This window comes from Glutamicibacter sp. NPDC087661, from assembly GCF_044743275.1.
Lineage (GTDB): Bacteria > Actinomycetota > Actinomycetes > Actinomycetales > Micrococcaceae > Glutamicibacter.
This window is the reverse complement of sequence record NZ_JBIUWE010000003.1, coordinates 112669-228011: the sequence shown is the minus strand read 5'-3', so window position 1 is coordinate 228011 and position 115343 is coordinate 112669. Positions and strand designations below refer to the sequence as shown.

Annotated in this window: 101 protein-coding genes, 1 tRNA gene, 1 other RNA gene, 1 pseudogene and 2 riboswitches (1 of these 106 running past the window's edge); of the genes and pseudogenes, 58 read left to right on the top strand and 46 right to left on the bottom strand. The window is 60.9% G+C overall.

Annotated elements, in window-relative coordinates:
* Positions 1–123: 123 nt before the first annotated feature.
* Positions 124–1572, bottom strand: coding sequence for an MDR family MFS transporter (locus ACIOTN_RS10330; protein WP_133834369.1), 1449 nt, complete (start codon positions 1570–1572; stop codon positions 124–126).
* Positions 1573–1782: 210 nt separating this feature from the next.
* Here ACIOTN_RS10330 and ACIOTN_RS10325 point away from each other — a divergent pair, with 210 nt between their 5' ends.
* Positions 1783–2322 carry an NUDIX hydrolase family protein gene (locus tag ACIOTN_RS10325; protein ID WP_105658590.1) on the top strand — a complete coding sequence of 180 codons (540 nt, stop codon included), beginning with the start codon at positions 1783–1785 and terminating at the stop codon, positions 2320–2322.
* Here the strand turns inward: ACIOTN_RS10325 and ACIOTN_RS10320 are convergent.
* Complete coding sequence (locus ACIOTN_RS10320; RefSeq protein WP_286134340.1) at positions 2319–3416, bottom strand: FUSC family protein; 1098 nt, start codon at positions 3414–3416, stop codon at positions 2319–2321. The genes ACIOTN_RS10325 and ACIOTN_RS10320 overlap by 4 nt on opposite strands.
* Before the next feature lie 133 nt (positions 3417–3549).
* Between ACIOTN_RS10320 and tgt the strand changes: the two genes are divergently transcribed.
* Complete coding sequence (tgt, locus tag ACIOTN_RS10315; RefSeq protein ID WP_105658591.1) at positions 3550–4848, top strand: tRNA guanosine(34) transglycosylase Tgt; 1299 nt, start codon at positions 3550–3552, stop codon at positions 4846–4848.
* A gap of 78 nt (positions 4849–4926) precedes the next feature.
* On the opposite strand, the gene ACIOTN_RS10310 is transcribed toward tgt, so the two are convergent.
* The 4 genes from ACIOTN_RS10310 to ACIOTN_RS10295 form a co-directional block, all read right to left on the bottom strand.
* Positions 4927–5382: a GNAT family N-acetyltransferase gene (locus ACIOTN_RS10310; RefSeq protein WP_105658592.1), complete on the bottom strand. Its 456-nt coding sequence runs from the start codon at positions 5380–5382 to the stop codon at positions 4927–4929.
* Positions 5383–5395: 13 nt separating this feature from the next.
* The gene (locus tag ACIOTN_RS10305) at positions 5396–6994 is read right to left on the bottom strand and encodes a hypothetical protein (RefSeq protein ID WP_402735302.1); all 1599 of its coding nucleotides are present in this window, start codon (positions 6992–6994) and stop codon (positions 5396–5398) included.
* A complete protein-coding gene (locus ACIOTN_RS10300; protein ID WP_402735301.1) occupies positions 6984–7679 on the bottom strand; it encodes an ATP-binding cassette domain-containing protein in 696 nt (231 codons plus the stop codon). The genes ACIOTN_RS10305 and ACIOTN_RS10300 overlap by 11 nt, the downstream gene beginning before the upstream one ends.
* 66 nt (positions 7680–7745) lie before the next feature.
* On the bottom strand, positions 7746–8456 hold the full coding sequence (locus ACIOTN_RS10295; RefSeq protein ID WP_105662429.1) for a queuosine precursor transporter: 711 nt from the start codon (positions 8454–8456) through the stop codon (positions 7746–7748).
* A 355-nt stretch (positions 8457–8811) separates the two neighbouring features.
* Here ACIOTN_RS10295 and ACIOTN_RS10290 point away from each other — a divergent pair, with 355 nt between their 5' ends.
* The 5 genes from ACIOTN_RS10290 to ACIOTN_RS10270 all read left to right on the top strand — a co-directional run bounded on the left by ACIOTN_RS10290 (position 8812) and on the right by ACIOTN_RS10270 (position 15602).
* Complete coding sequence (locus ACIOTN_RS10290) at positions 8812–9519, top strand: TetR/AcrR family transcriptional regulator (RefSeq protein WP_105662428.1); 708 nt, start codon at positions 8812–8814, stop codon at positions 9517–9519.
* A 124-nt stretch (positions 9520–9643) separates the two neighbouring features.
* A complete protein-coding gene (locus ACIOTN_RS10285; RefSeq protein ID WP_105658597.1) occupies positions 9644–10258 on the top strand; it encodes a hypothetical protein in 615 nt (204 codons plus the stop codon).
* A gap of 36 nt (positions 10259–10294) precedes the next feature.
* Positions 10295–11116, top strand: a complete 822-nt coding sequence (locus ACIOTN_RS10280) for a hydroxymethylpyrimidine/phosphomethylpyrimidine kinase (RefSeq protein ID WP_105662427.1) — start codon at positions 10295–10297, stop codon at positions 11114–11116.
* A 362-nt stretch (positions 11117–11478) separates the two neighbouring features.
* Positions 11479–11967 carry an FBP domain-containing protein gene (locus ACIOTN_RS10275; RefSeq protein WP_105658599.1) on the top strand — a complete coding sequence of 163 codons (489 nt, stop codon included), beginning with the start codon at positions 11479–11481 and terminating at the stop codon, positions 11965–11967.
* Positions 11968–12320: 353 nt separating this feature from the next.
* Positions 12321–15602 (top strand): S8 family serine peptidase, encoded by a 3282-nt coding sequence (locus tag ACIOTN_RS10270; RefSeq protein WP_402735300.1) that lies wholly within the window; start codon positions 12321–12323, stop codon positions 15600–15602.
* Positions 15603–15692: 90 nt separating this feature from the next.
* On the opposite strand, the gene ACIOTN_RS10265 is transcribed toward ACIOTN_RS10270, so the two are convergent.
* The 4 genes from ACIOTN_RS10265 to ACIOTN_RS10250 form a co-directional block, all read right to left on the bottom strand.
* Positions 15693–16958 (bottom strand): glycoside hydrolase family 3 N-terminal domain-containing protein, encoded by a 1266-nt coding sequence (locus ACIOTN_RS10265; protein WP_105662425.1) that lies wholly within the window; start codon positions 16956–16958, stop codon positions 15693–15695.
* Between the two features lie 69 nt (positions 16959–17027).
* Positions 17028–18320 (bottom strand): Y-family DNA polymerase, encoded by a 1293-nt coding sequence (locus tag ACIOTN_RS10260; protein ID WP_402735299.1) that lies wholly within the window; start codon positions 18318–18320, stop codon positions 17028–17030.
* The gene (locus ACIOTN_RS10255) at positions 18310–18726 is read right to left on the bottom strand and encodes a LexA family transcriptional regulator (protein ID WP_105658603.1); all 417 of its coding nucleotides are present in this window, start codon (positions 18724–18726) and stop codon (positions 18310–18312) included. Before ACIOTN_RS10255 ends, ACIOTN_RS10260 begins: the two co-directional genes overlap by 11 nt.
* A gap of 83 nt (positions 18727–18809) precedes the next feature.
* Positions 18810–20054, bottom strand: a complete 1245-nt coding sequence (locus ACIOTN_RS10250) for a hypothetical protein (protein ID WP_181148924.1) — start codon at positions 20052–20054, stop codon at positions 18810–18812.
* A gap of 76 nt (positions 20055–20130) precedes the next feature.
* Between ACIOTN_RS10250 and ACIOTN_RS10245 the strand changes: the two genes are divergently transcribed.
* The gene (locus ACIOTN_RS10245) at positions 20131–20985 is read left to right on the top strand and encodes an NAD-dependent epimerase/dehydratase family protein (protein ID WP_402735298.1); all 855 of its coding nucleotides are present in this window, start codon (positions 20131–20133) and stop codon (positions 20983–20985) included.
* 103 nt (positions 20986–21088) lie between these two features.
* Here the strand turns inward: ACIOTN_RS10245 and ACIOTN_RS10240 are convergent, their stop codons facing one another.
* Positions 21089–22366: an FAD-binding oxidoreductase gene (locus ACIOTN_RS10240; protein ID WP_105658606.1), complete on the bottom strand. Its 1278-nt coding sequence runs from the start codon at positions 22364–22366 to the stop codon at positions 21089–21091.
* A gap of 323 nt (positions 22367–22689) precedes the next feature.
* Between ACIOTN_RS10240 and ACIOTN_RS10235 the strand changes: the two genes are divergently transcribed.
* Positions 22690–23895: a hypothetical protein gene (locus tag ACIOTN_RS10235; protein WP_105662421.1), complete on the top strand. Its 1206-nt coding sequence runs from the start codon at positions 22690–22692 to the stop codon at positions 23893–23895.
* 628 nt (positions 23896–24523) lie between these two features.
* On the opposite strand, the gene ACIOTN_RS10230 is transcribed toward ACIOTN_RS10235, so the two are convergent.
* Positions 24524–25708, bottom strand: coding sequence for a sensor histidine kinase (locus tag ACIOTN_RS10230; RefSeq protein WP_105662420.1), 1185 nt, complete (start codon positions 25706–25708; stop codon positions 24524–24526).
* Between the two features lie 313 nt (positions 25709–26021).
* Here ACIOTN_RS10230 and ACIOTN_RS10225 point away from each other — a divergent pair, with 313 nt between their 5' ends.
* The 7 genes from ACIOTN_RS10225 (at position 26022) to ACIOTN_RS10195 (ending at position 32597) form a co-directional block, all read left to right on the top strand.
* Positions 26022–26696, top strand: coding sequence for a response regulator transcription factor (locus tag ACIOTN_RS10225; RefSeq protein WP_105658609.1), 675 nt, complete (start codon positions 26022–26024; stop codon positions 26694–26696).
* Positions 26697–26825: 129 nt separating this feature from the next.
* Positions 26826–29384, top strand: a complete 2559-nt coding sequence (locus ACIOTN_RS10220) for an ATP-dependent Clp protease ATP-binding subunit (RefSeq protein ID WP_402735297.1) — start codon at positions 26826–26828, stop codon at positions 29382–29384.
* Between the two features lie 165 nt (positions 29385–29549).
* Positions 29550–29891, top strand: a complete 342-nt coding sequence (locus ACIOTN_RS10215; RefSeq protein ID WP_402735296.1) for a VOC family protein — start codon at positions 29550–29552, stop codon at positions 29889–29891.
* 4 nt (positions 29892–29895) lie between these two features.
* Positions 29896–30483, top strand: a complete 588-nt coding sequence (locus ACIOTN_RS10210; protein ID WP_402735295.1) for a hypothetical protein — start codon at positions 29896–29898, stop codon at positions 30481–30483.
* 9 nt (positions 30484–30492) lie between these two features.
* Positions 30493–30909 (top strand): GNAT family N-acetyltransferase, encoded by a 417-nt coding sequence (locus ACIOTN_RS10205; RefSeq protein WP_105658613.1) that lies wholly within the window; start codon positions 30493–30495, stop codon positions 30907–30909.
* Between the two features lie 420 nt (positions 30910–31329).
* Positions 31330–31881 (top strand): hypothetical protein, encoded by a 552-nt coding sequence (locus tag ACIOTN_RS10200; RefSeq protein ID WP_402735294.1) that lies wholly within the window; start codon positions 31330–31332, stop codon positions 31879–31881.
* A 53-nt stretch (positions 31882–31934) separates the two neighbouring features.
* Positions 31935–32597, top strand: coding sequence for an alpha/beta family hydrolase (locus ACIOTN_RS10195; RefSeq protein ID WP_402735293.1), 663 nt, complete (start codon positions 31935–31937; stop codon positions 32595–32597).
* 10 nt (positions 32598–32607) lie between these two features.
* Here the strand turns inward: ACIOTN_RS10195 and ACIOTN_RS10190 are convergent, their stop codons facing one another.
* Positions 32608–34071: a helix-turn-helix transcriptional regulator gene (locus ACIOTN_RS10190; protein ID WP_181148926.1), complete on the bottom strand. Its 1464-nt coding sequence runs from the start codon at positions 34069–34071 to the stop codon at positions 32608–32610.
* A gap of 237 nt (positions 34072–34308) precedes the next feature.
* Here ACIOTN_RS10190 and ACIOTN_RS10185 point away from each other — a divergent pair, with 237 nt between their 5' ends.
* The 5 genes from ACIOTN_RS10185 to ACIOTN_RS10165 all read left to right on the top strand — a co-directional run bounded on the left by ACIOTN_RS10185 (position 34309) and on the right by ACIOTN_RS10165 (position 40297).
* A complete protein-coding gene (locus tag ACIOTN_RS10185) occupies positions 34309–34929 on the top strand; it encodes an AAA family ATPase (protein ID WP_133834353.1) in 621 nt (206 codons plus the stop codon).
* A 9-nt stretch (positions 34930–34938) separates the two neighbouring features.
* Positions 34939–35541: a HutD family protein gene (locus ACIOTN_RS10180; RefSeq protein WP_105659179.1), complete on the top strand. Its 603-nt coding sequence runs from the start codon at positions 34939–34941 to the stop codon at positions 35539–35541.
* A 527-nt stretch (positions 35542–36068) separates the two neighbouring features.
* Positions 36069–37382 carry an isocitrate lyase gene (gene aceA / locus ACIOTN_RS10175; RefSeq protein WP_402735292.1) on the top strand — a complete coding sequence of 438 codons (1314 nt, stop codon included), beginning with the start codon at positions 36069–36071 and terminating at the stop codon, positions 37380–37382.
* A gap of 81 nt (positions 37383–37463) precedes the next feature.
* On the top strand, positions 37464–39101 hold the full coding sequence (aceB, locus tag ACIOTN_RS10170; RefSeq protein WP_105659181.1) for a malate synthase A: 1638 nt from the start codon (positions 37464–37466) through the stop codon (positions 39099–39101).
* A 131-nt stretch (positions 39102–39232) separates the two neighbouring features.
* Positions 39233–40297 carry an alpha/beta hydrolase gene (locus tag ACIOTN_RS10165; RefSeq protein ID WP_402735291.1) on the top strand — a complete coding sequence of 355 codons (1065 nt, stop codon included), beginning with the start codon at positions 39233–39235 and terminating at the stop codon, positions 40295–40297.
* A gap of 6 nt (positions 40298–40303) precedes the next feature.
* Here ACIOTN_RS10165 and ACIOTN_RS10160 read toward each other — a convergent pair whose 3' ends face one another.
* Positions 40304–40870, bottom strand: coding sequence for a histidine phosphatase family protein (locus ACIOTN_RS10160; RefSeq protein WP_105659183.1), 567 nt, complete (start codon positions 40868–40870; stop codon positions 40304–40306).
* Between the two features lie 186 nt (positions 40871–41056).
* On the opposite strand from ACIOTN_RS10160, the gene ACIOTN_RS10155 reads away from it, so the two are divergent.
* A complete protein-coding gene (locus tag ACIOTN_RS10155) occupies positions 41057–42463 on the top strand; it encodes an amino acid permease (protein WP_402735290.1) in 1407 nt (468 codons plus the stop codon).
* A 65-nt stretch (positions 42464–42528) separates the two neighbouring features.
* Here ACIOTN_RS10155 and ACIOTN_RS10150 read toward each other — a convergent pair whose 3' ends face one another.
* A complete protein-coding gene (locus ACIOTN_RS10150) occupies positions 42529–43251 on the bottom strand; it encodes a YoaK family protein (protein WP_402735289.1) in 723 nt (240 codons plus the stop codon).
* Between the two features lie 122 nt (positions 43252–43373).
* Here ACIOTN_RS10150 and ACIOTN_RS10145 point away from each other — a divergent pair, with 122 nt between their 5' ends.
* Positions 43374–44063 (top strand): DsbA family protein, encoded by a 690-nt coding sequence (locus ACIOTN_RS10145; RefSeq protein WP_402735288.1) that lies wholly within the window; start codon positions 43374–43376, stop codon positions 44061–44063.
* Positions 44064–44067: 4 nt separating this feature from the next.
* On the opposite strand, the gene ACIOTN_RS10140 is transcribed toward ACIOTN_RS10145, so the two are convergent.
* Together ACIOTN_RS10140 and ACIOTN_RS10135 are read right to left on the bottom strand one after the other, a co-directional pair.
* Positions 44068–44691, bottom strand: a complete 624-nt coding sequence (locus tag ACIOTN_RS10140) for a LytR C-terminal domain-containing protein (RefSeq protein WP_105662411.1) — start codon at positions 44689–44691, stop codon at positions 44068–44070.
* A 78-nt stretch (positions 44692–44769) separates the two neighbouring features.
* Positions 44770–45072, bottom strand: a complete 303-nt coding sequence (locus ACIOTN_RS10135) for a type II toxin-antitoxin system VapB family antitoxin (RefSeq protein WP_105659188.1) — start codon at positions 45070–45072, stop codon at positions 44770–44772.
* A 273-nt stretch (positions 45073–45345) separates the two neighbouring features.
* Here ACIOTN_RS10135 and ACIOTN_RS10130 point away from each other — a divergent pair, with 273 nt between their 5' ends.
* The gene (locus ACIOTN_RS10130; protein WP_105659189.1) at positions 45346–46386 is read left to right on the top strand and encodes an isopenicillin N synthase family oxygenase; all 1041 of its coding nucleotides are present in this window, start codon (positions 45346–45348) and stop codon (positions 46384–46386) included.
* A gap of 106 nt (positions 46387–46492) precedes the next feature.
* Here the strand turns inward: ACIOTN_RS10130 and ACIOTN_RS10125 are convergent, their stop codons facing one another.
* Positions 46493–46858 (bottom strand): VOC family protein, encoded by a 366-nt coding sequence (locus ACIOTN_RS10125; protein ID WP_105659190.1) that lies wholly within the window; start codon positions 46856–46858, stop codon positions 46493–46495.
* 133 nt (positions 46859–46991) lie between these two features.
* Positions 46992–47076, bottom strand: a tRNA-Ser gene (locus ACIOTN_RS10120).
* 188 nt (positions 47077–47264) lie between these two features.
* On the opposite strand from ACIOTN_RS10120, the gene ACIOTN_RS10115 reads away from it, so the two are divergent.
* The 9 genes and pseudogenes from ACIOTN_RS10115 to ACIOTN_RS10075 all read left to right on the top strand — a co-directional run bounded on the left by ACIOTN_RS10115 (position 47265) and on the right by ACIOTN_RS10075 (position 59198).
* Complete coding sequence (locus ACIOTN_RS10115) at positions 47265–48806, top strand: DUF222 domain-containing protein (RefSeq protein ID WP_402735287.1); 1542 nt, start codon at positions 47265–47267, stop codon at positions 48804–48806.
* Between the two features lie 107 nt (positions 48807–48913).
* Positions 48914–49010: signal recognition particle sRNA small type (gene ffs, locus ACIOTN_RS10110), an RNA gene on the top strand.
* Between the two features lie 28 nt (positions 49011–49038).
* Complete coding sequence (gene gluQRS / locus ACIOTN_RS10105; RefSeq protein ID WP_402735286.1) at positions 49039–49956, top strand: tRNA glutamyl-Q(34) synthetase GluQRS; 918 nt, start codon at positions 49039–49041, stop codon at positions 49954–49956.
* Positions 49957–49968: 12 nt separating this feature from the next.
* The gene (locus ACIOTN_RS10100) at positions 49969–53565 is read left to right on the top strand and encodes a DNA polymerase III subunit gamma and tau (RefSeq protein WP_402735285.1); all 3597 of its coding nucleotides are present in this window, start codon (positions 49969–49971) and stop codon (positions 53563–53565) included.
* A gap of 90 nt (positions 53566–53655) precedes the next feature.
* Positions 53656–54246: pseudogene (gene recR, locus ACIOTN_RS10095) on the top strand (recombination mediator RecR); the annotation flags it as partial.
* Between the two features lie 409 nt (positions 54247–54655).
* Complete coding sequence (locus ACIOTN_RS10090; protein ID WP_105657996.1) at positions 54656–56278, top strand: MFS transporter; 1623 nt, start codon at positions 54656–54658, stop codon at positions 56276–56278.
* Positions 56279–56286: 8 nt separating this feature from the next.
* Positions 56287–56763: a MarR family winged helix-turn-helix transcriptional regulator gene (locus ACIOTN_RS10085; RefSeq protein ID WP_105657995.1), complete on the top strand. Its 477-nt coding sequence runs from the start codon at positions 56287–56289 to the stop codon at positions 56761–56763.
* 415 nt (positions 56764–57178) lie between these two features.
* A complete protein-coding gene (locus tag ACIOTN_RS10080) occupies positions 57179–57730 on the top strand; it encodes a hypothetical protein (RefSeq protein WP_105662407.1) in 552 nt (183 codons plus the stop codon).
* A gap of 181 nt (positions 57731–57911) precedes the next feature.
* Complete coding sequence (locus tag ACIOTN_RS10075; RefSeq protein WP_105657993.1) at positions 57912–59198, top strand: aspartate kinase; 1287 nt, start codon at positions 57912–57914, stop codon at positions 59196–59198.
* A 71-nt stretch (positions 59199–59269) separates the two neighbouring features.
* Here the strand turns inward: ACIOTN_RS10075 and ACIOTN_RS10070 are convergent, their stop codons facing one another.
* Positions 59270–60877, bottom strand: a complete 1608-nt coding sequence (locus ACIOTN_RS10070) for an alkaline phosphatase D family protein (protein ID WP_402735284.1) — start codon at positions 60875–60877, stop codon at positions 59270–59272.
* A 139-nt stretch (positions 60878–61016) separates the two neighbouring features.
* On the opposite strand from ACIOTN_RS10070, the gene ACIOTN_RS10065 reads away from it, so the two are divergent.
* Entirely contained in the window at positions 61017–61772 is a 756-nt protein-coding gene (locus tag ACIOTN_RS10065; protein WP_105662405.1) for an aminoglycoside 3'-phosphotransferase, read from the top strand.
* A 12-nt stretch (positions 61773–61784) separates the two neighbouring features.
* On the opposite strand, the gene ACIOTN_RS10060 is transcribed toward ACIOTN_RS10065, so the two are convergent.
* Positions 61785–62456: a response regulator gene (locus tag ACIOTN_RS10060; protein ID WP_105662404.1), complete on the bottom strand. Its 672-nt coding sequence runs from the start codon at positions 62454–62456 to the stop codon at positions 61785–61787.
* Positions 62453–64147 (bottom strand): ATP-binding protein, encoded by a 1695-nt coding sequence (locus tag ACIOTN_RS10055; protein WP_105662512.1) that lies wholly within the window; start codon positions 64145–64147, stop codon positions 62453–62455. Before ACIOTN_RS10055 ends, ACIOTN_RS10060 begins: the two co-directional genes overlap by 4 nt.
* Before the next feature lie 186 nt (positions 64148–64333).
* On the opposite strand from ACIOTN_RS10055, the gene ACIOTN_RS10050 reads away from it, so the two are divergent.
* From ACIOTN_RS10050 to ACIOTN_RS10035, 4 genes are all read left to right on the top strand, one after another.
* Complete coding sequence (locus ACIOTN_RS10050; protein WP_105662403.1) at positions 64334–65758, top strand: CitMHS family transporter; 1425 nt, start codon at positions 64334–64336, stop codon at positions 65756–65758.
* Positions 65759–66093: 335 nt separating this feature from the next.
* Positions 66094–66987 (top strand): LysR family transcriptional regulator, encoded by an 894-nt coding sequence (locus tag ACIOTN_RS10045; protein ID WP_105657988.1) that lies wholly within the window; start codon positions 66094–66096, stop codon positions 66985–66987.
* Between the two features lie 167 nt (positions 66988–67154).
* Positions 67155–68555 carry an LCP family protein gene (locus ACIOTN_RS10040; protein WP_402735283.1) on the top strand — a complete coding sequence of 467 codons (1401 nt, stop codon included), beginning with the start codon at positions 67155–67157 and terminating at the stop codon, positions 68553–68555.
* A 160-nt stretch (positions 68556–68715) separates the two neighbouring features.
* Entirely contained in the window at positions 68716–69096 is a 381-nt protein-coding gene (locus tag ACIOTN_RS10035; RefSeq protein WP_402735282.1) for a twin-arginine translocase TatA/TatE family subunit, read from the top strand.
* Between the two features lie 231 nt (positions 69097–69327).
* Here ACIOTN_RS10035 and ACIOTN_RS10030 read toward each other — a convergent pair whose 3' ends face one another.
* From ACIOTN_RS10030 to ACIOTN_RS10020, 3 genes are all read right to left on the bottom strand, one after another.
* On the bottom strand, positions 69328–70458 hold the full coding sequence (locus ACIOTN_RS10030) for a ferrochelatase (RefSeq protein WP_400291172.1): 1131 nt from the start codon (positions 70456–70458) through the stop codon (positions 69328–69330).
* A 153-nt stretch (positions 70459–70611) separates the two neighbouring features.
* Positions 70612–71961: a TIGR01777 family oxidoreductase gene (locus ACIOTN_RS10025; protein WP_402735281.1), complete on the bottom strand. Its 1350-nt coding sequence runs from the start codon at positions 71959–71961 to the stop codon at positions 70612–70614.
* Between the two features lie 221 nt (positions 71962–72182).
* Positions 72183–72737 (bottom strand): DinB family protein, encoded by a 555-nt coding sequence (locus ACIOTN_RS10020; RefSeq protein WP_105662399.1) that lies wholly within the window; start codon positions 72735–72737, stop codon positions 72183–72185.
* A gap of 77 nt (positions 72738–72814) precedes the next feature.
* Here ACIOTN_RS10020 and ACIOTN_RS10015 point away from each other — a divergent pair, with 77 nt between their 5' ends.
* Genes ACIOTN_RS10015 through ACIOTN_RS10005 form a run of 3 tightly spaced genes read left to right on the top strand, consistent with a single transcriptional unit; the run spans position 72815 to position 75804 of the window.
* On the top strand, positions 72815–73714 hold the full coding sequence (locus ACIOTN_RS10015) for a 3-methyladenine DNA glycosylase (protein WP_402735280.1): 900 nt from the start codon (positions 72815–72817) through the stop codon (positions 73712–73714).
* A gap of 32 nt (positions 73715–73746) precedes the next feature.
* The gene (locus ACIOTN_RS10010; RefSeq protein WP_388024563.1) at positions 73747–74178 is read left to right on the top strand and encodes a hypothetical protein; all 432 of its coding nucleotides are present in this window, start codon (positions 73747–73749) and stop codon (positions 74176–74178) included.
* Between the two features lie 48 nt (positions 74179–74226).
* Positions 74227–75804, top strand: a complete 1578-nt coding sequence (locus tag ACIOTN_RS10005; RefSeq protein ID WP_105657981.1) for a sodium:proton antiporter — start codon at positions 74227–74229, stop codon at positions 75802–75804.
* Here ACIOTN_RS10005 and ACIOTN_RS10000 read toward each other — a convergent pair.
* Positions 75801–76931, bottom strand: a complete 1131-nt coding sequence (locus ACIOTN_RS10000; protein WP_105657980.1) for a methyltransferase domain-containing protein — start codon at positions 76929–76931, stop codon at positions 75801–75803. The genes ACIOTN_RS10005 and ACIOTN_RS10000 overlap by 4 nt on opposite strands.
* Positions 76932–77110: 179 nt before the next feature.
* Here ACIOTN_RS10000 and ACIOTN_RS09995 point away from each other — a divergent pair, with 179 nt between their 5' ends.
* Positions 77111–78103, top strand: coding sequence for an ankyrin repeat domain-containing protein (locus ACIOTN_RS09995; RefSeq protein ID WP_388024565.1), 993 nt, complete (start codon positions 77111–77113; stop codon positions 78101–78103).
* A gap of 3 nt (positions 78104–78106) precedes the next feature.
* Here the strand turns inward: ACIOTN_RS09995 and ACIOTN_RS09990 are convergent, their stop codons facing one another.
* Positions 78107–78517: a YchJ family protein gene (locus ACIOTN_RS09990; RefSeq protein ID WP_133834337.1), complete on the bottom strand. Its 411-nt coding sequence runs from the start codon at positions 78515–78517 to the stop codon at positions 78107–78109.
* 220 nt (positions 78518–78737) lie between these two features.
* Between ACIOTN_RS09990 and purS the strand changes: the two genes are divergently transcribed.
* From purS to ACIOTN_RS09945, 9 genes are all read left to right on the top strand, one after another.
* Complete coding sequence (gene purS / locus ACIOTN_RS09985) at positions 78738–78989, top strand: phosphoribosylformylglycinamidine synthase subunit PurS (RefSeq protein ID WP_102598679.1); 252 nt, start codon at positions 78738–78740, stop codon at positions 78987–78989.
* The gene (gene purQ / locus ACIOTN_RS09980) at positions 78989–79741 is read left to right on the top strand and encodes a phosphoribosylformylglycinamidine synthase subunit PurQ (protein ID WP_402735279.1); all 753 of its coding nucleotides are present in this window, start codon (positions 78989–78991) and stop codon (positions 79739–79741) included. Before purS ends, purQ begins: the two co-directional genes overlap by 1 nt.
* Complete coding sequence (purL, locus tag ACIOTN_RS09975) at positions 79738–82053, top strand: phosphoribosylformylglycinamidine synthase subunit PurL (RefSeq protein ID WP_400291159.1); 2316 nt, start codon at positions 79738–79740, stop codon at positions 82051–82053. Before purQ ends, purL begins: the two co-directional genes overlap by 4 nt.
* A 151-nt stretch (positions 82054–82204) precedes the next feature.
* A complete protein-coding gene (locus ACIOTN_RS09970; protein ID WP_402735278.1) occupies positions 82205–83584 on the top strand; it encodes a helix-turn-helix domain-containing protein in 1380 nt (459 codons plus the stop codon).
* A 196-nt stretch (positions 83585–83780) separates the two neighbouring features.
* Complete coding sequence (fepB, locus tag ACIOTN_RS09965) at positions 83781–84803, top strand: Fe2+-enterobactin ABC transporter substrate-binding protein (protein WP_402735277.1); 1023 nt, start codon at positions 83781–83783, stop codon at positions 84801–84803.
* 10 nt (positions 84804–84813) lie between these two features.
* Entirely contained in the window at positions 84814–85833 is a 1020-nt protein-coding gene (locus ACIOTN_RS09960; RefSeq protein ID WP_402735276.1) for a FecCD family ABC transporter permease, read from the top strand.
* Positions 85830–86849, top strand: coding sequence for a FecCD family ABC transporter permease (locus ACIOTN_RS09955; RefSeq protein ID WP_402735275.1), 1020 nt, complete (start codon positions 85830–85832; stop codon positions 86847–86849). The genes ACIOTN_RS09960 and ACIOTN_RS09955 overlap by 4 nt, the downstream gene beginning before the upstream one ends.
* Positions 86850–86863: 14 nt before the next feature.
* Positions 86864–87712: a siderophore-interacting protein gene (locus ACIOTN_RS09950; protein ID WP_402735274.1), complete on the top strand. Its 849-nt coding sequence runs from the start codon at positions 86864–86866 to the stop codon at positions 87710–87712.
* Positions 87702–89048, top strand: a complete 1347-nt coding sequence (locus tag ACIOTN_RS09945; protein WP_402735273.1) for an enterochelin esterase domain-containing protein — start codon at positions 87702–87704, stop codon at positions 89046–89048. The genes ACIOTN_RS09950 and ACIOTN_RS09945 overlap by 11 nt, the downstream gene beginning before the upstream one ends.
* A 150-nt stretch (positions 89049–89198) precedes the next feature.
* Here the strand turns inward: ACIOTN_RS09945 and ACIOTN_RS09940 are convergent, their stop codons facing one another.
* Complete coding sequence (locus ACIOTN_RS09940) at positions 89199–89726, bottom strand: hypothetical protein (protein WP_402735272.1); 528 nt, start codon at positions 89724–89726, stop codon at positions 89199–89201.
* A gap of 209 nt (positions 89727–89935) precedes the next feature.
* On the opposite strand from ACIOTN_RS09940, the gene ACIOTN_RS09935 reads away from it, so the two are divergent.
* Together ACIOTN_RS09935 and ACIOTN_RS09930 are read left to right on the top strand one after the other, a co-directional pair.
* Complete coding sequence (locus ACIOTN_RS09935; protein WP_402735271.1) at positions 89936–90979, top strand: LLM class flavin-dependent oxidoreductase; 1044 nt, start codon at positions 89936–89938, stop codon at positions 90977–90979.
* A 16-nt stretch (positions 90980–90995) separates the two neighbouring features.
* Positions 90996–91676 (top strand): NADPH-dependent F420 reductase, encoded by a 681-nt coding sequence (locus ACIOTN_RS09930; RefSeq protein ID WP_402473753.1) that lies wholly within the window; start codon positions 90996–90998, stop codon positions 91674–91676.
* Here the strand turns inward: ACIOTN_RS09930 and ACIOTN_RS09925 are convergent.
* The 3 genes from ACIOTN_RS09925 to ACIOTN_RS09915 all read right to left on the bottom strand — a co-directional run bounded on the left by ACIOTN_RS09925 (position 91659) and on the right by ACIOTN_RS09915 (position 93618).
* On the bottom strand, positions 91659–91967 hold the full coding sequence (locus ACIOTN_RS09925) for a hypothetical protein (protein ID WP_402735270.1): 309 nt from the start codon (positions 91965–91967) through the stop codon (positions 91659–91661). The genes ACIOTN_RS09930 and ACIOTN_RS09925 overlap by 18 nt on opposite strands.
* Entirely contained in the window at positions 91964–93070 is a 1107-nt protein-coding gene (locus ACIOTN_RS09920; protein ID WP_402735269.1) for an FAD-dependent oxidoreductase, read from the bottom strand. The genes ACIOTN_RS09925 and ACIOTN_RS09920 overlap by 4 nt, the downstream gene beginning before the upstream one ends.
* 200 nt (positions 93071–93270) lie before the next feature.
* Complete coding sequence (locus ACIOTN_RS09915; RefSeq protein WP_121866008.1) at positions 93271–93618, bottom strand: zinc ribbon domain-containing protein YjdM; 348 nt, start codon at positions 93616–93618, stop codon at positions 93271–93273.
* A 207-nt stretch (positions 93619–93825) separates the two neighbouring features.
* On the opposite strand from ACIOTN_RS09915, the gene ACIOTN_RS09910 reads away from it, so the two are divergent.
* The 5 genes from ACIOTN_RS09910 to ACIOTN_RS09890 all read left to right on the top strand — a co-directional run bounded on the left by ACIOTN_RS09910 (position 93826) and on the right by ACIOTN_RS09890 (position 99706).
* Positions 93826–95019: a siderophore-interacting protein gene (locus ACIOTN_RS09910; protein ID WP_402735268.1), complete on the top strand. Its 1194-nt coding sequence runs from the start codon at positions 93826–93828 to the stop codon at positions 95017–95019.
* A gap of 221 nt (positions 95020–95240) precedes the next feature.
* Positions 95241–96266 carry a Fe2+-enterobactin ABC transporter substrate-binding protein gene (fepB, locus tag ACIOTN_RS09905; protein ID WP_402735382.1) on the top strand — a complete coding sequence of 342 codons (1026 nt, stop codon included), beginning with the start codon at positions 95241–95243 and terminating at the stop codon, positions 96264–96266.
* Between the two features lie 143 nt (positions 96267–96409).
* On the top strand, positions 96410–97117 hold the full coding sequence (locus tag ACIOTN_RS09900) for a DUF1524 domain-containing protein (RefSeq protein WP_402735267.1): 708 nt from the start codon (positions 96410–96412) through the stop codon (positions 97115–97117).
* 170 nt (positions 97118–97287) lie between these two features.
* Positions 97288–97500, top strand: a complete 213-nt coding sequence (locus tag ACIOTN_RS09895) for a hypothetical protein (protein WP_038991944.1) — start codon at positions 97288–97290, stop codon at positions 97498–97500.
* A gap of 175 nt (positions 97501–97675) precedes the next feature.
* Positions 97676–99706, top strand: a complete 2031-nt coding sequence (locus ACIOTN_RS09890; RefSeq protein ID WP_402735266.1) for a 5'-nucleotidase C-terminal domain-containing protein — start codon at positions 97676–97678, stop codon at positions 99704–99706.
* A gap of 65 nt (positions 99707–99771) precedes the next feature.
* Here ACIOTN_RS09890 and ACIOTN_RS09885 read toward each other — a convergent pair whose 3' ends face one another.
* The 15 genes from ACIOTN_RS09885 to ACIOTN_RS09815 form a co-directional block, all read right to left on the bottom strand.
* Positions 99772–100095: a putative quinol monooxygenase gene (locus tag ACIOTN_RS09885; RefSeq protein WP_402735265.1), complete on the bottom strand. Its 324-nt coding sequence runs from the start codon at positions 100093–100095 to the stop codon at positions 99772–99774.
* A gap of 4 nt (positions 100096–100099) precedes the next feature.
* Positions 100100–100519: an MmcQ/YjbR family DNA-binding protein gene (locus ACIOTN_RS09880; RefSeq protein WP_402735264.1), complete on the bottom strand. Its 420-nt coding sequence runs from the start codon at positions 100517–100519 to the stop codon at positions 100100–100102.
* Between the two features lie 10 nt (positions 100520–100529).
* Positions 100530–100946 carry a CoA-binding protein gene (locus ACIOTN_RS09875; RefSeq protein ID WP_402735263.1) on the bottom strand — a complete coding sequence of 139 codons (417 nt, stop codon included), beginning with the start codon at positions 100944–100946 and terminating at the stop codon, positions 100530–100532.
* A 103-nt stretch (positions 100947–101049) separates the two neighbouring features.
* Positions 101050–102468 carry an NtaA/DmoA family FMN-dependent monooxygenase gene (locus ACIOTN_RS09870; RefSeq protein ID WP_402735262.1) on the bottom strand — a complete coding sequence of 473 codons (1419 nt, stop codon included), beginning with the start codon at positions 102466–102468 and terminating at the stop codon, positions 101050–101052.
* A 2-nt stretch (positions 102469–102470) separates the two neighbouring features.
* Complete coding sequence (locus ACIOTN_RS09865; protein WP_402735261.1) at positions 102471–103712, bottom strand: acyl-CoA dehydrogenase family protein; 1242 nt, start codon at positions 103710–103712, stop codon at positions 102471–102473.
* A gap of 38 nt (positions 103713–103750) precedes the next feature.
* The gene (locus ACIOTN_RS09860) at positions 103751–105373 is read right to left on the bottom strand and encodes an ABC transporter ATP-binding protein (RefSeq protein ID WP_402735260.1); all 1623 of its coding nucleotides are present in this window, start codon (positions 105371–105373) and stop codon (positions 103751–103753) included.
* Between the two features lie 28 nt (positions 105374–105401).
* Positions 105402–106289, bottom strand: coding sequence for an ABC transporter permease (locus ACIOTN_RS09855; protein WP_402735259.1), 888 nt, complete (start codon positions 106287–106289; stop codon positions 105402–105404).
* A 14-nt stretch (positions 106290–106303) separates the two neighbouring features.
* On the bottom strand, positions 106304–107260 hold the full coding sequence (locus tag ACIOTN_RS09850) for an ABC transporter permease (RefSeq protein WP_402735258.1): 957 nt from the start codon (positions 107258–107260) through the stop codon (positions 106304–106306).
* Between the two features lie 11 nt (positions 107261–107271).
* Positions 107272–108903, bottom strand: coding sequence for an ABC transporter substrate-binding protein (locus ACIOTN_RS09845; protein WP_402735257.1), 1632 nt, complete (start codon positions 108901–108903; stop codon positions 107272–107274).
* A 124-nt stretch (positions 108904–109027) separates the two neighbouring features.
* Positions 109028–109119: riboswitch (SAM riboswitch) on the bottom strand.
* A 293-nt stretch (positions 109120–109412) separates the two neighbouring features.
* A complete protein-coding gene (locus ACIOTN_RS09840) occupies positions 109413–110324 on the bottom strand; it encodes a MetQ/NlpA family ABC transporter substrate-binding protein (RefSeq protein WP_134781180.1) in 912 nt (303 codons plus the stop codon).
* A gap of 29 nt (positions 110325–110353) precedes the next feature.
* Entirely contained in the window at positions 110354–111049 is a 696-nt protein-coding gene (locus ACIOTN_RS09835) for a methionine ABC transporter permease (protein ID WP_134781181.1), read from the bottom strand.
* Positions 111046–112065: a methionine ABC transporter ATP-binding protein gene (locus tag ACIOTN_RS09830; RefSeq protein WP_402735256.1), complete on the bottom strand. Its 1020-nt coding sequence runs from the start codon at positions 112063–112065 to the stop codon at positions 111046–111048. The genes ACIOTN_RS09835 and ACIOTN_RS09830 overlap by 4 nt, the downstream gene beginning before the upstream one ends.
* A gap of 118 nt (positions 112066–112183) precedes the next feature.
* A riboswitch (SAM riboswitch) is annotated at positions 112184–112274 on the bottom strand.
* 297 nt (positions 112275–112571) lie between these two features.
* Complete coding sequence (locus ACIOTN_RS09825; protein ID WP_402735255.1) at positions 112572–113615, bottom strand: WxL protein peptidoglycan domain-containing protein; 1044 nt, start codon at positions 113613–113615, stop codon at positions 112572–112574.
* A gap of 37 nt (positions 113616–113652) precedes the next feature.
* Positions 113653–115056, bottom strand: coding sequence for a hypothetical protein (locus tag ACIOTN_RS09820; protein WP_402735254.1), 1404 nt, complete (start codon positions 115054–115056; stop codon positions 113653–113655).
* Between the two features lie 111 nt (positions 115057–115167).
* A protein-coding gene (locus tag ACIOTN_RS09815) for a hypothetical protein (RefSeq protein ID WP_402735253.1) crosses the window boundary here: on the bottom strand, positions 115168–115343 show its 3' portion. It continues 1141 nt past the right edge of the window; 176 of the gene's 1317 nt are visible here — the last part of the coding sequence; its start codon lies beyond the right edge, outside the window; the stop codon is at positions 115168–115170.

Sequence of the window (115343 nt, the reverse complement as noted above, 5' to 3'; positions counted from 1 at the left end):
GACAGTGGTCTTGTGATCTACATTACTGGCCAGTTGCGTGGAGGCGAAGACTCTTGCCCGCGGGCATGGAAAAACCGCTGGACCCCGCGATGGGATCCAGCGGCTCTTGCACTGTCCTGCAGCCTAGTGGCTCGGAACCGTCGCAGGCTCGGCTTCGACTCCAGCCGATTTCTTCTTGCCGCCAAGCAGGAAACCGATCACCACGATGCCGACGCTGCAGCCGGCACCGATCAGGAAGCCAGGTTGGAAGCCTTCGACCGAAGCGGTCAGCGGATCGCCGCCAGCTGCGATCTTCGCGGCGGTGGATGAGGCGACAACGCCAACCAGCAGGGCGGTGCCCATGGCGCCCGCCAACTGCTGCAAGGTCGAGAGCAGGGCCGAACCGTGCGAGTGCAGGCTGTGCGGCAGCGGGTTCAGCGCAGTGGTGAAGGCCGGGGTGAAGATGAAGGCCAGGCCCAAGCTCATCACCAGGTGCATGACCACCAGCAGCCAGATCGGAGTGTCCACATCCAGGACCACCGCGTAGCCCAGCAGCGAAACCAGCAGCACCAGGGCGCCGGGAACGATCAGCGGACGGGCGCCGACCTTGTCGTAGAGCTTTCCGACCAATGGCGCCAGGACACCCATCAGCAGACCGCCCGGGAGCATGATCAAACCGGTGGTCAGGGTTTCAATGCCCAACACGTTGGTGAAGAACATCGGCAGCAGGATGATCACGCCGAACAGCGAAATCATCGAGAACATCATCAGCACCAGCGAAAGGGTGAAAGCCCTGTAGTTCAGCGGACGCAGATCCAGCAGCGCCTTGTCTTCCTTCTGCAGGTTCAGCTGCAGGAAAACGAAAGCGAGCAGGCACAGAATCGCGCCAACAAGGATGCCCAGGTTCAGCGGGGTGACGCCAACCGACAAGCCGCTGAGGCCGTAGACCAGGCCGCCGAAACCCGGGATGGCCAGAATCAGCGAAGGAATGGACAGCGGCGTCGAGGCGCCGTCAACGTCCTTGGACAGTCGAGGGGTGCCGATCAGCAGAGCCGCTACCGCGATCGGGATGATCACGATGAACATGAATCGCCACGACAGGTACTGCAAGATCAGTCCGGATACCGTCGGGCCGATGGCCGGGGCTACGGAGATCACGATGGAGACATTGCCCATCAGCACGCCGCGGCGCTCAGCAGGGACCAGATGCAAGATGGTGGTCATCAGCAGCGGCATCATGATGGCGGTGCCGCTGGCCTGGATCACACGGGCCACCAGCAGGACGCTCAGGCCCGGCGCGAGGGCAGCCAGCAGGGTGCCCAGAGTGAACAGGCCCATGGCCAAGACGAAGACATTACGGATGCTCATCCGCTGAAGCAGGAAGCCGGTCATTGGAATGACCACGGCCATAGTCAGCATGAAGATGGTTGACAGCCACTGAATTGCGTCAGCGGTGACATTGAATTCATCCATCAGAACAGGCAGGGCCACGTTCATGATGGTCTCGTTCAGGATGACCACGAAGCTGGAAACAATCAGCACCGCAATCGTGGTGAAGTTCTGTTTGCTCAGTCGTTCTGGAGCGTTCGTCACGGCAGGAATCTGCTTCCACGAGGATTCGGAAAAAGGAAACGCTATCTGACGCTTGCGGCTGCTTCGCCGGGCAAGGAAGTTCAAATAGCTCTATCGATTTTATCGCTTGGGATTGCGGTGCACTAGGGGTGCAGGAAACCTTATAGGTGAGTTCGGCAACACAGATCCAGCTTCACGGAATGTCGAGGGTTTGTGTACGAAGATAGAACCATGAACGTGCGCACTCCTGACCCATACCCTGGATGGCTCTCCGAAGAAGACCTCTACGAGGCACGGCAGCGCCTGCCCATGCTCTACGTCGAGGCCATTCCCGTGCGCCTGGACCCGCTGGGCTACGTCAACGAGGTGGGCCTGCTGCTCACCGGCGATGATGACGGGCGCATGCTGCGCACCTTCGTTTCGGGGCGAGTGATGTACCGCGAGACCATACGCGCCGCGTTGATCCGCCACATCGAAAAGGACCTGGGCACCATGGTGCTTCCGCAGCTTCCTGCTTCACCGGTGCCCTTCACCGTTGCAGAATACTTCCCGGCGCCGAGCGAAACCGGTCTGACCGATGATCGGCAGCATGCCGTATCCATGTGCTACATCGTGCCGGTTCGCGGCGAGACCAGCCCTCGCTCCGATGCGTTGGAGCTGACCTGGCTTTCGCCCAGCGAAGCGCTCAGCTCGGACATCCAGGGCGAGTTCGCTGGCGGTCGAGAAAATATTCTCCGTCAGGCATTAGCCCATGTCGGAGTGAATATCTAGCCCTGCTGCCCGCTATTTGGAATGATTCCCTGCCGGCGCTTGATGATCGATCCAACCCAGCTTCCCAAGAGCACCCCGAGCATGCCCACGGTGCAGCCGATCAGGGTCTCGACCACGCGGTCGTACATCACCGAGCCGCTCAGGCCCGTCACCAGCGAGACGCCCACGAGCGCCATCGGGGTAATGAAGACCTGCGCCAGGAAATAGTTGCGCATGACCAGCAGCTCGGCCATGAATTGGCATATGGCGATGAAGGCGAGCAGGATCCAGACCTGCGGGTTCAGGAAGATCAAGATCGCCATCAGGACCATGCCTGCCAGGGTGCCAAGCATTCGGTGCACGCCGCGCCGGATGCGCAAGGTCGTGGTGTGCCCGACCAGGGGAACCACCGCGGCCACCATCGCCCAGTAGTTGTGCCCGGCTTCCAGGCTGCTGCCCACGGTATTGGCCAAGGCGCCGGCCACGCCGGCTGTCAGGATGTAGAACAGCCCTTCCCACCAGATGGCCTTGCGGACGTTATCCGATAGTGGCGGCAGCGGGGTGCGCTTCCACAAGCTGGTCCACTGCCCGAGTGCACCGGCCGCACCGATGGCTACCGACAACAAGATCGTCAGGGCCGACACGAGCAGGGCTTCGCCGATTGGCGCGGGGACGGGGATCGAGGCAATTGCCGCGAATGCGAAGATGTGGAACAGCGAACCGCCGGGCCGCAGCCGCATGAAACCCACCAGCACCGAGCAGGCACCGGCCACGAGAGTCGTCGCGCCAACTACTTGCCACTGCTTGATTCCAGGGTCCGAATGGTCGATCCACCAGTGCGAAGCGGCCAGCGCCAGGGCGATTACCGCGAAGAACAAGGCCCCGGAACGCACCTGCATCCGCAACCGGTTCCAGTAGCCGTCCACGCGCCCATACACGCCGGTAAAGGCGCCGAACACGGCAAAGACCACAAGGTCCAGCCGGTCAATCGCGAAGAGCGTGATCAGAGGCGCAAAAACACCGATGCCGGTGCGCAGGCCGATCCAATGGTCCTTGCGGGCAGGCCCCAGCGTAATGAGCGCCTTGGCGGATTCCTTCAGATTCTCCAGACCCACATCTTCCTTCCGTCGCGTTGGACACAACACGTACGCTCCATTATTCGCGCTTTGCCTTGTGAAGCGTTAGGTTTTGGCGCACATTGCCCCTGTCGTTTTCCTCACCGCGCGGTTAATACGGCACACTTGGTACGTGTCCGAAAAGAACTTTGACCCCAGTGCCCCGCATGCCCGCCAGGATGAATTCGGCTTTGAAGTCGGAACCCGGCTGACCGCTCCGGACGGTTCCCCGATGTTGGGACGTACCGGCGTTATCCGTACCCCGCACGGCGACGTCAAGACGCCCGCGTTCATTGCGGTAGGCACCAAAGCTACCGTCAAGGCAGTCACCCCGGTGCAGGTTCAGGAGCTTGGCGCGCAGGCTGTGCTGTCAAACGCCTACCACCTGTATCTTCAGCCAGGCGCGGATATCCTCGATGAAGCTGGCGGACTAGGCAAGTTCATGGGCTGGCAGGGGCCGACCTTCACCGACTCCGGCGGATTCCAGGTCATGAGCCTGGGCTCGGGCTTCAAGAAGGTCATCGACATGAAGTCCGTAGACCAGTCTGGTCCGGACGACGCCGTGGCCCCGGGCAAGGAACGCCTGGCCAATGTGGACGAGGACGGCGTCTGGTTCAAGTCCCATCTCGACGGCACCAAGCACCGCTTCTCCCCTGAGATCTCCATGGGCGTGCAGCACCGGATCGGCGCGGACATCATGTTCGCCTTCGACGAGCTGACTACCTTGCAGAATTCCCGCGGCTACCAGGTCGAGTCCCTGGAGCGCACCCGGCGCTGGGCCGAGCGCTGCATTGCCGAGCACTTTGCATTGACCGACTCCCGCGAAGGCAAGGAATACCAAGCCTTGTTCGGCGTCATCCAGGGCGCCCAGTACGAGGACCTGCGCCGCAAGGCCTGCCAGGACTTGGGGGCCATGGCCTTCGATGGCTTCGGCATCGGCGGCGCCTTGGAGAAGGAAAATCTGGGAACCATCGTCGGCTGGTGCGCCGAAGAGCTTCCAGAGAACAAGCCGCGCCACCTGCTGGGCATTTCCGAGCCAGATGACGTCTTCACCGCGATTGAGAATGGTGCCGATACTTTCGACTGCGTCTCGCCCACTCGCGTTGCGCGCAACTCGGCGTTCTATACCCCCTGGGGCCGTTTCAATCTTTCCGGCGCACGCTACAAGCGGGATTTCACTCCGCTGGTGGAAGGCTGCGAGTGCTATGCCTGCAAGAACTTCACCCGTGCGTACATTCACCACCTGTACAAGGCCAAGGAACTGCTCAGCCACACGTTGATTTCCATCCACAACGAGCAGTTCACTGTTTCGCTGGTTGAATCCGCGCGCCAGGCGATCGAAGATGGAACCTTCTTCGAGCTCAAGGACAAGGTGCTCTCCAGCTACTACGCTGGCGAACCGGATCCGCAGGGCCAGCCGGCCGCCCTGTAGCCAAGGGCCGCAAAGCAGTCGAGGCATCGATTCTCCACGCACTGGGCAGTGCAAGGAGAATCGATGCCTCTGGCTTTTCTAAGCCGAAGCCCTCTGCCCTGCGCGGGTCATCGGCAAATGCATGATCCCGTCGTCGTCATAGTCTTCTCCGGAGCGGAGGAAACCGAACTTTCCGTACCAGCCCTCCAGCTGGGTCTGGGCGCTGAGCTGGATCTCCGCCTCCGGAGCGCAAAGCGCCACGGCACGCTGCATGAGTTCCCCGGCCAGGCCCCGGCCTCGGGCTTCTGCGGCCGTTGCAACCCGCCCAATGCGCGGAGTGCCGCTTGCGCTGTCCATGATTCGCACAGTACACAGCACTTTCCCGTTCTCGGTGGCCACCAGATGCACAGTGCCGGCATCCAGATCGCGGCCATCGATGTCCGGGTAGCACGATCGCTGCTCGACGATGAATACCTCGGCACGCAGTTTCAGTATTGAGTAGAGCAATTCTGCGGAAAGCCCATCGGGCTCGTGGATGGAAATCAAATCGTTCATCCTCCAAGACTACCTACGCCCCCGCGCCCAGCTTCCTGCCGGAAACTTGAACCAGTGCACTTGCACCAAAGAGCATTGCCGCGATCCACAGCAACAAGGGAATGGGAGTACCGGGGCTGAGCACCAAGAAGAAAATTGGCGAGAACGTGGCAGCTGCCCGAAGGAAAGTCGCTGTTTCCAGGAAAAGATACGTGGCCACGGCCGACTCGCTGGTGGCTCCCCCGAGTAATGCATCCCAGTCCCGTTCTTCCCTGCTGGCGTGGGCACTGCTTGCCGCAGCACATCCCAACGCGGCGACCAGGCCTGCGGCGATCCAAAGCCAAATGCGATCCAGCTGGATCATGCCCAGCATTCCCAGCCCGCCGGTCAAGAACAGCAAGGCGGTGGCTGAAAAGAGCATTGCATACAGCGTTGCTGCCCGCATCAGGCGCTGTTCCGAAATCCCTAGAAGCTGGGTGAGCTGCCGTTCGGAAACGAGCGGTGCAATGGTCGCGGAAATGCTCAAGGTGAGAACAAGGCAGAGCACCAGGTAAAAGGCCGCTGCGCTCAGCGGGTTGGCAATTCGCTGAACCGTGGCGGCCAACGCGAAAGCCAGGAGCAGGAACCCGGCCACCGAATGCCAACGGCCTCCCCTCAGCAAACGGAGGCAGAGAATGCGCCACGCCACCGGCAACTTGGCAGTGAGCTTGCCACCGCGTGCGCGCCTGCGGCTAATAGCGGATGTCGCCGGAGCCGAGAGGCCACGCGAGTCGCCCTGCATCAAAGTCCCCACGGCGAATTGCTGGTGCTCTCCGGCAAAACGCAATGCCTGGCCCGGAATCTGGTCAAAATGGCGAAACGCACCGTACGTACTCGCGCCGCTAAGTACCAGGACAACGAGCAAGGCGAGCATCCAGGCAGCCGGATCCAAGGTGGCCGCAGCCATAGCGCCAACCAGGCTTTGGGCCCAAGGAATCTGGAACATCAAGAGCATCCACAACACGGCCAAGGCGATGAGCAGCCCGAGGCCCACCCAGCCGCAGATCCGTCGCGCAGCTATTTGCTGGTTCTTCCCCTGGATCGCCGTGGCCGCGTTGGCAAGCCCGACACCGGCCACTGCGAAGCAGGCGAGCCCATGGACTGCAACGGGTACCGGGAGCGATCCGGCCAGCCCCAGCATCACGATCAGCCACAGCGCACCGGCAAAGCTGCTCGCGAAAAGACCGATGAGCAGCGCATTTCGCCACGTCGGCTGGCGGATAGCCCGGAGCTTGACCGGCAGCGGCAGCCACCAGTCGGCCTTGGCCGCACTGAGCCCGCAAGGCCCCAGATAGAGCATGAGCCGAAAGGTTGCCAAGCCGGCCAGGGCCAATAGCACGAAAGAGAGGTCCTGCAAGCGCCAGACGGCGCTAGGCAGCACTTGGTGCGCTACGCCCTCGCCCAAGAGCACAAACAGCATGCCAAAGAGTGCGCTGAAGAGGTAGGCCAACGCCACCAGCGCGGCCAGCACCCAGACATAGGCATCGGAAAAGCTGTCGAATTTCTCGGAGAAATTCCGCCGCTTCTTCGCTCGATTGACCACTTCTCGAGGATTGAAATCAACGGCATGGCTTGCAACCCGGCTAGCGCTCAAGCCACTGCGCCCCTGCCTGCGGATCAAGCAGTTCGCCCTCGTCTTCATCCAGAAGCAGCACTTGGTCCACGCAGCTTCGCAGCATCAGCGGATCATGGGTCACCGCTAGCAAAGTTGTTCCCTTGGCGCGTACCCCGGCAAGCCGCTGGTACAGCTTCTGCCTGATACGAAGGTCCAGGCGTTGTTCCGGTTCGTCAAGAATCAGCAGTTCTGCCGGACGGATCAAGGCCGCGGCGAGCAGCAGCTTACGGCGTTGGCCAGAAGACAGCTCGCCGGGAAGGTGATCGTCAGCAGCAGTGATTTCGAAGAAGTCGAGTTCTGCTTGGACTAACTGGACCCAATCATCCAGTCCGTGTCCACGAGCGACCATTTCCAGATGTTCGCGCACGGTGAGTTCTTCGAAGAAGGCGCCATCGGTGACCTGTACTGCGACGGTACGGCGAAAATGCTCCGAGCTTTCATTCACGGGAAGGCTTTGGAACTCGACGGTGCCTTCCACCGGAATGAGATGTCCCAGGATGGTGCGGATCAGTGTTGATTTTCCGCTGCCATTGGCACCGATAATTCCTAAGCCAGCACCGGGAGCCAGCTGCAGGTTGATCGGCCCGCAGATCACGCGATTGGGATAGCCAATGGTCAAGTCGTGTGCTTCTAGCTGAACTTCAGCGCTTTGACCTGTCTGCATGCCATCGATTCTAGTGTCCGGATACAGCTGTGGGCATCGCCCTCACGGATGATGCCCACAGGATCACTAGCTTGCGACGGCCGCTTGGCTGTAGCCAGGTTCGCGCTTCTTGAACCATTTGATGACCATCGAGGTCACCGGAACAAACAGGACCTCCACGGCAGTCTTGTAGATGAAGCCCACCACCACGTAGTTGATGAATGTCGGCGCATCGGCGATGCCGATAACTGGCGCTGCAATGGCACAGAAGATCAGGGTATCCAGGAACTCCCCAACACCGCTGGAGCCGATCAAGCGGAGAATCAGCCCACGCTCGCCGGTGCGTTCCTTGAGCTTGACCAGCACCCATGAGTTGGCCAGCTGCCCCACCAGGAAGCCGCAGGCGGAGGCAACGACGATCTGCCAGATCGGGCCAAGGGTGCGCTCAAATGCGTCTTGCCCGTCGTAGAACTCGGCTGATGGCAATTGGATCATGACCCAGAAGCAGAACACTGCGAAGAAGGCCAAGGCGAAAGTCACCAGGATTGAACGGCGAGCCGCCTTCAATCCGTAGACTTCCGCAATGACATCGCCCAGAATGTAGGCCAGCGGGAAGAGGAAGAAACCGCCATCGGTGACCAGCGGACCGAAGCTGACACCTTTGGAGGCGCCGATATTCGAAAGAATCACGACCGCGCCCATCAAGGTGAGCACCGTGGAGAAGTAGGGAGAACCCGAAGAAGCGAAAACCGCGTTCTTGGTTCGAATCAGATTGTTGCTGGCGTTGGAATCGCCCATGAAATTTTCCTTGTCAAAGTGGTTCGCCAGAACATCGCTAAAAGGCACGGCCCTGCCCACGAATCAAAAGGGTGAAGGTTCCATGCCTGCGCGCTGTCCCGCTGTATTAGCACTTACGCAACAAGTATCCCATGCATAACTGCGGCCACGTTCTCACCTGTTGAAGACCAACCATGTTTCAGAAATCAAAGAATTCCAAAATTCATATCTCACTTGAATGTCTTCGAACTATAAATTCGAGGAAACAAATAGTGCAGTGACCGTCCTCCCGTACATCAGCATGAAAATTTTCCTTTTTTGAACGCGTTCAAATAATTGGTAGAATCGGATCCACCCACTTCCATCCAAAGGCTCCATGACAACGCAACCACGCACCGAAAAAGGCCAGCAGACCCAAGCCAAGCTCTTGGCAACTGCCTTGGAGTGCTTTGCCACGGACGGATATAAAGCCTCGAGCATGCGTGCCATTGCTTCGAACGCAGGGGTTTCCCTGTCGCATGCGTACTACTACTTCAAGTCCAAAGAGGAGATCGTTGCCCAGCTCCTGCTGAACCTGCGCAGGGAGCAATATGATTTTTGCGCGGGGATGCTCGCAGAGGGAAATACCCTCGAAGCCAACATCCGCGCAGTACTCGACACGGGCGTCGAAGCGTTGGCTCCCTATCACGATTTCGGGCCTGCGTTCCTGCGTCTGATGCTCGCGCGCGATATGGGCAACGACGAGATTTCCAGCATTGAATTGGAGATATGGGAGAAGGTCGTTTCCGGATCCCGCCCGTTGCCCCCATTGGGCATACGACGCGATCTGCCGAAGTTCTTACTGCTGGTTTCCCGCCAGATCTTCTCGGCGTGGGCTTTCGACCAGTCGCCGCAGCAGCGCCGATCCAGACTTCTGATGAAGAACATGGCACCGGTTGCCGCCAAGTTCGCGGTGCTCTGCCGCTTGCCTGTGGTGCGCTCGCTCTTTGAAGATGTGCTGGCACTGATGGATCCAGGGCCAGCAGGGATTGATGAAGTGGCCATGGCAGATCCTTCACCGCTGAGACGGCCGAAAGCCTCCTGAAAAGCTGCGGATTGCGCGAGCCGGCAAACACCCTGACACAGAGTTCCGTATCACCGCGCCTTAAGGCGTAAAGTCAAACATGCCGATAGGTGATCCCTAGCGAACCAAAGGAGAATGCAGCACTATGAGCGCAATGGCACGAGCACTGCCAAGCTGGACCCACGACTACGCCACGCTGCGTGATCGCATTGCTTCCTTCCCGAACCAGCACGAGATTCGTTCGGTGAATCAAGACGGTGAAGACGTGGAAATCCTCCGCTACTGGCCTGATGCTTCCTGGTCCGCGCCAAAGGACGCGCAGCGCTTGATCCTCTTGGGCACTCCCAACGACAGCACCGCTGCAGAACTCGCCACTTCGGGTTGGCAGCCAAGCACGACCATGCATCTGCTGGCCGGCAAGCCCGACGACGTCGAGCAGGTAGTCAAGCTCGCCGATACGTCCGGGCTTTTCGAGGCTCCAATGGAGAACTATGACGTCGTTGAGGTGACCGACTTCGACCGTCCGGTCGCCCGAGGACGCATGCGCTACGGCGAAAACTACGGCCTGCTTACCGACCCGGACCTTTTCTCCCCCACTGATCCCGATGCGGCTCGCCGCGCGGTACTGGCTAACTTTGCAGGCGCAGCCTTCGGCCACGGGCTGCCCTGGCTGCTGCTGGTAGCCACCGCAGAACACGCCCAGCAGCTTCCCGAAGGCTGGTCCAAAGCGACCACGCTCAGCTTCTGGCAGCACGGCTAATCCCATTCCCTACCCGCACTACCCGCAATTGAGACTATGACTAATACAAACACTGCCTCTCCAGCCATGACCCTGACCATCGCTGGTTCCGAAGCCACTGGCGGCGCAGGCGCCCAGGCCGATCTAAAGACCTTCCAGGAACTGGGAACCTTCGGCATCGTGGCTTTGACCTGCATCGTCTCCTTCGATCCCAAGGACTCCTGGAACCACCGCTTCGTTCCCGTTGACCAGCAGGTAATTGCCGATCAGCTCGAAGCCATCCAGGCCTGCTACGAGGACAAGCTCAGCACGGTCAAGCTGGGCATGATGGGCTCGCCAGCAACGATCAACACCGTTGCCACCGCGTTGAAGTCCCAGCAGTGGGACAACGTACTGCTCGACCCGGTGCTGATTTGCAAGGGCCAGGAACCAGGCCACGCACTGGACACCGACGAAGCCCTCAAGGCTGCCTTGCTGCCCTTGGCTACGTTCGTCACCCCGAACCACTTCGAGGCTGAACAGCTCTCGGGAATCAAGATCACCACTGAAGATGATCTGATCGAAGCTGCCAAGAAGATCCACGAGGTCTCCGGCGCGGCGGTCCTGGCCAAGGGTGGAGTCCGCATCGCTGGCGAAGACGCCGTGGACGTTTTCTACGATGGCACGACCCTCGAGGTCTTGCGCGAGAAGAAGATCGGCGAAGTTGCGGTCTCCGGCGCGGGCTGCTCGCTGGCCGCAGCCGTAACTGCAGAGCTGGCCAAGGGCGCTACCCCGCTGGAGGCAGCCCGCACAGCCAAGGCGTTTGTCACCGAAGGCATCCGCAACCGCGTTTCTGGCAACACCCCGTTTGACGCGCTCTGGCAGGGCGGCCGCCGCTAGGCCCTGGCTGCTGGAGTGTTTGCTGGCCACTGCCGTTCACGGCGGTGGCCAGCAAACTGCTTTAACCGTGATCCCAGTCATTGGCCTAAGCCAACCGCACTTGTTATGGTTATTCCGGAAGTGCTCAGAATCAATGCGTGGAGAACCACAGGAGGGAGCGGTCGGCTATGCAAGCCACTTTGACGCTCTGCCCGTTCGTCTGCGTATCGAACGGGGTTGGCAACACATTTTCCGCTTAGGGCTTCTGCCTTAGGCAATGTTCCAGTGCCCCCAATTTTTCGTTCCCTTGCAGACCTCAACACCTTGACGATTCGTGATTCCATGCGCCCATGAAGCGCGTGCGGACTATTTGAGGATTTCCCATGCAGCCATTGACCGAAAAAACCATCCGCTCTTCCTTCATCAACGCCAGCCGCCAAGAAGCGAAGAAATTGACCCTGCCCGAAAACTTCGCCTCCCTCGAGTGGGATTCGCTGGAGTACCTGGGTTGGCGCGACCCGAAAATGATGCAGCGCGGCTACCTGCTCCACACCGACGAAGCGGGGCAGACCCGCGGCATCCTCTTGCGCCCCACCGACGGTGGCCGCAAGCCGACCAACGCCACGATGTGCGAGATGTGCCGCGATGTGAACATCCCCTGCGCGGTAGGCATGTGGACGACCAAGCGCGCTGGCCAGGCTGGACGTGACGGCAATACCTTGGGGACATTGATCTGCCTGAACTTCGAGTGCTCCCGCAATGTGCGGATCCCGCCTCCGAAGAATCCGATCTACCCGGACCCAATGGTTGTCGTTGCCGAGCGCATCCAGCTGCTCGACGAGCGCGTGCATAGCTTCCTGAACCGCCTCTAGGCAACCGCAGCCTTCAAGCCGATTCCGGCGCCGCCCGCCCAGCAAGTAGTGAACTGATGAGTAACAAAGCGTCCAAATTTTCTCAAAAATGGACGGGCTCATCAGGCCTTGCTGGGCGGGTTTGTCGCAGTGGTTCGCGGATTTTATTGTGAAATTCCCAAGCCAGCACAATATCCAGCCAAAGGTTACTATTCAATAACCCCTTGATATATGAGCTACGTCACCTAAGATTCCAGCTATGGGTATTCGCACTAGCGGACGTTTACCCCGGACGATCATCAAGGCTCGCACCGCTTTTATGTCGCCCGCCCATGACGGGAGCAGCACCGCTATCCAGCCCAGCTAGGAGAATCATGGTCACTCGCCGCACGCAGAGAGTGCCGCGCCTGATTTTGGGATCAGCCACTGCGCTTGCACTGGCTGTTACCTTGTCAGGACCGGCAAGCGCAGCAGGAATCCCCCAACCAGGCGACGGCGAAAATGCCGCGTCCCTGCCAATCACCAGTTCATCAGCGCTGTCCAACCTGAAAGTCTCCGGACCTCTTGCCAAATCAACTGGTGAAGTCTCTGTTTTCGTTCAGTTCCAGGGTGATGGCGCCTTCGAGACGGTGAAGAAGTCCGGCAAGAAGAAGGACACTGCCAAGGTCAAGAAGATCGGCAAGGAGGTCAAGGCCAAGGGCAAGCAGCTGGCAGCCGAGGCCAACTCGAAGGTCATCTACACCACGCACAACGCACTGCAGGGTGTCGCACTAACCGGTGATGCCGCTGATCTGCGCAAGCTTGCACAGCGTAGCGACGTTGCCAAGATCAGCTCCATCGTTCCCAAGAAGCCCTCCAACCGCAGCTCGGTAGTTGACACCGGCGCCCTGGAATCATGGAAGTCCCTGGACAAGACCGGCGACGGCGTCAAGGTGGCTGTACTGGATACCGGTGTGGATTACACCCATGCCAGCTTCGGCGGCCCGGGCACCTTGGAAGGCTACAAGGAAGCCCAGTCTTCCGATGAGCTGCCCGGTGCAGATTCGGGCCTGATCGACACCAACAAGTTCATTGGCGGTTGGGACTTGGTTGGCGATGACTACAACGCCGACTCCGACGATCCCACCTACCAGCCAATTCCGCATCCGGACCCTAACCCGCTTGACTGCCAAGCTGCCGGACACGGCTCCCACGTTGCCGGAACCACCGCAGGCTATGGCGTCAACGCCGATGGCTCGACCTTCACCGGGGACTATTCCTCGCTGGACGCCGACGCGCTGGCGCAGATGAAGGTCGGCCCGGGCTCGGCCCCTGACGCACAGCTCATCGGCATCCGCGTCTTCGGTTGCGGCGGCTCCTCCTCCGTGGTTGGCCAAGCACTGGACTACGTACTTGATCCGAACGGCGACGGCGACTTCTCGGACCGCGCCGACGTGGTCAACATGTCCCTTGGTTCGGATCATTCCCCGGCCAACGACCCTGAAAATGACATTGTCGACGCCCTGAGCGCAGCCGGCATCCTCTCGGTTGTCGCTTCCGGCAATGCCGGCGATGTCACCGACGTGGGCGGTTCGCCGGGCAACTCGCGTTCCTCGCTGACCGTAGCCAACTCCGTTGGCTCGCACGTCACCCTGGACAAGATCCAGGTCGATGGTCCCGACAATGTCGCCGGTTCGGCCTCGGGCCAGTACTCGGCGAACTTCAACTACACCAATGCTGATCCGGCCGCCTTGTCCGGAGAAGCAGTGATGGCTCCGGCCGATAACGCATTCGGTTGCGACGCATTCGAAGAAGGTTCACTGGAAGGCAAGTGGGTTTGGCTGCAGTGGAGCGAGAACGGCGAGTTCCCTTGCGGTTCCGGCGCCCGCTTCAACAACGCTGAAGCCGCCGGTGCCACCGGTGTCCTCTTGGATGCAGAAAGCAACCTGTTCGATGCAGGCATCGCCGGCAACGCGACCATCCCGGGTGCGCAGTTCACCTTGGACGAGTCGAACAAGCTGCGCCCAGCAGCTGAAGCTGGCAGGCTGCAGGTTACCCTGTCCCCCGAATTCGTTGGCGGTTCCTCCAGCGAGTCCGGCGTTGCAGACACGCTGAATTCCTCTTCATCGCGTGGCGTCCACGGTTCCAACGGCGTGGTCAAGCCGGATGTGGCTGCCCCAGGTACGCAGATCGGCTCGGTTGGCGTGGGCACCGGTACTGGCACCGCCGTGATGACCGGTACCTCGATGGCCACTCCATTGGTTGCTGGTATCGCCGCGCTGGTTCTGGAAGACAGCGACTACACCCCATATGAAGCCAAGAGCATCATCATGAACACCGCGGCCACCGACATCAAGGCTGCCAATGGCGAAGCCTACGGTCCGAACCGTGTTGGTTCCGGTCGCGTGATGGCCGATGCAGCACTCCAGAGCCCTGCTTTCGCCTACGATTCCGAGGCAGCGGATCTGACCAGCGTGGTCTTCGGCGTTATCGAGCTGGGAGGCAAGAAGCCGTTCAGCGCGCAGCGCGAAATCACCATTGAGAACACCAGCGGCAAGGCGCAGAGCTACGACGCCAACTACGTGGCCGCTACCGAGATCCCAGGCGCAAGCTTCACCTTGGATCGCAGCAGTGTCACCGTGCCGGCCGGCGGCAGCGCCAAGCTGAACGTCACCCTGAGCGTTGACCCGCAGCAGTGGGCCAAGACCATCGATCCAACCATGGCTACCAGCCAGTCCGGTCTGGCTCGTGCCTGGGTTGCCGATGCCAGCGGTCGCGTCGAGCTGACTGCCAGCAATGCTCCGACCCTGCGCATTCCAGTCCAGGCAGCACCCAAGCTGGCTGCTGACATGGAGGGCAAGCTCAAGAAGATGAAGAAGGGCGCGGATACCACCACCCTGAGCCTGAAGGGCAAGGACATCACTGCTGGCGAGGGCGCTACTTCGGTCACCTCCCTGCTCGGCGCCTTCGAACTGGGTGCTTCGAGTGAACGCGGCGACGATTCGCTGGACAGCATCCCGGCGGCCCGTTCCGTGGACCTGCAGCACGTGGGCGCATCGAGCACCGCTGCCCGCACCGGTGTGGCTGACGGCCTGCTGAACGTCGGCATCTCCACCTGGGCCAACTGGGCCCACCTGGCTGGCGGCACCGAGCTGGATGTCGAGATCGATACCAATGGCGACGGCGAAGCCGACTTCGTTACCTTCAACGCCGCATTCGACGAAGTTGACCTTGACCTGGCAGCAACCTTCAACCTCGCCACCGGCGAGCAAGTTGATCTGCAGCCAGTGAACGGCATGCTCGGCGATGTCGATACCAACACCTTCGACACCAATGCAGCGGTCTTCCCGATCTCCCTGTCAGCCCTGGGGCTCGATGAGGATTCGGCGGAGATCTCCTACCGTGTGCTGGGCTACTCCTGGTACAACACCGATGAGAACGGCTCGATGATCCCGGTTGACCAGACCGACTGGATCGACTTCAACGTGGCAGCGCCACAGGTTGATTTCGGTGCAGAAGGCACCTTGTTCACCGATCTGTCCGGTACCCAGATCCCGGTGACCGTTGCCGACAGCACCAAGGCATCGAAGGCACTGTTGCTTCACCTGCACAACGGCAATGATGACCGTGCACAGGTTCTGGAAGTAACTGACGGAAAGAAGAAGGGCAAGAAGTAGGCCTTCCACCTCCCAAGAGCAGGCCCGGGGCACTTCCTAGCGAGTAAGGAAGAGCCCCGGGCCTACACCTTTAAGATCCAGCCGTGCAGCTTATTGCATGCGCAGCTTCTCTTCGAGAACCAGTACTGCGGCTTCTCTGACCTGGGCCGCGAATTTCCCATCGGCCTTGGCCTCGGCGGCCAGGGCCTTCGCCATGGTGATGGCCGGAGCCGATTTAACGCATAGCGGAACAGTTCCGCCGGCGGCCACGAACTTCACTGCGCGCTCGCCCACCGGCAGGTAGCCGACCTGCTTGGCTTCGCACAAGTCATCGGAAATCACGATTCCCCCATACCCCATTTGCTCACGCAGCAATCCGGTGATGATCTTCGAAGAGAACGGTGCATCATTCTTTCCATCGAGCCGGGAGTAGCGGGCGTTGGAGACCATGACCCAGGACTTGCCCTGCTCGATAGCCTGCTCGAATGGCTGCAGATCGCTGGAGGCCGCAGCGATCTTCGTATCGGTCACCTGGGTACTGGTATCGGTGTTCCCAGCGACCCGGCCCAATCCGGGGAAGTGCTTGACTACCGGTTGCACGCCTTCGGAGCGCAGCGCTTCGTTCACCGTCGAAATGGCCTTGGAGACCCCCGAGGCGTCATGCGCGTATTCGCGGCCAAAGTAGCCGATGGGTGCGTTGCCGGTGCCGATACTGGCAGGAACAACGTCAGCCACCGGAGCCAAATTCACGTTGATGCCGGCTTCAGCCAGTTCTTTCCCGGCGGCGCCCACTTCACGCTCCAGCTTCGATACAGGCCACCCTCCCTGCGTCAACGCAGTCGGCAGTTCGGTGAAACCGGGGCCCTGGAGCACCCGGACAAAACCCCCTTCCTGATCGGTGGCCACCCAGACCGGCAATTGCCCGGGAATGCCGGACTCCAAGCCCTGGGTAATTTCCTGGACCTGGGCGGCGGTCTGCTTCACCGGCAGTTGCGAACGGCCGCGCAGGAAGACATTGGAAATTCCCTGCTTCTTCATCGCAGAAATTTCCGCAGCGGTTGCTCCTGTTGCCGGGACACCGGCCATCACGAGGCTCGCTGCCTGTTCGCTGGCGCTCAGCTCGTCGGCCAGCGCTTCTGCTTGCTGGCGCAGCGAGGGTTCCTGGCTGCGGCTAGGCGATGGCCTTTCTTCAGCCCTGGAGTTGCCGGACGGGCTGGGAGTTGCCTGCTGCGCAGGAGTCCCCGTACTGCTCGGGCTGCTGGAACTGCCCGCGGACGTGCTCGAAGCTGGTTCTTGGGTATTCGGCGCACTGCAGCTAGCGAGCATCACCGTCATCAGGATTCCGACTGACATGAGCTGCTTGGCACGGGTAGTCATGAGATCATCCTCCCACCGTAAACTGCGAAGTTGCCGAAGAGCCGAGAACCTTTTGCCATGGGCAGAACGCTAGGCACGCACCACCAGCAGTTCATCCCAGTCGGTGGTGTAGCGCTGCGAAATATGCTCTCGTTTCATCGACCATTCAGGGATTTTGGCCATCCCGGCATGCCCCAGGCCAATGGATTTAGCACCGAATCGAAGGGAGATATCCTGGACTACCGACGAGACGTTCTCTTGTTCCTCGGCAGCCGGATCGGGACTCTGGCCAAAGAGATCCAGCTGTTGCTCACCCGGAGAATCGCTGAGGCCGGAGAGGATCACTCCCCCGCGAACATAGTCCATTCCCGGTTTCATCAGATCCCGCATCGCGGCAATTGCCAGCTTGCTGAGCACGATGGGATCCCGCGTCGGACGCGGCAGGCGCACCTGGGCACTGGGGAATGAGGCTTCTCCCCGGGCGAAGCGGCTGGTGCCCGCGGTGACGGTAAGCAATGAAGCGTACAGGCCTTCGCGCGCCAAGCGGCCGGCAGCCTTCTGCGCATAGATGGACATGACTTCTTCCATCGCTTCATAGGTGCGCACCGGCGTGGAGAAGGAACGGGTGAACATGACCTGGCCGCGATCCGCGCGTTCCTCCACCGGACCGATGCAACGTTGCCCGTTGAGTTCGAAGACCGTGCGCTGCAAGACGACAGAAAACTTCTTGCGGATCGCCAATGGGTTCGCTGCTTGCAGGTCCGCGATGGATTCAATGCCCATGGCTGCCAGCTTGGCACCGGTTTTGCGGCCCACACCCCAGACATCGGTGACTGGAACCCGGTTCAGGATACTGCCCAGGACCTCGGGATCCATGAGCTGCTGGACGCAGACTCCGCCCAGTCCCGGATTGTGCTTGGCAATATGGTTGGACAGCTTCGCCAGGGTCTTGGTGGATGAGACACCCACGCAGACTGGCACCCCAATAGTCTTGTCAATGGCTGCACGGATCTGGGCCGCGGTGCTGCGCACCTGCTCCAGGTTGCCTTCCAGGCCGACGAAAGATTCATCGATGGAATACACCTCGTGCCAGGTCCCGAAGCGCCCGAGCAATTCCATGACACGGGCAGAAATATCCCCGTACAGTTCATAGTTGCTCGACCGCACCGCAAGGTTGTGGGAGTCCATATAGCGTTGGACCTTGAAGAAGGGTTCTCCAGTAGGAATGCCCAGATCCTTGGCTTCCTGGGAACGGGCCACCACGCAGCCGTCATTGTTCGACAGCACCACCACGGGACGATTGCGTAGCGAATAGTCGAAGGCCCGCTCGCAGGAGACGTAGAAATTGTTGACGTCCACCAGGGATACGTGGTCAGCGGACATGATGCAGGCACCTGGTAATGACGCCGAAGACACTGACCTCATCGCCTTCGGCCAGTACTACGGGCAGGGGCGATTCATCGCTGAGCAGCCCAACCTCGTGGCCGTCAATCTGCCAGCGGCGCACCAGCATCTGCCCGTTGAGGTTGACGATGACCACAGAGCCGTGGCGCACGGCCAGCGATCGGTCCACGATCACTTCATCGCCGTCGAAGATACCAGCTGACCGCATGGCGTGGCCCGAGACGCGCATGATGAAAGTGGAGACACGGTCACGGACCAGCAACCGGTTCAGGTCCAGTCCGCCGTCAAAATAATCGCGTGCTGGCGAGGGGAAACCCATCGCGGATACCGCTTGGACCGGCCCTTGGGTTGCTCCCGGAGGCATCAGCTCCTGTTCTTCAGCCACACCCCACCACTTTCTAGTACAAATATTCGAATACTTGAATTGTAGCGTGTTATCCAGCAACCTTCATGTTTCCGGCGAGCGCGCTAGCCCCGGGACTCCGTGGCAGAGGTCCTCCCATGGACCCTGGCCTGTGCTTTCCAGCTGTACAGCGCGGCGGATACAACGATAACCAGCAGCGTCGCGGCACCGGAGATCACGATAATTGCCCTGGCCGGGCCAATCAGCAATCCCGGGGTGCCGATGAGATAGCCCAATGCGACCATGATGTTGATGAGCATCCGCAGCTGCGCCCAAGCAGCACCATGGCGGGATTCCGGCACGTATTCGTAAATGGCTGTTCGCACTCCGGTATTGTGCAGTGCATTGCCCAGCCCGCCGGCAAGGAACACCAAGGCCAGGCCAGCCGCGTTGGCCCAGAGCCCTTCCGTGAGGATCGCGGCGCCCACCAGCCCTCCGCCGAGCAGAATCGGCAAGGCGCTTCGGGTACCGAAGCGGCGATTGCCTCCCAGCAGGGAACCGAACACTGCGCCCACGGACCAGGCACCGAGCAATACCGCGTATCCAGTGTCGTTATCGGTGATCCCGCGCAGGTAGAACACCCCCGAAACGCCTTCTGCTGCGGTAAACAGCACGATCGCTGCCACCGGGAGCAGCAAGATCCGCAATTGTGGATTGCGCGTCAATGCAGCTCCACCGGGCGATACCGGTCCACCCGGATCCGGCTCGTTCCCTGCGTCTGCTCCTTTCCCGTTGGCGGCTTGCGAGCGGGACAGGAAGATGGCCGCCAGGGCCAGTGCCAGGAATCCTGCCGCCGCGTACCAAAGCACCGCGCCGATCCCCGCTTTCGCGAAGACGAGTGAAGCTATCGCCGGCGCGATGATTCCCGCCAGGGACGTCGCTACGACAAGGAAGCTGCTGGCACGAGCAATGCTGAAGCCTCCGCGGATGCGCGGAATGATCTTGAAAATGACCGCTCCGTTAATCACCGCGCAAATACTGGCCACAGGCATCAAGGCGAGGCTCGCGAAGATATTGGAGGCAATGGCCATCACCGCGAAAATCGCCACATGCACGCACAGGTTCAGGATCCACACCCTGAAAAGGCCTGCCCCGTCCACCCAACGCCCTATAGCCGGGGCGGCAAGGATCGGCGGAACCAAGCCGGCGAGGAACAACGCGGTTACGCCCCAGGACCCCAACTGATCCGCGGATTCCAGGGTCAAGGCAAAGACCGCCATGCCCTCGCCGAGCATGGAGAGCAATGCAACCACGCAGAACAGGACACAACGCACCGAAGACTGCACCTGGCCCCCTTCCTCCGCGCGCATGCCACGCTGGCCTAAAGGTTCTAGTCTATGGGTAGGGGGATTCGCCTCCGAGGACATATCGCGCCAAAGGAGTCTCGTGAAAGTATTACTGGTCAGCTGTGGAGATGTCGCCACCGAGGCAGGACTGCGGCTCCAGCAGGAGGGCCATCGCGTCACCGGCTGGCGGCGCAACAGCCAGAAGCTGCCCGCAGGATTTACCGGCCACAGCGTAGACCTGCTCGATGCCGCCCAGTGGCCAAGCATCGATCCGCAGACCGAAATCGTCGTGCTCACTCCCGTGCCAGCCACCCGCGATGCCGATGGCTACACGCGCGGCTATCTGCAGGTCGCCAAAGAACTGGCTTCACGGCTGGCAGCCCAATGCCCCAATCTTCGCCGGCTTATCTACGTCTCCTCCACCGCAGTGATGGGCGGCGCCAACGGAGAACTCGTCGACGAATCAGCACCGCTTGCCCCAGCTAGCCCCACCGCGCAGGTCCTTGCGCACACCGAGGCAGCGCTCGCCGGCAGCGGCCTGCCGGTAACAATCCTGCGGGCGTCGGGAATCTACGGCCCGGGCCGCACCCGGCTCATCGATCACGTCACTGCCGGAGCCGCACAGATTCCCGCGGGCTCGCATTGGACCAACCGCATCCACCGCGATGACCTGGCCGCGGCCATCGTTCACGTTGCGGCGCTGGGAGAGCAAGCCGCTGGCCTCTACCTGGCCAGTGACAGCACCCCAGCCCAGCTAGGCGAGGTCTACCAGTTTTTGGCCAAGGAACTTCATTTGCCTGCGCCGGAAGAGGCAGGACAAGCCCCGGCACGACGTGCTGCCGACCGCCGGCTCGATAATTCCAAGCTGCTAGCCAGCGGGCTTGAACTGCAGTATCCGGGATTTACCGAAGGCTACCGCGCGATCCTTGCCGGGACATCAACCCGCCATGCCTAAAGCGCGTAAAAGACAGCCTTAAAGGAAAACCGGCTTGCAGCGCATCGCCATGATGCACCGCAAGCCGGTTGTTTTATTTCGTTCCGGGTGTGGACCGAAACGCTTAGAACCCCTTGCGCAAGGGGTTGAAGTGCCGGGCGATGCCTGGAACTTGCTGGCCAGCAATCTGGGCAGCCAGGATCTTGCCAGTCAGCGGTCCCAGCGCAACGCCCCACATGCCGTGGCCGCCGCCAACCGACACGCGCGAGGATCCGGTCTGGCCAATGAGTGGCATGCCGTCCGCGGTGCATGGGCGTCCACCCACCCATTCTTCTTTGCGGTTCTCCCAGTTAATCCCCTGGTAGACCGGGGTCGCAGCGGCAACGATGGCCTCAATGCGCTTCGGCTCCAGCTTGTGGTTGGCGTCGCGGAATTCCATGGTGCCGGCGATGCGGAAGCGATCGCCCAGCGGGGTGCAGGCAACGCGCTGGGTCGGGAAGTAGATCGGGTGCGTTGGCATGTGTTCCGGCTCCACGGTGAACGAGTAGCCGCGGCCTGCCTGAACCACAACGTTCACACCGAACTTGCTGGCCATGTCGGACATCCAAGCACCGGTAGCCAGCACCACGTGATCCGCGGTGATTGAACGGCCTTCGGAACCGATGACGGTGACCGAGCCGCCATTGTCGCGCACATCGGTGACGTTGAAGGCTCCGATGATGTCGCCGCCGCGGGCGATGACGGATTCGGCCAGTGAATCCATGAACTTCGGCGGGTTGATGTAGCGCTGGTTCTTGATGGCTACGCCCGCAGCGACCTTATTGGACAGGGTCGGCTCGATGCCGCGCAACTCGTCGCCGGTGAGCAATTCGTAATCAACTTCGCCGCCGGTCTTCTCGATCATCTCGAATTCATGCAGCAGCGCATCGCGGTCGCTGAGCGAGGTGAATCCGGTCAAGAATGGATTTGCCGGCTTGGTCGGCTCCTGCACGCCCGGCCCTGCCGAAGTCGCCTGCGCGATTTCGTCGAAGGCATCCAAACCGGTTGCGCCGATTTCCGAGTAGACCCGCATGGCTTCTTCCCACTTCTTCGGGGTCGAGTGCCAGGCAAAACCGATCAGGAAGCGGAGCAACTTGGCATCGGCCTTCAGCGGAATGTACAGCGGGGATGCCGGGTCGAGCATCATCTTCAGGCCGTTCTTGAAAATTGCAGGCTCTGCGATGGGCAGGGTCAGCGCTGGGGTCAACCAGCCGGCGTTACCCCAAGAGGAACCGGACGCGACGCCGCCGCGATCCACGACGGTGACCTTAATGCCCGCTTCCTGCAGGTACCAAGCGGTCGACAGGCCAACAAAGCCAGCGCCTACAACAACGACATGATCTGGCACGCCTACTCCAGCCATGATCCACTCTCCTAGCATTTCGACGGCCTCTCCACACGAGCCCGCATGTCTTCACTGTCGCGCGATCCCCAGGGAAAATCAACGCGTCCTGACGATTCGACGGTGAGCGCCACCACACCGGCAGGAGGTTCGTGTTTCTTGCGGTAAATGATTGCCTATTCCGAACTTTCAACAAGTACTTCCTCCCGTACGGGCACTTTCCCCAGAGGCTGCATCACTATCGCCCATCGGGAACTTCGCCTCCAGCGCGTCCTGCGTAGACTGGAGAGAAGCGAATTACCAATCCCGCCGATCAGCCATTTCTAAGGAACTGCACCACACTCATGGCCTCACGTAAACCAGCCAAGAAGAAGCCTGCCCAGGGTCATCCAGCCCGCCGTTCCGGCGCCAGCAGCGTGCCTTTTGAATCTGAAGTGCGCCAAGCTCTTCAGCCATTCAAGTCCTCGCTCTTCCGCCACTTCCACGAAGAGGGCCAGGCAGCCAGCGAGACCCGCGCAGCGCTCGAAGGGCTCACTACCCTGCTGACCGTGCATGCCCAGTTGCGCCAGAGCGTTGACGTCAAAACCCTGGATCCGACGATTCTGGGTGAACAGCTGGGCCACTTGACGTCGCTGGGCAAGGAAGTTTCGGAAGCCAGCGCTGCGATCCTCAAGCATTACCTGACTTTCCTGGGCACGACCGCTAATTTCGGCGGAAGCGTGGATGACTTCAAGCAGACTTTCGAATTCCTCTCCCGCATGGCTGGCGATTCACCCATCGTGGCACCTTATCTCGAAGATGATGAGGCCAACGGCAGCCTCGAAGCGATGCCCTTCGTTTTTGCGGCTCGCGAGTTGATCAGCTGGGTTGGCGAAGGCAAGCCGACCACCCCAGCTGGCGTACTCACCGGCGATACGCTGCAGGATGCGGCCAGCGCGCTGGGCCTGTTCGTCAAGGTCGATGAATCCGCCGGCGTTCCAGAGGATGCCCAGTGGGAGCCGGAAGACGGCACTGCCGTTTCTTCGCTGGCCGACATTCCACGCCTATCGGCATACTGGGACGCCCTGATCGGCACGGCCATGCTGCGCTACCAGGAACCGAACGCAACCCCAACCGAGTCGCTCAGCGATGCGCTGCTGGCATCCAGCGGACAAGGCGCCCGCTTGGTCAAGGAGCTGATTGCAGAGGTTCTCTACTCGCACATCCTGATCAACACCTTGGAGCAGCCGGGCAAGGCGCAGATCGCCGAGATGGTGGCCGGCGTGTTGAGCAATGCCGCATCATCGACACCGCCACGTGCCGAGTTCGCGTTGCAAGTTCCGACCGAAGATGACCTTCCCGCCGAGCAGCATCACCTGATTGCCAGCCTTGAGGAGGTTGTCCCCCAGGTCGAGTCCCTGCTGCGCGTCTTTGAACGCGAAGGCCTTGTCGAGATTAATGACGAGATCACGATTCCTGTGGTCTTGCGCTCTTCACTGGAACGAGCGCTGGCCAAGGTCTCTGATCATGTTTTGAAAGACACCCAAGAGGCAGAGGCTTCCGAGGTTTAGACCACCAGCAACGGCAAAGGGTGCGAGAGCTAATTCGAGTTCTCGCACCCTTTGCCGTTGATTCATCGACTAGCCGATGCGCGTGGCCAGCTCGGCGTCGTGCCACGGCAGGCGATCGAACCATGGGCCCCGCTTGGTTCGCCGGCCTTCACGGCCAAAGAATCTGCGGTTGCTTCTGCGTTGATCGCAGCATCTGCCGTCTTGCTATCAAAGCCGCCCTTAGGCTCCACGGCCAGGCCTTATTGTTGCCAAACAACCGTATCTGCCTGGGTACTCATGCGCGCTCGCTTCCCAGACAGGAAATGCTCTCCATAGGCGCAACACCCCGCCACGCAGGCCCATTCCGACCTGAGGTGTGAGGCAGAACGCAGAAACACGGGCTGGGTTTAAGTTATAAAAGGTACGTTGCATTACTGACAGACAACGGCGTGCGATGGGGGCACAGCGCCGATGAAAGATCAGTCCGTTTACGCAATGCAACGTACCTTTTAATCACCCTCGGATCCTTAGTGATGCCACTCGCAAAACACCACCAAGTACCTTCCCGGTGATCGGTCTTCACCGATACATGTCTAACTTATCGCGTCCTGCGAAAATCCGAAATCATACTTTAGTAGGAGGGTAGGGGTCAGAACGGGATGCTTGCGCGCAGTGCCCAAACACCGTTTTCGGAACTGGTTGCAAACTTTCCACCAAATGCACGCATCCTGTCACCCATGCCAATCAGGCCTGTCCCGCCTTCGGGCAACCCACTCGCCTTCTTGTCGAAATTCCCCATCTGATTAGTAATTTCCAGGATACCCTCTGCCCCTTGGACCGTGAGTTCGAAGGTGCACTTCCCGCCCAAGGCACCGTGCTTTATCACATTTGTTGTACCTTCTTGCATGACCCGATAAATCGCAGTCTGTGCAGAACGGGGCAATTCGGAAATTTTCTCGTCAGTGGTGGAGCTCACCTCGAAATTTGCCTCTTTTAGCCTCTGAACGAAAAGTTCTGCACCCTGAAGCGCGTAAACAGTAGTAGCGGCCGGCTTATCAATGCCCTGGGACGAGGGATCTGCCATGGTCCCATCAGCCCTCAGGACATTGAGCATCAGGCGTAAATCGTGCAAAGTCTCAGTACTCAGTTTGGCGATGACATCCAGAGCTTCGAGGGCCTTCTGCCCATCGTTTGCGAATTTCGCGGCCTTCGACTGCATGGCCACGACCGTGATGTCATGCGCGACAATATCGTGCAGATCCCGGGCAATGTTCTTTCGCTCCCGGTCGACAGCAAGACGAGTCTGCTCTTTGACCGTATGCATTTGCCGAAGAGCGAGCTCGTTCTTCTCGCGCAGCAAGTAAATATTCCTCGTTAAGAAGAACGCCATCGCCGTCAACGGGGCAATCCCGACAAGCAGAACCGCGTCTTGCCCGGACTGGACGCCGAACTGCACCATCCACGCTGCGGACAAGGTTAGGAATAAGGCCCTAACACTCATGGCACTGGCCGTAGCTGCCAGCGCCGAAAAAATCATGAATGAAACGACAGTCCAGAAGAACAAGGCGCCGTCCGTGAGGAAGAAATAGGCAACTGCCACAAACAATCCGACGGATACGGCAACCCAGCGAAGACCAAGCGCAAGAATTGCGCACAGTCCAACGCCGAGCAACGCGCCTCGAACCGAAATATCCGACGAACCACTAAATCCGTCTTCCAGCAGAGTCACGAACTCGCTACTGGAAACCGCGATCAGAACCGCAATACCAGTCCAAACAATGACACCCCGACCAGCGAAGAGCTTGGTCAGGGTGTCCTTTAGTCGTCCATTCATATGCCGAATAATTCCCGGCTCAGATGATCAAGTCAAATAAACCGCGTTATGGGCAGGCGACGCCGTAGCGTTTGCAGAACCACTCCGAGAAGGCTGAGCCAAAGCCAGCAGGAGTAGCAACGTTGCCACTGCTGGAGGCTGGAGAGCTCGCGGCAGATGCAGGAGCTGCCACGGCGGTCAATGGTGCCAGAACTAATGCTGCTACGGCCAGCATTTTCAAACCCTTCATAACAAACTCCACATCAGATCAACTTATATACTTTCAGGTGAACAGGCCAACATGAGGCCACCCGCATCGAATCAGAGGAATCAGATGGAACAAATAAAGGTCCTTATTGTCGATGATGAACCTCTAATTCGGCATGCGTTGGGCACAATCCTAGCAACAGACCCCGGAATTGTAACGGTTAATTCTGTTGAAAATGGACAGGCCGCCGTCGAGTATTGCAGCGGCAATCAAGTGGACGTTGTGCTCATGGATTTGCAGATGCCGATAATGGACGGGGTTAGCGCTACTAAAGCAATCAAATCTGCCGAAGACAGCCCCTCAGTGCTTGCCATTACCGCCTTTTCTTCGGACGACTATCTGGTTCCGGTACTGACCGCTGGGGCCAGCGGATACTTGGTAAAAGACTCTGAACCAGATGAAATTATTCATGCGATCCATGCCGTTCACCAAGGAACTGCAGCCATTTCCCCGTCGGTTTCTTCTGATCTAGTTTCTGCGGTTCGCGAAGCTTACCGGGATAATTCCCAAGACATTCAAGAACTGGCCTATGACTTGGGAATTACCAATCGGGAATTCGAGATTCTAAAACTGCTCGCACGCGGGCTAAACAATACCGAGATTTCAAGAACTCTGACTATTTCCGAAACCACGGTTAAAACCCATATGGCGAAGATTTTCGTTAAGCTGAATGTTCGCGATCGGGTCCAGGCCCTGGTTGCGGCCGCGCGTATGGGCCTTATCGAAATCCCGAAAGACTAGCGCCTGCTTTCCAGCTATTAGTGTGAAGTCAACCTCTTTGACACCTTGCCCGGCTGGTTCGGGAATATCTGCGCGCCATATGCGTTGAACATGAGCATAGACCGCTCAAGTTTCTATTAGGAGGCTCACTTGCCAGCATTTTTCGGCGCACCGTCAGATGGCTCGTTTGAGGAATTCCTCTCTCGATTCCTGTCTTCACGTGCCCAGGCAGCACGTCCCATCGACCTCACGCGCCTGCTTTCCGCCCGCACCCACGAAGCGGTAGCCACCGCGGCAGCGATTTCCCAGGAGCATGGCCACGACGAGATTGATTCCCTGCACCTCCTGATGGCTCTGCTGCGCACCGAACCAGTCGGCGAGCACCTGACCGCCATGGGTATCGACATCGAGGCTTTGAGTGCAGATGCCATCGCGCGCATGCCCAAGTCCCAGGAGAAGGGCGAGAAACCATCCCACCTATCGTCGGCAGCTCAGCGCAGCCTCTTTGACGCCTATCAGGTTGCTCGTAACTACGGTTCGACCTACATCGATCCTGATCATCTTTTCCTGGCCTTCGTTTTCAACCCGGAATCTCCGGTCAGCCAGCTCCTGGCGCAGCACGGCATCACCGGCCAGTCCTTGCAGCAAGCCGCCATGGAGCAGGCCCAGCGTGGCCAAAACGATACCCAGAACCAGTCCGATTCCGAGTCCGACGTGTCCATGCTCGAACGCTACGGAACCGATCTGACCCTGCTGGCCTCCGACGGCCAGATTGATCCGGTGATCGGACGCAAGGAGGAACTGGATCAGGTTATTGAAATCCTGGCCCGTCGCACCAAGAACAACCCTGTGCTGATTGGCGAGGCCGGCGTGGGCAAGACCGCCATTGCCGAAGGCCTGGCCCGCGCCATCATCGATGACCAGGTACCAGCCCAACTGCGCAATGCGGCCTTGATCTCCATTGATCTTCCGGGCATGCTCGCCGGAACCCGCTACCGCGGAGATTTCGAGCAGCGGCTCACCGGCCTGCTCGACGAGGTAGCCGCAGCCGAAGGGCAGGTGCTGATATTCATCGATGAGATGCATCTGCTGGTCGGTGCAGGCTCTGGCGAGTCCGGCAATATGGACGCCGCAAATATCCTCAAGCCGCGTTTGGCGCGTGGCGAGCTGCACATGATCGGCGCCACTACGCTCGATGAGTTCCGCAAGGTGGAGAAGGACAGCGCGCTGGCTCGGCGCTTCGGCAAGGTTACTGTCGCCGAGCCGTCGGAGAAAACTGCACTGGCCATTTTGGACGGCCTGCGCGAATCCTACGAGGATCACCACCAGGTGCAGTACACCCCCGAAGCGCTCAAGGCCGCGGTGACGCTCTCTGCCCGCTACCTGAACGACCGCCAGCTTCCTGACAAGGCCATCGACTTGATCGATATCGCCGGTGCCCGGCGGTCCATCGCTGCCGGAGATGCCGAGGATGTGCAGTCCCTGCGTGCCGAATTGGTAGACGCCGAGCGTGAGAAGTCACGCGCTATCGGCGAGGAACGATTCGAAGAAGCTGGCGCATGGCGTGACCACATCGTGGAGATGACCGCGCGCATCAAGGCTGCTGAGGAGGCCGGCGATGCAGGGGTCACCCGGGTAGTGGATGAGAAGCAGATTTCGGAAGTGATCTCCCGATCCACCGGCATCCCCACCTCGCGCATCTCGGGAGATGACAAGGCACGCTTGGCTTCGCTGGAAGATTCCCTGCATGCTTCGGTCATCGGCCAGCACGATGCCGTTGCCGCTGTGGCACGCGCCGTGCGTCGCAACCGTACCGGAATGTCGCCAGCAGGTCGCCCCATCGGCTCGTTCCTTTTCCTGGGTCCCACCGGCGTCGGAAAGACCGAACTGGCCAAGGCCCTGGCTGCAAACCTCTTCGGTTCGGCCGAATCGCTGGTTCGCGTCGATATGAGCGAATACGGTGAGAAGCACACCGTGGCGCGCCTGATCGGAGCACCTCCGGGGTACATCGGCCATGACGAGCCCGGCCAGCTGACCGAGAAGATCCGCCGCAACCCGTATTCGGTCGTGCTACTCGATGAAATCGAGAAGGCCCACCCGGACGTGTTCAACGTGCTGCTGCAGGTACTCGATGACGGCCGGTTGACCGACTCAGCCGGGCGCACTGTCGATTTCTCCAACACGCTGATCCTGATGACCAGCAACCTCGGCGGCGAGTACTTGGCCAACAAGGCCGGAAACTTCGGTTTCACCTCCGCCAATGCCACCAGCGAGGCTGGAGAAATCCGGGCCAAGGTCATGGGCAAGGTACGCGAGTTCATGCGCCCAGAGTTCCTGAACCGTCTGGACGAGGTACTGCTGTTCTCCAAGCTCTCGCAGTCCGAGATTGGCCAGATCGTCAAGCTGGTCATCGCCGAGACCGAAGCTCGCTTAGTGGACCAGGAGCTGAAGCTGGAGGTGAGCGACGCTGCCGTGCAGTGGCTGGCAAACGAAGGCTACGACCCCGAGTTCGGTGCCCGCCCGCTGCGCCGGCTGGTACAGCGCAAGGTACAGGATGCCATTGCCGACCTGCTGATCAGTGATTCGCTTGCCGCTGGTGACACCGTTTCGGTGGACTACGCCGCTGGCATGCTGAAGGTGCAGAAGAAAGTCGAGATGCCGACTCCACCTGCTCACAACGAGCACGCGCCAAACTACTTCGATAGCTAGGCCGGCATAGCCCATAAAGGGGCTTGCTTGCTCGGGACTTCCGTCCCGGCCAAGCAAGCCCCTTTTCTTCACTTAGAAAGTGCGCTAGTCAGCTGCAGAAATGCAGTCAACCTCTAGCTAAGCAGGAAGACTCCCGGTACCTTTGACTGCATGGCGAACATTGGAATGATCACCCTTGATGCCCTTGACGAGAAAGCTGCCTCGGCTTGGTGGAGGGCTGTTCTGGGCGGGAAATATCTGGGCCAGTACCCGGGGTTCACCATGATCAGCGTCCCTGGCTTCAGCGCGAGGTTGGGGTTCCAAAAAGTTGATGAGATCACTGCCGGCAAGAACCGGGTTCATCTCGACTTGGAAGCAAGCACCAGCCGCGAGCAGGAAGTCGCCCGTTGCACAGCCGCTGGCGCAACACGCGTTGAGGACCACACCGAAGATCCCAGTTTTGGCTGGACCATTATGCGCGATCCTTACGGAATCGTCTTTTGCATTTCCGACCCACACGAGGACTGAGGACATGTCGCTGTTCGCCAGGAAATCATCGGAGGCTTCGACTCACCGGGTGCAGATCCATTTTGCCCAGCCGATGACCGAACGCCTGCGCAAAGATCATGAAGCGGGCCTGCTCGATACATTGTTGCCCAAATACAAGTCTTCCGGAACCATCATCAGCGCCAAGACCACATTGGACGCGGCCGAGGAGCCGATCTCCAGCGACATTGACCTTGAAGTGGCCACCCCCGAACCGAAGAAGCTGTTTTCCGAATTGCTCTCTTCGCTCATCGATGGAGGACTTGGGCATGGTTCCTGGCTGATTATTGATGGACAACGCACCGAAGTAGGCGGCAGTGAGTACGTTTTGCTTCGAACCAGGCTTGGGGCCGAATCGGAATCGGATCTGGAGCCAACAGTCAGGGCCCTGCAGCATGCATTGGGTGACGGCGAAATCGGATGGCATGAGGATGTCTACTACCGGCATGATGGCCCGGTGTTCGTTTACAACGGCGACTCCGCCCAAGCCATCATCCACGCATTGGAAACAGAACTGGTGAAGCACCCGTTGCTGGGCAACGCAGAGATCCTTTCGGTTTCCCCGCAACAGTAAAAGGACTCGATGGAACTCTCCACCACTAAGGTGCCTTCCGAGGAACAAATACTCTCGCTCTACAACGCGGTGGGCTGGAGCGCCTATACAGACAACCCAGACGTACTATTTGAGGGCCTGAAGAATTCAGCATGCGTAATCTACGCCTACGACGTAGACCACCAGTTAATCGGCCTTGTGCGCGTGGTCTCGGATAATGCCACCATCTGCTACGTCCAGGACATCCTGGTGCGTCCATCTACGCATCGCACCGGCGTAGGCCGTGCTTTGTTCTCTGCCGTACTAGTGAAATATGAGCATGTGCGTCAGCTGGTCCTGATCACCGATGATGAACCCGGGCAACGTGCCTTCTACGAATCCATGGGGCTCACGGAAGCGTCGGATTTCCGTCCCGGTGCGATCCGGACCTTTGCCAAATTCTCGTAACAGCTCTCCCTTCGCTGCCTGGCCTGTATAGACTGACCATTCATCGATAATGAGGAGTTATTCTTGCGCACCCGTTCGGTCATTGCCCTGTCATCGTTGGCTTTGCTTCTAGCAGGGTGCAATGCAGCTCCCGAACAAGCAGCGCCAGCCGATTCGACGGCGGCTTCCGTCGCTGGCTCCACTCCGGAGGCACAGCCCGCGGCCGAAACCGGTGAACCCGGTGAAACCGCCCCCGAGCCTGGACCCGCGGAGTTGGACGCCAACGCCAATTCGGGACAGGCCTGGGCAGATTCCAAAATTGAGATGTGGAAAGAAAACTCTGGCATCAAGTCCACCAAAGGCTTCTTGTATCCCTACAACCTAATGACTTCTTGGGAATCTCCAGCACCTGGTGCCATCAATATCTTCTTGGATAACAGCATGAAGTTTGGAACCCAGATGCGGGAAAGCTACGAAACCAACGAGGATGAGCTGCGCATGATGGGCCGAATCATGTTCGAAAGCGTAGGCGAGGCCTCGCCGGAATTGGAATCCGTCACCTTCGCTACTGAAGACGGCAATAACTCAGGAACTTTCACCCGGGCTCGTACTGGTGCCGATCCCGAGGACCGCAAAGCCTGGGCCTCGGAAAAGTACACGCAGTGGCTGTCCGCCATGAACGATACCTACAAATCCCTATGCGGCGCTGAAATCACTGAGCTGGAAATCTACCGCACATGCCTGCCCGCTGACCCCCACGCCTACGTTGAGAAAGTCGAGTCGCCTGCGCTTGGCGAACTCGTCGTCACCCTCGCAGACGGTCCATGGATCGACGGCGAATACGACATGCCCGCATCGATCTTCGTCTCGGGAAATATGATGCTCAAGATCAACGAGCGTGCGGCAACCGGCGAAAAAGTTGAAAAGCTGACGGTACTGGCCAGAAATGGCGATGACACCGATACGGCACTCCGCAAGGACTGGGAAATGTAGTTCATTTCCTTTCATGATCAGTTGATGGGCCCTCAGCCCCTAGGGTGGTACCTATGACCCAAGAACTCTCCATTCCATACGAAGACCTGGAACTCAGCGCGCTCTGGGACCGCGCAAAGGCGGCGAAGGCCGTCATCATGCTCGCACACGGTTCAGGTGCTGGAAAGGATCATGACTTCATGGCCGGCTTTGCGCTAGCCGCTGCGAATCTGGGTGCCAGCGTCCTGCGTTTTAATTTCCCCTACATGGACGCTGGAAAGAAGTTTCCCGATAAAGCGCCAGCTGCGGTCGCAGTGTGGCACCAGGTCCGCCGTTGGGTTGAAGAAAACTTGGCTGAAGGCCTGCCAATCTTCACAGCGGGAAAGTCCTTTGGCGGGCGCATCGCTTCCCTGTCAGTTGCCGAGGGCATGCCATCGGCAGGGTTGATCTTCCTGGGGTACCCGTTGCACGCGCCTAAGAAGGAAGAGAAGCTACGCGATGAGCATCTCTACCCGATTGCGGTGCCGATGCTTTTCCTCGAAGGCACCCGCGATCCCTTTGCCAACCCCGAAAAGATGGAAGAAGTCACCAGCAAGCTGAACCAGGACAGCGAACTTTCCTGGTTCGAAGGTGGCAACCATTCCTTCAAGGTAGCCCGCTCCGGCCGCACCGTTGCCCAGGATGGCGCGTGGCTGGCGGAAACTGCTCTTGCCTTCATCTCCAAGCACATCGCATAGTCCAACGGTCCTAGTCCACCTGCTTTTCCAGGAATCGGTAGACCTCGGTTTCGTCTACCCCGGGAAAGGCTCCGGTTGGCATGGCCGCCAGCAAGTGGGTATTGGCGCGCGTAGCCGGCCACGCATTGCCGAACCACTGGCTGGATAGGTCAGCAGGTGGACGGCGGCAGCAGTTCTCGTCCGGGCAGGTGGATTGGCAGCGCTCCTTGGTATCCCGCCCGCGGAACCACTTCACATGCTCAAAAGGCACGCCAATGGACAAGGAGTACAGCCCCGAGGAATGGCGCTCGGTGCGCGCCGTGCACCAGAAGGTCCCATTGACGGTATCGGTGTACTGCTCGAAGGAACGGAACTTATCCATCTGCTCGAAGACCACGCGACTTGTCCAATACCGGCAAATGGTCTGGCCTTCAATGGCACCGGTGTGATCGGCTGGAAAGTTCACTCGGTCATTCTCATAAGCCTTGTGCAAGATGCCCGATTCGTGGACCTTCTGGAAGTGGCAGGTCATCCCCAGATGCTCGGTGGCAAGGTTGGTGAACCGGTGGGCTGCGGACTCATAGGACACGGCGAAAGCATCGCGCAGATCCTCGATGGCCAACTCACGGTTGTTCTTAGCTCGCCGCAAGTAGTCCACCGTGGACTTTTCCGGCATCATCAACGCCGCGGCAAAGTAGTTGGTCGCGACCCTCTGCGAGAGGAAATCGAAATAATCGGTTGGAGTCCTATGACCCAATACGTGATGCCCTAGCGCCTGCAGCAACACCGAACGAGGATCATGTTCCGAGCGGTTCGCCTGCGTCAGATAGATACGCTTGTTCTTCTGGTCAGTCACCGAACGCGTGGAATGCGGAAGATTGCCCACAAAGCGCAGGCTGAATCCCAGATGCTCGGCGATATCTGCTGCACGATGATGCGAGAGCGGCCCTGAATCGTGGCCAACTGCAGAGAGGACTTTGGCGGCTTCCTGCTCGATATCCTTGTAGTAGTTGTTGCGTTGGCGCATCTCATGGCGCAACGCGGTATTGGCCCGACGGGCTTCTTCAGGGGTCGCGGCCTGCTCGTTCAGGCGGCGTTCCAATTCATGCTGCAGTCCCACCAGGGATTCCAGGACGTCCATGGGCAGACGCGTGCCAACACGAACGGTAGGCAATCCCAAGGACTCGTACAGTGGACCGCGTTGGGCACGTTCCAATTCGATCTCCAAAGCAGCACGGCGCGATGGCGGTTCGGTGCCCAGCAGATCGTCGACTCCAACCCCCATGGCTCCAGCCAGGGACTTAAGCAGCGATAGCTTCGGTTCGCGCTTGCCGTTTTCAATCAGCGACAACTGGCTCGGCGCGGTGTCAACGAGCGCCGAGACATCATCCAAGGTCAGTTGCTTGCCCTTGCGCAGAAAGCGGATTCTGCGGCCGAGAGCAATGGCGTCGAGTTCTGTATCTTCGCTGCCAGCGCCATTGCCGGCTGAGTTCACTGAGCGATTCCATGTGGTTGCAGTCACATGACAAGGTTATGCCAAGGATCGTGAAAATTTCTAGATCTTCCGGATTCAACCCGTAATTCAATCGCCCAGCAGGGACGCGGAAGCAAATATTCACGGTTCTTTCCTTGCTTCCCCGGCGAGCTACTCTCAACAAATGCACAGCCTTTCTGCGGAATCTTCAGCGAAGCGCAAACGTTGAAACTACAAAGAGATCCCGCAAGGAGCACCATGCACGCAGTCTCCACCCGCCCCCTACCGGCCCCGCGCCATGCCCACGATCCACCCCGGACTTTGGTCATCGTCGGCACCGATGGCGCAGGCAAAAGCACCACTATTGAAGCTTTAGTACAGCAGCTGCGCAACGATCGCATTCAGGCTCGTAGGCTCGCAAACGTCGCCGCGCGGAGCTGGCTTACCAAATTCTCTCGCGCCCTGGGAATCACGTTCCCGACTTTCACCCAGGATTTCTTCGAAACTTCCATTCGCAGCTTCAATGTTGCCCGCAATATGCTTTTCGCGGCCCGCTCTCCCGGACTCAGCGTGATGGACCGGCACCTGTATTGCCAATTAGTGCTGCGGCGCTTACGTGGCCATCCTCCGGGACTGCTTCTCCCCTGGCTTGCGGCGAAAAGTACCGAGCACGCGAGAATTGTCCTGCTCGACATCGACCCCATCCTTGCCTTTGAGCGGATCAATTCCCGTGGCAAAGACGACGAAAGCATGGAGTATCTCAGGGACAGTCGAAATGAGTATCTGCGCCTTGCGCAAGTGCACGGTTGGATAACTCTTGATGCCTCGCTGCCCACATCCCAGCTGGTTGAACAACTTCGCTTGGTCATCGGCAAGTAGACTCGTCCCATGAGCGAAGCACAAGCATCTTTTGCACCGGGTTCCATTCTCGAATTGGCGCAAAGCACCAAGAAGCAATGGGAGCTAGGGCAGGTCCGGCTCATTGCGAGCGGCATTCTGGCGCAGGACGGAACGTTGCGGTCCAGCGAACTGCGGGAATCAACCTGGCAACTGTCGATTCGCTCTATCGAGAAATCTGCAGCCTTCACTCCGTCGCCTTCGGCTCAAGTCTTCACGTTGATCGCCGGCGATTTCGTGCAGCTGGATGTAGACGGGCAAGAGCACGGATTGGAACCGCTGCGCCCGTTGAAATTCGAAACGAGAAATTCTGTCCAGGCGAGCCAGCCCGCCGAAGAACTGCTCATCGTGCACGTGGCCGCCATTCCAGAGCAGGTACGACCCACCGTTCGCATTGTCGAGCTGTCCAAAAAGCGCGAGCAATACCTCTTTGATGGGCAACTGGGCCTTTTGGTCCAGGGCTCCGCCAAGCTCTTGCTCGGCGACAGCGAACAGTCGCTGAACCTGCGTGACACCGTCGTTGGCTCTGACGCCGGTGAACCACGCATCTCCGGCCGCGGTTTCATGGCTGTGGTTTCTTTCGACCAGCCCTAGCCCGTTCCGGCTCAATCAGCCATGGTCGCAAGATCCATAAATCTTCGCACTCAGAAACTGCACTGCCGGCCAAGAATATCGGCCATAGCGACAAGTCCAGGCCCCCATCTGGCAAAAGCCAGCTACCAGTCCAGACTCTGATACTTCACGTTTCCTGGCCCGATACACAACGCCTGCCGTGGCGAATCAGCACCTGCGGTTTCCATAAAATCCCAGCTCATCAGTGATTCGCCGATTCTCGCAGACCCCGGAATCGGTCTGCTTTGGCTTCGCCCTTATCTAGGCTTGCTGTTAAATTTCACTCTTCTTCGCTAGGGATTGATTCAATATCGGCAAATTTCCATGCCTTGACTCACATTCAGCGCAAGAAGCGATAAATTTCCATTTTTGTGAAGAAGTGAAAATCTTAATTCAAAAAACCTCTGTTGAAGCCCTCGCACCTGCGGAAAAGTAGTTGTCACGAAGAAGTTCACAAGATCACCTTCCGATCGACATGAACCCGCAGCTTGTGCGAAGGAGCCAAGGCAATGACTACTGAAAACGCCAACGAAATCTCGATCGACAACCGCATCGCAGCCATCGAGAGCGACTGGGAAAACAACCCCCGCTGGAACGGCGTAACCCGCGACTACAGCGCTGCCGACGTCGTGAAGCTCCAGGGCCGGGTCCAGGAAGAGCACACCTTGGCCAAACGCGGATCCGCGAAGCTGTGGAAGCAGCTCACCGAGGAAACCCCCACCGGCGGCTACACCAACGCGTTGGGCGCACTGACCGGCAACCAGGCAGTGCAGCAAGTCAAGGCCGGCCTTCGGGCCATCTATCTTTCGGGCTGGCAGGTAGCAGCGGATGCCAACCTTTCAGGCCAGACCTACCCGGACCAGTCGCTGTACCCGGCCAATTCGGTTCCCCAGGTCGTGCGCCGCATCAATAACGCATTGCAGCGTGCAGACCAGATCGAGTTCTCCGAAGGCATCCAGACCGTCGAAGACTGGATGGTGCCCATCGTCGCTGATGCAGAAGCCGGCTTCGGCGGCCCGCTGAACGCCTACGAACTGATGAAGTCCATGATCACCGCTGGCGCATCGGGCGTCCACTGGGAAGACCAGCTGGCCAGCGAAAAGAAGTGCGGCCACCTCGGCGGCAAGGTGCTGATCCCGACCCAGCAGCACATCCGCACCCTGAACGCGGCCCGCCTGGCCGCCGACGTGGCTGGCACCCCTTCCGTAGTTATCGCCCGCACCGACGCTGAAGCGGCAACGCTGATCACCTCGGATGTCGATGAACGCGATCAGCAGTTCATCACCGGCGAGCGCACCCCGGAAGGCTTCTACAAGGTCACCAACGGCATCGAGCCATGCATCGCCCGGGCCAAGGCCTACGCACCGTACTCGGACCTGATCTGGATGGAAACCGGCACCCCTGACCTGGAGCTGGCCCGCAAGTTCGCCGAAGCGGTCAAAAAGGACTTCCCGGACCAGATGCTTTCCTACAACTGCTCGCCGTCATTCAACTGGAAGAAGCACCTGGACGATGCGACCATCGCCAAGTTCCAGCGCGAACTAGGCGCCATGGGCTTCAGCTTCCAGTTCATCACCCTGGCCGGATTCCACGCATTGAACCACTCGATGTTCGACCTGGCCTCCGGCTACGCGAAGGACGGCATGAGCGCCTACGTCGAATTGCAGGAACGCGAATTCGCTTCCGAGGCCGCCGGCTACACCGCCACCAGGCACCAGCGCGAAGTCGGCACCGGCTACTTCGATGCGATCTCCACGGCGCTGAACCCTAACGCCTCAACCCTGGCCTTGGTGGGATCCACCGAAGAAGGCCAATTCCATTAGACCCTGATGGGTCGATGGTGCTAGCCGGCAAAGGCGCCGGCTAGCACCAGCACCATTTCCAAGATTTTTAAGGACGCTGCCATGAACTCCCCCATCACCCTGAACAACATCACCATTACCGCTACCCCCGTTCGCTACCAGGAGCAGATCCTGACCAGCGAGGCCCTGGACTTCCTTTCGGCCCTGCACACCGCATTCGAACCGCGCCGTGCCGAGTTGATGCAGCGCCGCCAGGTCAACCGGGCGCGCATTGCCAATGGCCGCGATCCGAAGTTCCTGGACGAGACCCGCGCTATTCGCGAAGACGATTCATGGCAGGTCGCCCCGATCGCTCCGGGGCTGGAAGATCGCCGAGTGGAAATCACCGGCCCGATCGAACGCAAGATGGCTATCAATGCGCTGAACTCCGGGGCCAAGGTCTGGCTGGCCGACATGGAGGACGCTTCCTCGCCAACCTGGCAGAACGTCATCAAGAACCAGGTCAACCTGATCCGGGTGCTGGATCAGGACCTGGACTTCACCGCACCGGATGGCCGCGAGTACAAGCTGAACAGCTACGATCTGCAGCAGCTGCCAACCATCGTGGTTCGTCCCCGCGGCTGGCACCTGCCGGAGAAGCACCTGCTGGTTGCCGGCACCCCGATGTCCGGTGCGCTGGTGGACTTCGGACTGCACTTCTTCCACAACGCCAAGCGCCTGCTGGCAGCCGGACGCGGCCCGTACTACTACCTGCCGAAGCTGGAGAACCATCTGGAAGCACGGTTGTGGAACGACGTGTTCAACATGGCCCAGGATCTGATGGATATCGAGCGCGGCACTATCCGTGCCACCGTGCTGATCGAGACCATCACCGCCGCATTCGAGATGGAAGAGATCCTCTACGAGCTGCGCGAGCATTCCTCGGGGCTCAATGCTGGCCGCTGGGATTACATCTTCTCGATTATCAAGAACTTCCGTTCCCGCGGACCGCGCTTCGTCTTCCCGGATCGCGACACCGTGACCATGACCGCCCCGTTCATGCGGGCCTACACCGAGCAGCTGGTGCGTGCCTGCCACCGCCGCGGGGCTTCGGCCATCGGCGGGATGAGCGCATTCGTTCCCAACCGCAAGGACGCCTCGATCAACGAGCTGGCCTTCGGCAAGGTCCGCGAGGACAAGGCCCGCGAAGCAGCTGATGGCTTCGACGGCTCCTGGGTTGCCCATCCCGACCTGGTTTCGGTTGCCCGGGAGGTGTACGACGAGGTGCTCGGCGAGAACCCCAACCAGTTGCAGCGCACCCGCGAAGATGTCGAGGTTTCCGGCCCGGCCCTGCTGAACATCGAGAGTGTCACCGGCAAGATCACCGAACGCGGCATCCGCGACAACATCGAGATCGGCATCCGCTACATCGAGTCCTGGCTGCGCGGCAACGGTGCTGTGGCGCTGCGCAACCTGATGGAAGATGCTGCTACCGCCGAGATCTCCCGTTCGCAGCTGTGGCAGTGGATCCACCAGTCGGCGATCACCGATGAGGGCGAGATCATCACCCGTCGCTGGGTCCAGGAACTGGCCGAGGAGACCATGGAGGGGTTGGAGCGCTTCGAGGGTGATCGCTTCGAGGAAGCCGTGGAAATCTTCGAAGCTTGCGCCCTGCGCGATGACTTCCCGACCTTCCTGACCAAGAACGCCTACCTGCGCTACCTGGATGCGCCAGCCCGCACCCTGGAAATGGCAGGTTAGGCAGTACCCGAGACCCGGCCGATAGAAAACAGTCGTCCCTGAACGTCGGCCACGCAAAGCGGCATTCATCCGTTGGTAACCAGTCCAGCGGGTGGATGCCGATTTGCGTGTGCGGTGGCTAGGCTGTAGCCATGGCTTTCCAGTTCAAGAACCCGGCCGAGGACCTGTGGCAGCCCGATCTGCTGGGCGAGGATTTCTCGCAACGGCCGCTGCCGATGTCGGACGGTTCGACCGCGACGTTGATCAGGCACCGTCCGCGCAGAACGCTGCGCCTGCCGCCGCCATTGCGCGGGATCGCGGTGCTTTATGTGCATGGCTGGTCGGACTACTTCTTCCAAAAAGAGCTCGCCGAGTTCCTCAGCGATGCCGGAGCGGATTTCTACGCACTGGACCTGCGCCATTATGGACGGAACTTGCCGGTAGACCAGGCCACCAAAATCGCCGAGCACAGAAGCCCGGGCTTCACCACCGACCTGGAGGAGTACTTCGAGGAATTCGACGCGGCCCACCGCATCATTTCCAGCGCGCATCCGGGAACCCGCTTTGTCCTGCTCGCCCACTCCACTGGCGGGCTCAGCGCTTCGCTGTATGCGGCAGCCAACCCGCAGAAAGTTGATGCGCTGGCGCTGAACAGCCCGTGGCTGGAATTCCAGGCCAGCGAGATCGGGCGCACCGCCTTGGCGAGGATCGTCCAGGCGGCCAGCAGCCGCAACCCCCACCGCTTCTTGCCGACGGTGGATCCAGGGTTCTACACCCGCACGGTCTCCAGCCAGTTTTCCGGCGAATGGGATTACGATCTGGGTTGGCGCCCGGTCAACGGCTTCAAACTCACCGCGGGTTTCATCTCTGCCGTCTTCAATGCGCAAGCCAAGGTGAAGAAGGGGCTGGATCTCCAGATGCCCACCCTGGTGATGCTTTCGGCGGAAGACTATTTGCTGCCACGCTGGCACGACACCGCCACCCGCGCCGACGTGGCCTTGAATGTGCAGGTCGTCGCCCAGCGCAGCATCGACCTAGGCCGGGAACTGCATTTGGTGCGCCTGCCCGGCGCGCTGCACGACGTGTTCCTCTCCTCGCCAAAGATCCGCTCCAAGGCCTACATGGCGTTGGGCTCATGGCTTGCGGTCGTCAAGAACCGGCAGCGTGATTCGCTGGTGGCCTCCAGCATCCGCCGGATTGTTCCTTCCGGCATCTAGTGCGGCTTAGCCCGCGACCTTGCTGGGCACCTGGTCATTGACCAGTTCCAGCTGCCAATCGCCGGGCTCATTGCCGATGATGGCAACCGAGCCATTGCGGATGGTGTCCAGCTTGTAGCCGGCGAAGTGCGAGAGCGTGTAGCGGATAATGGTGCCGTGGCAGATTACCGCGACGTTCTTGCCCGGGTAGTCTGCTGCAATCTGGTTGATTGCGCGCAGGCCACGGTCAACTACAGATTCCAGTGGTTCAATTCCGCCACCGTTCTTGTCCGGCCATAGCGCCAGCGCTTCGGCCTCAACCATGCCCTCGCCCTGGGCGTAGTCGCGCTCGATCAGCAGGTCGTAGCTAGGACCCAGTTCCAGTCCCAGACCGTCGGCGATGATCTGTGCCGTCTCGCGTGCACGAGAGAGCGGCGAGGAAACGATAGCGTCCCATTGGCCGCCGTCCAGCACCGAGACAGCCTCGCGGGCTTGGGCTCGCCCGGTGTCGTTCAGAGGGATGTCGCTGGAACCTTGCAAGCGGCCTTCGAGGTTCCATTGCGTCTGTCCGTGGCGGACGAATCCAAGTTTCATGAGCCCATTCTCCCACCCGGCAGGTGGCCAACAGCAACCGCTGGTGGCCAAGCTCACGATAGATCTGCAACACTTAAGCGCGTCATGGCTGCCTGGAGCGCATAAGATTTTCACGGCTGTGCCCTGCCTTTGGCGCGGGCCCGTCCCCATCGAACGCACCCCTTATAGGATCCGAGCATTACTATCGTGAACGAAATAAAGGCGTCTCTCGCCCGCGGGCTGACTGCCCGCCACATCCGCTTCATGGCCCTCGGCTCAGCTATCGGAACGGGCCTTTTCTACGGCTCCTCTTCTGCTATCCAGGCTGCTGGCCCTGCCGTCCTCTTCGCATACATGATTGGCGGCGCTGCCGTTTTCATTGTCATGCGTGCCATGGGCGAGATGGCTGTCAAGCATCCGGTTTCCGGATCCTTCGCTCACTACGCTTCGCGCTACCTGGGCCGCTTCGCCGGCTTCGTCACCGGCTGGACCTTTGCCTTTGAAATGGCCATTGTCGCGATCGCCGATGTGACCGCGTTCGGCATCTACATGGGCTTCTGGTTCCCGCAGGTGGCGCAGTGGATCTGGGTGCTGGCGGTCGTCCTGCTGATCGCTTCGATCAACCTGATGAAGGTCAAGGTCTTCGGTGAAACCGAATTCTGGCTGGCTATCATCAAGGTGACCGCAATTATCGCCATGATCATTGGTGGCGCCGCCCTGATCATCTTCGGCTTCAACGCCCCTGAGACCGAAACCGCAACCGGCATCGCTACCTTGATGAGCGCTGGCACCCTGTTCCCCAACGGCTTCGTGGGCCTGCTGCTCTCGTTCTCCGTCGTGATGTTCGCCTTCGGCGGCATCGAAACCATCGGCATCACCGCTGGTGAAGCAGCTGATCCTGCCAAGTCGGTTCCAGCCGCCATCAATACCGTGCCATGGCGCATCCTGCTCTTCTACGTAGCTTCGCTGGCCGTAGTCATGATGCTCTTTGACTGGCGCCAGATCGACGGCTCAGCTTCGCCATTCGTGCAGATTTTCGACGGCCTGGGCATCCCGGCCGCCGCCCACGTGCTCAACGCCGTGGTGATCACCGCAGCCGTTTCGGCGATCAACGCCGATACTTTTGGGGCTGGCCGCATGCTCTACGCCATGTCCGAGATCGGCCATGCTCCGAAGTCCTTTGGCCGCATCTCACGTAACGGCGTGCCGTGGATGACCGTGGTCATCATGGCCATTGTGCTGCTGGTCGGCGTGGTGCTCAACGCCCTGCTCCCGGAGTCGCTGTTCACCATCATCGCTTCCATCGCTACCTTCGCCACCGTCTGGGTGTGGATCATGATTCTGACTTCGTACCTGGCCATGCGACGCAAGGAAGCCGCTGCGGGCCGCGGACCGGCCGTCGCCCGTGAATACGCTGTGCCCGGCGGCACCGTTGCCGTATGGATCGCTTTGGCCTTCATGGTCTTCGTTGTCGTGCTCTTGGCCCTGAGCTCGACGACGCGTGTAGCCCTGTACACCGGAATCGCATGGCTCGTGCTTCTGGCCGTTCTCTTCAAGCTGCTGGTACGCCCAGCGGCACCGATCAAGCAGGACAGCGACTCCTTGCTGGGCTAGCCACCGCGCAATAAAATATGCCTGGTTTCGCATAAAGTGAAGCCAGGCATATTTTTTATGTCTTTCTACTTGTTCCCGGTGGAGGGTCCGGCCTGAGGCTCCGAGGGCGCACCCAGGCCATGGGGTGTGCGCAGCTCCTGGAACAACGCCAGGCTGGCCCACGCGAGCATGCCGCCTGCGACGATCCACAAGCTGCCGAGCCCCAGCCGCAGGTAGGCCAAGACGCCACCCAGGGAACCCATGGTGATCATCAGCCAAAGCACTGCGTAGCGCATCCATAGCATCCGGTAGCCGCCGCGGTCCGATCCGGTGGCCAACCCGATGATTGCTCCACCGAGTGCCTGCCCGAGCTTGACCAACGTGCCGGTCATGTACGTCAGGCCCAGGGAAACCTCTCCCGAACGAGTGTAGGAAACATTGACCACGCCCATCGCGGCGGCCAGCAGCAGAGCCGTCAGCTGCGGCAAGAAATTCCCGGAGATGGCCGCAGAGAGCAGCAGTGCCGCACTGGAATACATGGCCACTGGCCGGCGCAGCCTATCGAGCCGGAAGGTAACCAGCGTTGCGAGGATGACACCTGCGACAAAGCAGCCCACCAAGGACATCGCCATCGCCCATCCGGCAAAGTCCCCTGTCATCAGCGCCGCGGAGGAACGTGTGGAGTTTCCCGACATGAAGGAGAGGAAGTAGCCGCCGAAGTGCACGAATCCGACGCCATCAACAAAGCCTGCCATCGCCGTAATCGTTCCGGCGAAGAGGATTCCGCGCCATCGAAGGTTCTTTGCCACTTGCCCTGCTTTCTCTCGCCATCAGCACCATCCGGTTTCCGTAGGAGCCCTGCCATTATCTCCCCCGAAATCAGCAGCTGCGAATAAGGAATGCCCGGTGAGCAAAAGTTGTTACCTCAAGCATGAGCGAAAATACTGCTGTCCAGTCCCCGGAAGACAAGCGCATCCGCGTGGATATCTTCTCCGATATTGCCTGCCCTTGGTGCTTCATCGGCAAGCGCCGCTTTGAGCGGGGTGTCGAGGCGTTCGAATACTCCCAGAACGTGGATGTCTACTGGCACTCGTACCAGCTGGACCCGAGCCTGCCTGAGAACTATGACGGCAGCGAGGCCGAATACCTCTCCAAGATGAAGGGACTGGGCCAGGAACAGGTCGCCCAAATGCTTGACCATGTCACCGCCCAGGCTGCTGCCGAAGGATTGAACTACGACTTCGCCAACTTGAAGGTCGCTAATTCCTTCACTGCACTACGCGTACTGGAATACGCCAAGAAGCATGGTGCCGGAAAAGAGATGAAGGAAGCGCTGCTTTCTGCCCACTTCGAGAAGGGCCTGAACACCGGAGACCTAGAAACGCTGCTCGAACTGGCCGGAACGCTGGGGCTGGATACCTGGGAACTGCGTGCGAAGCTCTCGTCCGGATCCTACGTTGAGGAAGTCAACGCAGATATCGTCCAGGCACGCGAGCTGGGCATCAGCGGTGTTCCTTTCTTCATCATTGATGGAAAGTACGGCATTTCCGGCGCCCAGCCAGCCGAGGTCTTCGCAAATGCGCTGGCCCAAGTGCATTCCGGAGATGTGCAGGCCCCGTAGCCAGCTATTTGCTGCAGACCAGCTTGCCTTCAGAAGTATCGAGTTTGCGTTCTTTTTCCAGGCCGTCGAACTTCTCCCCCAGCGCCAGGTCCACCCGGCTGCCCCACTTCTTTTCGTCGTAGATGAAAACGATGCCGGGGATCTGGCGCTGCACGGTGAAAGCCTGGGCATAGCCATCAGGCCCGGCAATGACCGCGCCAGTGGTTTCGGAGAGCGACTTCCACCCGGAAGTCAGCGACGAAATCTTGAAGCCACGCTTTTCCAGTGCCTCGGCAGTGTCACCCGCAAGACCCGAAATATCGGTAGTGTTCAGCACGCGTATTTCGACATCTGAAGGTTTTTGGTACTTGAAATCGATGGCCGGGCACTTGGGGTTTTCGATTTTCGTCTCGCTTGGCTTCGGGCTCGCAACGGCGGCAGGCTCGCCACCCAACTTCAGCGTTCCATTGAAAACGAGTACGGCGCCGGCCAAAACCGCGATCACCAGCAGGGCCATCACGGAGAAAACAATGTTCTGGCGTTTGCGGGCACGCCGCTTAGCCTGGCCGTCCGAGCTGAAACTTAATTCTTGCTCGTCGACAATATGCGCACCGTGCCATTGCCCCGGGTCATCGCGATCACGCATCATTCCACCTTGCTCTGGTCAGCCTTCGGCAGCTGCTGGCCTGAAGGCGACGTCATCGTCATCCTCGTGGCGCTAGCTTATCTAACTAGCGTCCAGATCCAATATGCGTGCGTGTATTACCGAGCGATGATGAAGCGCCGAGCGCAGCGCGCGGTGCATCCCATCCTCCAGATACAACACGCCCCGATAGCGCACTACATGCGGGAACAAGTCGCCATAGAAGGTGGAATCCTCAGAGAGCAATGTTTCAAGATCCAAGGTGGCTTTGGTGGTGACCAAGTCAGCTAGTTTCACTTGCTGCGGGGGAAGTCCGCTCCAATCACGCGCCGAAGAATAGCCGTGGTCCGGGTATGGACGGCCTTCACCTACCGCTCGAAAAATCACTATTCAAGCATACGGACAAACTCTCCAGACCCACAGACCTGCAGATCAGGCGCTAGTTGGCAGGCCGCAGGAAGGCCACTTCCCGAGACGGCGCCGATTGAGCCGGGTGGCAGCCGGACTCGCCGCGCAGTTGCCGGGCGAATGCTACACGCGAACGCGAATAATCAGACACGCAATGCGAAAAAGCAAGGATTGTTACGCCAAGGGAAACTTGGAGGAACCGGGCGTAACTTTAGCTGGTAACAATCGCGTCATAAGGTGCACTCTGGGTTTATGAACAACGTAGTCACCGAGATCCCACTGCTCGATATTTCTACCGCACGCAATGCTGACGGCTCCTTCAACAAGGATTTCGTTGCCGCGATTCGCGACGCCGCACACCGCGTCGGCTTCTTCCAGATCGTCGGATACAGCGCATATGCCGGGCAGGACCAGGAACTGCTCGACACCATCGCAGAATTCTTCCAGAAGCCCGTTGAGCAGAAAATCAAGCTCGATAACCGCAATAGCGCCCAGTTCCGCGGCTACACCCGGATGGGCACCGAAATCACCCGCGGCCGCGCCGATGCCCGCGAACAGATCGACTACGGACCGGAACGCGAGACGTTGGCGGTCGTTCCCGAGGACAAGCCGTACTTGAACCTGCAGGGCCCGAACCAGTTCCCTGCCGATTTCCCCCAGCTCGAAGAGCGCGCCATGGCGTGGGCCGAGCTGATGAACAAAACCGGCCACGAGCTGCTTTCGGCCATCGCTGTGGGGCTGGGCTTGCCCGAAGGCCACTTCGACGAGCCATTCGCCAACACCCCGTCATGGATGGGCAAGTTGGTGCACTACGTTTCGGGCGACGTCGTACCAGAGTCGGGCAACCAGGGCGTTGGCCTGCACGCCGACTACGGCTTCGTCACCCTGCTGCTGCAGGACCAGGTTGGAGGGCTGCAGGTGCAACCCTACGGCCAGGAAGAGTGGATCGAGGTGCCGCCGACCCCGGGTGCATTGGTAGTGAACCTCGGGGAGATGCTCGAAGTCGCGACCAACGGCTACCTGATGGCCACCATCCACCGCGTCATTGCGCCACCAGCTGGCGTTGACCGCTACTCGGTGCCGTTCTTCTACTCCCCTCGACTGGATGCAGTGATCGACAAGGTCGAACTGCCAGCCGAGCTGGCTGCCGAAGCTCGCGGCGTCTCCGATGATCCGGAAAACCCAATGCTGGCTTCCTACGGCGCCAACGTGCTCAAGGGATGGCTGCGAGCCCACCCGCAGACCGCGGCCATCCACTACCCAGAGCTGGCCAAGGGGCGCAAAAGCGCCTAGGCCGTGAGCTTCTGCAGGGATCAGGAGCTGCACGCGCAAAACCTGTTGGCGTCGAGCTGGTGAGAGATTACCGGCCCGGCGCCAATAGGCATTTAAAGCGCCTCGCTTATTCGACGCCGGAAAGCACGCAGAATTCGTTGCCTTCAGGATCAGCCATCACGATCCAGCTCTCGTCCTCCCGCTGGCCCACATCGGCGTAGCTGGCCCCCAAAGAGATCAGGCGATCAGCTTCTTCTTGCTGCTGGGCGTTTTGAGGACGCAGGTCCAGATGGAGGCGATTCTTGATGCTCTTGGTTTCGGGCACTTGCGCGAACGTCAATTTCAGCCCGCCCGGGCCTTGGGATTTGGACCCAATACTGACCAAGCCGGCTTCTTCTTCCAATACGTCATAATTCAGCGCTTCGCACCAGAACCTCGCCACCAGCATCGGGTTCGCGCAGTCGACGGCGATTTCGCTCAATACACTTGCCATAGTCTTACCTTGCCGAAAGATTGCTGAACAGTTGCCACGGATACTACCCGCCAGGTTCTTGCAATGCCGGTAAGCGCAAAAAAATAATGTCCCGCCTCAGCGTTTTCACGATGAGCCGGGACATTAAATTCGGCGGAGGATAGGGGATTTGAACCCCTGAGGGCGTTAACCCAACACGCGTTCCAGGCGTGCGCCATAGGCCGCTAGGCGAATCCTCCTCAGTTTGCTCCGTGGAGCAGGATCCAGCATATCTAAATTCTCGCTCAATCACGAATCGGACGTTTCCACGTTGCTTCCCAGCTCATTCTTGAGGCGCCAAACCCCTGAAATTCGGTAATTTTGCACCTTTTCACCATCCCGATCTTTTCTTCAAAGGCTGCCGTTTGAACAGATCAATACTGTAAACATGAGTAAAAGAGAGGTATTTCACAGCCAAGACGACCCTCGCCGACTGCCCATCAGCCCGCCCGGAACAAGGAGCATCCCCGGAATCGATGGTCTTTGGGCCGCGAACCTGGACAAAGACAATCTCTTTACCCAGATCGCCGCTACCGCCATAAACCTCTATGACCAGTCGCCGGTCACTGCATCCGCCCAGGGCCTGGAGCGGCTGAAGACCATTGCCCGGCTGCACAGCATGCTGGATGCTGCCGAGGCAGCGGTGTTGGCCGATAGCTACGAATATTCGGTCGCCGAGACAATCAGCCACGGAACCCAAGAGCCGCTGCTGGATGACCCTGGCACAACGGAAGAAACAGCTGAAACTCATTCTGCCTACTTCTACGGTGTCAATCGCTCCGACGAGTCGCTGATCCGTTCTTCCTTTGTTGCCGAGGCATCGGTGGCAATGCGCTCCTCGGAAAAGAAAATCCAGGACAAGTTGTTCTTCGCCGAAGGACTGCGCCATCTTTGCGCAGACACTTTGGACGCCCTGAGCGTCGGTGAGATCACGACCAGATCCGCGCAGGAGATCGTCAAGCACTCTCAGGATCTGGCACCCGATGACGTGGCACTAATGCAACGAACCTTGCTGCCGATAGCGCGGCAGGCCGCTGACTCCGCGATAGCCCTACGTGCCAGGAAAATGCGTGAGCGATTGCATCCAAAGCCCATTGAAGAACGCCACAAGAAAGGTGCGGAGGACCGCAAGATCACCTATTGGCACGAGGCCAATGGAATGAGCGTGATTCAGCTGCATCTGCCGGTGGAAAAGGCGTTGGGCATTATCAATACGGTCAATTGGCATGCCGTACGCAATGTTGATCCAGCTGATAATCGGACCGAACAGCAACGACGGCTGGACATTGTTTGCGATGCGTTGCTCGATGGTTGGCCCGCAACCGAAGGGACCCCGCTCAAAGCTCGTGTAGCTGTCACGATTCCTGCGCTGGAAATGCTGGCCAACCCTAAACGCGCACTAGCTGACCTTGAGGGCTTCGGGCCGATCCCAGTAGGGACAGCGCTGCTGATCGCAAAAGACGCCCCGTCTTTCATCAAGGTGCTCACCGATCCTTGGTCAGGGGCAGCTATAGACGTTGGCCGCGAAAAGTACCGTCCGTCCAAGGCGCTGCGTGATCTGCTGCGAAATCGGGATATCGTCTGCCGCTTCCCCGGGTGCAATCGGCCCGCCGAAGCATCCGAGATTGACCACATCGATGCATGGGCAAAGGGCGGGCACACCACGCGCAGCAATACGCATTTATTGTGCAAGCGGCATCAGATGTTCAAGCACGTGCTGGGATGGCAAGCCACCTATCTTCCGGACGGTTCAGTGAACTGGCGCTCCCCCAACGGCATGATCTGTGTTGAGCTTCCCGGCAGCGTCACCAGCGTCCAGAACTTCGACTTCGAGAAGGAGCAGACGCCCATGTTGCCTACCGTCCAGCTCAATGACCGCGTTCGACGCGTACTTGGGTGGCTAGAACCGCCTGAAGAAGCGACCGGCTGAGGACGAACAGCATTTTTGGTCAAGATCTCTGAGCCATGATTTGCAAGCTGAGAGCAAGCGCACGCCTGCCGATTTTCATCCAAGCGCCAACCTCGGGTAGTATTTTTGGTGACCCCTCGTGTGGTGTCATCCTGTTGAACTCCCCCAGGACCGGAAGGTAGCAAGGGTAGATGGGCTCTGGCAGGTGCATGAGGGGTCTTTTACTTTCTTACGCAAGCCGAATGGAGTCCACGTGGGCGCTGGCCGTTTCGCCCCTAGCCCCTCGGGGCCACTCCACCTTGGCAATTTGCGCACGGCCATCCTCGCTTGGCTTTTCGCCCGCTCCTCGCAACGCAAATTCCTACTGCGCATTGAAGACTTGGATCGTGTTCGTTCCGGCGCCGAAGCCACCCAAATTGCTGAATTATCGTCCTTGGGCCTTGAATTCGACGGCGAAATCCTCCGACAGTCCGACCGCCTTCCGATTTATCTCCAGGCCGTTGAGCGGCTCAAGGCCCGCGGCTTGGTCTATGAATGCTTCTGCTCGCGCAAGGACATCGCCGAAGCCGGAAGTGCTCCGCATGCTGCGCCCGGCGCCTACCCGGGAACCTGCCGCGATCTGAGCGCCAGCGAACGCTCGGCTAAAGCACAGAACCGTCCAGCCGCCTTGCGACTGCGTTCAGAAGTGAACGAATTTTCTGTTCATGACGAACTATTCGGCGATTACACCGGTGCGGTAGATGATTTCGTCCTGATCCGCAACGATGGAGCTCCCGCCTACAACCTTGCGGTTGTCGTCGACGATGCGTTCTCAGGCATCGACCAGGTCGTGCGCGGAGATGATTTGCTCTCTTCTGCGCCGCGGCAGGCCTATCTGGCAACGCTACTGGGCTACACGGTCCCGGCCTACGCGCACGTACCGCTGGCACTGAACACCAAGGGCCAGCGCTTGGCTAAACGCGACGGTGCAGTAACACTCGAAGAGATCACCGAACAAGGTGTGCATCCAGCCAACGTTGTGGCGATTTTGCTAGAGTCATTGGGCTTGCCCAGCACAAGTTTGCAGGCAGCCCTGGAAGCTTTCGATCCGGCGAATCTGCCACGTGAACCGTGGACCGTCGAACCATTGAATATTGTCCAACAGCTGATGCCTAAAGCATCAGGCAACTGATAGGGAACCGGTGTGAGTACAGCGCTATATCGCAGATATCGTCCCGATACGTTTGGCGACGTTATCGGCCAGGAGCACGTTACTGCGCCCTTGATGACGGCGCTGGAGAAGAACCGCGTCAACCACGCCTACCTATTCTCCGGTCCGCGCGGTTGCGGCAAGACGACTTCTGCCCGCATTTTGGCCCGTTGCTTGAACTGCGAGCAGGGCCCTACGCCCGTTCCTTGCGGCACCTGCCCAAGCTGCGTGGACCTTGCCAATGGTGGCCCGGGTTCGCTGGACGTCATCGAGATTGACGCAGCCAGCCATGGCGGCGTCGATGATGCCCGCGATCTGCGCGAGCGCGCAACCTTCGCGCCGACTCGCGACCGCTACAAGATCTTCATCATCGATGAGGCCCACATGGTCACGGCGGCAGGCTTCAATGCCTTGCTGAAGATCGTTGAAGAGCCACCGGCGCACATCAAATTCATCTTCGCGACTACCGAGCCGGAAAAGGTCATCGGCACCATCCGCTCGCGTACCCACCACTACCCATTCCGCCTGGTTCCGCCAGAGGCATTGCTGGCGTACCTGCAAGTGCTCTGCGAACGCGAAAGCGTCGCGGTAGCCGAAGGCGTACTGCCACTGGTGATCCGTGCTGGCGGCGGGTCGGTCCGCGACACCCTTTCGGTGCTGGATCAGCTGATCGCTGGTGCCCGCGATGGCAACCTGGATTACGAGACGGCCATTGCACTGCTGGGCTATACCCACTCGACACTGCTCGATGAGGTCACTTTGTCGCTGCACGAATCCGATGGCGCTGGTCTGTTCGGTGCGATTGACCGCATCATCCAGACCGGTCTGGATCCCCGGCGCTTTGTTGAAGATGTGCTGGAGCGCTTCCGCGATCTGATCATCGCCAAGGCCATGCCAGAAGGCCTTGAGAAGATCTTGCGCGGCGTACCAGAAGACCAGCTTGAATCCCTTCGCTTGCAAGCTGGCTTGGTCGGTGCAGGCGAACTATCGCGATGGGCCGATGTCACCAACAAGGCCCTGAGCGAGATGACCGGCGCAACTTCGCCTCGTCTGCACCTGGAATTGCTGGCCGCGCGCTTGATGCTGCCCGGTTCGCAGAATTCCGACAGCGCTTTTGCCGCTCGGCTGGATCGGTTGGAGCGCCATGCGATGACCGGTGGAGTGCTGCCTGCGCTTGATGAGAACGACGCTGCAAGTGCTGGTGCCTCAATGAACGCCACTCCTAACCCGGGCGCCGCGCGTCAGGGTGCTGCCGCAGTACGCGAAGCCCTGGCCGCCGCCAAATCCCGTCGTGACGGTGCACCCGAACCGGCTGAAGCACAGGGCGAACCAGTGGCTGGCGAACAGGCCCCACAGGTTCAGCCAAATCATGCCCAGCCGCAACCGCAGGCTCCCGAGGCTCCAGCGCAAATGCAGCAGCCCGCGCAGCACGCAGAACCAGTTCAAGCTCAGCGCACCGAGCAGCCTCAAGAGACTCCACAGCCAGTACCTGCCCCGCAGGAAACGCATCCCCAGCAGTCCGCGCCGTCACAGCCACAGCCACAGCCACAGCCACAGCCACAGCCACAGCCACAGCCACATGATGATGATCCAAATGCTCCGCTGGATCCAGGCGCGGCAGCGTCGCTGAACACTGGTGAAGCCGCTGACTGGGGCGCAACTTGGGGTCCAAAGGGCGAAAACTACTCGGTGACCACCGAGGTGCAGCCTGGTCCGAGTATTCCGGCAGCTCGTCCGGAAGGCGTGGCACCATTCAGCTTGGTTCCCGATCCTTCCAGCGGTGAAGACCTGTCATTCGGCACCGGGGTCTCCATTGATGACGTGAAGCAAAATCCTGCCATGGCCGAATTCGCACGTCGTGCAGCTGCCAACCGAACACCACAAGCACCGCAGTCGGCACAGCCACAGCAGGCGCCGCAGTCGGCACAGCCGCAACAGGCACCAGAAGCTAGCCAGGCTGGCGTGGATGCTCAGCGCCATGCTGCCCACCAGGCGCAAGAACAAGCCCAACGCGAACAAGCTGAACGCGAAGCACAACAGCGCGCCGCACAAGAACAAGCCCAACGCGAACAAGCTGAACGCGAAGCACAACAGCGCGCCGCACAAGAACAAGCCCAACGCGCTCAAGCACCGCAACAGCAACAGCAACAACAGGGTGCTCAGCAACCTCAACATGGTGCCCCTAGCGGGATGCCGCAGAGCCAGCCAGCACCACAGGACACCGGCTCACCGGTGGCGATGTTCCAGCAAGCGTGGCCAACGATCTTGCAGCAGTTGCAGGGCAGCTCGCGCGTCCTGCATTCCATGGTTGCCACCTATGGCTCTGTGGCAGGCTTCGATGGCCGCACCCTCACCTTGGCGTTCAGCAATACTGGCCCAATCGTGAATCTGCGCAACCGGCCGGATCTGATGAATACGCTGACCGGGGTTCTGTCCCAGGTCACCGGTGCACCGATCGAAGTGGTCCTCACCGAAGGCGGCTCCAACCCCAACGGTGGTGGTTCCCCAAAAGGTGAGCGCCGGCCAATCCCGGCGCCAACCCCAGCACCAACTAAGTTCACCAAGGCTGTAAGTTCTGCTGGGGCGGCCGCGCGCGCTGCGGCACGGGCCCAAGCTGCCGCTCCGGCACCGCAGCAGCGTCCGGTATCCGCTGTGCCAAGCTCGGCACCAGTCGCGCCTGCACCACGCGCCCATGACGGGTACGACAGCTCCTACGATGACGTCCCGCCTCCAGCGGATGAACCCTACTTCGACGAGCCACCGTTCCCAGATGACCCGTACTACGTGCCAGCTGGTTCTGTTCCGGAAGCGCAGCAGGTGCAGCCGCAGCAACAGGCTCCGGTCCCGGCCGTGGCTCCGCAGCCGACCCCGGCAGCGCCAGCGCCGGCGGCTAGTGCACCACGGAGTTTCGGTGGGCCTCCGGTGGCTCCCAAGCCCCGGATGACTGCTGGCATGACGGCGCGCCAGGCTGAGGGCGGTGTTCCGAACATTGCACGTCCGGTTTCTTCGACCCCGTTGCACCCGGAAAGCACCACCGATTCCTTCGGGAATCTAGCGGTTGGTGAATCCGAGCAGCAGGCTCCACAATCTATGGCGCCATCAGCTCCATCGGTTCCGGAAGCCCCGGCGCCGCGGACTGCCCAAACGCAGCCGCAGGTCCGCCCCCAGCATCAGGAACAGCCTCGCCAGGAGCCGGCCGCACCGCTGCAACCCCCGGCAGCCCCGCAGCCGGCCCCTGAATCCGCTCCGGGATGGGGCGCTCCACAGGCTGAACCGGCACCGGATCCTGCGGACTCGGCACCGGCGGCCTCAGGCCGCATGAGCCGATACCAGCAGCTGATGGACCAGGCGAAGAACGCACCCAGTGCGCCGGCGCCTGCCCAGGCGGCGAGCGGCTGGGGCGGTCCTGCTTCAGCTCCCGCGCCCGCTCCGGTGCAAGAGCCCGAGGAATTTGTCCCGAGCGACGATGATATCGAGGTCGAGGATTCGGCACTGATCGGTGTTCCAGCCGTGGAACGCCTGCTCGGCGGCATGGTCATCGAGCAGCGCGACGTCAACGGGAATGTAGTGGAAATCAAACGAAGCTTGTAGCCGGCACCACGGCGAACTGTCGGAGTGAGACACTAGGGTGTACCACGGAACAATTTCACGGTATTGAAGCAAGCTAGAAAGTAGGCGCACGTGTACGAAGGTGCTGTACAGGAACTGATCGACGAGCTCGGTCGCTTGCCTGGCATCGGCCCGAAGTCGGCTCAGCGCATTGCTTTCCACATTCTTGACGCCGATGCCGAGGACATGACCCGGCTCGCCGCCTCGATCCAGCTGGTCAAGGAAAAGGTGAAGTTCTGCGAGATCTGCTTCAACATCTCGGAGCAGGAAACCTGCGCCATTTGCCGCGATGAACGCCGCGATGGCACCAAGATCTGCATCGTGGAGGAGTCCAAGGACGTCCTGGCCATTGAGCGCACCCGGGCGTTCTCCGGCAAGTACCACGTGCTCGGCGGTTCCATTAATCCGCTGGCAGGCATTGGCCCGGAACAGCTGCACATCCGCGAGCTGGTAACCCGCTTGGCCGATGACTCGATCACCGAACTGATCCTGGCTACCGACCCGAATCTCGAAGGCGAAGCCACCGCCGTGTACCTGGTGCGCGCGCTAGCCCCTTTGGGCATCCACATCACCCGGTTGGCCTCCGGCCTGCCGGTGGGCGGCGATCTGGAATACGCCGATGAAGTGACCCTGGCCCGCGCCTTCGAGGGACGTCGCGCTGCCGGCCGCACCGCGCCGGGTCCGGCCCGCGCCAAGGCCCAGAAGCAGGGATCCGAGGAGCAGGCACCGCAAGATCAGTCCGGAGAAGCTGCAGAGAAGCCAAAAGCCCAGCTATCCGAACCTCGCCTGCTGCACGTTGGCGGTGCGCCGGTTCCTTCCAGCAACGCTGGCGAAGGGCCTTCGCATCCGGTAGTTCCCGAGATGGATAACCGTCGCAGCCAGTAGTTCTGGTTGCCTTGGAACGCTCTGCACTCTTCCGGTTCGCCGGCTTGAGCGCAGGGCGTTTTTCTATGCCCGCACGGTGATGTGGGGTGAAACACGCTTAGTTGATAATAGTCAACTATCGCCGTATAGTTGATATCAATCAACCATTCAGGCCCTCTATGCCTGACCCTAAATTTTTGGAGCTTCCATGACCGCAACCGCACCGGTCGCCAAGCCCAAGATGACTCACCGCGAAATCCTCACTGCCCTCACAGGCATTTTGATGGGCATGTTCGTCTCCATCTTGGCCAGCACCGTCGTTTCCAGCTCGCTGCCAGTGATCGTCTCCGATCTCAACGGCAGCCAGACCGCCTACACCTGGGTGGTCACCGCCACCTTGTTGGCGACCACCATCTCCACTCCGATCTGGGGCAAGCTCGCCGACCTGGGCAACCGCAAACTGCTGCTGCAGATCTCGCTCGGCATCTTCGTGCTGGCCTCGGCCGCCGCAGGTTTCTCGCAGGACACCAGCTTCCTGATCACCATGCGCGTCGTCCAGGGCCTGGCCGGTGGCGGCGTTGGCGCCTTGGCGCAGATCGTCATGGCCGATTTCCTCTCCCCTCGTGAACGCGGCAAGTACATGGGCCTGTTCGGCGCAGTCATGGCCGTTGGCACCGTGGGCGGCCCGCTGATCGGCGGCTTCGTTACTGACACCATCAACTGGCGCTGGAACTTCTTCATCGCCCTGCCTTTCGCCATCGCTGCGGTCATCCTGATCCAGCGCACCTTGCACCTTCCGGCCATGGCCAAGCGCAAGGTCAAGATCGACTACTGGGGCATCGTCCTGCTTTCCTCCGGCGTCTCGCTGCTGCTGATCTGGATGTCGCTGGGAGGCTCGCAGTTCGAGTGGGCCTCGACGACCAGCTACCTGATGATTGCCGGTGCGGTAATCCTGCTGGCGCTGTTCATTCTGGTCGAAGCCAAGTCCTCCGAGCCGCTGCTGAGCCTGGGCCTGTTCAAGAACCGCACCTTCACCTTCGCGGTCATCGCCTCGCTGGCCGTTGGCGTTTCGATGTTCGGCACCTCGGTGTTCCTCAGCCAGTACATGATCATGGCCCGTGGCGCATCAGCCACCATGGCCGGCCTGATGACCTTCCCGCTGATGGGCGGCCTGCTGGTCATCTCCACCATCGGCGGTGCGATGATCTCGCGCACCGGCAAGTGGAAGGCACTGGTAGTCACCGGTTCGGTGCTGATCGTCGTTGGGCTGTTCCTGCTGGGAACCATCCACTACGACACCAACTACGCGTTGGTCGCCGCCTACATGTTCATCCTCGGCGCCGGCATGGGCCTTGTCATGCAGAACATGGTGCTGGTGGTGCAGAACTCGGTCCACGTCAAGGAACTGGGTGTAGCCTCCTCGGCCGTGAACTTCTTCCGCACCTTGGGCGGCACTGCGGGTACCGCAGGCCTGGGCGCCATACTGGCGACCACTGTGCCGAACATGATCGCCGACCGGCAATCCGATTTGGCCGCAGCCCTGGCTTCCCTGGGCGACCAAGCCAAGGAGCTGACCGCAGCATTGGGATCGGGCACCTTGCCTTCAGTGGCCGCGATGCCTGAACCGGTCCGCGTGATCTTCGAGTCCATCTACGGCGACGCAGTGCCTTCGCTGTTCACCATTGCCGCTCCGCTGTCGCTGCTCATCGTCGTGGCTGTCTGCCTGATCCCCAACCAGTCGCTGAAGACCCAGACTGCAAGTGAACGCATGCAGGAGCTGGCTGCTGAGGACCAGGACGCAGCCAAGGCAGAAACGCCAGCTGGCAACTAGGAGATCCGGTGCAGGTTTCAAGCAAAGCCGAAGACGTTCCCGCCGCGCAACGCCCCGATCTCTATGCGTCAGCCGAACAGGAATTATTTTCACTGATCGCGCTGACGGCGCGTGCCAAGCGGGAACTGGCCACTCGGCTCGACAGCCGGCTCACCCCGGGATACCTGCCCGTGCTCGGGATGATTCTGCGCAGCCAACGCATCACCCAGTCTGAAATCTGCGAACACTTGCTGGTCGATAAAGCTGCGCTATCGCGCATGATCACCAAGCTGGAACAGCTGGCGCTGGTCAAGCGTGAAGTCGACCCGGAAGACCGGAGAGTGTTCCACATCCTGCCTACCGAGCTTGCGGTTGAAAGGTGGCATGAATGCTTCCAAGGGTGGCGTACAGAGCTCCGCTCGCGCATGACCAATTGGGACAATGAGGATCTGTCGGCACTCATCGACCTCCTGAGCCGATTGAATTTGGAAATCAAGTCCCTCTAGAGCGGTCCAATCCCTGGCCGTTCTTCTCGGAATTACCGAGAAGACCGGCCAGGGGCTTTTAAAGCCCACTACATGCACCGGCAGTTCACGGCTTCGCACAGCGCCCTCGCTCAAGGCCCGTTCCCCGGCGCCAGACAGCGGCGCCGCGGCCACCTTGTTGTTGGAGCGCGTCAGGTTTCGGCACATGAGCACTTCACTGGGCAGATCAGGGAAAATCGAAATCCGCACTGGTTCAAGAGTGGAAGGAATGGGCAGGCATCATGGATGCCGCGGGCCTGCGCGACATGACGCAGAACGAATGGATTCAGAAGCTGCTTCCGCTGATGCAGGACCCGCAGGAAAGCGGCAGGCTCCTGCGGGCCCGGCGCATCGCTTCGGAGTACCGACAGCTCCAAGTCCGCCCTAGACTGTCCTCATGGCAACAAAAAGCAGCAACCTCCCGGCCATCGCCAAGGCCACCGGCATTGAATGGGATCAGTGGTGCGCCAAACTGCGCGCTGGCGGAGCCGATCAACTTACGCACAAGCAGATAGCCGAACTGGCTTTCACCCACATGCCCCCAACCGTCGACACTCCGGGCTGGTGGGCTCAATCCGTGGCTGTAGCCTATGAGCAGCACATTGGCCGACGCCTGCCCGGCCAATCCCAAGACGGCACCTTCCAAGGTTCGGTGAGCAGCACCATCGATGCTGATTTGGATACCGCGCTGGAACGCTGGATCGCCTGCGTCCAGGGGCGCCAGGAGTTCAACGGCCACCAGCTTTCCGAACCTGCACGCACCAGCGGCTCAGAGCGATGGCGCTATTGGCGAGCTGATTTCAGCGACGGAACCAAGACACAGGTAGACATTGGCCTCAAAGGTGGAAAAGCCTCGGTTGCCATAAACATTACTAAGGCTGGAACACCTGAACAGGTGTCTGGATGGAAGAGCTTTTGGCGACAAATTTTGGCTGAATTCAAGGGGTAGCCAGTGTTTTTCAACAACCTGCATTGAGGTTCCTAGGCAATATGACCAATGGTTACCTTCACAACTAGGACATGTCGCCCCGTAGCTGTCACAATATTTATCTGGTAGATGTCTCGCGCCACAGTTCCATCAAAAAGCACCGGCGGCGAGGCACAGCTTTCAACAGGTGGAGTGAGTGCCCATGGGCCTAATTGTTCAAAAGTTTGGCGGTTCTTCCGTTTCAGATGCCGAAGGCATCAAGCGTGTAGCGCGCCGAATTATTGATACTAAGTCCAAGGGCCATGACGTCGTTGTCGTTGTTTCCGCAATGGGCGACACCACCGATGACTTGCTGGACCTGGCAGGCCAGCTTACCGATGATGCACCAGCCCGCGAGATGGACATGCTGCTCTCCGCTGGCGAACGCATCTCGATGTCGCTGCTGGCGATGGCGATCAACCAGCTCGGCGAGCAGGCCGCTTCATTCACCGGCTCGCAGGCAGGATTGATCACCGACTCGACCCACGGCAAAGCCCGCATCATGGAGGTCTCCCCACAGCGCGTGCGCCGTGCTATCGACCGCGGATTCATCGCCATCGTCGCTGGGTTCCAGGGCATGAGCAAGGAATCCAAGAACATCACCACCATGGGCCGTGGCGGCTCGGATACCACCGCCGTCGCGCTGGCCGCAGCGCTGGGCGCCGATGTCTGCGAAATCTACACCGACGTGGACGGCATCTACACCGCCGACCCGCGCGTGGTCGCCTCGGCCAAGAAGATCGAGAAGATCACCAGTGAAGAAATGCTGGAAATGGCCGCCAGCGGCTCGAAGATCTTGCACCTGCGTTGCGTGGAATACGCCCGCCGTTTCGGCGTGCCGCTGCACGTGCGCTCTTCATTCAGCACCAACGAGGGCACCTGGGTGCTCCCGGATCCCGAAGACAAAATCAAAATTCAAGAGGGAGAACCCTTGGAACAGCCAATCATCTCAGGTGTCGCCCACGACCACTCCGAAGCCAAGGTCACCATCATTGGCGTTCCGGACATCCCCGGCAAAGCAGCACAGATTTTCGGGGTTATCGCCGCTGCGCAGGCCAATATCGACATGATTGTGCAGAACATCTCGACCCGCGGTTCGGGTGCCACCGATATCTCCTTCACCCTGCCGATGACCGAGACCAAGCATGTGCTTGAAGCACTGAACACCGCGAAGCCGGAGATCGGTTTCGAGGAAATCGAGCACAATGACGAGGTTGGCAAGCTCTCGTTGATCGGTGCCGGAATGCGCTCGAATCCAGGAGTCTCCTTCACCTTCTTCGAGGCCTTGCACCGCGCGGGCGTGAACGTGGACATGATCTCCACTTCAGAGATCCGCATCTCCGTGGTCACCGACGCCGACAAGCTCAACGATGCAGTACGCGCTATCCACACCGCGTTCGATCTGGATACCGATGTGGAAGCCACCGTCTACGGCGGCACCGGCCGCTAAGCGCCGACAAGCTGATAAGGAGAACGCCTGCGAAACAATTACTGTTTCGCAGGCGTTCTCCCTATTAACTGCTATTTATTCGGTTCCAGTGTCTTGGTATAGACGATTTCGCCCAAGCCATTGCGCAGCGTGACGGTGAACAGGTCCTGCTCATCCAGCTCGACGTGGCCGAAGAACTGGCCCTTGCCATCGCGCGGCGACTGGTTGGTGCTGCCAGCCAGCGAGAAGTCCACGCGTGGTCCGAAAGTGCCATCCATTTGGTTCGGCCCGAAGGAACCGGCATTGACTGGACCGGCCACGAATTCCCAGAACTCATTGAACTCGCTGAAGGCAGCACGCTCTGGAGAGTAGTGGTGCGCCGCGCAATAGTGCACATCCGCGGTCAGGAAGACGACATTCTTGATGCCGCGGTCCTTGATGGCCTTGAGCAGGCGGGCAAGTTCCAGCTCGCGGCCTAGTGGTGCGCCGTGGTCTGCGTTGGAAATTGATTCCTGCGCCTTGCCGTCCGGAACAATGATGCCCAGCGGCAGGTCGTTGAGAATGACTTTCCAGGTTGCCTTGGACTTGGCCAAGGAATCGACTAGCCAATTCAGCTGCTCTTCGCCGAGAATTGAAGTGGACTTCTCTTCCATTCCGGTGGTGTTCTCGGACTTGTAGCTGCGCATGTCCAATGCGAACAGGTCCATTGCTGGACCACGCGAGATTTTGCGGTAGATGCGTGCCGCCTCGAATCCGATGCCTGCGCGCATGGCGCGCGGGTCGGCGATCGGCTGGTATTCCTGCCAGGCCTGGCGGCCACGGGCGGCAAGGGTGTTGATATCGCGCACGGTATAGCGCTCATCTTCGATGATCTCACCCGGCCACCAGTTGTTATGGGTCTCGTGGTCATCCCACTGGGCAATCACCGGAACCTCGGAATACATGGCACGCACGTTGTGGTCCATCAGGTTGTAGCGGTGCCGCCCACGATACTCGGCCAGGGTTTCGGCCACCTTGGAGACTTCCTCGGTGACCAAGTTGCGCCAGATCTGGCCGTCCGGTTCCACAACTTCTGCGGCAATCGGGCCGTCGGCGTAGATGGTGTCGCCGCTGTGCACGAAGAAGTCCGGCTTGGTTGCATGCATGGCCGCGTAGGCGCGCATGCCACCGATTTCTTCGTTGATGCCCCAGCCCTGGCCAGCGGTGTCGCCGGACCACACAAAACTCTGGGCACGGGAGGCGTCGTGGTTGCGGCGACCGGTCAACGCCGGTGCGGTGCTGAACCAGCCGTTCTGAGTCTCGCCAAGGGTGCCGTTATCGTCCTCGAAACCGATGCTGACTGCGAAACGGGTACCGGCAGGCAGATGCTCGGCATTGATCTTTGCAGTGAAGTCAGTGGCCTCGCGGGCGTAGGCACCGCGCAAAGTCTTGGCGAAGGATCCACGGCCGCGGATGATTTCCCCTGCTTCGTCCACCGCACGCAGCTGCGCGCGCAAGCGGCCTTCCCCGGAGCTGCGAGCCCAGAGTACGGCGTTGCTGGCAGAGACATCCCCCATGGAAAATCCGCTGGTCAATCCCAGGCGGGAACGCACGAGTCGGGGACTGCTGGAAACCAGCGCTGCTCCAGTGGGCCCAACCAAGGTCAATGCACCTGCGCCAATGGCGCCGGTGAGCAATTTGCGTCGCGAAATATTATTCATGGGATTCAGTGTTCGCGACTTGATCAGCCATTTCCTTGAGCCCAGATGAACACCAAGAGAAATCATTCGTGTCCAGTCCACACCACGAATCCAGAGATCCTGAACTCCAAAGCACGCCCATTACTGGCAGACTAGAAAAATGAGTTCACCTCAAGTCATTTCTGGCCCGCCGTCGGCTGGCCACCCAATTCCTCCGGCTGTGCGCACTGCAGCCGGCCAGGCGGAAATCGAGGGTATCTGGCAGAACGCATTAGGCGGGATAACATACCGGATTGGACAGGGCGAGCAGATGCGCTTCGCCAAGTGGTCGCCGGGATGCCCTCCCGCAGAGGACGGCGATCTCCTGGCTGAAGCCCTGCGCATGCGGTGGGCGGGAGAATTCATCAGAGTCCCCGAAGTGCTCAGCTGCGGACAGCATGCTGACGGCCAGCTGCTCGTCACGGCAGCATTGCCCGGGCACAGTGCAGTCAGCGAGCTTGGCAAAAGCGATCCGGCGCGATCCGCGTTTGCAGTGGGCGCCGGTCTGCGCCACCTGCACGATCGGCTGCCGGTCGACCAGTGCCCCTTCAGCTGGGATCTGGAATCCCGCATCCAGCACCTGCCTGCCCGGGAGCAAGCTGCTTTGCTGGCTGAAATCCCGGAGCTTGATCTTGTGGTCTGCCATGGCGATGCTTGCCTGCCCAACACGATCATCACCGATAGCCATGATTTCAGCGCGCATGTGGATATGGGGAAATTGGGTGTCGGAGACCGCTGGGCGGATCTCGCCGTTGCCGCATGGAGCACCGAGTGGAATTACGGGCCTGGTTTCGAACAGCATGTCTACGCCGGGTACGGAATCGAACCCGATGAGCGGAAGGTGTCGTTCTACCGAAAGGTCTGGGACGCAACCTAGGAGGCCGAGCCGCTAGCGTGCCACGTAACGGTGCTCGGGACGGCCACGGGTTCCGTATCCAAGCTGCAGCTCCAGGGATTCATTGGCCACCAGCGCCGCCAAATACCGTTGCGCTGTCGCACGGGCAACCCCAATTGCCTCCGCGACCTCGGCGACGCTCATGGGTTCGGTAGCGTCCTTGACGCAGGAAAGAACTGCCTGTTCGGTGGGGGCGGCACCCACCGATGCGTTGGTTTCTTCGCCCCCTTGGAGCGCCCGGTACAACCGGTCCACTCCCTGCTGGTTGAACTCCGCGGTCCCGGTCAATTGGCGACGATAGCGAGCCCAGCCTTTGAGCTTGGCGGCCAGGGTCTTGGCCTCAAAGGGCTTGATGATGAACGCCAGTGCGCCCGAGCGCAACGCTTTGTCAATGTTCTTCGGTTCAATCGCCGCGGAAATCATGATCGCATCAACATCGAGTTCTCTCAGCAGCTCGATTCCACTGACATGCGGCAGGTAGAGATCCAGCAATACCAAATCAGGTTTCAGGCTCTTCACCATTTTGGGCACAACACGCGGATCCTGCACAGGCTCCAGGGCCTGGAACCCGGGAATGGCGTTGACCATCTCAGCGTGCAGCTCTCCTACCCGGAAATCGTCATCGACAATTAGCACCCGGTAGTTGCCGCTGGAATTCTCGCTCAATGTTGCGCTCCTTCAATCTCGTCGTTTTCCGTATTGGCTGGCTCCACCAGTACCGCCGGCAATCTTGCTGCGATAACTGCCCCGGAACCATCCGTCCCGCGGTCCGCTATCCAGACGTCCCCGCTGCGGGCTTGGGCGAGCCGTCTGATCAGCGGCAATCCGACGCCATGGCCATGATCGCCGCCCAGATGGGATCCGGTGCTGACGTCCCGGGCGAAGATATCCTCGTCGGTGGTAATGCCGGGTCCAGAATCGGCCACGGCTATGTGCAAGGTGTTCCCTTCGGAGAGCAAGTCGATTTCCACCCAGGGTTCTGCATCTGTGCAAAGAGCTGCAGTGAAGGCGTTATCCAGCAGATTCCCCAGGACTGCGGTGGCGTCTTGGGCATCGTGGGCCGAGGCGATGTGTCCGAAAAGCATGGATTGGGCAGACACTCTCAGTTCTATGCCTTGTTCGTGGGCGCGCACCGCCTTCGCCGAAATAAACGCCGAGAGGTAAGCGTCCTGGATGGCCTCCAGCCCGGGAACCTGAGCGATCTTCGGCCCGGATTCCATCACCTCACGCAGGTAGTCTTCTGCCTGTTCGATCTTGCCCAAGTTGATCAGCCCGAGGACTGCGTGCATCCGGTTGGCGAATTCATGGCGCTGGGCGCGCAGCGCATCGGCCATGTCCTGGACTGCATCGAGTTTGGTGCCCAGCGCTTCAAGGGTGGTGACATCATGGAGCAGCACGACCAGTCCGAGGTCCACTCCGTCACGGTCGACCTTGGTCACGCGGGCTATGAGCGAGTTGCCATTGGCCGCAAAGCGCACCGGTGCCGGGTCGCATTCCTTGATCGCCCTGACCAGCCGGTGATCCAATCCAGCGGATTCAAAGTGGCGGCCGACCACGTCTTCCAATTCGGTGCGGTGCGGCAGTCCCAGCAATTGCCTGGCAGCCCTGTTGCGCACGGTAATCCGGCTATCTGCGCCAATGCCCATGACACCTTCGGTAACACCGTAGAGCACGGCCTGCTGGTCCCTGACAAGCTGGGCAATTTCGGCCGGTTCCAGCCCGAGGGTCTGGCGCTTCAAACGGCGTACGGTGACTCGTCCGGCAAGCACTGCCAAGGCTGCGCAAATCGCCGCAAGCAATACAATCCAGGCGAAGGACTCAAGCAGCGCCCCGGTCAAGGAGTCAGTGGTCACGCCCACGGAAACCTCTCCGATGACCGCACCCGCGGTACTGTAGACCGGGACCTTGGCACGCACCGATTCACCAAGGGTTCCGTGTTCCCGGGAGACCGCTTCAATGCCTTCCAACGCCACCGGGTCAGTAGAAACCATTTGGCCCAGTTCCTCGGGGTTCGGATGGCTCAAGCGCAGTCCGCGGTCCTCGGTAATCACCACGAAATACGCTTGCTCTTGCCCAATGACAGCGTTAGCCAGTTGCTGCAGTTTTCCATCGGCGAGCTCCTTGGCTTCCAGTTTGTCCAGCTTTGCATAGTGCGAGACCTGCTCAACTACTTCCGGCAAGACGGCGACCGAACGAGCTATGGTCAGCGAGGTATCCTCGGCTTTCGAATAGACGCGGTCATAGCTGGCGAAAAGCGTTCCGGCAGTAACGAGAACAATCAGCACACCTACGACCAGGAATTGAAGCCGCATGATGCGTGATGCGAAATGCCGGGTGCCGGCGCCAGAACGGAACATGCCACCCAGCATAAACCCATCTTTCCACTCTCGTGATTTTAATGAGCAAAAAGTTGGCAAAGAACTTAAGCCTTCAACAATAAGCACAAGACGCGCAAAGTGAGCACCGACACGTACCTTGAATGGGTGCCCCTCCTAGCTTGTGGGGACTAAGGATTCACTCACACTGAAATGGAGGTCGGGTCAATGCTCGTTGTACTCGGATTCCTCATGGTCGCCACCTTCATGGTGCTGATCATGACAAAACGCATGACGCCGCTGCTGGCATTGATTCTGGTTCCAACCATCTTCGGCTTGTTCACCGGTGCTGGATTCGGCCTTGGCGACATGGTCATGGACGCGGTCAAGGACATGTCCAGTACCGCAGCCCTGCTGATGTTCGCCATCATGTACTTCGGCATCATGATCGACGTCGGCTTGTTCGACCGATTGGTCTCCGGCATCCAGAAGCTAGTGGGCAACGACCCTGCCAAGGTCGTCATGGGCACTTCGCTGCTCACCGCCGTAATTTCCCTCGATGGGGATGGCTCGACCACCTTCATTGTGGTTACCGCGGCACTGCTGCCGATCTACCAGCGCCTGGGCATGAGCCCAGTGGTCCTGACCTGTGTTGCAGGCCTGACCAATGGCACGCTGAACATCGTTCCCTGGGGCGGCCCAACGGCCCGCGCGGCAGCGGCACTAGGTGTTGACGCCTCGGAAATCTTCGTGCCGATGCTCCCTGCGCTGGGAATTTCCCTCATTGTCATTGCCCTGTTCGCATGGCAGATGGGCGTATCCGAACGCCGCCGCTTGCAGCGCGAGCGTCCGGAAATCTGGGGCACCGAACTCGGTGGCGGCAACGTTTCCACCCCAACCGGAGGAAAGAGCCCTGCTGGCACTTCCCCTGCCGGAGGCAACCTGGCCGTACTGGAATCCGTGGCTCGCAAGGGCGATGGCACCGAAGCTTCCACCTTGGACGGCACCGTCCTGGATCCGGATCGCGAGACCCTGCGCCCCAAGACCTTCTACTTCAACCTGGCGCTGACCGTCGCCATCATGGTGCTGCTGGTAGTCGATGTCACTCCGTTGCCCTACCTGTTCATGGTGGGTACCGCGATCGCCTTGATCGTCAACTTCCCCAAGGTCTCCGACCAGGTGAAGATGATCGCCGCGCACTCCAGCGAAATCATTGCCGTGGTCTCCATGGTGCTCGCCGCGGCAGTGCTCACCGGCGTGCTCTCCGGCACCGGCATGGTTGATGCCATGAGCCAGTGGCTGGTGGATGTCATTCCTACCTCCATGGGTCCATACATGGCAGTACTGACCGGGCTGATTTCGATTCCAGCTACCTTCCTGATGAGCAATGACGCCTTCTACTTCGGCGTCTTGCCAGTTCTCGCCGAAGCCGGCGCGCATTTCGGTGTACCAGCGGTGGATATGGCTCGCGCCTCCATCACCGGACAGCCAGTGCACATGCAGTCTCCGCTCGTTCCAGCCATCTTGCTGCTGGTGTCGCTCTCTCGTGTGGACTTGGGCGATCACCACAAGAAGGTGCTGTGGCGTGCGTTGGTGGTCTCCTTGGTCATGCTCGCTTCGGGCATGCTCCTTGGTGTCATCCACATGGGCTAACGCCCCAGGACCAAAGGTCCGTCGTCAGCCAGGCTCCGTGCCACCCGGACATTTCCAAGCGGGTGGCACGGAGTCCGGTGTTTAACCCGGGCTGACCCTGTTGGCAGCCCGCCGGAGGCTGCCGCATGCAGCTATTCGAGCACCCAGTTGCTTCTTCCCGCCAGCCATTGACGGTCTGCACAGGGCGCCGGTTCAGCAAGCACAGTTTCCCGTGAAAAACTGGAGGCAGGGCAAGACGTGCACAGCGCGTGCTTCCCCTGGACCGGATGGACCCGCCACTGGGCCACACCGCGAATTCGACCGTCTTCTCCCGACGCAAAGGAAGGCTCCAGCGCATGGAAAGAGAACCTCTGGACAACAGCATCTCCCTGGCCCAGCTCGAAGCGGTTGTCATGATTGTGGACTATGGTTCCTTCACCGCCGCCGCGGATATCCTTGGCATCTCCCAGCCCTCCTTGTCCCGGCGCATTAGCGCGTTGGAGCGCACTCTTGGCATGCCCGTGTTCCGGGCCGCTGGAAGGGACATGGTGCTGACCGAGGTTGGCCGGAGCATCATTCCTGCCGGCCGCCGGGCACTGCGTGAAGTCGCCGCGATCGGAACCATCGCCTCCTCCACGCGTGCATTGGCCACCGGATCCCTGCGCATCGCGGGGTTGCCCTCCCTGGTTGGAGGAATCATGCCCGAGTACATCGGCCCCTTCCATCGCCAGCACCCCGGTGTCCGGATAGAGATCCTGAGCGTGGAGGACGATGAGCAGCTTGCCGATGCGCTTCGCCTGAATCGTGCCGATGTGGCTTTTGGCGTGAACGAGCGCATCCCCGCGGACCTCATCGGCAAATCCCTGCGCGATCAGCAATTCTCGGCGGTCGTATCCGAGGATACCGAGGTGGACCCGGACACTGGGCTAAGCACTGAATTGCTCAATTCCCTGACTCTGGCCACCCTCCCCCAGGGCACCTCGATTCGCAAGATCACCGACGAAGTTTACCGGAGCTTGAAGGCCACCGCTCCGCGGCTCATCACCACAACGCAACGCGACGCATTGGTCCATCTGGGCATCGCCGCCGGCGGCATCACCTTGGTTCCACGGATCATGGCCAGCACCGCCGTGATCTTCGGCGGCAAGCAGGTCCCGCTGAGCTTGCCAGCCAGCAGGCCCCTGGGCGTCATCTACCGCCGCGAAGAATACCGCAATCCGGCGCTGGGCGAATTCCTCGAATACCTCTGAGACAGAGATCTCCAGGCGGCTTCCGCTCTCCTGAACCTGCGCGCGAAATCAGCCTTTCATGCGCTGCATGCATGGCTCTAATCAACCATGCTATTGGTTCCAGCGGCGTTCCACGTGGTCAGCTTGATGGGTAATCCGGCCATGGTCCTACCAAGGAGAGCAAGATCGTGAATTCCCAACGAACACCTTCCTCTGCCAGGCGTAGTTCCAAACGGCCGCGGCGCCGGGTAGCTGCCATCATTGCAGCGGCGCTGGTGCTGGCAGTAGTTGTGCCGACCAGCATTGCCTTCCTGCGCCTGCAGGGAAATATTTCCGTCTCGGCGCTCAGGGCGTCTGAAGCGGATGTCCCGGACTCCAGCGAAGGCCTGAATCTGCTGGTTCTCGGTTCCGATAGCCGGGATTTCAGCTCCACCGGCTTCGGCACGGATAACGGCTCCCGACGCAGCGATTCCATGCTGCTTGTCCACTTGTCGCCAGGCAACGAGCGCATCGAGGCGGTCCAGATCCCACGCGATACCGTATTGCAGCGCCCGGCCTGCGCGGATACCGGGTCCGGCGCTTATGCCGGAGGATACGGCATGATCAATTCTGCGCTGAATTACGGTCCCGCATGCTCTGTCGCCGCAGTGGAAGCGCTCACCGGGGTTCACCTGAACCACTTCATTGAGGTGGATTTCGAGGGATTCATTTCAATCATCGACGCACTCGACGGGGTCAGCGTGTGCCTGGCCCAGCCAATGACCGATCCGAAAGCAAACCTGGATCTTCCAGCCGGGCTGCAGGAGCTGGACGGAACCGATGCGCTTGCCCTGGCCAGGACCCGCCATGCCGTTGGCGATGGAAGCGACCTCGCTCGGCTCGGAAACCAGCAGAAGGTCATGTCCGCAATCGTCCAGCGTGCCACCAGCAAGGAAGCTCTCGCACGCCCGGACCGGCTCTACTCTTTCCTTGACGCGATTACCTCCTCGATGACCGTGGACCCGGAACTGAGTTCGCTACCGGAACTTGCAGGATTGGCTGCGCGGGTCAAGGACGTTCCCACGGACAAGATCACCTTCATGACCATGCCGACCCAGCCTGCACCATCAAACGCCAACCGGGTGGTCCCGGCTCCGGACGCGACCCTCATCTTTGAACGCATCAAGCAAGACATCCAGGTGAATCCGGATTCCGAGTCCGAATCCGGCTCCGAATCGGATGCAGGAGAAACTGCCACGGCGAAAGCCTCCGCCCGGCAGCTGCCTGTCAGCATAGCCAACGCAGCGCGAGTGAGCGGACTGGCCGGCAAATTCGCCAACGAAGCCACGGAGCAAGGCTTCACCGTCACTTCAATCACTACCGCGGCGTCCTTGCAGGCGCAAACACGGCTGCTGATTCCGGATACTGATGCAGCCAGGAAAACAGCCGACGCATTCGCCAAGGCAGTCGATCTCGACATCGAGGCAACAGTCGCCGATGTCGAAAGCATCGAATTGATCCTGGGCCAGGATTACCAAAACCTGGGGCGGCCAGAAAAGCAGCCTGTCAAGGTGAACAGCCGCAAAGCAGACCAGAAACTCTGCGGCTGAGCCGGCCCCTAGGGCAGGCCGCGCCACCGGAAAATCCTGCCATGCCGCGATGGCTGCCAGGCGAATCTCCGTTTGCCCGCGGCTGTTGGCCTTCGTATTCCGGCTGGGCTGCACCTGCCAATTCCGTTTGACCGCGTCCCTTGCAGCGAGGTGATTCACAGTGAGCATTGCAGGCATCAATGGCAATGAATTCATCGTGCTGGCCATTTTGGCGGCCGTGCTGCTCGGACCTGAAAAATTGCCCGACTACGCAAGGAAACTAGCCACGCTGATTCGCGAGTTGCGCCGACTCGCCTCTGGTGCCCAGGAACAACTCCGCGAGGAGCTTGGCGAGGATTTCGCGGACATGGATCTGAAGAAGTTCGATCCGCGGCAATATGATCCTCGAAGGATCATCAGCGAAGTGCTGCGAGATCAACTCGAAGAGCCGCCTGTCCAAGGATTCCCGGATTCTGCCCGCTCAAGGGGACCCGAGACCAGGAGTGCATCATCACCGCCAGAACCCTCCGGTCCGGCCCCTTTTGACGACGAAAGCACTTAGGACGCCACTGCTCCTTGCCGCAAGTGTCCGCTGACCGCGCGAGCAGTGAATACGGATCCGGTGGACAGAATTCATTCATCGCAGTCCCCAAAGCTCCACCCGGTTCCTTCATCCGGATCGCACGGATTCCGGCATCTATCCGCAATCGGTCCAGCTTCGCTGATTCGTCGGCCAACCGTGATGGCCGGCCGAAAAAGGATTCCCGGGATCGGCCACCAGCCTGCTGCCGGCCTAGCCTGTAGGCACGCCGGCGCTCCAATTCGGAACGGTATTTTTCCTAGTAGTGCCTTCACAGCAATTCAGGGAGCAGGCGCCACTGCCCGGGCCCAGCGCTTTGCTTCCGGCGATGGTCGATGACTCCGGCTGCTCGCCACGCACTTGCGCTGCCCGTTCCAGGACCAGATCGACCAAGCCGCTGACAAACGACGGTGAGGTGCCAACACTGCCGGCACGGAGAAACGCCATCCCCAACTCGCGCGCGGTATCTGCCGCTTCGGTATCCAGATCGAATTTGACCTCCATGTGGTCCGAAACGAATCCGAGGGGTACAACCAGAACGCCCTCAGTTCCAGTTTCCGCAAGCTCGCGCATGCGGTCATTGATGTCCGGTTCCAGCCAGGGAGTGTGCATGGATCCAGAACGGGAGCAGTACACCAGTTCGGCATCCAGCTGCTCCTCACCAGCTAGTTCCCCGCCAATCCAGGCCATGAGCTCCTCATGCTGCCGCTGGTAGCCGGCGGTGAACTTCTGCGATGATTCTTGCATCGCAGTAGGGATCGAATGGGTGACATATAGGATCTTGTGCCGGTTGCGGTCCAGGCCGCCGACGAGCTGCTTGAATTCCTTCAATCCCTTCCGCACGCAGTCCAACTGCGCATGAGCGAATCCCGGATGATTGTAGTACTGCCGGACTTTATCGATCACCACCTCGAGGCCCTCTTCTTGCAGTGCCGCCACAGTTCCGGCGAAATCCTCGCGGTATTGCCGGCACGAGGAATATGAGGAGTAGGCCGACGTATCGATGGCCAGGAACCTTCTCGAGCCGTGCCTGCGCGCATGGTTTCCGACCACTTCGGTGAGGTACGGTTCCCAATTCCGGTTCCCCCAGAGCAGTGGCGTATCGATGCCGCGGGCTGCGAATTCCTCTTGAACGGCTTGCTGCAAAGCCTGGTTCTGCTCATTGATCGGAGATTTTCCGCCGAACATGTAGTAGTGCTCGCCCACCTCTTCAAGGCGCTCGTCCGGAATCCCTCGTCCCCGGGTAACGTTTTGCAGGAAGGGCAGGACATCTTCGGGCTTTTCCGGCCCGCCAAAGGACATCAGCACAACTGCATCAAACGGCGCTACCTGCATGTTTCCCATCGGGATCGTCCACGCTTTCTTCTCGGGCAACTGCCGCCATGGGCAAAATTCCCCGGAGCTGGCAGTCGCAAGCAATTACCTAGATTAGCTTTTATCTAGCCAAGCTAACAATAATTGCTTTGCCTCCGAATCGCCAGCGGGCGTCGCCGACCCCTAACGACTGCCCAGGCTATGAGCCAGTTCCAGCTCAATGCGCTCATTGCGGAACTGATGACCGGCATCGAGCAATTTGCGCGGGACAATTTTCTGATCAGCCATGGCCAGAAGGTGGGACCCTTCGGCTCCCAGCAGCAATTTGGGAGCCGCGGCAGGAACCGGAATGATGGCAGGCCGCCTCACTGCGCGCGCCAAGGCCCTGGTGAATTCTGCGTTGCTCACCGGCTGCGGTGCCACCGCATTGACCGGACCTGTCAATTGCGAATCCCAGAGCGCGCGATGGTAGATGTCCAGCAGGTCATCAAGCCCGATCCACGAAAGCATCTGCTTTCCCCCTGCCAGGGGACCGCCCAGGCCTGCGGAGAATACAGGACGCAAAACGGCGAGCATCCCGCCTTTGGGGCTCAGCACGATACCGGTCCTGATCTGCACCCGGCGCATGCCGCTGTCCCCCGCATTCGCCGCACGTTCCCAGCGGTCCACCACGTCAGCCAGGAAATCCGGAGTCCCGGCCCGCGGGGAATCGGTCTCGTCCAATGGGTGCGGTCCGGCTGAAGCACCGTAGAATCCGATGGCCGAAGCGCTGATGAAGGTCCGGACACCTGAACGTGACGCCAGCAGGGCAAGGGATCGGGTCGGTTCGATGCGGCTGGAGAGAATTGCCTGCCGATGTGCTTGGCTGAACCGGCCGAAGATGCTGGCTCCGGCCAAATGGATGACCGCGTCGCAGCCATCGAGCAGGCTCGGGTCAGGATCCAGCGGATTCCAGCGCCGTTCGCTTGCCGATTCCGGCTCGTGCCGCACGAGCTTGACGACCCGGTGCCCGCCGGTGGACAAGAAGGCGCACAAAGCCTGTCCGACTAATCCGCTTGAACCGGTCAGCGCTATCACCAGCGGCTTCAACCCGGCCTGCGCCGCCCGCTGATGTGCGGCAAAATCGTCTGCCAGCTGGCGGTGGCGGTATGCAAGCATCGATTCGATCTGCCGTCCTGGCATATTCGACTGGATGCAGTCGCCCACGGTCGTGCACTGTGCGCCCGCGGGCTCGAAGTAATGCTCATGCCGCCACTGCACCACCCGGGCAGGAAGGCCGCGAACCCCTTCGGGTTCAAGCTGGTCGACGAAACTGCGGTTCTCCGCGAACCCCTCAGGCTGGTGCTTGGCATTCCACAGCACTCCGCCGGGAAGGCCCAGCACGGCCGTCCCGTCCTTCAGCGAACCGGCTTCTTCAATGACCTTCAGCGGAAGCCACGGCGGCAAGAGCCGCTGCATGGCCCCGGGTCGCGAGAACCAGTCGAAGACAACGGATGCAGATGCCGGCAGCTGGCTGGAGCGCTCAGTGTTCATGGCCCCATCCTAGAGGCTTCAGGCAGGCCGGTTCCCGAGGATGGGAAATTGCTGAATTCCGTCGCAATGTCTGGTCCGGCGCCGCAATGAATCCCTCGGTTTCCTGCAGCACGCTACCCCGGCAGACTTGGAGCAGGAACAAGAACTTCTGAACCGAGCTTGATTGCGGACAACTAACGGGCCGGCTGTTGCCCGAAGCGGCTGCCAATGCAACCAGAAAGCTAGGCATACCATGCAGGAAGATAGCCGAAGGGAGGATCCTCGCCCACCCGCCCGTCGATGGCTTCACGCAAGAGATCCGCATGCCCTGCATGCCGCCCATACTCTTCAATCAGGTCGCAGATGATTCTGCGTATCGACGCATGCTTGCCATCGAATGCCAACCCCGAGTCCGTGTCCAGCTTCCCTTCCTCGATAACGGACTGCTGGATTCCCCGGCTTTTGGCCACGGCCCGGTCGTAGCGTTGATAAAGATTCTCCGGATCCTCTTCCAGATCAACCACGAAGTGCTCGCGCCCGTTGGCAGTGAACCCAAGGAGGACTTCAGGTCGTTGCCCGGCAATGAAGTAGGTGAATTTCTCATCTTCGACAAGGGCAAGATGCTGGAGCAATCCGCCCAGGCTGAGCTGGCTGCTGGGCAACTTGGTTGCCAGCTGTTCGATGTCCAGCCCGTCGGCCTTGTATCTGAAAGTGGCGCGCAGCCTGTCAAGCATCCCGAACAGATGCTGCTGGTCGGAGCCGCTCATTGGCGGTTCCCAGGGAGGCAGGATTTCCATGGCGTACCCCTTTGCGAGAAGTGTGAGTTGGCGTACCAAACTGGTTTCATCGGCCCATGAATTGAATAATTAGAAGTATGCCTCTGACCGCCGCCATTTTGGAACCCTCGCAGTGGATGCCGCCTGCCGCTGAGCATGAAGCACGGGCTCGGGCCTTTGGCGAACCTTTCGTGGAACGGCGGATGAAGGGCAAGAAGCATCCCATCGAGGACTTCCTGTTCACCTATTACACGCAAAAGCCGGGCCAGCTCTACCGCTGGCATCCAGGGATGAACGTGGTTCTAGCCGGAGACGCGGCCCAAGAACGCGGCGAGTGGAAGTTCTACCGCAGAGTCCAAACCGGCCACGGTACGGGATACCACTTCGATGCGGAGGCATTCGGCAAGGCGCGCGCCCGAGCCATCGAGTTCGCCCGCATCATTCTGGCCGGCACCGCGCAGCGGCCAGGAAACTTCTCCTGCTTCGGCCTGCATGAATGGGCGATGGCCTACAAATCCGAGGCCAACGGCATCCGCCATGAATATCTCCCGCTGCGCTTGGGTGCGCAGGGAACCGACGAAGTGGTGGAAACCCACAAGATCCGTTGCACCCACTTCGATGCATTCCGCTTCTACACTCCCCAGGCGATCGAGCTCAACGAGCTGCAGCCGACCAGGGAAACCCAGCGCGACCTGGAGCAGCCCGGTTGCTTGCACGCCAACATGGATCTGTATAAGTGGGCCTATAAGCTCTCCCCTGCGGTGCCAAGCGGCTTGGTCATGGACTGCTTCGAGCTCGCCTGGGACATTCGCACCATGGATATGCAGGCGTCCCCCTATGATCTGGGCGATTGGGGCCATGAACCCATCCGCATTGAAACTCCCGAGGGCAAGGCCGCGTACGTGAGATTGCAAAAGGAATTTGCCCAGCGTGCCGACTCGCTGCGCAATCAATTGCTGGAAGTCGCCAACAACCTGCCAATCTTCCCGGAAGACTAGAACTTATTCGCGGCCGCAGGCAAGATTGATCCATGGTTACTGCACGGGGCCTTCGCCTGATTCCGGCCGGTATCGCGCTCGGCTGCGTGAGCCTCTCGCTGGCTTCCTGCGCCACCAGCATCGGACAGGGGCCGCAGACCCAATTGGAAATCACCATTCGCGATGACGGCAGCGAAATTTCACAGCAGTACTCCCTGGAATGCACCGGCGAACAAGCCGCTGAATCCAGCACATTGCCGAACGCATCCAAAGCTTGCTTGCAGCTCGAGCTTGAACCCGGTGCCATTGCCGGAGAAGTTGATCCCCAGGAAATCTGCACCGAAATATACGGTGGACCGCAACGGGCCGAAATAAGCGGAACCCTGCACGGCGAGACGGTGAATACGAGCTTTTCACGGCATAACGGCTGCGCCATCGATCGTTGGGATGCCGCCTCATTTCTACTCGGTTCCGTGAAATCATGAGTCGATAACCCCTGAATAACTGCGCGGAGAAACTAGAATAGTAAGACTATGGAGTTTTTCCTGCTGGTTATCGCGCTGCTATTCGCCACGATCTTGATTGTCGGCATCGGGGAACGCATTAAATTGCCCTACCCGATCTTGATGCTGATTTTCGCGACGCTGGCAGGTTTCTTGCCGTTCATGCCCGAAATGCATATTGAGCCCGAGCTGATCCTGCCGATCTTCTTGCCGCCTTTGCTTTTCGCTACGGCCCAGCGCAGCAGTTGGTCGGTGTTCCGCTTCCGCTGGAAGGCCCTGATCCGGCTGGCCGTGGTGCTCATCGTGGTGACAGCAGGCACCGTGGCCGCTACCGCGCTGGCCTTCTCCCCCATCGCTTCCATTCCGCTGGCATTGGCGTTGGGCGCAGTAGTGGCCCCGCCTGACCCGGTCGCGGTGGATGCAATTGCCACCAAGGTGAAAATGCCGCGGCGCCTGACGTCCCTGCTGGAAACCGAGGGCCTGTTCAACGACGCAATGGCCATCGTGATCTTCCAGTTGGCCGTCCAGGCAACCCTGAATGGCTCGGAAGTCGGACTCGAAATCATTCCGCAGTTCCTGCTCGGTGCCGCAGGGGCGGTAGTCCTGGGTCTGGCCATGGGCTGGGCCATCGGCGCCTTGAACCGCTTCGTTCCCAACCTGGCAGCGCGTTGCGCGGCCACCTTGGTGGCACCTTATGCGGTCTACATGATTGCGGAGGAGCTGCATATTTCAGGGGTCATCGCAGTGGTGGTGACGGCCCTTGAAATGGTGCGGCGGGACCGCCCCCAGGACTCTGCCGAACGCCTAACCCGGCAATCCTTCTGGGAAGTGCTCGAGCTGCTGGCCACCGGCCTGGCTTTCGGCTTGATGGGCATCGAGATGAACCAGGTGATCCAGGAGGAAGGCAGCAACCTGATCGGCTTCATCCCGGGCATCGCCGCGATCTGCTTCGTGGTCATCGCAGTGCGTGCGCTGTGGATGCTGGCGACCTACTACCTGCCCAACCGCAGCAAGCCCAAGATTCCTGCGCGCAAGGATGCGCTGGTGCTCACTTGGTGCGGCATGCGCGGGCTGGCGACTTTGGCCTTGGCCCTGGCACTGCCCAAGGTCGCAGCGGATGGATCGGCCATCGAGGGACGCAACTTCGTGGTGGTCGCCGCTTGCTCCGTCTTGCTGTGCACTTTGGTGCTCCCGGGCCTGACCTTGCCAGCGCTGATGCGCGTGCTGAAGCTGCGCAACAACGAGCAAGATGCCAAGCGTGCCCGCCGGGCCCTGGCCCGTCGCGCCGAGGCTGTCGCACTGGCGGCGCTGCGCAAGAACGTGCAGCTCGAAGAGCTGCCGGAGAATTACCAGCAGGCAGTGCGCCGGCGCATGAACTCGCTGCATACCATCCTGGCCAAGGACCCGGATCCGCACGATGCGATCTCGGACGAAAAGTACACGCAGATTCGCGCGGTGATCGCCAAGGCCGATTCGATCCAGGCCATCGCCCTGGAAGCCGCCCGCGACGAGCTGCTCAAGGCCCGCCGCGAACCGAATATCGACCCGCACATCGTTGACGAGATTGTCGGCCGCCTTGACCGACGCACCGCAACCCTGGATCGCTAGGCGGCCTTGCGCTCCAGCTTCACGATGACTTCGTAGTGGCTGGTCTGCGGGAACATGTCCATGACGCGAGCCTGCTGCGGAGCGTAGTTCTCCAAACGCTCCAGGTCCCTGGCCAGTGACTTCGCGTTGCAGCTGGAGTAAATGATGTGCTGGACATCGGACTCGTTCAGCCACTTCGATAGCTCTGCGGAGATACCGCGGCGCGGAGGATTCACGATTACCGCCTCTGGCGCCCAGCCGGCACCCAGCGCGAATTCGGTTGCGTCTTGGACCCTGAAATGGATGTCATCCAGCTCCATGGTCTTGGCGCTGGTCTTTGCCGATTCAACGGCTTCCCCGCTGGTCTCGATGCCGTACACGGTACGGTCCTCGGTAGCGCAATGCAGTGCGAAACCACCCACCCCGCTGTACAGATCCCAAACGCTTTCGGGGTTGGCATCGTTGATCCATTGGCGGGCCTGCCGGTACAAGGCGGCAGCGATCTCGCTGTTGGTCTGGAAGAAGCCCTGGGGGCGCAGGTGCATCGGTACGCCGTTCAGCCCGAATTCCAAGGTGGTTCGGCGGGTAAGAATGATTTCTTCTTCGCCTTCCAGCACTGCCTTGTGCTCAGGCAAGAAGTTCACCGACACCACGCTGTGGCGTGGAAGCTGCTCAAGGAATTGCGGCAGCGAATCACGCAGTGCCACAAAATGCTTCTTGGTGCGCAATACCCAACGGACCATCACCGAACCGGTATCCGACAGGGTGAGAATCACATGCTTGAGTTCGCCCTTGCGCTTGGGAACGTCGTAGGGAATGAGCTTCAGATCATGAATGAACTGCTCGATGACCGGGAATACGGCACGTAGCGGTGCTGCGATGACTCCGCAGTTGCGCAGATCGACACCGTGGCCGTCGGCATCCAGGATGCCGATGGTCGGCTGGCCGGTGGTTCCGGAAATGACCATTTTGGCTTTGTTGCGGAAGCCCTGTTCGCTACTGGCTTGGGGCGGAAGGAATTCCAGGCCTGGGAAGCCGGCCAGCAGCTGCTGGCAATCCGCTACCTTAGATTGCAGTTGCTGGGCGTAAGGCACCGTCATCAAGGTGCATGAGCGGCAACGGGAGGCAGAAAAGTAAAGGCATTCCATGGTGCTTATGATTTTAGCGAAGATCGGCCGGCACCGAGCACAGAGAAATCTTGGCGCTGATTGACCGCAAATTTTCAGCTTTGGCCGCTAAGCTCGCAATTGATCAAAAGTTACTGAGCAGAATCCCTGCATGATGCGAAAGCCATACGGGGAAGGGTTGTTTAACCGCGAAAGGACAGATGGCACTTCATACCGGGCTATCCACGCATCGCCGTGGCATTGCATTGCTTGCACTCCCCCTTGCTGCCGTGATCGGCGCCTGCACGAGTTGCGCCGCTTCTTCACCCCAGGCTCATGAAGTTTCTTCCACCCCGGTTCCCGCCCCGTCTTCCAGCAGTGCCACCGAAAAATCCCTGCCCGCTCCGAGCAAGGCCGCAGCAAGCTCCAGCGTCCCGCTTCCGGCTCCAACCGGGAACAATGCCACTGCTCCCACCACGACTCCGAGCAATTCAGCCAAGCAGCCCGCCGGCACTCCGGCCAAGCCCGAAAGCTCCAAGACATCGCTGTCGCCCCTGGCCTCGGGTGCCAACACTGGTGCCTCCATCAAGGCGCTTCCCAGTTCAGCGGCCGAAATGTCCAAGGCCACCACGCAGCTGTTCGCTGCAGTGAATCGAGGCAAGCTGAAGGACGTCAAGGCGGCGCTCAAGGATGGAGCTGACCTCGACGCGCAGGACGAGGCCGGTCGCACCGCGCTGATGCGTGCAGTCATCAACAAGAACCCTGCCATCGCCAAGACCCTCTTCGAAGCAGGCTCGGATCCCGACAAGAAGGACGACTTCTACGAGTCGCCGTTCCTGCGCGCGAGCGCCAATGGCCAGGTTGAAACGCTGAAGCTTCTCATTGACGGCGGGGCCGACCTCACGGCGGTGAATCGCATGGGCGGGACCGCTTTGACCGTCGCCAGCGAGAATGGCCGGGTTCAGGCCGTGCGCCAGTTGCTCCGCACCGATATCCCGGTAGACCAGGTTAATGACCTGGGCTGGACGGCCCTGCACGAAACCATTGTCCTGGGCCAGGGCACCGCCAATGCCATCACCATCGCGCGTTTGCTGATTATCAACGGGGCGGACCCGCATTTGGAGGACCACTCCGGTTCTGATGCATTCAAGCTAGCGCGTGAACGCCAGCAGAGCCAGATGCTGACCATGCTGCAGGCTGCAGCCAAGCGCTGAATCCTAGAGGGCGTCGAGGTAGAACCAGGCGCCGTCCTGCTTCACGAAGGTGCTGACCTCATGCTGCTGCGCTTCATGCCGGCCGTCGCGATAGTACGCAGCGAATTCCACCACCCCGCGGGAGGCCGCCGCGCCGCCAGCACGGGTTGAAATGATCTCCAAGCCGGTCCAGCGCATCTGCGAATCCAAGTCCAGTTCCTTGGGCCTCGTGCTCTCATGCCAGGTCGCCAGCAAATACTGCGACAGCCCCAGCACGAAGGCGCTGTAGCGTGAGCGCATCAGCTGCTCCGCGGTCTGCGGCAGCAAGGAGCCGTCTTCCCTTCCGTCATGCAAGGGTTTGCAGCAGTTCTCGTAGGACAGCTTCGCAGCGTCCAGGACTCGGCAGGCGCAGACGGTTTGACTAGCATTTTTCACAGTTTCAGCATACGCGTCGAGCGCGCTTCGACAACCCGTGAGCCTAAGATCACATGACTTAAACCGCAGGATATCGGTGCTATCGCGCACAGGGACGTTTTCCCCATCACATTCACGGGTAGACTATGAAGGCAAGCTCGCGGAGCGCCAAATCCCCCTGGTGTGAGACGGCATCTCCGTGTGGCATTTAACTTAACCTCGCCAACAGGAGATATGCCGGATGCCCCGCATCGTTGTAGATGTCATGCTCAAGCCAGAAATCCTTGACCCTCAGGGCAAGGCCATCGCGGGAGCTCTTCCCCGCCTAGGCTTCACCTCCTTCGAAGCTGTCCGCCAGGGCAAGCGCTTTGAACTGTCCGTGGACGGCGAGGTGACCGAAGAAATCCTCGCCCAGGCTCGCGAGGCTGCAGAAACCCTGCTTTCCAACCCGGTGATCGAAGATGTCGTCAACGTCGAGGTATTCGAAGACTAATGAGCGCCGAACTTCCCCTGATTGGCGACTATTCAACGCCAAGCACTGAACTTTCCGGAGCGCGCATCGGCGTGGTGACCTTCCCGGGCACCCTCGATGACCGCGACGCCGCTCGCGCCGTGCGCGCAGCCGGTGCCGAAGCGGTGTCCCTGTGGCACGCCGACACCGACCTGCAGGATGTCGACGCCGTGGTGATCCCCGGCGGCTTCTCCTACGGCGACTACCTGCGCGCCGGCGCGATCTCCCGCTTCGCACCGATGATGGCGAAGATCGCAGATGCCGCGAACTCCGATGCCAAGCTGCCCGTGCTGGGCATCTGCAACGGTTTCCAGATCCTCACCGAGTCGCACCTGCTGCCCGGATCGATGATCAAGAACGACCACTTGAAGTTCATCTGCCGCGATCAGCTGCTGCGCGTGGAGAACAACCAGACCGCATGGACCAACGGCTTCGAAGCCGGCCAGGAAATCACCATCGTGCTGAAGAACCAGGATGGCCAGTACGTGGCCGACGAGAAGGTCCTGGACGAGCTCGAAGCTGAAAACCGCATCGCGTTCTCCTACATGGGCTGGAACCCGAACGGCTCGCGCCGCTCGATCGCCGGCGTGAGCAACAAGGCCGGCAACGTTGTCGGCCTGATGCCGCACCCGGAGCACGCCATTGAGGCCGGCTTCGGCCCGGACCACCGCGGCACCGACGGGCTGGCATTCTTCACCAGTGTTCTGACCCACCTTGTTGGAGGCAAAAAGTGAGCCAGGAAGCCACTAAGGAATTCAATATCGACACCGTCGATAACGCAGCGGGCACCCCGGATGTAGAACTGCCATGGGCAGAGCTGGGCCTGAAGGACAACGAGTTCGCCGAGATCGTGAAGATCCTGGGCCGTCGTCCGACCGCCGCTGAATTGGCCATGTACTCGGTCATGTGGTCCGAGCACTGCTCGTACAAGTCCACCAAGAACCACCTGCGCCAGTTCGGCCAGAAGGTCACCCCGGAAATGAAGAAGGACCTGATGGTCGGCATGGGCGAAAACGCCGGTGTCACCGACCTGGGCGACGGCTGGGCCGTGACCTTCAAGATCGAGTCCCACAACTCGCCTTCCTACGTCGAGCCGTACCAGGGTGCCGCTACCGGCATCGGCGGCATCGTGCGCGATATCATCTCCATGGGCGCCCGCCCGATCGCCGTGATGGATCCGCTGCGTTTCGGCGCGATCGACCACGAGGACTCGCAGCGCGTCGTGCACGGCGTGGTCTCGGGCATCGGCGGCTACGGCAACTCGCTGGGCCTGCCGAACATCGGCGGCGAAACCGTCTTCGACCCGATCTACCAGGGCAACCCGCTGGTCAACGCACTGGCCGTGGGCGCACTGCGCCACGAGGATCTGCGCCTGGCCAATGCCTCGGGCGTGGGCAACAAGGTCGTGCTCTTCGGTGCGCGCACCGGTGGCGACGGCATTGGCGGCGCGTCGGTGCTGGCCTCGGAGTCCTTCGACGACACCAAGCCCTCCAAGCGCCCTGCGGTGCAGGTGGGCGACCCGTTCGCCGAGAAGGTGCTCATCGAGTGCTGCCTGGAATTGTTCAAGGCCTCGCTGGTCGAGGGCATCCAGGACCTGGGCGCCGCAGGCATCTCCTGCGCCACCAGCGAACTGGCTTCCAACGGCGAAGGCGGCATGCAGGTCGAGCTGACCAACGTGCTGCTGCGCGACTCCACCCTGACCCCGGGCGAAATCCTGATGTCGGAGTCCCAGGAACGCATGATGGCCGTAGTCACCCCGCAGAACATCGAAGCGTTCGAGGCCGTCATGGCCAAGTGGAACGTGGAGTACTCCTGGCTGGGCGAGGTCACCGACACCGATCGGCTGATCATCACCTGGAATGGCGAAGTCATCGTGGACGTGGACCCGAAGACCGTCGCCCACGACGGCCCGGTCTACGACCGCCCGTATGCCCGCCCGCAGTGGCAGGATGCGCTGCAGGCTGACACCTTCAAGTCCTCGGAAGCCGGCGCCAACCTGCCAGCTACCGGCGAAGAGCTGAAGGCCGCCGCCCTGGAGCTGATCGCCAGCCCGAACATGTGCGACAAGTCCTGGATCACCAGCCAGTATGACCGCTACGTCGGCGGCAACACCGCGCTGGCCGCCCCGGACGATGCCGGCGTGGTCCGCATCGACGAGTCCACCGGACTCGGCGTGGCCATCGCCACCGATGCCAACGGCCGCTACACCTACCTGGACCCGTACGCCGGCGCCCAGCTGGCGCTGGCTGAGTCCTACCGCAACGTCGCCACCTCCGGTGCGATCCCTGCCGCTGTTTCGGACTGCCTGAACTACGGCTCCCCAGAGGACCCGGATGTCATGTGGCAGCTGGCCGAGGGCATCCGCGGCCTGTCCGATGCGTGCATGGAGCTCGGCGTCCCGGTCACCGGCGGCAATGTCTCGCTGTACAACCAGACCGGCGACAAGGCCATCCACCCAACCCCTGTGGTTGCGACCCTGGGCAAGTTCGACGACGTCGCTCGCCGCACCCCTTCGGGCTGGCGCGAAGAGGCCGACGGCCAGGCCATCTACCTGATCGGCACCACCGCCGATGAACTGGACGGCTCGGAGTTCGCCAACCTGCGCGGCCACCTCGGCGGCCTGCCGCCAAAGGTCGACCTGGCTGCCGAGAAGGCACTGGGCGCAATCCTGATCAACGCCAGCCGCGACGGCATGATCGACGCCGCGCACGACCTGTCCGAGGGCGGCCTGCTTGCAGCGCTGTCCGAGATGGTCCTGCGCTACGGCGTTGGCGCTCGCGTGGCCCTGGACGAGATCAAGCAGCGTGACGGCATCGATTCCTTCACCGCGCTGTTCTCGGAGTCCCAGGCACGCGCCTTGGTTGCCGTTCCACGCAGCGAAGAGGTCCGCTTCAACGACATGACCAGTGCCCGCGGTGTCACCGTGGCCCGCATGGGCATTGTCGATGCGCAGTCCGGCGTCCTGGAAGTCCAGGGCGAGTTCACCGTTTCGGTGGATGAGCTGCGTGAAGCTTCCGAAGGCACCATGAAGAAGTACTTCGGCTAGGCTCCAGCCAACCTGTCAACGGCGGCTCTCCTCATCGAGGAGGGCCGCCGTTGTCCATCTGCACCCAGGCTGTCCCCGCGCGCGCCGCACCTCGGAAACGATAATCTGGGAACACCACAGTTCCCGTTCCCGGCTTCCAAAGGATCTGACCATGGCTGAACCCGACGGGCTGCCCGCCGCGGCCCTGCAGCCAGTGGTGGTGAACTGGAAATGCAATCTGACCTACAGCATCGTGGTCTGGGTCAGCAACGGGACGGCGCGCGTGCATTTCGAGGAAACGGTGCAGCTGCTGCAGGCCGGCCAAGCGCTGTGGATCCCGCGGTTCATTGCGCACAAGGTGGAGCATGATGCCCACTCCCTGGCCTTGTCGATCATGGTCAGGACAACGTCCAACCACAGGCTGGGCGACGGGTGGCGGCTGATCAACGTGCCGCCGGCCCAATCGCAGTGGATGTTCCACCTGATGCTGCTGACCCTCTCGCCCGTGCACCAGGGCCAGGCCAGTGCGCAGCGGGTGCTCGATACGCTGGCGCATTTCGCCGTCGCCTCCCCCTCCTCCACCCGGCCCGTTCCGCTGGCCATGCCACGGCACAGCGCAGCCCGGAAGGTAGTCGCCCACCTGCTGGCCCATCCGCACGGCACGCTGCACTTGGCCGATTATGCGCGGAAGTTCGCCGTGTCCGAACGGACCTTGCGCCGCGCATTCCTCGCCGAAACCGGACTGAATTTCCGGCAATGGCGCCAGCAGGCACGGCTCGGCGCGTTGGACCGCGTGCTTCCGCACAGCGCCAGCCAGCCTCCGGCCTTGACCACCCGCTGGATGAACCTTGCCAACCAGGATCTGGTGCTCTGGGCGGTGCGCGGACGAGCCAGCATTTGCCAGCTGGCCCATGGGGAAGGCACCGGACGCGAACGCACCCAGCAGCTGCAGGGCGGGCAATTCATGCTGGTCCCTGCCGGGCAGTCCCTGCGCCTGCAGATCGAGCAGGGCTCGCTGCTGATCCCGCTGTCCCTACCAGCCGGTTCTCTGCCGTCCGGGCAGCAGCACCGGATGCCCTGCCAGCTGCCGGTCGAGTTCTTCCAGGCCATGCTGCACCGCGCGGTTTCGCACATCACGCTGCTGCGTCCGGTCCACTTCGACCCGTTCGACACCGTGAAGCTGCTGCAGCTGGTGCCGAATTATCCCGGATTGCCCTGGCCGCACTCTGCCGAAATGCGTTCGCTGGCCGGCACCCTGGCCGCCGATACCCGGGGAAAGCTGCCGGCGTCCGCTGCCGCCGCGCAGCATGGCCTGAGCCTGCGCCAGCTGCAGCGGCGCTGGAGCGCCGAGACCGGCATGAGCCTGCGCGCCTGGCGCCAGGCCTCCCGCTTCCAGCATGCCGAAGCCTTGCTGAATGCAGGATTCCCGGTGCCGATGGTCGCCCTCCAGCTCGGATTCAGCGACGCCGGGAACTTCTCCCGCGCCTACGCTAAGACCCGCGGACGCCGTCCCAAGCCGGCAGACTACACCCTCCCAACGGACATTTTTTGATCACTTAACGACATCTTAGCCTTCTCGATCCACCACCGGAACCCGCTGAAAATCCCGGAAATTCCGGCAGATAATGCTCGGTTGGACCCATAGGGGCAAGGTGAGCCTAAATTAACCCCGGCTAAGGTGGGAGACCGTCACCCTTGAACTCCACCGCGCCGCCTTCGGCGCGGATACCCACCGAGGAGCAACCCCCATGCGTTCATCCGCTCGCAAATTCGCATCCCTGGCCGCTGCAGCGGCCCTCACCCTTTCGCTTGGCGCCTGCGCCGCAAACGGAACTGCCGCAGCAGACGGCTCTCCGGCCGCCGATTCCGCGGACACCGGCAACTGGCCGCGCACGCTCACGGATGACGCCGGAAACGAGGTGCAGATCCCGGCCAAGCCGGAGCGCATCATCTCCACCACGGTGTCCACCACCGGCACCCTGCTGGCCCTGGATGCCCCGGTCGTCGGCTCCTCCACCGCCGCCATCAGCCCGCAGAGCGACGAGAACGGATGGTTCACCCAGTGGGCCGACGTGGCAGTCGAGCGCGAGGTGGCACCGGTCTACCAGCTGGGCAACTTCAATCTGGAGGCCGTCGTGGCCCAGGATCCGGATCTGATCGTGGTCTCGACCTCTGGCGCCGACTCCGAAATGGACAACCTCGAGCAGCTGCAGTCGCTGGCCCCGACCTACGTGGTCAACTACGGCGACAAGGACTGGAAGTCGCTGGCCGAGGAGCTGGCCGAAGCCACCGGCACCGAAGCCAACGCCGAATCGATCGTCAGCGAATTCGACCAGCGCGCCGCCGAGATCAAGGAGAAGCTGGCCATCCCGGCCGGCAGCACCGCTTCGATCGTCTCTTACAACAAGGGCGCCGATTCCCCCGTGGGCAAGCAGAGCGGACCGCATTCGGCACTGATCGGCGCCATGGGCTTCGAGATTATCGAGCCTCCGGCGCAGTTCGACACCTCCGCCCAGAAGCGCGAGGACTTCGCCTTCACCAGCTACGAGGGCCTGTCCGAATCCGCCACCGGCGACTCGGTCTTCCTGATCTCCGCCAACGACAAGACCGCGAAGTCCTTCGCCGCGGATCCGACGCTGTCCAACCTGCCCTCGGTGATCAGCGGCAACATCTTCCCGCTGGCCAACTCTTTCCGCCTGGACTACTACTCCTCCAACGACATCCTGGACTACTTCGAGAACGAGTTCCCGGGATTGAGCGCAGGCAAGTAGGCCACCGGCAGTGCTTCAAGAACGCAGTGCCCGCCGCCGGCCCAGGGTTTCGCCCTGGCTGGCGGCTTCGGCCGTCCTGATGCTGCTGGGGCTGCTCTCCTGCGCACTGGGCACCAAGAACATCTCGCTGGCCGAGTCCTGGGCCGCCCTGGCCAGCTTCGATCCGGGGAACAACGACCACCTGCTGGTGCGCGAGCTGCGCGTGCCGCGCACGCTGCTGGCCGTGGTGGTCGGCGCCGGGCTGGGGTTGGCCGGCGCGCTGATGCAGTCCATGACCCGCAACCCGCTGGCCGAGCCCGGGCTGCTGGGCGTGAACGCCGGCGCCGCCTTCGCGGTGGCCATTGCGATCACCGTCGGGGTCGTGCAGCCGGCCGGCTACATGTCCTTTGCCTTCGCCGGGGCGGCCGCGGCCAGCCTCATCGTCTACTTCATGGGCAGCCGCAGGCAGTCGGGCAATGACGTGGTGCGCCTGGTGCTCGCCGGCGCCGGGCTGTCGGTGATGCTGATGGCCGCCACGCAGATCCTGGTCATCGGCGGCGGCACCGAAACCCATGAGCGCTTCGCTTCCTGGACCACCGGCTCGCTGCAGGGCCGCGGCTACGACGTGCTGCCGATCGCCGCGCTGGTGGTGCTCACCGGCGCGATGATCGCCCTGGGCCTGTCCCGTTCGCTGGACGCGCTGGCCCTGGGCGAAGACAGCGCCCGCGCGCTGGGCGTGAATCCCACCCGGGCCTGGCTGCTGTCCTCGCTCGCGGTGATGCTGCTGGCCGGGGCCGCCACCGCGGCCGCCGGGCCGATCAGCTTTGTCGGCCTGGCCGCCCCGCATGCGGCGCGGATGCTCGTTGGCGCACAGCACCTGCGCAGCCTGCCGCTGTCCATGCTGCTGGGCGCCGGTGTGCTGCTCATCGCCGACATCGCCGGGCGCATGGTGGCCGCCCCGGCGGAAATCGGTGCCGGGGCGATGAGCGCCCTGATCGGCGCACCGGTGTTCATCTACCTGGCCCGTCGACGACTGAAGGCGGGCAAATGAGCACCCGAACCCCTGCAACACAGCGATTCACCCGCACCCGCACCCGCCTGGTGCTCGGCATCCTGGCGCTGCTGCTGACGCTCGGCGCGCTGCTGGCGATGGGCACCGGAACCATCATGCTGGGCCCGGGCCAGGTGCTCGGCGCGCTGCTGGGTTCCGGCGAGCCGAAGGACGTGCTGGTGGTGCAGAAGATCCGCGCCCCGCGCGTGCTCACCGCCATTGGCGTGGGCGCGGCCCTGGGCGCGGCCGGCGCCTGCTTCCAGTCGATCTCCCGCAACCCGCTGGGCAGCCCTGACATCATCGGCTTCACCACGGGTGCCGCCACCGGCGCCGTGGCGCAGATCGTGCTGTTCAGCGCCGGCGCCTGGGCCACCGGCCTGGCCGCCATGGTCTGCGGGCTGCTCACCGCCGCGGCGGTTTACGCGCTGTCCTTCTCCAAGCGCACCACCGGCGGGCAGCGCCTGGTGATCATCGGCATCGGCGTGGGCGCCATGCTCGGCGCGGTGAACACCATCCTGCTCTCCAAGGGGGACGCGGACCTGGCCGCCCAGGCGAACCTGTGGCTTTCGGGATCGCTGGGCGGGCGCAGCTGGGCCGACGCGGGCCTGGTGGGCCTGTGCCTGCTGGCGCTGCTGCCGCTGCTGATGGCGCACGGCCGGCACCTGACCCTGTTGGAAATGGGCGATGACACCGCCCAGGCGCTGGGCGTCAGCGCCGAACTGGTCCGCCGGATCACGATCTTCGCCGCCGTCTGCCTGACCGCCGCGGCCACCGCCGCCGCCGGCCCGATCGCTTTCGTGGCCCTGGCCTCCGGGCAGATCATCCGCCAGCTGATCGGCAACCGCACGGTGCCGATCTGGCAGGCGGCGCTCACCGGGGCGCTGCTGCTGCTGGCCTGCGACGTGGCCACCCAGCATCTGCCGCTGCGCGCGCAGGTGCCCATCGGCCTGGCCACCTCGCTGGCCGGCGGCCTCTACCTGCTCTACCTGCTCACCCGACCGACTACCCGAACCTGACCCGAGGAGCACCCATGCCAGCCAATGAAATGATCGTCGAGGAGATCATCGACTACACCCCGCGGATGCGCCGGGTGGTGTTCTGCGGAGCCGGGGTGGCCGAGTACCTGGCCGCCCCGCCGTGCGTGCCGAACATCAAGATCTACTTCCCTGCTCCGGGCCAGCCGCTGGACCAGCCCGGCGAGGACGAGCGCGGACGCTGGGTCTTCACCGGCGACCAGCGCTCGCGGGTGCGCACCTACACGGTGCGCTTCATGGACCAGCAGGCCTCGAGGCTGGCCATCGACTTCGTCCGCCACGGGGACGAGGGGCTGGCCAGCGCCTGGGTGGAACGCATCGCCCCGGGCGATGTGCTCGGCGCCCTGGGCGGCGGCGGGCTGGTGCTCAAGCCCGGCGGCCACGCCCAGCTCTTCGGCGATGAGACCGCGCTGCCTGCCATCAGCGACACCCTGGAGCAGATGCCCGCCGGCCAGCTCGGCCAGGTGTTCATCGAGGTGGCGGACGAGGACGACATCCACCCGCTGGCCAAGCCCGAGGGCGTGCAGGTGCACTGGCTGACGCGCGGCGGGGCGCCGGCGGGAAGCACCGGGCTGCTCATCGAGGCGATGCAGCGGCTGCAGCCGCCGGCCGGTCACGCAGACTTTTCCGGCGTGCACCTGTGGGTCGGGGCCGAGTCGCAGGTGGTGCGCTTCGCCCGCAAGTGGGCGGCCCGCGTAGGGATCGAGCGCGCCAACCGGCTGATCATCGGCTACTGGCACCAATCGATGGACGAGGTGGCCTACGGCAAGGACTCGGACCACGACCGGGTCAAGGACGAGATGGACTACGAGCGCCCGGGACATGAGCATGCCCATGCACACTGAGCGCACCCCGTACGCCGCGGCAGCACCGCGGGTCGAAGCCCGCGGCAACGGGGCGGCCACCCCGCGGGCGCGCGGATTCCTCGCTTCCCGGGTCAGCCCCGAAGGCATCGCCGCCCTGCCGGCGGCCCTGGCCGCGGGCAGCCTGGACTACCCGCTGGTCGACCGCTGCGCCACGACAGGCGATGGCGGCCAGGACATGGTGCATGCGACGTTCCTGTTCCTCGACGAGCAGCCCGCGGATCCGGCGCGGGCGGTGATCCTGTCAGCCAATGCGCTAGTGGACCATGAGGACCTGGCGGCCAGCGAATTCGAGCAGTCCGGCGAGCGCCTGTGGAGCATTACCCTGCTGGTGCCTGCCGACTGGGTTGCCTCCTACCGGATCACCGTGCACCGCGGTGACGGCCCGGCCCCCTGGCATCAGGCAGCGGACCGCCGCGCGATCCGGCTGGCGGCTGATGGCGGAGGCCCCGATCCGCTGAACCCGCAGGTTTCGGCCACCATGAACGGCGCCGCGGTGTCGGTATTCCGCGGTCCCAAGGCCACGGCCAACCCGCATCTGGCCCCGGCGGTTCCCGCCGCGGGGCGCAGTGGGCCATCGCTGGGCGGCTGGGGTGCGGCCGAGGCCGGCACGCAGGGGTTGCACCCGCGGCTGAGCCACCACCTTGTGCAGGATGAGAACTGCGCACGCGAACGCAGCGTGTGGATGTACCAGCCGCCAGGCAGCGAATCCGGCGCCCAGCAGGAGCCGACCCCGCTGGTGGTCGTGCATGACGGGGCCACCTGGGTGAAGCACCTGTCCTTCGCCGAGAGCCTGGACAATGCGATCAACGCCAAAGTGCTGGCGCCGGTGCACGTGATGTTCGTGGATTCCACGTCGATTCCGCTGCGCTCCGACGAGTTGCCGCACGCAACGGGCACCACCCGCTCGCTGGCTGGGCAGTTCCTGCCCTGGGCGCGCAGCGGCTTCAACGTGCGGGCCGATCCTGCCGGCACGCTGCTCACCGGTTCGTCTTTCGGCGGTCTCGCCGCGATGCTGGGGGTTCTGCTTTACCCGGAACTGTTCGGCAAGGCAGTGGCGCAATCCCCCTCGCTGTGGCACACCGATGTGTCCGCGCAGCTGCAGTCATTGGCTGCGCACGTTGAGCTGGAAATCCAGGCGGGGTGCTATGAAACGCGCATTGCCGAATCCTGTGCGCAGACCCTCGGCGCCCTGCAGGGAAGCGATGCTGCACAGCGCATCCAGTACCAGCTGTTCTCCGGCGGCCACGACTGGGCCTGGTGGGCACCGGAACTGCTTTCCGCGCTGGTGCGCGCCTATCCCGCGGCAGGCCACTGAGTGCAGTTGGCGGCGGTCCTCCTCTTTGGGCAGGGCCGCCGTTTTTGTTTGGGCAGATTATTTGGCGCTGAGCACTTCTTCGAGCTCTTTTCCGTTAACAAGGATCCGGGCCTCGCCGGTACCGGGCGCGGTCATCGCGGTGTATTGGAGCTATTCGACAATGCGCGGATCATCGCAGGCGCCGCCGGATTTCACGGTTCCGCTCAATTCGACGGTCACCGCATCGCCTTCCACCGCCGATGAAACGTAGTCGAGGCCGGAGCCGGCCAAGGCGTTGCGCAGCACTGATTCTCCGAGCATTTCCTCGTCATCAGCCAGGAGTGCGGTGATCGAGGCCTCGACTTGGTTGGTGAATTCCTCTGGTCCCGTTTCGGTCGCGACCAGCGAGTCGCCGCAGCCGATCTCCGACCCCGACTTCCCCTCATCGCCCACGGCAACATAGAACAGCGTCAGGGCGGCTGTGGTTGGCTCCGCGGAACTCGCCGCCGGATCCGCGCTCTGCGCCTCAGTAGAGGCGCCGGTGCTGGCTGGCGGCTCCGCGGTAGCAGTATCAGCGCTGGTTGGCTGCGGCGGGCTTCCGGGCGTTTCACTGCCGGGGCCTTGGCTGCAGCCGGCCGCAAGCATGAGCACCGCAACAGCGAGCGCCAATGGCACCGGGGAGGTTCGTTGAGTTCGCATGGTAATTCCTCCTCGCCAAACTCGAACGAATGGCGTTCCCACCGTAGCCGTGCGCGGCGAGTCCAATCCAGCACGAATCCGTTGCAGTTTGGCTCCTTTGCAGCTCTCAATAGATCAGCTGGAGAGGGTCAAACTAAAGTAGTTGACACGTCAATGAATTAAGGTGATAATTGATGCATCAACCAAGTATTTGAAACGGGGAACACGCAATGAACGCCTTCGAGAACATCGAATTCGGCCTCGACACCTTTGGCGACGTACCCAGCAACAAGTCAGGCAAGCTGGTAACCCATGCCCAGGGCATCCGCGCCACGGTCCAGGAAGCCATCGCGGCCGATCAGGCCGGCGTCGATGTGATCGCTGTCGGCGAACACCACCGCCCGGAATACGCTATCTCCAGCCCCGAGACCGTTCTGGCGGGCATTGCCACGGCGACCGAGCGGATCCGCCTCGGATCCGGCGTGACCGTGCTGTCCTCCGACGATCCGGTCCGCGTCTTCCAGCGCTTCGCCACTGTTGATGCCTTGTCCAACGGACGTGCCGAGGTCATGCTGGGCCGCGGCTCCTTTACCGAGTCCTTCCCGTTGTTCGGCCATGACATGGCTGACTACGAACTGCTTTTCGACGAGAAGATCGACCTGTTCCACAAGCTGCTCGACGAAAAGCCGGTGACCTGGCAGGGAACCAAGCGTGCACCGCTGGAGGATATGGAAGTATTCCCGAAGACCGAGTCCGGCCGCCTGAACACCTGGGTGGGCGTGGGCGGTTCCCCGCAGTCGGTCATCCGCACCGCGCACTACGGATTCCGCATGATGCTCGCTGTCATCGGCGGGTCCCCCGAGCGCTTCGCACCCTACATCGACCTGTACCGCCGGGCCAACGACCAGTTCGGCCACCCAACCCTGCCCGTGGGCCTGCACTCCCCCGGCTTCGTGGCAGAAACCGACGAGCTGGCCCGCGAGCACATGTTCGACGCCTACAAGGAACAGCGTGACCGCATCGGCGCGTCCCGTGGCTGGAGCCCAATGGGCCGCGGAGAATTCGAGCACGAGATCAGCGAAGGCTCGCTGTACGTCGGCTCGCCGGAAACCGTGGCCCGCAAGATCGCCAAGACCCTCAAGTCCCTGGATATCGGCCGTTTCGATTTGATCTACTCCGGCGGCGCGGTAGAAGCTGGCGCCCGCTTGCGTGCCGTGGAACTCTACGGCGAAAAGGTCATCCCGCTGGTACGCGAAATGCTTTCCGAGAGCTAGACCCGGATTCGAAGACCTGCCTGAAGGAGAGAAAATGACACAGCAGACCATCGGCATCCTCGGCGCTGGAAAGATCGGCACGGTTCTTGCCCGCCGCGCCTTGCAGGCCGGCTACAAGGTGCTCATCGCCGGCTCCGGCGACCCCGGCGCCATTGCCCTGACCATCGAGATCCTGACTCCGGGCGCGCTGGCCGTGGATCCGGCAACCGCCGCGCGGGAAGCCGACATTGCCATACTGGCCCTGCCACTGGGCAAGTACCGGAATATTCCGGCTGCCGAGCTCGCAGGCAAGCTGGTCATCGACGCCATGAACTACTGGTGGGAAACGGATGGCATCCGCGAGGACCTGAACGGCCCTCAGGTCTCCACCAGCAATTTGATCCAGGAGTTCCTGCCAGGTTCGCGGGTCGTCAAGGCCTTCAACCACATGGGCTACCACGACCTCGAGGACGAGTCCCGTCCGGCCGGCGCCGAGCGCCGCAAGGCCATCGCGCTGGCCGGCGATCTGGACTCCGACGTTGACCAGGCAGCCCGGATCGTTGACGATTTCGGCTTCGATCCGCTGCCGATAGGATCCCTGGCTGAAGGCTTGCGCCTGCAGCCTGGCCAGCCTGCCTTCGGCGCGAACAAGCCGCGGGCCGAGCTCGCAGCGCTCATCGACGCCGCCCAGGTCCAGGCCTCAGCCGAGCTGCGCTAGCACCTCGTTCAGCGCTTCGGTGGACGAGGGATGGGTGAAGATCTGGTCGCGCAGTTCAGCGGCACTCATTCGCTGCCGCATGGCCAGCGCCACCAGATTCACCACTTCCTGGGAGTCCACGTGCATCAGCGCCGCTCCGAGGATCTTCTCGCTGCGCGCATCGACGACGAACTTGATGATGCCCCGCGGGTCGCCCACGATCTTGGGGCGCGGCATGGCGGCGATCTCGGAAACTTTCTTCACCGCGATCCTGACCTGCAGTCCCTGTTGTTCAGCCTGCTCCTCGCTCAAGCCGACGCGAGCCAGCGGCGGGGTGGTGAAGATGGTGTACGGAACAGCAACCCGGCCCTTGGTGCTGCGCGATCCGTCGCCCAGCAGCCGGTTGGCCAGCACCCGATGGTCATCAAGCGAGATACCAGCACCCGATGGTCATCAAGCGAGATATAGGTGAACTGCGGGCCGCCATTGGCATCACCCACGGCATAGATGCCCGGAGCGCTGGTGGCCAGGAACTCGTCCACCACGATTTCCCCGCGGGAACCCGTGCGAACCCCGGCGGCTTCCAAGCCCAGGCCGGCAGTATTCGGCACGCGCCCCAGCGCGATCAGCACCGCATCGGCCTGCAATCGATGCACCTCGCCCTCGCGTTCATAGCTGACGGTAGCACCGTGCTCGTCCTGGCTGATTGAGCGCACGGAGGCCGAGCTGATGATCTCGGCTCCCGCATCTTCCAGGCATCCCTGGACCTCGGCGGCCACATCCGCATCTTCCTTGGACAGTGCACGGCTTCCGCGATCCAGCACCGTGACCTTTGATCCGAACTGGGCAAACATCGACGCGAACTCGATGCCGACATATCCGCCGCCCACCACGGCCAGGGTCTTGGGCAACGGGGCGTGCTGGATGGTGGTGGAGTCATGCACCCGCCCGCCAATCTGCGCGCCGTCGATTTCCGGGACTGCAGGGAGGGCGCCGGTGTTGATGATGATCGTTTCTGCGCTCAGTTCCAGCTCTTCTGAACCGGCATTGACCTTGATGCGCTTCGGCCCGGTGAATGCAGCCGTGCCGTTGACCACCAGCACCGAGTCCAGCTCGTCAAGCATGGAGAAGTTCTTGGCGCGCATCTTGGCGGTGAGCTTGTCCCGGCGATCGACTGCCGCGTCGAAAATCTGCTGGTCATATCCGCTGCCGTCCCGGTTTTCGGCATCATGGATCAGCGCCTTGGTGGGGACGCAACCGATATTGATGCAGGTGCCGCCGTACATCTGGGAAGACTGCTCGATGATTGCCACCCGCTGGCCTGCCCGGGCCAAGGTGCCGGCCAAGGTCTTGCCGCCCTTGCCCCACCCGATGATTATCGCGTCGAGCTTTTCGTCCACGCTTGTTGAATCCACGGCAAACCCCTCGCTGCTGAAACCTTCTTTCCAGCACGAGTCTTGTTCCCGCGGGCGCTTCCGTCAACACTTCACGGATCTTCCCCAGCGGCAGACAGAAGCGCTGGGCATGCCACTTGTGGGAACTGCCATGAGCGTCTGAGTTCGGGATGCTTTCCATCGGAGGATTCTGGGACCTTATGGGACTCCGGATTGGAAAACTAGATCTTCTTGACGATGGAAGACTTCAATTCCATCTGCCCAAAGCCATCGACCTTGGCGGCGATGTCATGGTCGCCTGAACCCTGGACCAATCGGATGCCGCGGACCTTGGTTCCGGCTTTCAGCGCGCTTTGCGCACCCTTGACCTTCATGGTCTTGGTGATGCTGACGGTATCGCCGTCCTGCAGCACATTGCCGACAGCATCCTTGATCACCGCTTCGGCGGTTTCGGTGTGTTCGGCCTCGGCATTCCATTCATGCGCGCACTCTGGGCAGACCAGCAGGGCATCCATTGCGTAGGTGTATTCGCTGGAGCATTCAGGGCACGGTGGCAAGGTATCAGACATGGGGCTAATTTTAGTGACCGGATCTGCTCATTGTCGAATGAATCGAATATCGAATAATCCGCGGAAATCCGCGGTAGAAATGGCCAAGGCGCCAGGCGCATAGAGCTTGGCGTTCTGCAGATTAAAATGACTTGTTTTCTATGCCCGATATCCCCCATACTCAGGCATACAGGCGGGTGCTCACACCGGCCGGGTTAGGGGCACACCATGTCTAAGCATCACAAGTACAAGAGCTACGGTCCGCAATACACGGTGACACCTAGGGAAGGGTTCACCCTGGAAGTCCTGGCCCAGGCAGAAAAGGCTGGAGCGAAGGCCGGATACGCGGTGGCCAAGGAGCAGTTATACCGGAATATTGGCGACAACTCGGTGTTCAACGAGCAGCAAACCGACGAACTGCTGGCAGCTGCCGAACGTGCCGGTGCCGCCGCAGCGCTCGCCGCTGCACGCAAAGTCCTGGATAAGACGCTGCGCACCTCTTTCAAGCACTATCACCACCCGCCGGCGCAGGCCTCGCCCGCCCCTCTTGCTCCGCCACCCGCAGTCCCTTCGGAAACGCGCAGCTACGCAGAAACCTATGAGGAGCCCCTCGCCAGGCACACCCCTGCCCTGGGATATCAAGAACCGCCAAGGAAAAAGGTTGATCAGCACGTTCTGACGATCACCCGGGTAGAGCGGCTGAATGACCAGATGGTGCGCATCATCGCCGGTGCCCCAGATCTGGATGGCTACCGTTCCAATGGAGCAATCGACGAATATGTCAAAGTCTTTGTCGCTGATCCTGCCCTTGGACTCGAGCCTCCCTATGATTTGCGGGCCTTGCGACAACGCCTGCCCCGCGAACATGTCCCACGTTCCAAGTCGTACACGATCCGATGGATCGACGCGCTGGTCCCGGAAATCGCTATCGACTTCGTTGTTCATGGCGAGCCGGGCACCGTTGGCCATTGGGCCGGAACGGTGCAGCCCGGGGCTCCGCTGGTCATTTCGCCATCGCGCAGCAAGTCCTCGCTGTCGCTGAACGCCGACTATTATTTGCTGGCAGCGGATGAAGCGGGCATCCCGGCGATCTGCAAGGCTCTGGAAGCATTGCCCGCCGATGCGCACGGCATAGCGCTGCTCGAGGTTGCGGATCAGAACGCAATGTTTGACGTGAAACATCCTCCTGGAGTTGATTTACGCTGGTTGCCGCGCGATGGCATTTCGGCGGGACGCAGCACATTGCTGGCCGAGGAGCTCAGTTCCCTGCCGCTGCTTCATCTTCGGATTGGGTTAATCGCTCATGCAGAGCGTTCCGCGGTCAAGGAGATCAGCCACGTTGCCCGGCACTGGCACCTCGACAAGCGTTCCACCCATATCTCCTCATATTGGACCCTCCGTGAAGAGAGGTTGCGCCGCTAAAGACCAGGCTGCATGAGCGTCGGCATCGGCAATGGCTCTTCCGCAGCTCCCCTGCGCAAGAAGCAGCGGTTTACGCAGTCAACGGGATCCGCTTGTTCTTGCCCCAAGGGGCGTGCCTGCGGCTGGGGAACATAAAATGGGTTCGGAAAGAGATTTCGAGTAATACATTGCCGTCATATGCCGCCTGGCCAGTTTTTGGCCATCGGCCCAGGAGAACTTTAGTGCGCCCCAGCTTGTCACGAATCGCAGTTGCCTTGTTCATCAGCGCATTAGCCCTCTCCCTTGGCTCGTGCGCGACGACACCTGCCGAGCCAGCGCGGGATACGGGCACAGCGGCATTTGACGTCGGGCACTGGCCTCGCACGTTCACGGATTCAATGCAGAACACCGTAAGGATTCCGGCAAAACCTGAACGCATCGTCTCGACCTCGGTAGGGCTTACGGGCTCTCTGCTGGCCCTGGACGCGCCGGTCATTGCCAGCGCGACGGCACCGGAAGGACCAGACGCTGATCGCGACGGCTTCTTCAAGCACTGGGCTGATGTTGCCTCGGCTCGCAAAGTCGATCCGCTCTATGAAGTTGGAAAGTTCGATCTGGAAGAAATCACTGAGCAGAAGCCTGACCTCATCGTTGTGGCGGCGACAGGCGCAGACTCCGAATTAGGCAAGATTGGTGAGCTGCGAAAGATTGCACCAACCATTGTCTTGGACTATGCGGATAAGGATTGGAACGAACTTTCAAAACTGCTGGGGGAAGCCACCGGCACCGAAGACAAGGCACAGCAGAACACCGCAGCCGTTGCCGAACGGATCTCAACACTGAGAGCGAAGCTGTCAATCCCTTCCGGAACCACCGCCTCGCTCATTTCCTATGCTGCCCGTGGCACCTCTCCGATCGCCAAGGCCGCCGGGCCGTACGCGCAGCTGCTGAGCGGACTCGGCTTCACGATGGTTTCAACGCCAAAGCAGTTCGACACGTCCACGCAGCCAAGGGAGGATTTCAGTTTCGTCAGCTACCAAGACCTGCCAGCGGCGCTCACTGGCGATGCCACCTTCCTGCTGGCGGCGAACAAGAAAACCGCCAAGAAGTTTACCGCGGATGAATCATTAGCCCAGCTGCCTTCGGTGCAAAGCGGCTCCGTCTTCCCGCTCAGCACCCCGCACCTGCTGGATTACTACGCGGCCCAGGAGATCCTGGACTATTTCGAGCACGATTTCCCAGGTCTGAGTTCTTCCGAGCTTGAATAGCAGCAGTCTCTTATGCCTGTGCATTCAAAGTCACGCCACCACACGAAGCAGGCACGGCTAAATAGTCAGCCCCACTGCTTATAGTTCATGTCAGAGGCATTTTCCTGCTCAAGCACCGGCCAATTTAGGAGTAGTACCACCGCATGCGTTTGCTGCGTCGCACCTTAGCGTTTTTCACCCTCGTATCCACTCTTGTACTCAGTTCGTGCTCTTCGCTGGACGGCGTAGAGTTCCCTCCCCTGCCTGATGCGCAAGGCGCACCTGCCCCAAGCACCGAAGAGCAACGTGAGATCTATGCGGAATCCCTCGAACTGCTCGACGAAATTGCTGTGAAGGGCCGCGCGCCGAAAACCGGCTACGACAGAGCAAAGTTCGGCAAGGGGTGGAAAGATCCGGACCGCAACGGATGCGACGCGCGCAACGACATCCTGTCGCGAGATTTGGTGGACGTGACCTATAAGTCGGCCGCTCGACCCTGCGTTGTCCTGAGCGGACGGTTCGATGATCCCTACACGGGCAAGACCATTGAATTCAAGCGAGGCCAAGGCACCAGCACCGCGGTGCAGATCGACCATGTTGTCGCGCTGTCCGATTCCTGGCAAAAGGGATCGCAGGGCTGGGATGCCGACACCCGACTGGAATTTGCCAACGACCCGTTGAACCTGCTGGCTTCCGATGGGCCGACTAATGCCGCTAAGGGCGATAAGGACGCCGCATCGTGGCTGCCGCCGAACAAGAGTTTCCGCTGCGACTATGTCTCGCGGCAGACCCAGGTAAAAGCCAAATACGGCGTTTGGATGACCAAGGCAGAGCACGACGCGATCGGAAAACTGCTTAAGTCTTGCATCTAGCAGCCAAGCAGCTTTGCCTGCATCTATAGCCGGACACAGGATATCCCAAGGTAATATCCACCTTAAGGCCTATCGTAAAGTCGATGGATTTGTGGCAAGATGGATGTTATTCAACACGATAGCGATTATGTTCTGCGATCGTTTGGCCTAATCCTCCACTGCAAAGGCGCATGATGAAGACACGAATTCCCGGGGTCCTCCTGCTGGTTTCCAGCGGATTCATCTTCTCTTTTGCCCTGAACACCGCGCAGCGCGATACGGCCACTGCCTGCTGGGTAGTCTCCACCCTCATGTTCATTGGAGCAGCGATGCTGCTGCTGAAAGCGATTGTCGGCTCCTCCACCGTTACCGCGGGAGACCCTCCGCGAAAGCGTCGGCAATAGCTGCAAAATTCCATTTTCAGAAGCAACCTCTCGGCCTACGGCTGGGAGGTTGCTTCTGTTGAATAACCGCCAGAACTTGTACTTCTGCACCTAAATTTAACGCTAAAACATCGACAGGTTCATTCAGATGCGATAGACATATGTCTTGTCACACTCGTCACTTTTAGGAGTACCCATGTCTGCATTCAGGCAGATAAGCAAACTCGGTCTCGCCTCGCTGGCGACGATTTCGCTGGCGGCCGGCGGTGCCGCAGCAGCCCAGGCTACGTCCACGCAGAGCCCATCTTCTTCCGCAGCCGCGAATGCCGCAGCAGTCACCGTGGACCTAGTCGGCATCAATGACTTCCACGGTCGCATTTCCGCAGACAGGAGCTCCGCAGGTGCCGCGGTGCTCGCCGGCGCCGTTGATGAACTGCGCGCAGAAAACGAGAACACCCTGTTCGTCTCTGCCGGCGATAACATTGGCGCTTCGACCTTCGCTTCCGCGTCCCAGGATGATGAACCAACCATCGCGGCGCTCGGAGCCGGTGGCCTGGATGTCTCGGCAGTAGGCAACCACGAGTTCGACAAGGGCTTTGCTGATCTGGCTGGACGCGTCATCGACAGCTACGCTGATTCCACCGGTGAAAACGGTGCAGATTTCGCATTGGGCGCCAATGTCTATGAAAAGGGCACCAAGACTCCTGCCCTGCAGGAATATGCGATCCGTGAAGTCTCCGGCGTTTCCGTGGGCTTCATCGGCACCGTTACCGAGGACATGCCCTCGCTGGTTTCCCCAGCTGGCATTGCCGACCTGGATTTCGGCAGCGAGCTGGAAGCAGCGAACCGGGTAGCAGCCCAGCTCTCCGATGGAAATGAAACAAACGGCGAAGCTGATGTCGTGGTGCTGCTTACCCACAATGGTTCCGCTGGCGACCAGTGCGCAGATATTGCCACCGAAGACAGCACCTATGGCACGCTCATACGCGAAGCCAGCGATGAGATTGACGCGATCTTCTCGGGCCACACCCACCAGTCCTACGACTGCGACATCGCGGACCGCCCAGTCATCCAGTCCCACCAGTACGGCACCACCTTGGGCAAGGTTTCCCTGCAGGTGAATCCCGAAACCGGCGAGGTCACCGAAGCCTCCACTGAACGAATCGACTTGGCCGCTGAGGGCGCCGACGGCGAATGGGCCGGCAACTTCGAGGCCAACGCCCAGGTTGCAGAAATCGTCAGCGACGCTGAAGCAGAAGCCGAAGTGGTCGGGAGCGTGAAGATTGGCGCTATTTCCGATGACATCCTGCGCGGAGGCGAAGAACCAGGCTCAGACCGTGGAGTTGAATCCACTCTGGGCAACACCGTAGCCGACATCCACCTGTGGGCCACCTCGAACGAAGACTTTGCCGGCGAACCTGCCGAGATCGCGTTCATGAACCCGGGCGGCCTGCGTGCCGACCTGCTCTACGGCGAAGACGGCACCGTGTCCTACAAGGACGCAGCAGAGGTCCAGCCATTCGCCAACACCCTGATCACCTTCAACCTCACCGGGGCACAGATCCGCGAGGCGCTGGAGCAGCAGTGGCAGCCGGCCGGTTCGGAGCGCTCCAAGCTGCATCTGGGCATTTCCGAGGGATTGTCCTACACCTACGTTGAGGAAGCCGCCCAGGGCAAGCACATCAAGGACATCACCTTCAAGGGCGAGCCGCTGGACGAGGAAGCAACCTTCCGGGTCGCGGCCAACGCCTTCCTGGCGACCGGTGGCGATAACTTCAATGCCTTCGCGGACGGCACCGATCACGCCGACTCCGGCCAGATCGATTTGGACGCTACCGTAAACTACTTCAGGGCACACGACGTCGTCGAGCCGGCTCCTCTGGGACGTTCGGTCCTGCTCGAAGAGGAAGAGCCAACGCAGTCGCCGGTTCCTTCGGATGACCCCTCCGAGGATCCAACCGAGCCAACTGCTTCGCCGGAACCATCTGAAGATGCGACCGACGAGCCCACCGGAGAGCCAACCAGTTCGCCCGAGCCAACTGGGGATGCAAGCGAATCCCCCGATGCCTCTGACGAGCCAAAGAACGACTCCCCGGATCAGAACACCGATGACCTGGCCGACACCGGGTTCAACGCCAGCTGGATCGGCATCATCGCCGGTGTAGTTGTCTTGGCCGGCATCGCCTTGATTCTGGTACGCCGCTTCGGCAACAAGGCCGGCCGCTAAGGTTCATAGGCAAAGGCATAGGGAAGAACCGTTGAGGTTCTTCCCTATGCCTTTGTCCCAGTTAATTAATCGATGACCAATTCGCCCATGGAATCCCAGCCCTCGCCGTCCACCTTGCGGGAGACGATCTTCGGGGTGGAGACCAGGTGTGGCCGCATGGATTCAAGACCGGCAGCGAAGTGCGCCGAGTTCACATGGGCCGCAGCGGCCTCGTCATCACGGAAGGCCTCAACCAGAACGAATTCGTTGGGGTCTTCAACGCTCACGGACCAGTCGAAGAAGATGTTTCCTTCTTCGGCGCGGGTGGCCGCGGTGAATTCAGCGACGTGATCCATGAAGGTCGGGGTTGATTCTGGCTTTACCTGGTATTTAACAACGATGAAGTACATGCCTCTAGTCTAGGCTCTCCGTATTAATTGTGCCTTGCAGGCGGATGTATTCTTTGTCCCTTCGGGGCATGCCGTCGACGACCAGATCATAGGAATCCTCGATAAGTTCACGCATCAGGTTCAGGTCGAGTCCAGCACGCACGGAATTCCAGTGCTTCTTGTTCATGTGATAGCCCGGGGTGATCTGCGGATGCTCGTTGCGTTGCTGGTCAGCCAGGGCAGGCTCGCATTTCAGGTTCAGCACCAATTCGCCGTTCAGGTGCATGATCAGCCCGAACATCTTGCCTTTGCCCGGATCCCTGCCCGCCACCTTGAATACGGTGCTCTCAGGTCCAAAAGGATAATCTGCATAAGCGCAGGGCATGCTCAGGCACAGCTGCGCCCAGGCATTTTCCAGTTCATCTTGACCAGCTGATATCGCCATCAAAGCCTCGCTATCGGAATGGGTACTCAATCTTAGGGCAGGTACCCATCACCACGTCCAATCCCGCGTCCTTGGCCCGCTGGGCAGCGGCTTCGTCAATCACACCGAGCTGCAACCACACCGCTTTGGCGCCTACGGAGATCGCCTGGTCAACGATATCCCCCATCTTGGAGGAGTTCACGAAGCAATCCACCACATCAATGGGTTCCGGGATATCAGCAAGCTTCGTGAATCCCGGTTCGCCCATCACGGTTTCCCCGCTCAATGACACAGGAAAAATCTTCATCGACAGCTCGTCGCGCAGGAACCGTGCGATGGAAGGAGCCACGCGAGCGGGATTATTGGTCAGGCCGACAACGGCCCAGCGCCCCGGTGTGCTCAACAGCCTGCGGATCGTCTCTGGATCATTTACGTGATGGGTGTCCATGCACGACACCCTACCGCGTTGCCGGCGATTCAGCTTCCGGGCATCAAAGAAAGACCAGTGGCCCGGACCCATCCATGCCACTGGTCTTTCAAGCTTGGGGAATTCAGTGCTGCAGCTGCGCTGCTTTCTGGGTGGATGCTGCGCTGTTCTGCGTGAAGGCTCCGCGGTATTGGGCCGCCGGATGATTCTCCGGGAGCTTGTCCCCGCGGCCGAACACCTTCTGCCGCAGGCTCCCCGGCGTGTACCGGGTTTGCGCCAGGCCGCGGCGACGCAGCTCCGGAAGGACGCCTTCGATGAAGTTGTCATAGGATCCGGGCAGTACGTGGTTCATGATGTTCAACCCATCAATCCCCGCGTCCTGCCAGCGTTCCAGCTCATCAACGATCTGTTCCGGAGTACCCACGATCTGCTGCGCCTTGGCACGGTAGTGCGCCAGGTCGCGCAGCGTGGGATTGCGTCCCGGGGTGGAGGCCAGCGCGGCCTCCAATACGCCCTGCGCGCCTTCGGTCTGGATCTCGCCGAGCGGGGTATCCAGGTCCAGCCCGCCCAAATCCACACCGATGCCGCCGCCGATGTGCGCAATGATGGCGTCCAGATCCAGATACTCGTCGTATTCAGCTTCCAAGGCCTTGGCTTCAGCTTCGGTGGAACCGACGACGAAAGACAATCCGGCAAAGACCTTGATGTCCTCGCGCTTGCGTCCGGCAGCCGCCAGGTGCTCGATCAGCTGGGCGTTCTTCTTCGCCACGTACTCGGCGTGCGGGGCAAAGAGGAACGTCGCCTCGGCGTGGGTTGCCGCGAACTGCGAGCCGCGTGGCGACGAGCCGGCTTGGAAAAGGAACGGAGTGCGCTGGGCGCTGGGCAGAGCCAGATGCGGACCGTCGATCGAATAGTAGTCGCCGCGGTGATTGATCTTGTTGACCCGTGCCGGGTCGGCGTAGATGCCCGACTCCTTGTCGGCCAGCAGCGCGTCGTCCTCCCAGGACCCTTCCCACAGCTTGTAGGCCGCTTCAACATATTCCTCTGCCCAGGCGTAGCGGTCATCGTGCGCGACCAGGCTCGCCCCGCCGAAGTTGCGGTGCGAGTTCTCCAGCACGCTGGTGACGATGTTCCACGCCACGCGGCCTTGCGAGAGATGGTCCAGCGTGGAAATCTGCCGGGCGAACTGGAACGGGTGCGATTGGATGACTGAGCTGGTCATCGCCAGACCGATGTCTTTGGTGGTGGCGGCCAGCGCGGAGAGCAGCACCATCGGGTCGTGGCTGGGCACCTGCATGCCCTTGCGCACGTGGGAGGCCCAGCCGCCTTCGTGGTCGCCGTAGAGGCCCACCACGTCGGCGAAGAACAGGTTGTCGAACTTGGCGTCTTCCAGCTTCTTGGCCAGGTCCACCCATAGCTCCAGCTCGTTGAACTTGTGCTGCTGCGCCTCAGGGTGGCGCCACATTCCGCCGAGGATGTGGCTTGAGGTGTTCATGAGGAAGGCCGACAGCAGGAAGCGCGGCCGCGATTCGAAGGTTCCCATGGCTACTTGGCTCCCTTGGCTTCACCGATCGAGTGCAAACCCGTCGGGATGGTTCCGTTGATGAAGTAATCGCCCACCGAACGGGCCTTGAAGGCCACTGGGTTGTGGGTGGCGACGGTGCGCGCGTTGCGCCAGAAACGGTCCAGCGACTTGGAAGTGGATACCGCCGAGGCGCCGGTGACGTCGAAGAGTTCGCTGGTGGCGTCCAAGACCAGCTTTGGTGCGGCCACGTGCGCCTGTTGCACGGCGAGCTCGGCGCGCAGGAAGGCCTCCTCGGCATTCAGGCCGAGGCTCGGGTCCAGTGCTGCGTCGAGGTCACGGGCCGCCGACACCACAATTGATTCTGCAGCGAATACGTTGGAGGCAAGGCGTCCTACGAGCTCTTGGATCTGCGGGTCGTCCTTGAACAGCGCGCCGGAGCCGGTGTTGAAGGTGCGGGTGCGGGTCGCCACGATGCGGGCGGCTTCGTTGCGGGCTGCTTTGCCGATGCCAACCAGCACCGAGAGCAGGCAGAGCTGGAAGAACGCCGGTTCCAGAGTGGATGCCACCTTGCGCTGGATGATGTTCTGCTCGTCCACCGCGACGTCGGTGAAGATCGCGGTGCCGGTGCCGGTCAGAGGCTGGCCGAATCCGTCCCAGTCATCCAGGATTTCGACGCCTTCGGCATGGCGTTCGACTACCGCATACTGGCGCCCCTCAACGCCGTCGGTGGTGGCCATGACGACAACCCAGTCCGCGAAGATCGATCCGGTGGTGTAGTACTTCTCGCCGCGCAGTACCCACCCGGCGTCCGTCTTGACGAGCTTGGTGTTGGTGCTGCCCAGAGCGTTGCCGCCGCGCTCGGTGGCGGCATTGCCGAAAATTTCCCCGGTAAGCACCCGCGGGAACCAGCGGTCCTGGAACTCCTGCGGCTGCAGTGCAATGGTTTCCACGAACGAGAAGTGGCTGCGCAGCAAGTGGCCCACGTTGGAGTCGGCCGCCGCCAATTCGATGAGCAAGCGGAACAGGTGCTCATGGCTAATCGGCGAACCTCCGTGGCTGGCTGGCACGCGCAAGGTGGTGAAACCTGCATCCTTGAGCCACTGCACCTGCTCGAAAGGCAGGATACGCTGCTGCTCGCGTTCGGTAGCGCCCTGCGCGATACGGGCGAATACCGGGCTGAAGTGTGCCAGAAGTTCTTGGTAAGCGGCTTCGGTATGTTGCTGGGCGGAATGACGGAAAGTTGCCACGGCTTCAGTGCTCATGGATGCTCCTTGTAGATTTTGGAATTGGTGTGAAATGGCTAGGCGGTACGCGTATCGGCCAATTTGCGAAGTACCTTGCCGGGATTCGCCGCAAGCAGGGTTCTGGTGTACTCATGCTGGGGATTGGAATAGATTTCATCGACGGTTCCCGACTCGACAATTTGCCCACGACACATCACGCCAACGCGGTGGCTGATCCGTTCCACCACATGCAGATCATGGGAAATGAACAGGTAGGTCAGTTGTTCTTCGCGCTGCAACTGGTCGAGCAACTCAAGTATTTGTTCCTGGGTGAGTACATCAAGTGCGCTCAATGCTTCATCAAGGACGAGAATTTTGGCACCGCTTGCCAAAGCCCTGGCAATGGCGACTCGCTGGCGTTGTCCCCCGGAAAGTTCTCCTGGGCGTCTTCCTGCTAGCTCTTCAGGTAGGTTCACCTGTTCCATCAACTGCGCTACTCGCTTGGCACGCCAAGCGGAATCACCCAGACGGTAGTTGACCATTGGTTCAGCGATGATCGAGCCGATCGACTGTCGCGGGTCCAGAGCGGAGTCGGGGTTCTGATAGACCAGTTGCGCGTCCCTCCACAGGTCATAGCGCTGCTTGCCGCTGATGTTGGCGACTTCTCTCCCGTTGACCCGCACGGATCCTTCGGTGGCTGGATGCATTCCCATGATGATTTTCGCTGTTGTGGATTTTCCGGAGCCGGATTCACCGACCAGCGAGAACGTGGTCCCTCGCTGCACTTCGAAACTGACGCCGGAAAGAACCTGGTGCTCGTTGCGGCCTTTGCCGAAGACCTTGCCGAGTCCTTCCACTGTGATCGCGATGTCGTCTGAGGTTGAAGGTTGTTGCCGGTCCTGATGCGCATAGGCCTGATCGAGCAGTGCCTTGGTGTACGGTTCAGTGCTCTGTGCAACCAGCGCCGGAACGCTGCGATCTTCGAGGACCCGCCCCGAATTCATGACCAGCACCCGGTCTGCGATGTCAGTCGCAACAGCCAGATCGTGAGTTACGAAGAGTACAGTGGTTCCCTTCTTCCGAGCCAGCGAAACGAAAACTTCCAAAACCGTGCGCTGGACGGTGACGTCCAAGGCGCTGGTAGGTTCATCCGCAATGAGCAGTTGAGGATTCAATGCGAAGGCAATGGCAATCAATACACGTTGTTTCAGCCCGCCAGAAAGCTCGTGCGGAAATTGATCCAGTCGGCTTTCCGCCCGGTCGATGCCAACGCTCTGCATCAGTTCGATTGCCTTGGAACGCCACTTGGCCTTTGGAACCGAGCGTGACGGATGCAAACGGAAAACTTCGATGATCTGGGAGCCAATGGTCTTCACTGGATCCAGCGAGGCGCCCGGATCCTGCGGGACTAAGCCGATTCCGGCGCCACGAATGGCACGCCAGTCGGACAAGGAAAGATTGGTGACTTCGGTACCGCCGAAACGCACGCTTCCATGGATCTCCGTCCCCTGCGGCAATAGGCCAATCAGGGTTTTGGTCAGCGTTGATTTGCCGGAACCGGATTCACCGACAACGGCGACGATCTGCCCTGCTGGGATTTCCAAGTTGATGTTGTCGGCAGCCACGGTGCCTTGGGCATACTGGACTGTTAAGTCCTCGATGCGGATCACCGCAGGAGAAGCGTTGTTGGTTGCGTTCATGGTCTTGTCCGTTCATCGAAGAGTAGAGCTAGAAGCGGAATGCCTTGTTGATGGCACGTCCCAGTACGGCTGTCAGCATGACCGCCGACACGATAACCAATCCCGGCAATGTCGTCAGCCACCAAGCCACCGAAAGGTACTGGCGGCCTTCGGAAATCAGCAGTCCCCATTCAGGGGTTGGCGGTGGCGACCCGAAGCCGAGGAACCCTAAACCGGAGATCGCAAGAATTGCGGCACCCAGATCCACAGCTAGCAAGGACAGCACCGGACCGACGATGTGCGGGATGATGTGCCTACGCAGCACCGTGAAGTACTTCCCGCCACTCATTAACGCTGCTTGCACGAAATCGCGAGAGCGGACCCTCCGCACCTCTGTGCGTACGAGGCGCGCGAAGGCCGCGATCGAGGCGATGCCTACACCCAGGCCCAAGGACAGCGGTCCAGGTTCAGTTGCGGTGACCAGAATCAGCGCAATGAGGAAGGCCGGAACTGCTAGGACAATATCGACAAAGCGCATTGCCACGGTATCTGCGAACCGTCCAGCAGTGCCCGCCAGCAGACCGAGGATCGAGCCCACAACGCTTCCAACCAAGCACGCCAGGCCCGCGGTCAGCAGCGTCTGGCGCGTACCGTAGACAACTCGGCTGTAGATGTCACGCCCCAGATGGTCGGTTCCGAACAGGTGTTCCGCAGATGGCGCTAGCAGCTTGTCAGCCGGCACACCAGTAATCGGGTTCTGGCCCGTGAAAAGCGATGGAAGAAAAGCCCACGCCACAAACACGGACAGCGGAACGAGAACCCACCAGGCAGCCAGCCAGCGTACGGCTGGATTTCCTTTATTGGTTGCAGGCTTGGTTGAAGCTAGCGGCTGGTCATCACTGGCCACCGATCCAACATGTTCGGTTATGAGACTCATTGGTCCTACTTTCCTTACGCAACAAGCGAGCGGGTTGCCCCGCTTGTTGATGTGACGATGCGTGGATCGAGTTGCGGGTGGATGAGATCAACGAGCAAGTTGACTGCGGTGAAGACGATGGCGGTCAGCAGCACCAGTCCCTGGACCAGTGGAATGTCCTGCGCCGTGACTGACTGCAAGATCAGCTGGCCTAATCCCGCGCGGGAAAACACGGTCTCGGTGATGACGGAACCAGCGAGCAAGGCGCCAATGGTGATACCGGCAATGGATAGCCCGGCCGGGGCCGCGTTCTTCAAGGTGTGCCGGTAGAAGATCCATGCTTCGCTTGCGCCTTTGGCGCGCAGAACTTCAATAAACGGTTGCCTATTCACTTCCTGCACGCTCTTGATCAGGACCTGGGCAATCGGAGCACTCAGATGCACGGCCAGCACGAAGATTGGTACCGCCAACGACATGAACGATCCATCCGGGAACAGCGACATCACGCCGAGCTGCACGGCCAACAGCTGCAAGAGCAGCAGCCCCAACCAGAAAACAGGTATCGAAACCATCAAAGGTGGCAGGTTCAGCAGCGCCTTGCGCAACGTCCCGCTTCTGGCCAGGCTCGCAGCCGACGCGATGGCCAGGGCGAATACCACCGAAAGAACGAATGCACTACCAGCCAGAATCAAGGTGGATCCAGCGACTTCCCCGATGCGCGTTGCCACTTCCGAACCATTGGATAGCGAATATCCAAGATCCCCGCGAAGCAGCCCGAGCAACTGCGAGAAGTACTGCACGAAGAGCGGCTGGTCGTATCCGTAGTACGCCTTCATCTGGGCAATGGTGGCTGGATCCGCCGCCGAGTCAGTGCTCAGGAAGATCGTGACCGGGTCATTCGGCAAGGATTGCACGGCAATGAAAACCGCTGTGTAGGCAAGCCAGATGACCAGAAGCGCCTGCCCCAGTCGTTTTACGATGTAAGTGCCCATGGATTTGGCTCCTAGCCTTCGCTCTTCCAAGCACCTTGGAAGATTGGCGCGGTACCGGAAGTGAACTCGACGTTCGCCGAGCTATGGGCGCCATAGACCTGGACTTCGTCCCAAAGAACCAGCGTCAGCGCCTTGTCCAGCACCAGGGCACGCTGTTCCTCTTCGACCAGCTTCAGGTGTTCCTCATCGGTAGTCGCCGACTGCTCTTTGGTGAAAAGCTTGTTCAGTTCAGGATCAGCGCGAAGGGTCTGGTTGTTGTTCGCGGGTGCATACACCGGGCCCAGTCCGCCGTACGCAAACTGGCGAGTTCCGAAGAACTCCACCTTGTCGTCAACAAGTGCGTTGGTCAGGAAAGTATTGTCTGCCGCACGGTTGATCAGCTGGACGCCGATCTCGCGCCATTGCTGTTCAATCAGTTCGAAAGCGGGCTTGATGACCACGGAGTTATTCGAGGTGGAAATCGTGACTTCCAGTTTCTTCCCGTCCTTCTCCCGAATGCCATCTACGCCCGGCTTCCATCCGGCGTCGTCCAATAACTGCTTGGCCTTGTCCGGGCTATAGGCCAATTCGGCAGACAGGTCTACAAACCCTGGTGCCTTGTGGTTGAGGATCGATCCCGAGATGACATAGCTATCCGAGAGAACGGTGTCTTTGATGGCCTGGCGGTCGATTGCAACCTGCAGTGCCTGGCGGACTTTGACGTCTTCCAGCTTTCCCGAGCCAATGCGCACAGCTGCGTGGTTGGTGGTCAGGTCCACCCCTTCGGCCGCGTAAACCTTGCCTCCGCTGGAGGCCAGCACCTGTTCGTCTACCGGCTGCAATCCTCGGACGAGATCCACCTGCCCGGACTGGGCGGCGCCGGCACGGCTAGCGACCTCTGGAAGGTACTTGATAACCAAGGTATCCAGGTAGGCATCACCCTGGTTTGGGGCAGTTTCTGGCGCCCAGGCGTAGTCATCTCGGCTGCTGAACACGACTTCTTCATCAGGCTTTTCCGATTCGAAGACGAATGGGCCGGAACCAACAATTTTGGAGATGGAAGACTGCGCGGCATTGTCCAGTTCAAGGGTCTTCGGGGACACCAAACCAGCAGTTACGGAGGAAGTCGACCTAAGGAAATTGGCATCTGGCCGCTTGAGCGTGACCTTGACCTTGTTGTCCCCTACGACCTCTGCCGACTTATAGGCAGCAAAGTCAACGTTTGGCGCAATCTGGGCAGACTTGATTCCCTTTCCAAGGGCATCCAGGTTCAGCTTCACAGCCTCAGCATCCAGCGTGGAGCCGTCTGAGAAAGTGACACCGTCGCGAATGGTGAAGGTAAACTCCGTCTGGTCTTCATTGGCTTCGAATTCGCTGGCGATCCAGCCAACCAGTTTGCCGGCTTCCACATCGTAGTAGGTCAGGCGATCAAGCACTGAGTTCAGAACATTCGCTTTCTCATAGAAGCGTGCTGCCTGAGTCTGCCAATTGTTGATAGGGGTAACTTCAGCGAAGGTGAAGGTGCCACCTTCAACCGGAGTCCCTGGATCGGCTGCTGCTTGCGCTGCGCCCGTCTTAGTGGCGTTGCCTCCGCAAGCGGTGAGCGACAAGCCCAGAACGGCAAGAATCGCAGTGGTCTTCAGTCCAAAATGTGCTGTACGCATGATTTCAAATGTCCTCTCGGTTGGTGACCCGAGGATTACGCCTAGATTCGCTGCACGTTCTGCCATGATTTGTGGGAATACTCTTGGCGAGTTTCTCCCGGCAGACCGTCATGAAAATTAGCAATCTCCATCGGTCCTGGCCTTAGCACCGCTCCCGTTCACGGGTGGTTGCTGCGACTTCAACGAGCCAGGTCTCTCGGTCGCTCTGGATGGGGTGTCCGGCTGTACCGGCCGAACAATTCAAGTCTGCAACCCGTGAATTCAGCAGACAAGCGTTACGTAAGACAGCGGTCATGAAGTCACACAACGCATCCTGAAATGCCCGATGTTCGTCATATTGGGCGTAATGCTCCGTCACAAGTCCAAGGGTTAATCACCTTGACGGGAAATCCTTGACGCTGCCAGCCTCGGCGGAGATAATGTGCCATCTGGAGCGCGAAGAGGCCCGGCACCTGTCGGTGCCGGGCCGCTTCGCGCACGCCGATCAGTGCAGCGCAATGGCAGTTCCGTCAGGAACCGGAGACCGGGGTGAGCACTCCCTGGACCAGCGGATCCTCGGTCGTGGCCAGGTACTCCTGCAGCCGCGGATCGGAGAAGGCTTCCACAAGCTTCTGCGCATCGGCGCTCTTGGCGTACTCCGCGCCCATGATCAGGCGGGAGGCGAAGGTCTTGGGCGGCTCGGGGAACAAGATCCCCTGTTCGCGGTCGACCTTGCCGGCGTCGAATTGGGAGACGTAGCCGATGGCCGCGCCAACATCGTCGAGCATGCGCGGCATCGCCAGCAGGTCGGCTTCCTTCAGCTCGAAGCCCCGGGGGTTATCGATGACATCGGAGATCTTCGCGGTGCGCGGTTCGATGTCAGGGTCCAGGCCGAGCAGGCCCTCGCGTTGCAGCAGCCACAGCGCCTGGCCCTGGTTGGCCACATCATTGGGCAGCAGCAGCGAGGCGCCACGCGGGATGTCCTCGACCGAGTCGTAATGGTTCGAATAGAGCCCGAAACCCCACTGGAAGAGCTCCACCGTGGGTTCCAGCTCAACCCCGGCGGCCTCCGCGGACTGCTCCATGTACCACTGGTGCTCGAAAATCGTGGCATCGAATTGGCCGCTGGCCACCGCCTGGTTGGCCTGGATCGGATCCTGAAGCCCGACCTTCTCGATTTCGATGCCGTAGTCCGGGGCGATCTCCTGCGCCACGAAATCCAGGATCTTCTCCTCGCCGGCCATGGCCGGTTCGAAGTGCACGGTGAACTTCGTCTGGCTTCCGGCGGCCGAAGCAGCGGCAGGGGCGGAGCGCTGCTGGCCCAGCAGCACACCGAGGATGAGGGCGGCCACGGCCGCGAGGGCGGCGATGGTCCAGGGAAGGGCATTGCGGTTCTTGCGCAGCGTGAAGCCGTGGTCGTGCCCGGCGTGCGGTGTAGTCATGGTCTCGCTCGTTCGTTCGTCGATGGTATTCAGGGACGCGCCAGGGCGCGGGCGATGCGGTCGCCGAGGAATTGGACAATTTGCACGGTCAGGATCAGCACCACGATGGTCGCCAGCATGACGTTCATGTCGAAGCGCTGGTAGCCGTAGGTCACAGCGAGATAGCCGATGCCGCCGGCCCCGATGGTTCCGGCGATGGCCGAGTACTCGATCATCGAGATGGTGTTCAGCGTGATAGCCGAGGCCAGGGCCGGCAGCGCCTCGCGGATCTGGGTGGTGCCGATGATTTGCGCGGTCGAACCGCCGGTCACCAGCCCTACGGCCAGGTTGTGCCTGGGCAGGTCGTTCAGCGCGTTCTGCACCAGCCGGGCGAAGAACGGGATGCCGGCAATGGTCATGGGCACGGCGGCCGCCGCAATGCCGATGGTGGTGCCGGTGACCCATTTGGTGAAGGGGATGATCGCTGCCATCAGCACCAAGAACGGCAAGGAGCGTCCCATGTTGGCGATCCAGCTGAGCACCGCATGCAGGCGCGCCCGAGGGAAGAGCCCCTGCCGATCGGTGTTGTACAGCGCGATGCCCATCAGTCCTCCGAGGCTGATGACCAGGGCCATGACGATTCCGACCATGGCCCACGTCTGGCCGTAGGCCGGCAGCATCAACTCGGGCAATTGCTGCCACGGAGTGTCGGTGCCCACCGCTGCGCTTTCAAAGGGGATTCTCATGCGTTGGCCTCCACCAGTTCGTGGTTGTTGCGGGCAAGGCTGCTTGGGTCGGTTTGCAGGCCCCACCCGTCCAGCAACCGGATCAGGTACTCAGGGGCTGCGCCCCGCACGCCCAAGCGCACGCGGCCCAAGGTCCCCTCATGGTGCGCCTCGACGGCGCCGCCCAACAGGGCCACCGCGATCCCGTGTTCGATGCCCAGACGCGAGATCCAGCCGGGATCGACCCGGTCTTTGCGGTAGGCCACCGTCACTGCGTAGTCGAAGCCTGCCGGCAGGTCCTCGGCCCGCAGCGGCAGCAGCTTCGCCCCGGTCTCCGAACCCGGGGATGCCACCAGCTCATGCAGGGCTCCGTGCTCGGCAATGCGTCCACCGGCGAGCTGGGCGACCTCGTCAGCCACATGCCGCACCACATCCATCTCATGGGTGATCAGGATGATGGACAGTCCCAGGTCGCTGCGCAACGAATCCAGCAGCCCCAGCACCTGGTGGGTGGATTCGGGGTCCAGGCCCGAGGTGGCTTCGTCGGAGAGCAGCAGCCGCGGGCGCAGGGCCAGGGCCCGGGCGATGCCGACGCGCTGCCGTTGCCCGCCGGAAAGTTGCCCGGGATAGGCGTTCGCTTTTTCCAGCAGCCCTACCCGGTCCAGCAGCTGGGCCACCCGTTGCTGCATTTCATGGTGAACCACCCCGAGGTTCCGCAGCGGAAGGGCCACGTTCTCGGCGACGCTCAGCCGGCTCAGCAGGGCCGAGTTCTGGAAGATCGTGCCGATGGCGCGGCGTTCGGAGCGCAGGGCCTTGCCCGACAGCGCGCCGAGGTCCTTGCCGTCGACGAGGATCTGCCCGCTGCTGGGCTTCTCCAGCAGCGAGATGCAGTGGGACAAGGTCGATTTCCCGGCCCCGGAAGGGCCGACCACGGCCGTGATCGAGCCTTCGGGCACCGACAGGTCGATCCCCTTGAGCACCTCGATGCGCCCCTGCGCGGTGTCGTAGTGCTTATGCAGGTCCTTGATCTCGATCATGCTGCATGCTCCTGGGCGATGCGCTCCATAATTCTCCTTGGCTGTTGCACCGTGAGGCACTGCCCGGGGCCGAAGTTGCGCCGGCTCGCGGCTTGGCGTGGCCCGGTGGCAGCCACTGCTCCATCGGTCCTGGCGGTAGCACCGTCCCGCGATTCGGGTGGTTGCTGCGACGTCAACGAGCCAGGTCTCTCGGTCGCTCTGGATGGGTGGCGTTCAATATCTTGAACAACTTCAGTGTCGAGCACGGAATAATTTGTGACCAAGCGTGAAGTCAGCAAAACGTCATGAAACCCCGTGACGTGTTTCCGTGTCCTTGATTCGCGTCATTTTCCACGTCATATAGCATCTTGTGACTATTTACGACTGCAATTACGGCAAAACATTGACTTGGATGCCGTCCTTGCGATCGATTGCCGAGCTTTAAATTGCTAAGTCCGCGGCCAATGGCCACGGACTGCGCACATATGATTTGGGAGCGACGACGAACCCGTTCAGCATTAGTCGGACTAGTTGCTTTCCACCGCAACAGGTTCTTCCAGCTCGTCGTCGGCTTCCCAACGCCGGGACCGCCGGACTCCCAAGAGAATTGATGCCGCAATAACTGCGACCAGAAGCAGGATCCATCCGGCTGGGATGGACCAGAAAGTTGTCGAAGCTGTGCTGAACCCGGCCGGCAATGAGTCGATGTCTTCGGCGTTCACTCTAACTTCGACCTGCTGCCATAGCAGCGGCCAGAGTCCCGGCAGCTGCTGTTCGATTGCCACAATGGACCCGGGTAGCAGTTCATCGAGCTGGTATTCGGACGATGTGGATCCCCAGCCGAAGGGGCCAGATGCAGTGATCGTGTAGCTGCCCCGGGCCCGCAGATTCCCTTCGTTGGCCACGGTTGCGCCCACGATGGCATCAACCGGTTCGAACGGGTTCCACGCGATGGGCGCCTGGGCGCTGGCTGCCGACACGTTCAGCTTGACTGCTCCCTCGCCACCGACTCGGACAGCCAGCTGCGTGGCCAGTCGGCGGTCGACCACCACGGTTCCAGCCGAGGTATCGATATAGGACGAAACCATGCCACCCAGATAGTCCCCCGGCGCGGCGTCCGTTGGAATTTCGACAGTGAATTCGACCGAGGTTTTCTCCCCCGGTCCCAAGGCTACTTCAGCTTGGTCTACCTCGATCCACGCGCCCACGGTAGTAGCCAGGTCGGTTCGCTCGGAGAGTTCCAGCGACCCGTTGCTGGTGGTCGCACCGTCTGCGGGATAGACGGCCAGTGAAATTTCTTCGGTCCCGTAGTTGGTGATCTCGAAGGAATCCCGGGCCTGTTCCCCGGGCTCGAGATCGTAGGCGAAACTCGACCGGGTTTCTGTGCCGCCCGGGTTGGTGCCCCACGACAAGTCATCGCCATGAGCAGCCGGCGCCGTAAGGGCAGTGGCGATGGCTACCGCGAGCACACTGATCGTTGCACGGTGTCGCAAGTTCTTGCGGGTGGCGTATTGCTGGAACATCTTTTCCTCGGGAATGTGGTCGGCAGAAATGGTGGCGGCACGCACCACGGGGAACGCTGTGCGTGCCGCCGGTGAAGCTGGAACTCTACTTCTGGATGGCGGTGATCGTCAGAGTCGAGCTGTAGTTGCCGGCAGCGGCTTCAGCCGGTGCCAGCAGCTGGATGCCGGTGTTCAAAACGGCTTCGGATGCGCCCGTTGCCGAGGCCAGCGGAGCGGTAGCTGACAGGCCATTGCCGGTCGCCGGCGCCACGGCCGCACCCAGGCTGACAACGCCCGTGGTTCCCGCGCCGGCCGGAGTCCAGCCCAGAGCCTTGGCGCCGAAGGCGTTGGATCCGTCGGTGAAGTCTGTGGCCTTGCCATCCAGGCTCCAGCCTCCGGAAACTTCGCGGCCGTCATTTACGGTGATGGTCGGCAGGGTGCCGTTGGCAGTAAAACCTGCGGCATTCTGGGTGGCAGCCCCGAGGTTGGCAGTCGAGTCGGCGATGCTCCATTTGAAGACGCCCGGTTCGCTTGGTTCGGTCTCCTTCTCCGGAACGGTGACGTCCACCTCGACGTCCTTGGAATCGGAGTCCTCGGGTGCTTCCGGCTCGCTTGGCAGTTCTGCGTCGACGATGTCCCAATCGACACTCAGCGGGGTGGCGACTTTGCGTGCGTCGGCGCTGCCACCCGATGAGTACCAGTAGGACTGAGTGCCGGTTTTGCCTTGGAATTCAACGAAATCCGCGGGGAAGGAACCCCAATTGGCGCCTTCCTTGACCTGGCTCAGGCCGGCTGGCGCCTCTACTTCCTTGTATTCCGGGCTGACGCTGAATCCGTCGGCATCAACGGTGACGCCCTTCAGGTTCGCCAGGGTAATGGTCTGCGGTGCGATGGGAACCCAGGTACTGGCATCGTTCATGTCTGCCTGGTAGCCCGATCCGGTGGCCTTCAGGGTGGCAGATCCGTCGGCTTTGACGTTCAGCACTGGATCCGTGGCGGTCCAGTAGGTCAGTCCGCTGTAGAACACGGAGGTGAACGACCCTTCCCACGAAATCGTGGCTTCGCCAGTCACCGGGTCGACATTGCCGGAACCTTGGCTCAGTACTACCTTGTTGTTGCTGACGTTGGTGGTACCGATGGGCGAAACTGCGCTACCCGAACCGGTCTGGCACTTGGTGTCCCAGGTCGGGGCAATGCTGGTTGAATTCGGCCCGTCTTTGAGGATGCTGACGTTTCCTTCAACAGCCTTGTAGAAACCGTCCTCCTGGGTCCAGGCGCGGGACGAACCGGAGTTGCCGGCCTTGCCCGCCGACAGGAAGTTGCAGGCGCCGGGCTGGAATGCACCGGCTCCCGATTCCAAGTTCAAGCCCCAAGTCAAGGTGACGCCATTGACTGCTTGCTCTGCGGCTTGGGCGGGTGCGGCCACTGCCGCCATGGTGATAGCTGCCGACGCTGCAGCGGCTAGTGCTAGCGGCTTGCGAATCTTGGACATGCCGTTCTGTGAGGACATTTCCCCTCCGAGTGATTTGTAGAATGGTGCCCGGACCCTGGCGGGCCTGGTGCGTGGGTATCGATGAAGCTCCGTGGGTTCAATCCCACGAGCATGTGTTGTTTCCGGCCCCTACTTTTTCGACGAGAAGGGCCAGACCAGCCATCCGCGGCGGAATCCAATCCATGCCGCGGAAGACAGCGCCAGCAAGCCTGCCAGGGACCACAGCAGAGGCTGCCGGTAGTCCTTGGCCCGCTCGATGGCCTCCGGGATCAGCGACTTCCCCAGCCAGTTGATGGCACTGGCCG

Bases quoted from the DNA above. Each gene is read 5' to 3' on its own strand.
- ACIOTN_RS10325 (WP_105658590.1), top strand. From the start codon at position 1,783: ATGAACGTGCGCACTCCTGACCCATACCCTGGATGGCTCTCCGAAGAA.
- ACIOTN_RS10310 (WP_105658592.1), bottom strand. From the start codon at position 5,382: ATGAACGATTTGATTTCCATCCACGAGCCCGATGGGCTTTCCGCAGAA.
- ACIOTN_RS10300 (WP_402735301.1), bottom strand. From the start codon at position 7,679: ATGCAGACAGGTCAAAGCGCTGAAGTTCAGCTAGAAGCACACGACTTG.
- ACIOTN_RS10295 (WP_105662429.1), bottom strand. From the start codon at position 8,456: ATGGGCGATTCCAACGCCAGCAACAATCTGATTCGAACCAAGAACGCG.
- ACIOTN_RS10290 (WP_105662428.1), top strand. From the start codon at position 8,812: ATGACAACGCAACCACGCACCGAAAAAGGCCAGCAGACCCAAGCCAAG.
- ACIOTN_RS10285 (WP_105658597.1), top strand. From the start codon at position 9,644: ATGAGCGCAATGGCACGAGCACTGCCAAGCTGGACCCACGACTACGCC.
- ACIOTN_RS10280 (WP_105662427.1), top strand. From the start codon at position 10,295: ATGACTAATACAAACACTGCCTCTCCAGCCATGACCCTGACCATCGCT.
- ACIOTN_RS10275 (WP_105658599.1), top strand. From the start codon at position 11,479: ATGCAGCCATTGACCGAAAAAACCATCCGCTCTTCCTTCATCAACGCC.
- ACIOTN_RS10270 (WP_402735300.1), top strand. From the start codon at position 12,321: ATGGTCACTCGCCGCACGCAGAGAGTGCCGCGCCTGATTTTGGGATCA.
- ACIOTN_RS10265 (WP_105662425.1), bottom strand. From the start codon at position 16,958: ATGACTACCCGTGCCAAGCAGCTCATGTCAGTCGGAATCCTGATGACG.
- ACIOTN_RS10260 (WP_402735299.1), bottom strand. From the start codon at position 18,320: ATGTCCGCTGACCACGTATCCCTGGTGGACGTCAACAATTTCTACGTC.
- ACIOTN_RS10250 (WP_181148924.1), bottom strand. From the start codon at position 20,054: ATGCGCGCGGAGGAAGGGGGCCAGGTGCAGTCTTCGGTGCGTTGTGTC.
- ACIOTN_RS10240 (WP_105658606.1), bottom strand. From the start codon at position 22,366: ATGGCTGGAGTAGGCGTGCCAGATCATGTCGTTGTTGTAGGCGCTGGC.
- ACIOTN_RS10235 (WP_105662421.1), top strand. From the start codon at position 22,690: ATGGCCTCACGTAAACCAGCCAAGAAGAAGCCTGCCCAGGGTCATCCA.
- ACIOTN_RS10230 (WP_105662420.1), bottom strand. From the start codon at position 25,708: ATGAATGGACGACTAAAGGACACCCTGACCAAGCTCTTCGCTGGTCGG.
- ACIOTN_RS10225 (WP_105658609.1), top strand. From the start codon at position 26,022: ATGGAACAAATAAAGGTCCTTATTGTCGATGATGAACCTCTAATTCGG.
- ACIOTN_RS10215 (WP_402735296.1), top strand. From the start codon at position 29,550: ATGATCACCCTTGATGCCCTTGACGAGAAAGCTGCCTCGGCTTGGTGG.
- ACIOTN_RS10210 (WP_402735295.1), top strand. From the start codon at position 29,896: ATGTCGCTGTTCGCCAGGAAATCATCGGAGGCTTCGACTCACCGGGTG.
- ACIOTN_RS10205 (WP_105658613.1), top strand. From the start codon at position 30,493: ATGGAACTCTCCACCACTAAGGTGCCTTCCGAGGAACAAATACTCTCG.
- ACIOTN_RS10200 (WP_402735294.1), top strand. From the start codon at position 31,330: ATGAAGTTTGGAACCCAGATGCGGGAAAGCTACGAAACCAACGAGGAT.
- ACIOTN_RS10195 (WP_402735293.1), top strand. From the start codon at position 31,935: ATGACCCAAGAACTCTCCATTCCATACGAAGACCTGGAACTCAGCGCG.
- ACIOTN_RS10185 (WP_133834353.1), top strand. From the start codon at position 34,309: ATGCACGCAGTCTCCACCCGCCCCCTACCGGCCCCGCGCCATGCCCAC.
- ACIOTN_RS10180 (WP_105659179.1), top strand. From the start codon at position 34,939: ATGAGCGAAGCACAAGCATCTTTTGCACCGGGTTCCATTCTCGAATTG.
- aceA (WP_402735292.1), top strand. From the start codon at position 36,069: ATGACTACTGAAAACGCCAACGAAATCTCGATCGACAACCGCATCGCA.
- aceB (WP_105659181.1), top strand. From the start codon at position 37,464: ATGAACTCCCCCATCACCCTGAACAACATCACCATTACCGCTACCCCC.
- ACIOTN_RS10165 (WP_402735291.1), top strand. From the start codon at position 39,233: ATGGCTTTCCAGTTCAAGAACCCGGCCGAGGACCTGTGGCAGCCCGAT.
- ACIOTN_RS10160 (WP_105659183.1), bottom strand. From the start codon at position 40,870: ATGAAACTTGGATTCGTCCGCCACGGACAGACGCAATGGAACCTCGAA.
- ACIOTN_RS10145 (WP_402735288.1), top strand. From the start codon at position 43,374: ATGAGCGAAAATACTGCTGTCCAGTCCCCGGAAGACAAGCGCATCCGC.
- ACIOTN_RS10140 (WP_105662411.1), bottom strand. From the start codon at position 44,691: ATGATGCGTGATCGCGATGACCCGGGGCAATGGCACGGTGCGCATATT.
- ACIOTN_RS10130 (WP_105659189.1), top strand. From the start codon at position 45,346: ATGAACAACGTAGTCACCGAGATCCCACTGCTCGATATTTCTACCGCA.
- ACIOTN_RS10125 (WP_105659190.1), bottom strand. From the start codon at position 46,858: ATGGCAAGTGTATTGAGCGAAATCGCCGTCGACTGCGCGAACCCGATG.
- ACIOTN_RS10115 (WP_402735287.1), top strand. From the start codon at position 47,265: ATGAGTAAAAGAGAGGTATTTCACAGCCAAGACGACCCTCGCCGACTG.
- ACIOTN_RS10090 (WP_105657996.1), top strand. From the start codon at position 54,656: ATGACCGCAACCGCACCGGTCGCCAAGCCCAAGATGACTCACCGCGAA.
- ACIOTN_RS10080 (WP_105662407.1), top strand. From the start codon at position 57,179: ATGGCAACAAAAAGCAGCAACCTCCCGGCCATCGCCAAGGCCACCGGC.
- ACIOTN_RS10075 (WP_105657993.1), top strand. From the start codon at position 57,912: ATGGGCCTAATTGTTCAAAAGTTTGGCGGTTCTTCCGTTTCAGATGCC.
- ACIOTN_RS10070 (WP_402735284.1), bottom strand. From the start codon at position 60,877: ATGAATAATATTTCGCGACGCAAATTGCTCACCGGCGCCATTGGCGCA.
- ACIOTN_RS10065 (WP_105662405.1), top strand. From the start codon at position 61,017: ATGAGTTCACCTCAAGTCATTTCTGGCCCGCCGTCGGCTGGCCACCCA.
- ACIOTN_RS10055 (WP_105662512.1), bottom strand. From the start codon at position 64,147: ATGTTCCGTTCTGGCGCCGGCACCCGGCATTTCGCATCACGCATCATG.
- ACIOTN_RS10050 (WP_105662403.1), top strand. From the start codon at position 64,334: ATGCTCGTTGTACTCGGATTCCTCATGGTCGCCACCTTCATGGTGCTG.
- ACIOTN_RS10045 (WP_105657988.1), top strand. From the start codon at position 66,094: ATGGAAAGAGAACCTCTGGACAACAGCATCTCCCTGGCCCAGCTCGAA.
- ACIOTN_RS10030 (WP_400291172.1), bottom strand. From the start codon at position 70,458: ATGGGAAACATGCAGGTAGCGCCGTTTGATGCAGTTGTGCTGATGTCC.
- ACIOTN_RS10025 (WP_402735281.1), bottom strand. From the start codon at position 71,961: ATGAACACTGAGCGCTCCAGCCAGCTGCCGGCATCTGCATCCGTTGTC.
- ACIOTN_RS10020 (WP_105662399.1), bottom strand. From the start codon at position 72,737: ATGGAAATCCTGCCTCCCTGGGAACCGCCAATGAGCGGCTCCGACCAG.
- ACIOTN_RS10015 (WP_402735280.1), top strand. From the start codon at position 72,815: ATGCCTCTGACCGCCGCCATTTTGGAACCCTCGCAGTGGATGCCGCCT.
- ACIOTN_RS10010 (WP_388024563.1), top strand. From the start codon at position 73,747: ATGGTTACTGCACGGGGCCTTCGCCTGATTCCGGCCGGTATCGCGCTC.
- ACIOTN_RS10005 (WP_105657981.1), top strand. From the start codon at position 74,227: ATGGAGTTTTTCCTGCTGGTTATCGCGCTGCTATTCGCCACGATCTTG.
- ACIOTN_RS10000 (WP_105657980.1), bottom strand. From the start codon at position 76,931: ATGGAATGCCTTTACTTTTCTGCCTCCCGTTGCCGCTCATGCACCTTG.
- ACIOTN_RS09995 (WP_388024565.1), top strand. From the start codon at position 77,111: ATGGCACTTCATACCGGGCTATCCACGCATCGCCGTGGCATTGCATTG.
- purS (WP_102598679.1), top strand. From the start codon at position 78,738: ATGCCCCGCATCGTTGTAGATGTCATGCTCAAGCCAGAAATCCTTGAC.
- purQ (WP_402735279.1), top strand. From the start codon at position 78,989: ATGAGCGCCGAACTTCCCCTGATTGGCGACTATTCAACGCCAAGCACT.
- ACIOTN_RS09970 (WP_402735278.1), top strand. From the start codon at position 82,205: ATGGCTGAACCCGACGGGCTGCCCGCCGCGGCCCTGCAGCCAGTGGTG.
- fepB (WP_402735277.1), top strand. From the start codon at position 83,781: ATGCGTTCATCCGCTCGCAAATTCGCATCCCTGGCCGCTGCAGCGGCC.
- ACIOTN_RS09955 (WP_402735275.1), top strand. From the start codon at position 85,830: ATGAGCACCCGAACCCCTGCAACACAGCGATTCACCCGCACCCGCACC.
- ACIOTN_RS09950 (WP_402735274.1), top strand. From the start codon at position 86,864: ATGCCAGCCAATGAAATGATCGTCGAGGAGATCATCGACTACACCCCG.
- ACIOTN_RS09945 (WP_402735273.1), top strand. From the start codon at position 87,702: ATGCACACTGAGCGCACCCCGTACGCCGCGGCAGCACCGCGGGTCGAA.
- ACIOTN_RS09940 (WP_402735272.1), bottom strand. From the start codon at position 89,726: ATGCGAACTCAACGAACCTCCCCGGTGCCATTGGCGCTCGCTGTTGCG.
- ACIOTN_RS09935 (WP_402735271.1), top strand. From the start codon at position 89,936: ATGAACGCCTTCGAGAACATCGAATTCGGCCTCGACACCTTTGGCGAC.
- ACIOTN_RS09915 (WP_121866008.1), bottom strand. From the start codon at position 93,618: ATGTCTGATACCTTGCCACCGTGCCCTGAATGCTCCAGCGAATACACC.
- ACIOTN_RS09910 (WP_402735268.1), top strand. From the start codon at position 93,826: ATGTCTAAGCATCACAAGTACAAGAGCTACGGTCCGCAATACACGGTG.
- ACIOTN_RS09900 (WP_402735267.1), top strand. From the start codon at position 96,410: ATGCGTTTGCTGCGTCGCACCTTAGCGTTTTTCACCCTCGTATCCACT.
- ACIOTN_RS09895 (WP_038991944.1), top strand. From the start codon at position 97,288: ATGATGAAGACACGAATTCCCGGGGTCCTCCTGCTGGTTTCCAGCGGA.
- ACIOTN_RS09890 (WP_402735266.1), top strand. From the start codon at position 97,676: ATGTCTGCATTCAGGCAGATAAGCAAACTCGGTCTCGCCTCGCTGGCG.
- ACIOTN_RS09885 (WP_402735265.1), bottom strand. From the start codon at position 100,095: ATGTACTTCATCGTTGTTAAATACCAGGTAAAGCCAGAATCAACCCCG.
- ACIOTN_RS09880 (WP_402735264.1), bottom strand. From the start codon at position 100,519: ATGGCGATATCAGCTGGTCAAGATGAACTGGAAAATGCCTGGGCGCAG.
- ACIOTN_RS09875 (WP_402735263.1), bottom strand. From the start codon at position 100,946: ATGGACACCCATCACGTAAATGATCCAGAGACGATCCGCAGGCTGTTG.
- ACIOTN_RS09870 (WP_402735262.1), bottom strand. From the start codon at position 102,468: ATGGGAACCTTCGAATCGCGGCCGCGCTTCCTGCTGTCGGCCTTCCTC.
- ACIOTN_RS09865 (WP_402735261.1), bottom strand. From the start codon at position 103,712: ATGAGCACTGAAGCCGTGGCAACTTTCCGTCATTCCGCCCAGCAACAT.
- ACIOTN_RS09860 (WP_402735260.1), bottom strand. From the start codon at position 105,373: ATGAACGCAACCAACAACGCTTCTCCTGCGGTGATCCGCATCGAGGAC.
- ACIOTN_RS09855 (WP_402735259.1), bottom strand. From the start codon at position 106,289: ATGAGTCTCATAACCGAACATGTTGGATCGGTGGCCAGTGATGACCAG.
- ACIOTN_RS09850 (WP_402735258.1), bottom strand. From the start codon at position 107,260: ATGGGCACTTACATCGTAAAACGACTGGGGCAGGCGCTTCTGGTCATC.
- ACIOTN_RS09845 (WP_402735257.1), bottom strand. From the start codon at position 108,903: ATGCGTACAGCACATTTTGGACTGAAGACCACTGCGATTCTTGCCGTT.
- ACIOTN_RS09840 (WP_134781180.1), bottom strand. From the start codon at position 110,324: ATGACTACACCGCACGCCGGGCACGACCACGGCTTCACGCTGCGCAAG.
- ACIOTN_RS09835 (WP_134781181.1), bottom strand. From the start codon at position 111,049: ATGAGAATCCCCTTTGAAAGCGCAGCGGTGGGCACCGACACTCCGTGG.
- ACIOTN_RS09830 (WP_402735256.1), bottom strand. From the start codon at position 112,065: ATGATCGAGATCAAGGACCTGCATAAGCACTACGACACCGCGCAGGGG.
- ACIOTN_RS09820 (WP_402735254.1), bottom strand. From the start codon at position 115,056: ATGTCCTCACAGAACGGCATGTCCAAGATTCGCAAGCCGCTAGCACTA.